Here is a 113922-nt window from a genome sequence, read left to right as displayed (position 1 = left end):
CATCCATGTGGTGGAATCCTCCCTCGATCTCCTCACCGAGGGCGTGGTGATGCAGGCATTGAGGGAGCTCGATCTCGACCTTGCGCGCCTGAAGGCTGCATAAACGGGCGCCGGCCATAGCCATCGGCCCCTAAAAACACTATCTCTTGCGGGTCGATCTTCTCAGCAAACGAGACCCATGGCTTCCTCCCGTCCCGTCCAAGCCGGCGACCACATTTTCCTCGTCGACGGCTCCTCCTTCATCTTCCGGGCCTACTTCCAGTCCATGAACCAGGACCAGAAGTACAACTCCCGCAGTTCGGATGGCATGCCGACGGGGGCCGTGCGCCTGTTCGTGTCGAAGCTCCTGCAATTCATGCGAGACGGCGCAGCGGGCCTGAAGCCCACGCATCTCGCCATCGTGCTCGACAAGTCCGAAGGCTCGTTCCGCAAGGAACTCTATGAGGATTACAAGGGCCACCGCCCCGATGCTCCGGAGGACCTGAAGGTCCAGATGCCGCTGATGCGCGAGGCCATCCGCGCCTTCGGCCTCGAGCCCGTGGAGCTTCAGCGCTATGAGGCGGACGATCTCATCGCTACCTATACCCAGCAGGCGAAGGCCCGCGGCGCGGACGTGCTCATCATCTCCTCCGACAAGGACCTGATGCAGCTCGTGGGGCCGAAGGTGTGCTTCTACGATTTCGAGTCGGGCTCCAAAGGCAAGCCCGGCTACCGACCCGAGCGCAATCTCGACGAAGCCGCCGTCATCGAGAAATGGGAAGGGATCCCGCCGGAGAAAATCGGCGATGTTCTCGCGCTTATGGGCGACACCTCGGACAACGTGCCAGGCGTTCCCGGCATCGGCCTCAAGACTGCGGCACAGCTCATCAAGGAATATGGCGACCTCGAAACGCTTCTTGAACGTGCGAACGAAATCAAGCAGCCCAAGCGGCGCGAAACGCTGATCAACAACGCGGAAGCGGCACGCCTATCCAAGAAGCTCGTGACGCTGGATTGCGAGGCGCCCGTTCCCGTGCCGCTCGATGATCTGCGCATGCCCGAGCCCGATCCGAAGACGCTTGTCGGCTTCCTGAAAGCGATGGAGTTCAGCACGCTTACGCGCCGCGTGGCGGAGCTCTACGATGCCGATCCCGCCGCCATCGAGCCCGACCCGCGCCTGATGCCGGGCGGCGAGGCGATCAAGTGGGAGCGCAACGGCGGATTTGCCGGAGCCAGTGCCGAACCTCCGCTCTTCGAGAAAGGCGACGCGGTATCAGGCGACGTCGATCCTTTCGCCGGTCTCGACCTGCCGGAAACAGGGAATATCCGCAAACCTCTCGAGGGAATCGGCACACCGTCGCAACTCGCCGGAAAGCGCGCCACGGAAGCCGCGTCCGCTCCCATCGATACGTCGGTCTACGAAACGATCACAAGCCTCGACCGGCTGAAGGAATGGGTCGCGCAGGCGCGCGAACAGGGCTATGTCGCCGTCGACACGGAAACGAGCGACCTCGACGCCAACCTTGCGGATCTCGTGGGCTTCTCCCTGGCGCTGGAGCCCGGCAAGGCCTGCTACGTGCCGCTGCAGCACCGCGATGAATCCGATCTCTTCGGCGGCGGACTCGTGCAGGGGCAGATTCCGGTCACCGATGCGCTCGACGTCATCCGGCCGATGCTGGAGGATGCATCCGTCCTCAAGATCGGGCAGAACCTGAAATACGATTGGATCGTGTTCAAGCGGCACAACATCGACGTGCGCCCCATCGACGACACGATGCTGATCTCCTACGTGCTCGATGCAGGCAAAGGCTCGCACGGCATGGACGAGTTGTCCCGCCGCCATCTGGGCCATGCGCCGATCAGCTTCTCGGACGTGGCGGGAACCGGCCGGAACAAGGTGACCTTCGACAAGGTCGAGATTTCCAAGGCAACCGCCTATGCGGCGGAAGATGCGGATGTGACGCTGCGCCTCTGGCAGGTTCTCAAACCACGCCTGACGGCGGAGCATCGCTCCACCGTCTACGAGACGCTGGAGCGTCCCCTCGTCGATGTGATCGCACGCATGGAGATGCGCGGCATTCTCGTGGACCGGCAGATCCTGAGCCGTCTCTCCGGCGACTTCGCGCAGACGCTTGCGCGCCTCGAGGATGAGATCCACGAGATGGCAGGCGAGAAATTCGCCCTCGGTTCACCGAAGCAGATCGGCGATATCCTCTTCGGCAAGATGGGTCTGCCGGGCGCGAAGAAGACGCCGTCCGGCCAATGGGCGACGCCCGCGACCCTGCTCGACGAACTGGCACAGGCCGGTCACGAACTGCCCGCGAAAATTCTCGAATGGCGTCAGCTCGCGAAGCTCAAATCCACCTACACCGATACCCTGCAGGATCACATGCACCCCGAGACCAAGCGGGTGCACACCTCGTTCTCGCTCGCCGCCACCACGACGGGACGCCTCTCCTCATCCGATCCGAACCTGCAGAACATCCCGATCCGCACGGAGGCGGGCCGCAAGATCCGCAAGGCCTTCGCTGCGCCGGAAGGGCACAAGATCATCTCGGCCGATTACAGCCAGATCGAGTTGCGCCTGCTTGCGCATATCGCCGACATTCCGCAATTGCAGGAAGCCTTCGCCAACGGCATCGACATTCACGCGGCGACCGCATCCGCTATGTTCGGAGTGCCGCTCGACCAGATGACGCCGGATCTGCGCCGTCAGGCGAAGACCATCAACTTCGGCATCATCTACGGCATCTCCGCCTTCGGCCTCGCCACGCGGCTCGGCATCGGCAACGCGGAAGCCTCGACCTTCATCAAGCAGTATTTCGAGCGCTTTCCGGGCATCCGCACCTATATCGACGAGACGAAGCGGTTCTGTAAGGAGAAAGGCTTCGTCACCACGCTCTTCGGGCGCGTGTGCCATTACCCGCAGATCAAGTCTTCCAACCCGTCAGAGCGGGCGGGCGTGGAGCGTCAGGCGATCAATGCTCCCATCCAGGGCACCGCCGCCGACATCATCCGTCGCGCCATGACCCGCATGGAGGATGCGCTGAAAGCAGAGCGCCTCTCCGCGCGCATGCTGCTGCAGGTGCACGACGAACTGGTGTTCGAAGCGCCCGATGACGAGATCGAAGCGACCCTGCCCGTGATCTCGCGTGTGATGACGGAAGCGCCCTTCCCCGCCGTGACCCTCAAGGTGCCGCTCGCTGTGGAAACGCGCGCCGCGCAGAACTGGGACGAGGCGCATTAGCGCTCTCGCTCCGGGAAGATCGCCTCTTGAGCAGACTCTTGAGAATTGTTTCAGCCTTGGCCTTATGTTAGCCTCAAGCGTTCTACGGTGCTTGGGGAGCCCACCTGAAAATGAGAGCCAAAGTTCTATGGTCGATCCTGTGCGGAAGCCTTTTTCTCGCGGGTGGGAACAGCTCTGCACAGGAGACGCTTAACTTCGAGGCTTTTCAATCAGGCAACTGGCGAGCCACAGCGCACTTTCAGAGGAACGATGAGAGCTTCTCGCATTGTTCCATGAACGCTTCCTACAATTCGGGAACGTCGTTGTTCTTTGCCATCGACAAAGAGCTGAAGTGGCGTATCGGGTTCGCCAACCAGAAATGGAACCTCAAGGCAGGCCAAAGATATGACATCGCCTATGTCATCGATAACTTCCCGGTCAACACATCGTCGGCGATTGCGATAAACGATGATTTCGCGATCGCGGAATTGCCTGCCACCTCCGATATCTTCCAGCAGTTTCGCGTCGGCAGAATGTTCGTGGTCCGTGAAGGAAACGGGTTCTTGCGTTTCAGCCTGAATGGAACGTCGCGGGCGCTCTCCAGCTTGCTGGCATGTGCCAATGAAGGGAAGTTACGGACGGCGTCCGATTATCGGGCCTTTGGGACCACCCGCCAGGCAGTTGCGCCTCCTGCTCCAGCGCAGGGCGTTACTGCCGAGGAGAAGCTCGAGGCGACCCAGTTCGTCGCCAACATTCTCTCCACCGGAGAGCTTCGGGATTATAAGATCTTGACGTCCTCGGAGACCAACAAGCCCAGCATGCCAGACATCGTTCGCACCGCAGCCGTTGCATGGAGCGCGCCGTCATCGTTCGGTGTGCTCCACATTGTGCCGAATGGGGCGAACAATGTGGATACTCTCGTCGGCGGCGTCATTGGCAGCGATGCCGAGGCGTGTAAGGGGACGTTTGCTTCCGGCAAAATACCCGACGCCGACCTTCCCACAATGAGACGGGTGTTCACGACCTGCAGCACCGATAACGAGGACACCAGTCACATCGAGTATATCTTCGTGCCGCGCCCGAATGGCAGCGTCTATCGCTTTGGAACCGCGACGTTGTTTTCGGGCGACAAGCCCAAGGTCGAGAACCAAGGTCTGCGCGAAGCGTTGAAGAAGGCAGTATTCAACAACTAGCAGAGCGTACCTATGGCGTACGAGCTCTATTACTGGCCTACCATCCAAGGACGTGGCGAGTTCGTGCGGCTGGCGCTCGAAGAGGCGGGAGCCGATTACATTGACGTAGCGCGTGAGGCTGAAGGCATCGCTGTGATGATGCGGATGATGGATCACGCGGAGCATCCTCCCTTCGCGCCGCCTTTCCTCAAAGATGGCGAGACGATCATCGGCCAGACGGCGGCGATCCTTCTCTATCTCGGCGCACGCCACGATCTCGCGCCGAAGGATCCGGCGGGCGGGCTCTGGACCAACCAGATCCAGCTCACCATCGCCGATTTCGTGTCGGAGGCGCATGACACCCACCATCCCATCGGCGTCGAGCTCTATTACGAAGACCAGAAGGAAGAGGCTTTACGCCGATCGGCTGAGTTTCGGAAAAGCCGCATCCCAAAATTCCTCGACTGGTTCGAGACGATCATCGCACGCAATCCAACGGACAGCGGCTATCTCGTCGGGGGCACGCTCACCTATGTCGACCTCTCCCTGTTCCAGGTCGTGGAAGGCCTGCTCTATGCCTTTCCGAAAACCGCGAAACGCGCCTTGAAGGCTTCACCGAAGGTATCGGCCCTGCATGAGGCCGTCGCCGAGCGGCCCCGGATCAGGGCCTATCTTGAGAGTCCCCGCCGCATCCCCTTCAACGAGGAAGGCATTTTCCGGCGTTATCCTGAGCTGGATGGTTAACCTTTTCCGGCAACACTCCCTTAAGAGAGCTTGAGCAATGGAAAAGCGGAATATCGCGCCACCAGGAGCCGACGATGATGGAAGGAACGGAAACGGTTGCAGGCCGCCTTTGGCGTGACCGGGTGCAGCTGCGGGAACAGGAACGCAACGAGGCACAAGCCCGCCTGCGGATCGCCGAAGAGAAAGTCGCGATCCTCATGGCTGAAAACGACCGTCTCGCGGCGGAAAACGCCCGCCTGCGCGCTCTACTCAATCCGGACTCGGAAGGCGCTCAAGCAGAGGCCGAGACGCATCTGCAGATGAAGGCATTGAAGGATGCACTGCTGCCCCTCCTCTCCGGCCAGTCTGCGACCCTGAACTAAAATGCCGACAATAAAAGTCAGGGGCCGAGGAAAGTCCTTGATTATCTCTGTAATTAAATAACAATATACCCCTGGATGGCTGGCGCTTGAGGTTTGCCCGCAAGACCAAGCCTGGAAGCTGCTGTCAGCGGGGTGCATTCGCGGTTGAAACGCAGAACGGCGACGATCCTGGCCAGCGATGTCGTGAGCTTCTCGCGGCTGATCGCTGAAGACGAGGAGGAGACGCTCCGGAGGCTGACAGCCTATCACCGGGCTTGCGAAACCTTTGTCACCCGCCATGGCGGCCGGATCTTCAACACGGCCGGCGACTCGATCATGTGCGAGTTCGAAACGCCCCTGAACGCCGTGCGCGCTGCCATCGACATCCAGGAAGCCATCAGGACGCGCAACCTGTCCTATCCACCCCAGCGCTGGCTGCAGTTTCGCATCGGCATCTCCATGGGCGAGGTGGCCGACCGCAATGGCGACCTTCTCGGAATGGCCGTCAACCTCGCCGCGCGCCTCGAAAAACTCGCAAGGCCCGGGGGCGTATGCGTCTCACAGGCCGTGCATCAGACGGTGGCGGGCGAGGTCTCCGTGCCGTTCGTCGATCTGGGCGAACGTTCGGTGAAGAATATCCCGGACCCGGTTCGCACCTTCGCCATCGCATGGCCGGGAACGGAGATTGACGCGGAAAGAACGCCCGCCATCCCGCTCCTGAAGCGAGAAAGCGTTCTTTGGCTCGGCGGAGCCTGCCTTGTCATGGCTCTGCTGGCGGGAGCCGGGCTGAGCGGCTGGCATTTCGCAATGTCCAGAGATCGAACTGGCTTCACCGCCGCCCATCCATCTCCCGCTCAGCAGGTTGCCCAAGGGCTCGTGCTCTCGACCAATCCTGCAGAGACCTTTTCGCGCCTTTCCCAGAAGGGCGGGCTGATCGAGGATGCGAAGTCCGCGCCGGGCCTTTACTACAAAGCCTTGCTCTTCGAGGCGAAGGGCGAAACGTCCGGGGCGCACCGCGCCTATTACAATCTGGCCCGCATGGGCCTCGAGTTCATCGATCCGCATTTGCGCTATGCGGCCCTCGTGCGCGAGCACGAAGGCGCGGCTATGACGCGACAGGTTTATGCCGAACTGCATGAGGATGCTCCCACGCGCGCCACTGCCCTGCTGCACGCCCTGCAGTTCGAAGGCGAGGAGCGGAAGGCAAAGATAAGGTCCCTTGTGGCGGAGCATCCCGACTTCGCCCCCGCCTATTATTTCCTGGCCGAAGAGCATTCGGAAGAGCGGCGCGGCGGGCGCCAATCCCTCCATGACCGCCAAGTCGAACTTGCCGCTTTGGCGGAATTCCTGACGGCCCATCGGGAAGGAAGGCTCGACGATTTCTTCCTCGATCATGCCGTGGTCACGGATTGGGTCGAGCGGGCGCGCAAGAAGAGCGAGAAGCTGGAAGGCCAGCTCAAGAGCGCTTCGGCGGAGGCGCTCACGATTTTTCGGCGATAAACCCGATCAGGCGGCGATCTGCGCCATGGCCTCGTTGAGGCAATGCACGGCCACCGGTTGACCGGCGCGTGCCACAAGGCTGCAACCCTTCGGCACCTCGCGCCAGCCGCGGGTCTTATCGTCGATGGGCTCGGAGACCACGAGCAGGTTGCCCTTCTCCTCGCGGAAATAGAGCGTTGGCGGCTTGGCATCGCAGGCCCAGCGATAGGCCCAGAGGTTCTCACCATCCGTAAAGGCAGCGGTAAAGCGCAGCGCCTCGTCGATGCCGGCCTCTTCCATGAGGCTGCGGATCTGCTTGAGCGTGCGCGCCATGGCGGTCACAGGCTCATCGGCCAGTCCGTTGGCCAATGCGACCAGGAAAATCGCCTCCGAATCCGTGGTGCCCTGGCGGCGATCATAAAGATCGTCCGGGATCATGGCCTCCAGACGGCGCTTGATGCGCTGATAACCGCCGATCTGGCCGTTATGCATGAAGAGATAGCGCCCGTGGGAGAAGGGATGGCAATTGGCGCGGGTGGTGGAGGTGCCGGTTGAGGCGCGCACATGGGCGAAGAACAGGCCGGAGCGCACCTGCTCGCAGAGGCTCCTGAGGTTCTCGTCGGACCAGGCCGGGCGCACCTCGCGGTAGATGCCGGGCTCCTTGCGCTCCCCATACCAGCCGATGCCGAAGCCGTCGCCGTTGGTTCCGGTCTTGGCCTCCGTCGCATGAAGCGACTGGTGGACCAGCGAATGGGCCGGAGCGCAGACGAGTTCATCGAGGAAGATCGACTCCCCACGGTAGGCGAGAAAGCGGCACATCGGCTCCACAACCCCTGATGCGGCACGGTTTTGTAATGGTGTTGTATCTTCTTTCACTTATGGTGAATAGCCGGTTAACGCTTCCGCCGTTGCGGGGATGAACGGCATCCCCTAAACCGGATTCACAATCACGGATGCGCCGGAGAACCGGCGAGGGGGAAACCAGACCATGCTTCGCATCTCGAGCGCGGCGCTCGCCGCTGCCCTGACCCTGCTGCCGCAAGCTGCCTTCGCGGCCGAACTCGACGGTGCAAGCCTGAGTCCCCTGTGGGCCCTGCCCTTCGCCGGCATCCTGCTGTCCATCGCCCTGTTCCCTCTCCTGGCTCCTCATTTCTGGGAACACCACCAGGGCAAGATCGCAGCTTTCTGGGGCTTGTTGGTGCTCGTGCCCATGGCGGCGCTCCTGGGGCCGATGACGGCCATTCAGGCCCTCGCCCATACCGCTCTTCTCGAATACATCCCCTTCATCCTGCTGCTGCTCGCGCTCTTCACGGTCGCCGGGGGCATTCTGGTGCGCGGCAACCTGCACGGCTCGCCGGGGACGAACACGATGCTGCTTGCCATCGGCACGGTGCTCGCGAGCTTCATCGGCACCACCGGCGCATCCATGGTGATGATCCGCCCCGTGCTGCGTGCCAACGACGACCGACGGCACAATGTGCATGTGGTCGTCTTCTTCATCTTCCTGGTGTCGAATATCGGTGGCTCGCTGACGCCGCTCGGCGATCCGCCACTCTTCCTCGGCTTCCTGCGCGGCGTAGAGTTCTTCTGGACGACCACGCATCTTCTGCCCGAGACGCTCTTCGTGAGCGGAATCCTGCTCGTTCTGTTCTTCATCGTCGACACGGTGATCTACAAACGAGAAGGCCACGTCAAACCCGATCCCACGCCCGATAATCCGGTGCGGGTGACGGGCGGCATCAACTTCCTGCTCATCTTCATCATCATCGCCGCGATCCTCATGAGCGCCACCGCCGATCTCGGGCGCGTGATGGTGCTGGGCTCGGAGGTCGAGCTCGCCAACGCGCTGCGCGACCTCATCATGGTCGCGGTGACGATCATCTCCCTGAAGCTCACCCCGAAGGCCAATCGCGCGGAGAACGGCTTCTCCTGGGGGCCGATCAATGAGGTGGCGAAGCTGTTCGCGGGCATCTTCATCGCCATCATTCCGGTGCTCGCCATGCTGAAGGCAGGCGCGGACGGCGCCTTCGCGCCCCTCGTCGCCCTGGTGACGAACCCGGATGGGAGCGCCAACAACGCCGCCTATTTCTGGCTCACGGGCGGCCTGTCCTCGTTCCTCGACAATGCGCCGACCTATCTCGTGTTCTTCGAGCTTGCAGGCGGCAATCCGCAGGTGCTGATGACGACTGGCGCGATGACACTCACCGCCATCTCGGCCGGCGCCGTGTTCATGGGAGCGAATTCGTATATCGGCAACGCACCCAACTTCATGGTCTATGCGATTGCCCGCGAAGGCGGCGTGAAGATGCCGAGCTTCTTCGGCTATCTGCTGTGGTCGGGCGGCATCCTGGTCCCGATCTTCTTGGTCACGACGCTGCTGTTCTTCAGGGCGTGATCGAGGCACCTCATCCCGGACCGGCGCCAGCCGATCCGGGATGAGGCTCATCAGGATCGGAGCCGCCGAGCCACATCTTCCGCAAGCGACAGGCACGACGTCAGCCCTGGGCTTTCGATGCCGAAGAGGTGCACGAGGCCGGCAAGGCCATGCTCCTCCGGTCCGTCGATCATGAAATCCACGGCCTTCTCGCCGGGTCCTGAGAGCTTCGGGCGGATGCCTGAATAATCCGGCACCAGCGCCTCATCGGGCAGTCCGGGCCAGTAGCGGCGGATGGAAGCATAAAAGCTTTCGGCGCGTGCGGGATCGACCTCGTAAACCTCGCGCTCGACCCATTCCACATCGGGTCCAAAGCGCATGCGCCCGGCAAGATCGAGCGTCACATGAGTACCAAGGCCGCCATCGACGGGCGCGGGATAGATCAGGCGCGAGAAGGCGGGCCTGCCGAGGCATCCGAAATAGTTGCCCTTGGCAAGCACGAGCGGCGGCACGCGCTTCTCAGCATAGCCCTCCGTGGCACGCGCGATGTCCTGCGCACCCAAACCTGCTGCGTTGACCACCGCATGGACAGCAAGTCGTGTGGGCTCGGCACCGCCCACATGTACGTTCCATTCCGTTCCATTTTGCACGATCCGCTCGACGGGCGCATGAAATGCGATCATGCCGCCTGCCGCTTCGAGATCGCCCTGAAGCGCCAGCATCAACGCATGGGTGTCGATGATGCCCGTCTCGGCCGAGAGCACTGCTCCAGTGCAGGACAGGTTGGGCTCGAGCCCCCTCGCCTCGTCGCCGTTCAGGAACGAGAGGCCTTCGACACCGTTGCCGATGCCCTGTTCGTAGATGCCCTCGATCTTCGCCTGTTCGAGATCGTTCGTCGCCACGATGAGCTTGCCGCATTTTCGATGCGGAACGCCGTGGCTCTCGCAGAAATCGTAGAGCATGCGGCGGCCGTTTACGCAGTGGCGAGCGCGCAGGGAATCCGTCGGGTAGTACATGCCCGCATGGATCACCTCGCTGTTGCGCGAGGATACGCCGTTGCCGATGCCGCCGGTTTTCTCGGCCACGATCACGCTATGGCCGCGCACGGCGAAAGCGCGGGCAATCGCGAGGCCCACGACGCCTGCACCGATGACGAGAACGTCCATCCAAACCCTCATGAAACGAAAACGGCGGCTCGAAAGCCGCCGTTTCTATAACGTCGATGAACGCAGTTTTTAAGCTGCGATCGACATCTGCGGCGCAGCCGAGCGCACGTCGGAATCGACATGGTTCTCGAAGCGCTTGAAGTTCTCGTTGAACATGTCGATGAGGCGCTTGGCGGTCTCGGCGAACTCCGCCTTGTTCTGCCAGGTTTTCACCGGGTACAGGATGTGCGGCTCGACGCCGGGCACCGAGGTCGGCACCGCGAAGCCGAAGTAAGGATCGCGGCGGAAATCGGCGCGGTTGAGCGAGCCGTCGAGGGCCGACGTCAGCAGGCGGCGCGTGACGCGGATCGGCATGCGGCGTCCGACGCCGTACTTGCCGCCTGTCCAGCCGGTGTTCACGAGCCAGCAATCGACGTGATGCTTGGCGATGAGATCCCGCAGCAGGTTGCCGTATTCCGACGGATGACGCGGCATGAACGGCGCACCGAAGCAGGTGGAGAACGTCGCCTCCGGATCCTTCACGCCCTTTTCCGTGCCGGCCACCTTGGCGGTGTAGCCGGAGAGGAAGTGATACATGGCCTCCGCCGGGGTGAGCTTGGCGATGGGAGGCAGGACGCCGAAGGCATCGCAGGTGAGCATCACGATGTTCTTCGGAATGCCCGCGCGACCCGTGGCGCTCGCATTGGGAATGAAGTCGAGGGGATAGGCGCAGCGCGTGTTCTCCGTGCGCGACGCATCGTCGAAGTTCGGAATGCGGGTGATCGGGTCGATCGCCACGTTCTCCAGCACCGTGCCGAAACGCTCGGTGGTGGAGAAGATTTCCGGCTCCGCTTCGCGCGAGAGACGGATGGTCTTGGCGTAGCAGCCGCCTTCGAAGTTGAACACGCCGTTCGGCCCCCAGCCATGCTCGTCGTCGCCGAGCAGGATCCGGTTCGGATCGGCGGAAAGGGTGGTCTTGCCGGTGCCCGAGAGACCGAAGAACACGGCGACATCGCCGTCATGACCCACATTGGCGGAGCAATGCATGGGCATGACTTTCTGCGCGGGCAGAACGTAGTTGAGATAGGTGAAGACGGACTTCTTCATTTCGCCGGCATAGGACGTGCCGCCGATGAGCACGATCTTGCGGGAGAAGTCGCAGGCGATCACCGTCTCGGAGCGGCAGCCGTGACGGGCCGGGTCCGCCTTGAAGGACGGCAGATCGATGATGGTGAGGCCGGGCACATAATCCTGCAGCTCGCCCATTTCGGGGCGGATCAGCAGGTTGCGGATGAAGAGCGAATGCCAGGCGAATTCCGTGAAGACGCGCGCCTTGACCCGATAGGCCGGGTCCGCGCCGCCATAGAGGTCCTGTGCGAACAGCTCCTTGCCTTCGGCATGGGCCAGAAAATCCTGCAGCAGGGTGTCGAAATGGCCGGGGGTGATGGAGCCGTTATTGTCCCACCAGACGGTGCTCTCGGTCGCCTCGTCCCGGACCACGAACTTGTCCTTGGGGGAGCGGCCCGTATGCACGCCGGTTTCAGCCAGGAGAGCGCCGCCCTTCACGAGCTTGGTTTCGCCCCGTTGCAGGGACTGCTCGTAGAGTGCCGGGGCCTCGAAATTCCAGTAGACTTTCTTGAGATTGCGGAAGCCGATGGCCTCCGCGCCTTGAGCGCTGTTGAAGACGCCGATGTTATCCACGGAAGACTTCTCCTGGTCGCCGATCGCCGCGCGGTCGGATGCCGCCGTCCGATGGCCTTTTGCTGTTGCTTTCAGGCGGCGCGGGTCATCTCCCTGTAGACCCCGCCTGAATTAAGGATTTTTAGGTCAACGGACTTAGCCGTCAACCGAGGCATTCCATGGCATTCTATTTTTTGCCGCGCTAGGCCCAGGCTCGCGAACTGGAGCGGATTTTCGGCATTTACCGCAGTTCTTTGGGAGAATTGACGGCCACCAGGAGGTCCGTGCAGAGCTGTCAGGTTGCAGACAGATGCCTCCGAATGAGGCGGAAACGGCCACCGGTCCGTTCATCCCCGGTTGAACCGGCGCCTCCTAAACACCACTATCGGAAGGTCCCGCCTTGGTGATGAACCGGGGACAACCATATTTATGCCATCAGTAAGGCGCAGTTGGGCACGATTTGAGGCCATCTGCGTTATCATATGTCACGCGGCCATCGTCCGTGTAAGCCAGGGAAGAGTTCATGCCCACGATCGCCCTTGTCGATGACGATCGCAACATCCTGACCTCCGTCTCGATTGCCCTCGAGGCCGAAGGCTACCGCATTCAGACCTATACCGACGGGGCTTCCGCCCTCGACGGCCTGAAGCATGCCCCGCCGGATCTTGCCATCTTCGACATCAAGATGCCGCGCATGGATGGCATGGAGCTTCTGCGGCGGCTTCGCCAGAAGTCCGACCTGCCGGTGATCTTCCTGACCTCCAAGGACGAGGAGATCGACGAATTGTTCGGCCTGAAGATGGGGGCCGACGACTTCATCCGGAAACCTTTCTCCCAGCGTCTGCTGGTCGAGCGCGTGAAGGCGGTGCTGCGCCGCTTCGCGCCCAAGGACCAAAGCGTCTCGACCAAGGAAGCCGATGCGAAGGCGCTTGAACGCGGCCAACTCAAGATGGACCCGGAGCGCCACGCCTGCACCTGGAAGGGCGAGCCGGTCACGCTCACCGTCACCGAATTCCTCATCCTGCAGGCGCTCGCCACCCGCCCCGGCGTGGTCAAAAGCCGCAACGCGCTCATGGATGCGGCCTATGACGATCAGGTCTATGTGGACGATCGCACCATCGACAGCCACATCAAGCGCCTGCGCAAGAAGTTCAAATCCGTTGACCAGAGTTTCGAAATGATCGAGACCCTTTACGGTGTCGGCTATCGCTTCAAGGAAGCCTGATGCCTTGAGCCTGCCTGCAAGGGCAAAGGACAACCAGGAAAGACGGGCATGGTCCGGCAATGTTTTCGGGCCCTGCATGAATGAGCGGCATGAAGGCTGATCCCATCTACGCCGAGGCGGCGACCGACGATCCGCCTGAGCCTCGAGGCCTCCTGGCACGGCTGAAGAATTTCGGCCGCATGCTCTCCCAACGCGCCTCGTCGAGCCTGACGCGCCGGATCGTCATGCTCAATCTGGCGGGCCTCATGGCCCTGCTCGTGGGCTTTCTCTATCTCAACCAGTTCCGCGAGGGCCTCATCGAGGCGCGGGTGCAGAGCCTTTTGACCCAAGGCGAAATCATCGCAGGCGCCATCGCCAGCTCTGCGACGGTGGAGACCAACACCATCACCCTCGACCCGGACCAGCTTCTGCAGATGCAGGCGGGCGAGACCGAGCGTCTCAACGACGAAAGCCTTACCTCGCTCGAATTCTCCATCAATCCGGAGCGGGTGGCGCCCCTGCTGCGGCGGCTCGTGACGCCGACCCAGACCCGCGCGCGCATCTTCGACCGGGACGGTCTGCTCCTGCTCGATTCGCGCAACTTCTATTCCCGCGGCGACATTCTGCGCATGGACCTCGCACCGGTCGCCAACGTGGAGGACACCGCGAGCTTCATCGAGCGGATCTGGAACAGCGTGCGCAAGATGTTCCGGCGCACCAAGCGCCCGGTGCTCGAGGATCCCGGCCCCGCGAACGGGAAGTCGCTCGCGGAGGTTCAGCAGGCCTTCTCGGGCCAGCAATCGAGCGTTGTGCGCGTGAATACGCGGGGCGAGACCATCGTATCCGTGGCGGTGCCGATCCAGCGCTTCCGCACGGTGCAGGGCGTCTTGCTGCTCTCCACGCAGGAAGGCGACATCGACGCGATCATCGCCTCCGAGCGCTTCGCATTGCTGCAGGTGTTCCTCATCGCCGCCATCGTGATGATCGTGCTCTCACTGTTTCTCGCGGGCGCGATCGCAGGCCCCGTGCGCCGTCTCGCAGAAGCAGCGGAGCGTGTTCGCTGGGGCACGAAATCGCGTCAGGAGATTCCGGATTTCACCAATCGCTCCGACGAGATCGGCCACCTCTCCGGCGCGCTGCGCGACATGACGAAAGCGCTCTACAACCGCATCGATGCCATCGAGAGCTTCGCGGCCGACGTGGCGCATGAGCTGAAGAATCCGCTCACGTCCCTGCGCAGCGCCGTGGAGACGCTGCCGCTGGCGCGCAACGACGATTCCCGCCAGCGCCTCATGTCGATCATCCAGCACGACGTCAGGCGTCTCGACCGTCTCATCAGCGACATTTCCGATGCCTCGCGTCTCGATGCGGAGCTTGCCCGTGCGGATGCGGAGCCGGTGGACATGGCGCGCCTGCTCGATGCGGTGGTGTCGGTCGCCAACGAGCGCCGTCAGGAGCACGATCCGCATATCGAACTCAACATCGAAAAGCATGCGCGCGGCCGCGATGCCTTTTTGGTGTTCGGCCATGACAGCCGCCTGGGACAGGTGTTCAACAACCTCATCGACAACGCCCGCTCCTTCTCCCCGCCGGATGCGGCTGTTCGCGTGACCCTTCGTCGGCGCAAGAACGACGTCGAAGTGCTGGTGGAAGACAGCGGCCCCGGCATCGAGCCGGATGCCCTCGACCGGATCTTCGAGCGCTTCTACACGGACCGGCCCGAGCAGGGCTTCGGCCAGAACTCGGGTCTCGGCCTGTCGATCTCGCGCCAGATCATCGAGGCCCATCGCGGCACGATCCGCGCTGAGAACCGTCCCGGACCGCCGGATGAGGACGGCGAGCCGACGCGTTTGGGCGCCCGCTTCGTCATCCGCCTGCCGACCCCCGAGAGCCCCAGGGGGAGGAAAGAACAGGCCAAGAAATCTCAAGGAGAGAAGACGCCTTGAGCCGGTCCGAGACCATTCACGCTTCCTGCGTCGTCATTGGCGAGGCGGGTGTCCTGATCCGGGGACGCTCGGGCTCCGGCAAGTCGACGCTGGCGCGCGAAATGGTGCTGCACACGCTTCAGGCTGGCCGGTTCGGCTGCCTCGTCAGCGACGACAGAACCGGCCTGCGGGCCGAGCACGGACGCCTCCTGGGAAGCCCTGTCGAGCCCCTTGCCGGACACCTCGAGGTTCACGGCCTCGGGATCATCCGCCAGCCCTACGAGCGATCCGCCGTCATCCGCCTCGTGATCGACCTGAGCGAAGACCCGCCACGCTTCCCGGAAGCACAGGATGGCAACGTTGTTCTATGCGGCGTCATGGTCCCTCGCATCCGCATGCGCGCCGGGGCAAGTTTTGCCAGTATCGCGTTGGGCCGCCTGAGTGGTGTTTGCGACACGGTCGTGACACTGTGATGAACTTTTCCTCTCAACGCACTTGCGCTAGGCTTCGCGGTGCACAAAATAGCGGCTCCGCTCTCGGAGCGTTCGGACCTGGAACATTATGATTGGAATGGTGCTCGTCACCCACGGGCAGCTCGCGACGGAATTCAAAGCCGCGCTGGAGCATGTCGTGGGACCTCAAGAGCAGCTCGAGACGATCACGATCGGCCCTGACGACGACATGGAAACACGGCGTAAGGACATCATGGCCGCCGTGTGCCGGGTCAATTCGGGCCACGGGGTTGTGGTTCTGACCGACATGTTCGGGGGCACGCCCTCGAACCTGGCCCTGTCCTGCATGAACGGCGGCTCCGTCGAGGTTGTCGCCGGCATCAACCTGCCCATGCTCATCAAGCTGGCCTCCGTCCGTGACGAGGAGCCCCTTGGCGATGCGGTCTCGCACGCTCAGGAGGCGGGAAGGAAGTACATCAACATCGCTTCGCGCGTTCTGTCTGGAAAATAAGCACCATGGATCGGCCCCTCGAAGATTGTCCCCCTGCGCCTATTCCCGAGGGGGCTGAGGCTCGGGAGCTGCCCATCATCAACCGCCGGGGCCTGCATGCTCGCGCCTCGGCCAAGTTCGTGCAGACGGTCGAGCGCTTCAACGCCGACGTCACCGTGACCCGCTGCGGCGAAACCGTGGGCGGACGCTCGATCATGGGCCTCCTGACCTTAGCCGCGGCCCAGGGCACCAGCATCACCGTGACCGCCAAGGGCCAGGACGCGACAGCCTGCCTCCAGGCCATCGACGATCTTCTCGCCAACCGGTTCGGCGAGGACGAGTAAGCCTTTCCTCAAGTCGGCATTTCCGCCTGTCATCACCGGCCTTGCGCCGGTGATTCTATTTCAGATGTCCTCTTCCTCTTCAAAGACCGGATCGTGAAGGTGCGGCACAAGCTCCCCTCTCCCTTACGGGGAGCGGTAGTGCTTCATGCGTGGATGGTCAGGACGAGCCTAACCATGATGGAAGAAAGCCTCTGCCCGAAAACATATAAAGACATCTTTATATCTTGATTGCCTCTCCGGCGGCTCTCTGGTAGAGACAGCGCCAATTCAAATCCCATAGATAGACGGAGGCCATCATGGCTCAGGACTATATCGTTAAGGACATCGGCCTCGCCGATTTCGGCCGCAAGGAAATCTCGATCGCCGAGACCGAGATGCCGGGCCTCATGGCCGTTCGCGAGGAATACGGCCCGAAGCAGCCCCTGAAGGGCGCCCGTATCGCCGGCTCGCTGCACATGACCATCCAGACCGCGGTGCTGATCGAGACCCTGAAGCATCTGGGCGCCGACATCCGCTGGGTGTCCTGCAACATCTACTCCACCCAGGACCACGCCGCCGCCGCCATCGCGGCTGCCGGCATCCCGGTCTTCGCCTATAAGGGCGAGACGCTCACCGAGTACTGGGACTACACCGCGAAGCTGTTCGACTGGCATGGCGGCGGCGTTCCGAACATGATCCTCGACGACGGCGGCGACGCCACCATGCTCGTCCATCTCGGCCTTCGCGCCGAGCAGGGCGATGTGGCTTTCCTCGAGAAGCCCGGCGCTGAGGAAGAGGAAGTTCTCTTCGCGCTGATCAAGCGCCTTCTGAACGAGAAGCCGAAGGGCTGGTTCGCCGAGATCGCCAAGTCGATCAAGGGCGTCTCGGAAGAGACCACCACGGGCGTCCACCGCCTCTACATCATGGCCAAGGAAGGCAAGCTGCTCTTCCCCGCCATCAACGTGAACGACTCGGTCACCAAGTCGAAGTTCGACAACCTCTACGGCTGCCGCGAGTCGCTGGTCGACGGCATCCGCCGCGGCACGGACGTGATGATGGCCGGCAAGGTCGCCATGGTCGCCGGCTTCGGCGACGTGGGCAAGGGCTCGGCCGCTTCGCTCCGCCAGGCCGGCTGCCGCGTGCTCGTGTCGGAAGTCGATCCGATCTGCGCGCTCCAGGCCGCCATGGAAGGCTATGAGGTCACGACGATGGAGGATGCCGCTCCTCGCGCCGACATCTTCGTCACCGCCACCGGCAACAAGGACGTGATCACCATCGAGCACATGCGTGCGATGAAGGACCGCGCCATCGTCTGCAACATCGGCCACTTCGACAACGAGATTCAGGTTGCCGCGCTCAAGAACCTGAAATGGGACAACGTGAAGCCGCAGGTGGACGAGATCACCTTCCCCGACGGCCACCGCATCATCCTGCTCTCGGAAGGCCGCCTCGTGAACCTCGGCAACGCCATGGGCCACCCGTCCTTCGTGATGTCGGCCTCGTTCACCAACCAGACCCTCGCCCAGATCGAGCTCTGGAACAACGCCGGCAAGTACGAGAACAAGGTCTACACCCTGCCGAAGCACCTGGACGAGAAGGTCGCTTCGCTGCATCTGGAAAAGATCGGCGTGAAGCTCACCAAGCTGCGCCCCGATCAGGCTTCGTACATCGGCGTATCGGAGACGGGCCCGTTCAAGCCGGACCATTACCGCTACTGATATCCGCTTCCCTTGCGGAATGCCTCAAGGAAGCCCGGCGCCATGCCGGGCTTTTTTTGTGTGTTCCTGCGTCGAATCGGCGGAGTGCCGCAAGGGCAGCGTGTGTCGAAAATGCAATAGCTTTCCACCAATTGCGCACAGCTTCTCCAAAGGAAGATTAAGCCGACGTTAACCCTCTTCCTGGCGGAGTCGGGGGTAGTCTAGAGTGAACGCGATTCGACCGGCAATACCGTGGTTCCTTTCCAGACCATGCCGGCAGTTCCGTTCATGCGTAGGCGGTATCTCCTCTGAGCAACCCAAGCACCAGAGGCATGAACACACTTGGCCTGGTGACAAGGGCCTGATCGGGGAGGACCGCACGGCATGGCCGGGCAGAGCGAGCACAGGAACATGAGCCCGGAAGAGACGAGCCCTCTCGCAGGCTCCATCCGCGTGCCCTTGAGCCTGACGCTGCTGTCCGGAACGTCTCAGAGTGCGCTCGCCGCCGATGCGCCTGCCGACCTTCTGGAGCAGGCCTCCGACATTCTCGCCTACCTCTACAGCTTCGACCTTCACAGCGCGGCTGCCTTCGGCCTGTTCATGGGGCTCGTCTCGCTCACCACCATCACCTCCCTGCTGCTGATGGTGGAACGCCGCCGGTCGGGGCGCGTGGAACGCAGCTTACGCAAGGAACTCGCGGCTCTTCGCGGCTCCGACGATCTCGCGGCTCTGCTCATGGGATCCGAGCGCCAATTGCTGGTGAGCTGGCAGGGACGGAACAGCGAGCCGCGCTTTCAGGGCGATCCGTCCGTCATCGGCGAAGGTGCGCCTGCGCAGCGCGCGCTGGCTTTCGGCACCTGGCTGCAACCGGGCGATGCAGCAGCTGCAGAAGCCGCCATCGAGCAGTTGAAGCAGCGTGGCGAAGCCTTCCGACTGGTCGCGCAAACGCTCTTCAACCGTTTCATCGACGTGGAGGGCCGCACCATCGGCGGCCGGGCGATCCTGCGCCTGCGCGACGTCACCGGCGACCGTGCGGATCTTCTCAAAACCCGCGCCGAACTTGCCACTGCCCGCAGCGACCTGCGTTCCATGACCATGCTGCTGGACGACGTGGCCTATCCGCTCTGGATCCGTGACGCCGAAGGAAAACTTCTCTGGGCGAACCAGGCCTATCTGCGCGCCGTCGAAGCACCGAATCTGGACGATGCGATCGCACGTTCCCTCGAACTCCTGAGCGAGCGGGCGCGCGAGGATGCGAGCCGCCAACGCGCAAACGGCGCGACTTACGCTGCGCGCGTGACGGCGGTCGTCGCCGGACAGCGCGCCGTTCTCGACGTGATCGAGCGCCCCACTTCCGGCGGCAGCGCGGGTATTGCAGTGGATGTGTCGGAACTCGAAGCCGTCCGCACCGATCTGCAGCGCCAGATGGATGCGCATGTGCGAACCCTCGATCAGTTGCCGACAGCGGTTGCGATCTTCGATGCCGCGCAGAACCTGATCTTCAGCAACGCCGCCTATCAGCAGCTCTGGGGCCTGGATGCCGCGTTCCTCTCCTCGCGTCCGACGGACAGTGAAGTGCTCGACCGCCTGCGCGCTGCGCGCAAGCTGCCGGAGCAGGCGGATTTCCGCGCATGGAAAGCGGATTTCCTCGCCGGCTATCGCTCGGTCGAACAGCAGGAAACCTGGTGGCACCTGCCGGACCGGCGCACCCTGCGCGTGGTGATCAATCCCAATCCGCAGGGCGGCGTGACCTATCTGTTCGACGACGTGAGCGAGCGCTTCGAACTCGCCTCGCAGGTCAACTCGCTGACCCAGGTGCAGGACGAGACGCTCAACACCCTCAAGGAGGGTGTGGCCGTGTTCGGTTCGGACGGGCGCCTGAAGCTGCACAACCGCGCCTTCGCGGATATGTGGAACCTACCCACCGATGTGCTGACGCAGCACCCGCATGCGGATGCGGTCATCAAGATGTGTCGCCTGCTCGCGCCGCAGGACGAACCCTGGATCGACATTCGCGGCGCTGTCCTGGGACTGGCCGACATGCGCATGGGGCATTCCTGCCGCATCGAGCGGCCCGATGGCTCCGCGCTCGACTGCACGGCGCAGCCCCTGCCCGACGGCGCGACGCTGTTGAGCTTCACCGACGTGACCGCGAGTGTGAACGTGGAGCGCGCGCTCACCGAGCGCAACGATGCGCTGGAGCGCGCCTCGCGCCTGCGCGACGAGTTCGTGCATCACGTCTCCTATGAGCTGCGCTCGCCGCTCACCAACATCATCGGCTTCACGCAGCTGCTGGGCGACGAGACGGTGGGCGCGCTCAATCCGCGCCAGCGCGATTATGCGGAACACATCATGCGCTCGTCGGCGGCGCTGCTCGCGATCCTCAACGACATTCTGGATCTCGCCTCCATCGACACCGGATCGCTGGAGCTGACGCCCGAGATCGTGGATATCCGCTCCACCATCGAGGCCGCCATGCGCGGCCTGGAGGACAGGCTCGCCGAATCCTCGATCCATCTCGTCATCGACACGCCGGACGACATCGGCACCTTCGTGGCGGACGGCAAGCGCGTGCGGCAGATCCTGTTCAACCTGCTCTCGAATGCGGTGGGCTTCTCCTCGCCTGGGCAGACCATCACGGTCACGGCGCGCAAGCACGGCCGCGAGGTGATCTTCGGCGTGAAGGACCAGGGCCGCGGCATTCCGCCGGAGATCAAAGCGCGCATTTTCGAGCGGTTCGAGAGTCATACGCTCGGCACCCGCCATCGGGGCGTGGGCCTGGGGTTGTCCATCGTCCGCTCCTTCGTGGAGCTTCATGGTGGGCGCATCGAGCTCGATTCCGCGCCGGGCCAGGGCACCATGGTCACCTGCATTTTCCCCAATGACAGGCAGGAATCTCCCTCCGATGGCCGTTCCGGCTCATCTGCGCTAACTCCTATAGCGGCCGAATAGGATTGCCGATGGTAAATGGATTAGCCCTCATGTCCGAGCAGGATGTTTCCCAAGCCGCATGGATCGTGACCCTTCCCGATCACGAGGCCACGGAGGATTTCGCGCGCAAGCTCGCAGAGGAGCTGAAAGCCGGCGACCTCGTGACGCTCTCCGGCGGCCTGGGAAGCGGCAAGACCACCTTCGCTCGCGCGCTCGTCCGCACCCTCGCGAACGAACCGGAGCTGGAGGTCCCGAGCCCTACCTTCACGCTCATGCAGGTCTATGACGGTCCTCTCTGCCCCATCGTCCATGCCGACTTCTACCGCCTGTCCGGCGGTTATGAGCTGGTGGAGCTGGGCTGGGAGGAGATGACGGAGAACGCCATCGCGCTCGTGGAGTGGCCCGAGCGCGCCGAGGATGCGCTGAACCCCGACCATCTCGACATCCGCCTCGATTTCGCGCCTGGAGGCCAGGGCCGCGTTGCCATGCTCACCGGCACCGGCGCCTTCGCCTCCCGCCTGCAGCGCATCAAAGCCTTCCGCAACCTGGTGGACCGCTGCGGCTGGTCGGAAGCCGTGCGCCTGCCGATGCCGAGCGATGCCTCGGTGATCCGCTCTTATGAGCGGCTGATCAAGATGAACGGCGAGACCGCGCTGCTCATGATCTCGCCGCCGCGTCCCGTCGGCCCGCCCGTACGGCGCGGCAAGCCTTATACGACCATCGCGAAGCTCGCAGAGACCGTTCATGCGTTCGTCGCCATGGACAAGGGCCTGCGGGCGTTGGGCTTCAGCGCGCCCTACATCTACGGCGAGGATCTCGATGCGGGCCTTCTCCTGATCGAGGATCTCGGCGCCGATCCCGTGGTCGATGAGAACGGTCCGATCCCTGAGCGCTATGCGGAAGCCACGCGCCTTCTCGTGAAGCTGCACAGCACCGAACTGCCGCAGGTGCTGCCGGTGGCGGATGGCGTGGAGCACGAAATCCCGCCCTACGATCTCGAAGCCATGCTCATCGAGGTGGAGTTGCTCGCCGATTGGTATGTCCCGCACATCATCGGCACGCAGCTCTCGGGATCCGCGCGTGCGGAATTCCTCAATCTCTGGACGGAAGCCCTGAACGAAATTCTCGCAGGTCCCGCAACCTGGACCCTGCGCGATTATCACTCCCCGAACCTGATCTGGATGAGCGAGCGGGAAGGCCTGCAGCGCGTGGGCCTCATCGATTTCCAGGATGCGGTTCTGGGTTCGCCCGCTTATGACGTCGCTTCACTGCTGCAGGATGCACGCGTGACCGTGCCCGCCGAACTCGAACTCAAGCTCATCGGCCTTTACGCCCGTGACCGCAAGGCTCTCGATCCCGCTTTCGACGTGTCGGCCTTTGCTCGCGCCTATGCGATCCTGGCGGCACAGCGCGCCACCAAGATCCTCGGCATTTTCGCCCGTCTCGACCGGCGCGATGGCAAGCCGCATTACCTCAAGCATCTGCCGCGCATCGAGGCCTATCTCACCCGCAATCTCGCGCATCCGGCCCTGGCGAAACTCAAGGTCTGGTACGAGAGCTACCTGCCGCGTCTCATCCCGCTCGAGGATGACGCGCCTCCTTCCGCTTGAGTCATTTCAGTGTCCCAATTTTCCCAGCGCAAGCCTCACACCGCCATCATTCTCGCAGCGGGCCTCGGCAAGCGCATGCTGCCGATCACGGCCACCATGCCCAAACCTCTCGTGAAGGTGGCCGGGCAGAGCCTCATCGATTTCGCCCTCGACAAGTTGCATGAGGCGGGCATCGGCACGGTGGTGGTGAACGTGCATCACTTCGCGGACATGCTGGAGGCGCATCTGCGCACCCGCACCGCCCCGGAAATCGTGATTTCCGACGAGCGCGGCGAGCTGCTCGAAACCGGCGGCGGCGTGAAGAAGGCGCTTCCGCTGTTAGGCCAGGACCCCTTCATCACCTTCAATTCCGACTCCATGTGGATCGAGGGCGAAAACCCGAATCTGAAGCGCCTCGTGGCGGCCTGGGATGCGGAGCGCATGGATATCCTGATGCTCGTCGCGCCGTTATCCACAAGTGTTGGATATGAAGGAAAGGGCGACTTTCACCGCGAGGCGGATGGCGCCCTGCGCCGTCGCGGCGACGACCCGAGCGCCGATTTCGTCTATGCGGGCGTGGCCATCGTGAAGCCGGAGCTCGTGGCGGGAACGCCTGAGGGCGCCTTCTCGGCGAATGCTTTCTACGACCGTGCCATCGCCAAGGGCCGCCTCTACGGCTTGCCTCTGGAAGGCCAATGGCTGCATGTTGGAGAGCCTCACACGATCGGTGAGGCAGAAAAGTGCCTTGCCGCCAGCAAGCGATGAGGTTTTGTGTTGTCGAGCCAGCCGCGCGTTTTTTCGATTCCTCCGGGTTGCGCCTTCCTGCCGACCCTGGTGGACGCGCTGCTTGACGGACGCCTTGTCGGCCCGCTCCCCGACGATCCGGCGGCGCTGGCCGACGTCACCATCTATGTCCCGACCCGCCGCGCCACCCGTGCGCTGATCGCGCTGCTCGCAGAACGCGGAGCTGGTCGCGCGCAGCTCCTCCCGCGCATCGTGCCGCTCGGCGAGACGGATGAGGCCGAATTCGAGCTGACCGGTCTCGAGGGTACGCCCTTCGCGGAAGCTGCAAGCCTCAAGCCGCCTATTCCGCCGCTGGAGCGCCGCCTCATCCTCACGCGCCTCGTGCAGCGCTGGTCGGCGGAGGTGGACCGCGCGCTGCTGCAGCTCGGACCCGGCGTGCCCTTCATGGTGCCTGCATCACCCGCCGATGCGGTGAACCTTGCGGGCGATCTCGAAACCCTGATGGATGCCTTCACGACCGAAGGCATCGATTGGCACGCGCTCGAACTCGCGGTGGATGCCGATTACTCGAAATATTTCGAGATCACCCGTCACTTCGTGCAGATCGCGAGCGAGAACTGGCCGAAGATTCTGGCCGATCGTCAGGCAAGCGATCCTGCGCAGCGCCGCACGGCATTGATCGAAGCGGAAGCGCGACGCCTGACCCGCGAGCGCCCGGACAATCCCATCATCGTCGCCGGCTCCACCGGCTCCGTGCCTGCCACCGCCCATCTCATGGCGACCATCGCGCGCCTGCCGCACGGCGCCATCGTGCTGCCGGGCCTCGACACGGATCTGGACGAGGAAAGCTGGTCCACCATCGGCGGCGCAGGCGATGACGAGACCGATCCGGTGCACAGCCACCCGCAGGCGTCGCTCCGCCGTCTCATCGACAGGCACCTGCGCATCACGCGCTCCGAGGTCACCGTTCTTGGAGAGCCTCCGGCAAAGGCCCGCGCCCGTAATCATCTTCTCTCGGAAGCACTGCGCCCTGCGGACACGACTGATCGCTGGGCCACGATCTCGACAGAAGAGCGCTTGTCCATGAGCCGCAGCGGCTGCGACGGCCTCACCATCATCGAGGCCATGGACGAGCGCGAAGAGGCATTCTCCATCGCCATCGCCCTGCGCGAAACGCTTGTTCATCCCGACAAGACCGCGGCCCTCGTGACCCCGGATCGTGCGCTGGCTGCGCGTGTCACCGCCGAACTCGCCCGATGGGGATTGAGCGTGGAGGATTCGGCTGGCATTCCGCTCGCGGACACGCCCGCCGGACGTCTTGCAAGGCTCACCGCGGAAGCGGCTGCCGACGATCTGAGCCCTGTACGGCTGCTCTCACTGCTCGCGCATCCCCTCGTGCGGCTGGGCTTTCCCCGCGCCACGATCGACCATGCGGCGGGCGTGCTCGAAATCGGCGTCCTGCGCGGCCCCGCGCCTGCTCCGGGAATCGAGGGCATGCGCACGGCTCTCGCCACCCGCCGCACGGAAAAGGATCACCGCACCCCGCGTCCCCGCGCCCGCCTCACCGAGGCGGATTGGGATCTCGCCGACACGCTGCTGCAACGCCTCGCTCTCGCTTTCCAGTCTTTCACGCCTGCTGTGCATGGCGAGGAACGCATCGATCTGATGGCGCTGGTGGAACATCACCGACGCGCCTTCGATCTGCTCTGTGCTGTTTCGGAGGAAGAGGTTGGTGACAGCGAACCATCTCTGGAGCCGCTCGCCGCTCTGTTCGACGATCTTGAGAATTCCGATATCCGTGAAGAGGAAGGCCATCCGCTTCTCGGGCGCTTCGTCGACTACCCTGCCTTCTTCACCGCGCTTGCCAAGCAGCGCTCATTGAGCCCCTCGCCGCGCTCCACCCATCGCCGCCTGAAGATTCTCGGCCTTCTCGAAGCGCGTCTCCTCTCCGTGGATCGCGTCGTGCTCGGCGGATTGGATGAAGGCACCTGGCCCCCGCGTACGGTGACGGACGCATTTCTCAACCGGCCTATGCGCGCGCGTGTCGGCCTGATGCCGCCTGAGCGGCGCATCGGACAGACGGCGCACGATTTCGTGCAGGCTCTTGGCACGCATGATGTGGTGATCACCCGCGCGCACAAGCGCGACGGCTCGCCCATGGTGCCTTCGCGCTTCCTGCAACGCCTCAAAGCCTTTACCGGCAAGGAGGCGTGGGAGCGCATGGTGAAGGCCGGCGAGTATTACCGCCGCCTCGCGCGCACCCTCGACACGCCGGAGCCAGCACCGGCCTTGCCGCGTCCGCGCCCGAAACCCGATCCCGCGCTTTTCCCGCGCTCGCTCAGCGTCACGGAAGTCGAGACGCTGGTGCGCGATCCGTATTCCATTTTCGCGCGCCATGTTTTGAAGCTCGATGCGCTGGAGGCGATTGCAGTTGCGCCGAGCGCCGCCGAGCGCGGCACGATCATTCACGATGTGGTCGGCCAGTTCGCCGAGCGCTTTCCCAAGGAGCTTCCCGCGCACGCTCCCGAAATTCTGCTGGGCCTGGGCGAAGAAGCCTTCGCGGACATTCGCGACGCCTATCCCGAGCTCTATGCGGAATGGTGGCCCCGGTTCGAGCGGCTCGCCATTGCCTTCCTCGATTGGGAGCAGCAGCGCCGTCCGAGCCTGACGGAGGTTTATGCGGAGCGCTCCGGCCGCCTCTCGATTCCGCTCCCCGACGGCTCCGTCTTCCTGCTGCGGGCACGCGCGGACCGCATCGAGCAGCGCCGCGACGGCGGCTTCACCATCATCGACTTCAAGACCGGCCAGCCTCCCGGCGTGCGCGAGGTCTATGCGGGCTTCTCGCCGCAGCTGACGCTCGAAGCCATGATGCTGATGAAGGGCGCGTTCAAGGGCTTAGCGATGGCGAAGGAGACGCCGGATCTCGTCTATGTTCACACCACCGGCGGACGCGAGCCGATCAAGCCCCGCCTGATCGAGCCGGGACGCAGCGAAGAACGATCCGTGCCGGAGATCGTGGAAGAGCATCGCCGCCGCTTCGAGGGCATGATAGCCCGCTTCGTGAAGGGCGAAGCGGCTTACGTGTCGCGTCCCTTCCCGAAATATGCGCGGCGCTTCTCGGAATACGACCACTTGGCGCGGGTGAAGGAATGGTCGCTGGCGAGCGCCGGCGGCGGTGAGGGCGGCGAATGAGCAACGATCTCGTCATCCCCGATTACACCAAGGAAGCGCAGCGCCGCGCCGCGAACCCGAGCGCCTCCGCCTGGGTGTCGGCCAATGCGGGCGCAGGCAAGACGAAGGTGCTCACCGACCGCGTGGTGCGTCTGCTTCTGGCGGGCTCGCTGCCGGGTCGCATTCTCTGCCTCACCTTCACCAAGGCCGCCGCCGCGAACATGGCGATCCGTGTGTTCGAGCGTCTGGGCCGCTGGGTGACGATGGACGAGGACAGCCTCGTTGCGGAACTCACCGAACTCGAAGGACGGAAGCCGACACGCCAGCAGGTGAAGCTCGCCCGCACGCTTTTCGCGCGCGCCGTCGAAACGCCGGGCGGCTTGAAGATCGACACCATCCACGCCTTCTGCGAACGCCTGCTCCATCTCGTTCCCTTCGAGGCCAATGTGCCTGCGCGCTTTGCAGTGCTGGACGAGAGCCAGACCGACGAGATGCTGGCCCAGGCCGTGAAGAATGTACTGGCCGACGCTTCCAACGGCAACTTCCCGCACCTGAAGGACGCGCTCGACATCATCAGCGTCGATGCGGTGGGCGACGCGCTGACATCGGCGCTCAACGCCGCCCTTCGCTGCAAGGATTTCCTGCACGATGCCACCGGCATCGCGCGCTTGCGTCAGGAGCTTGGGCTCAAGCCCGGCGAGACGCTTGCGAACATCGAACAGGCGATGCTGGAAGGCGGCCTGAAGCCGGAGAACTGGGCAGCCATCGCGCAGGAGCTTCTCAGAGGAAAGGCCACGGACCAGAAGCGCGCCGCGTCCTTGATCGCGGCGGCGGAAGCCACCGATCCTTCCGCCAAGCTCGAATACTACCTTTCGGTGTTCCTCACCGATGCCGGGACGCCCCGTAAGGGATCCGCGTTCCTGACGAAGGATGTCGACGAGGGCTTGAAGGACAAGCTGCTCGACGAGCAGAGCCGCATCTGGACACTCATCGACAGGCAGAAGGCCGCGCGGGCGGTCGAGCGGACGCAGGCCTTGTTCCTGATCGCCGCGGAAATTCACGACCGCGTCGAGAACCAGAAGATGCGCCTGGGCGCGCTCGACTTCCAAGATCTCATCGACAAGACGCTGACGCTTCTCTCGCGCGGCGACACCGCCTGGGTGCTCTACAAGCTCGACCGCGGAATCGACCACGTGTTGATCGACGAGGCGCAGGACACGAACCCGCAGCAATGGGAAATCCTGCGCAAGATCACCGAGGATTTCACCGCAGGCGAAGGCGCGGTCGGCAAACGCATCCGCACGCTCTTTGCGGTCGGCGATCCCAAGCAGTCGATCTACGGCTTCCAGGGCGCAGCTCCGCAGGAATTCGAATCCACCCGCCGCGATTGGTCGAGGAAGGTGCGCGAGGCTGCGCTTCTCTTCGAAGATGTGTCGCTCACCATGTCGTTCCGCTCGGGCAAGGCGGTGCTGTCGGCGGTGGACGCCACCTTCGCGCTGGAGAAGAACTTCAAAGGCCTGTCCTTCGAGGACAAGGCCATCGGCACCGTGCACGAGAGCGCGCGTCCGCATGCGCCGGGCCTCGTGGAATTGTGGCCCACCGAAACGCCCGCCGATGAGGAGGAGCCCGAGGCCTGGGTTCTTCCTGTCGATGAGCCCGAACAGCAATCGCCGCCCGTCGTCGTTGCGCGCCGCATCGCGCAGGCGGTGAAGTGCTGGACCACCAAGGGCGACGAGCATGGGCGCAAATGGAGCGCGGGCGACGTGCTCGTGCTCGTGCGCAAGCGCGGCGCGGCTTTCGAAGCTGTGATCCGCGCATTGAAGGAAGCAGGTGTGCCTGTCGCGGGCGCGGACCGTCTCAATATCGGCGAGCACATCGCCGTGCTCGATCTCGTGGCGGCGGGGCGCACGGCCCTGTTGCCGGATGATGACCTGACGTTCGCCACCGCTCTGAAGTCGCCCCTCGTCGGCCTCGACGACGACGATCTCATCCGCATTGCGGCGGATCGTGCCGATGACGAGTCGCTGCACGCGGCGCTCACACGTCATGCGGAACTGGGCTGCACGAAATCGAAAGCCGGCTGCGAAGCGTTGCAGGCCTGGCGCGAGCTTGCCGCGCAGAACGGCCCCTTCGGTTTCTTCGCCACCCTGCTCGGACCGCGCGGCGGTCGTTCGAAGCTTGTCGCGCGGCTGGGCAGCGAAGCAGGCGATGCCATCGATGCGTTCCTGTGCTTCGCGCATCAATCGGAGATGACGGAGACGCCATCGCTCACCGTGTTCCTCAACCGCTTCGAGTCCGCATCGCACACGATCAAGCGCGATCTCGACTCGGTGAACAACGAAGTGCGCGTGATGACGGTGCATGGCGCAAAAGGCCTCGAAGCGCCCGTCGTCATTCTCATCGACGGCTGCGAGGTGCTAGGCCGCGATCCGCCGCTCCTGCAGCTGACCACGAAGACGGGCGACAAGATCCCCGTCTGGTCGCCGGGCAAGAGCGCCGATTGCAGCGTCATGGAAGAGGCCCGCGATCTTCTGCATGCGAAGGGACACGAGGAGCACAACCGCCTGCTCTACGTAGCGATGACCCGCGCCAAGGACCGGCTCGTGATCGCGCCCTATCGGACGAGCGGCAAGGAATCGCCGCAGGAAGCCTGGTGCGAGATGATCCGCCATGGCCTCGTCGAGAAGGCGGGCGGCTTGGAGCGCTCCGAGGCGCCCTACGGCCCCATCGATATCTGGCGCGAGGGCTCGCCGCTGGCGCGCACGCTTGTGGCGGAATCGGATGTTGCTCCGCTGGAGCCTTTCGAGGTTCCGGACTGGCTGACTCTCCCCGTCCGGTCGGAGCCCGAGCCCCTGCCCCCGATCCGCCCGTCGAGCGCCCTGGGCGCCGCCGAGCGCATGACGCGCCCCGGCGACGGGCCCTATGCGCCCGAGGCCCGGCTTCGCGGCACTCTCGTCCATGCCCTGTTGGAGCGTTTGCCTGCGTTGGATCCGGAGCACCGGGAAACCATGGCGCGGGCCTATGTGCGGGCCCGCGCGCCCCGCCTTCCGACGGAGGTTCGCGAGTCGGTGATCGCCAATGCCATCGACGTTCTGGAGCACGAGGGCCTGGGAGCCCTGTTCGGCCCAGGCTCCAGGGCCGAGGCACCCATTGCCGGCAAGGTTCTGACGACCGAAGGCGAACTTATGGTCTCCGGCCAGATCGATCGCCTGACCGTTCTGGAGAACGAGGTTCTGGTGGCGGATTTCAAGACCACCGCCCGGGCTCCCAGGCCCGGCCAGCCGGCCCCTCAATCCTACGTGGCCCAGCTTGCGCTCTACCGGATGCTGCTTTCCGAGATCTATCCAGACAAGCGCATCCGCACCTTCCTGGTCTGGACGGCGGGTCCGGTGATCCACGAACTGATGGAACCGGAGCTTGAATCCGCGCTTACCCTCATCAAAGCGGCGTGAGGGAAATTTGCCCTTGCTTGATTCCCGGTTTCGCCGTTCTTACCTTGACCCTATCGTCGAGCGGCTCGTTTTGAGTCGCTGTATCAAAAGTTCAAAGGTGATGTGATGGCGACCGTTAAGGTGACCGACGCAAGCTTCGCGCAGGACGTCCTGCAATCCTCCGAGCCCGTCGTGGTCGATTTCTGGGCGGAATGGTGCGGCCCCTGCCGCATGATCGGCCCGGCCCTGGAAGAGATTTCCAACGAGATGGACGGCAAGGTGAAGATCGCCAAGGTCAATGTGGACGAGAATCCGCAGATCGCCTCGCAGTTCGGCATCCGCTCGATCCCGGCGCTCATGATGTTCAAAGGCGGCCAGGTGGTGGCTCAGAAGATCGGCGCCGCTCCCAAGGGCGACCTGACCAAGTGGATCCAGGCTTCCGCCTGATCGGCTCAGAAATCCGGAACACGAAAGGGGCCCTCGGGCCCCTTTTTCATCAGCGCCGATCCATCGCGCTCTGATCCATGTAGACGATCTCCCAGATATGCCCGTCGAGATCGCTGAAGCTGCGTCCGAACATGAAGCCGTGATCTTCCGGCTCCCGTACCTCGTGGCCGCCCTGAGCCACGGCTCTGTCGACCAGCTGGTTCACGCGCGCCCTGCTCTCGACGGACAAAGACGTCAGCCCTGACATCGGAGCAGCTTCCGCGCTGGGCCTGCGGGTGGAGTCCCGGTACTTCGCCTGCGTCAGCAGCATGACGAAGATGTCGTCCGAAATCACCATGCAGGCGGCGCTCTCATCGGTGAACTCGGGATCGAGGCCAAAGCCCATCGCCTTGAAGAAGCGCACCGACCGCTGAAGATCCTTCACCGGCAGGTTGACGAAGATTTTGGTGGCCATGGCCGCTATCCTTATTCAGGCAGCGTTCCATTGGCTGCCAGCACCTCACCTGCCAGATAGAGCGATCCGCAGATCAGGACACGGGGCGGACGGTCCCAAACATAATTATGCAGCGAAGCGAGCGCGGATTCGACGCTCGGCGCGATGGAAGTGGTGAGTCCCACGCTCGCTGCGATGGCTGCCACTTCTTCCGCCGGACGCGCGGCGATCTGGCCTGAGATCGGCACCGCGATCACCTCGCGCGCAAGGCCGGCAAAATTCTTGAAGAAGGCCTGGCTGTCCTTGGTGCCGAGCATGCCGGCGATCAGCACGAGCGGCGCGTCGGAGCGTTCGCTCTGGTCGGCCATGGCAGCGGCCAGCACGCGCGCGCCATCGGGGTTGTGACCGCCGTCGACCCACAGCTCGCATCCGGGAGGCGCGATCTCCGGCAGGCGGCCTTTGGAGAGGCGCTGCAGGCGTCCGGGCCACTCGGCGCGGCTGACTCCGGCCTCGAAGGCCGCAGTCTCGAACGACTCGAATCCCGCTGCGCGCAGGGCCGCGATCGCCGTGCCCGCATTAGTGAATTGATGCCGCCCGATGAGCTTCGGGCGCGGCAGATCGAGCAGGCCCTTCTCGTCCTGATAGACGAGGCGTCCGCCCTCCTCATGCACGGAGAAATCCTGCTGGCCAATAATGATTGGCGATGCGCCGATGCGTTCCGCCTCGCTGAAAAGCGTCTGATCGGCTTCCGCGTAATCCTGCGGCGCGATGATCGCCGGGCATCCACGCTTGAAGATGCCCGCCTTCTCCTTCGCAATCGCCTGCAGGGTCGTGCCGAGATATTCCGCGTGATCGTGACCGATGGGCGTGACGACGGAGGCAGCCGGCCTGTCGATGACGTTCGTGGCATCGAACCGGCCGCCGAGGCCCACTTCAAGCAGCAGCACGTCGGCGGGTTCTTCCGCGAAGATCAGAAGCGCGGCGGCGGTGGTGATCTCGAACACGGTGATCGGCTCGCCCGCGTTCACCGCCTCGCAGCGGCGGAAGGCTTCGACCAGACGATCCTCTGTCACATAACGTCCGCCGCCGAAACGGCCGAGGCGGATGCGCTCATGGAAGCGCACGAGATGCGGCGAGGTATAGACGTGAACGGCGAGCCCCGCGCTTTCCAGGATCGCCCGCATGAAGGCGATGGTGGAGCCCTTGCCGTTGGTCCCCGCCACATGGAGCACGGGCGGCAGACGCCGCTCGGGATTCCCAAGCTGGCCCAGAAGGCGCTGGATGCGCCCGAGCGACAGATCGATGGTCTTCGGGTGCAGGGCGAGAAAGCGCGCAATCAGCGCATCTGAGGAATCCATCGCCCTGCTCCAAGCATGATCCGAAAAAGTGGAACCCGGTTTTTCGACACGATCACGCGAAATAAAAATTACTCGGCGGCAGCCGCTACGGCGCCCGTGCTCGTGCTTGCGGTCGGAGCAGCCGCAGGAGCCTTCATGAAGAGGCGCGACAGGCGGGCGATGGTCGGCTTCAGATCATGGCGATGGACGACCATGTCCACCATCCCGTGCTCCTTCAGGTACTCGGAGCGCTGGAAGCCATCGGGCAGCTTCTCGCGAATGGTCTGCTCGATCACGCGCGGGCCGGCAAAGCCGATGAGCGCACCGGGCTCGGCGAGATGCACATCGCCCAGCATCGCATAGGACGCGGTGACGCCGCCGGTGGTGGGGTTCGTGAGCACCACGATGTAGGGCAGCTTCGCATCGCGCAGGCGGCGGATCGCCACCGTGGTGCGCGGCATCTGCATGAGGGAGAGAATGCCCTCCTGCATGCGCGCGCCGCCGGAACCGGCGAAGAGCACGTAAGGAGTCTTCTTGTCGAGGGCGGTCTCGGCCCCCTTCACGAAAGCCTCACCAGCCGCCATACCGAGCGAGCCGCCCATGAAGCCGAAATCCTGCACGGCAATGGTCATCGGCAGATCTTCGACGCGGCCGAAGCCCACCTTGAAGGCATCCTGCTGGCCGGTCTTGGCGCGGGCATCCTTCAGGCGATCGATATATCTCTTCTCGTCGCGGAACTTCAGCGGATCGACGGCCACCTCAGGAAGCGCCACATCGAGCCATGTACCGCCGTCGAACATGAGCTGCAGGCGCTGTGTCGCGGAGATGCGCATGTGGTGGTTGGAGCCGGGGATCACCCACTGGTTCGCTTCCACGTCCTTGTGGAACACGACCTGTCCCGTATCCGGGCACTTGATCCAGAGATTGTCCGGCGTCTCGCGCTTGAAGAGCGTCTTGATCTTCGGACGGACGACTTCGGAAATCCAGTTCATCGCTTGCTTCCTTTTCAGAGGCTCTGTCTTGAGCCCTCATCCTGTGAGGAGGTGCGCAGCACCGTCTCGAAGGACGAGGGCGTCTCCAGCGCCCACTGGACCATCCTTCGAGACGCCGCTTCCAGCGGCTCCTCAGGATGAGGTCCTGATATTGTTCTTACGCAGCCGCGCGCTTCGACACCGAGCGCACGCCTTCGCTCAATTCCTTCACCAATGTGGTGACGGCCTCGACCGAGCGCGAGGTGGCGCGGCCTTCCGCATCGAGCGTGCCCTTCAGCACGTCGATGAGAGCCGAACCGACCACGACGCCGTCGGCGCCCTTGGCCACCGCCGCCGCATGCGCGCCGCTCTTCACGCCGAAGCCCACCACGACGGGCAGGGGCGTATGATGCTTGATGCGCTCCACCGCCGAGGCGACCTTGCCGAAATCCGGGGTCGCCGCGCCGGTGATGCCGGTGATCGAAACGTAATAAACGAACCCTGCCGTATTGGCGAGCACCGCCGGAAGACGCGCATCGTCCGTGGTCGGAGTTGCAAGACGGATGAAGGCCAACCCTGCCTTCAACGCCGGAAGGCACAACTCGTCGTCCTCTTCCGGCGGCAGGTCCACGATGATGAGACCGTCGACGCCGACTTCCTTAGCGTCAGCGAGGAAGCGGTCGACGCCATAGACGTAGAGCGGGTTGAAATAGCCCATGAGGATCACAGGCGTATCCCGATCCTCCGCGCGGAAGCGGCGGATGAGATCGAGGGTTTTCACCGTGTCCTGCCCCACTTTCAGGGCGCGCAGGCCAGCGGCCTGGATCGCCGGGCCGTCGGCCATGGGATCGGTAAAGGGCAGGCCGAATTCCACGATATCCGCGCCCGCCTTGGGCAGGCTCTTGAGGATTTCGAGCGAGGTTTCCGGGTCCGGGTCGCCCGCCATGATGTACGTGACGAGAGCGGCGCGGCCTTCCGCACGGCATTGTTCAAAACGGGCTTCGATGCGCTTGGTCATGGGCGGGGTGTTTAGCACGGGTTTTGCGGGATGTGGACAGGGATATCGCATCGCCACACAATGCATCAAAGTATCACTTAGAGTCCTCTAAGGAGAAGCCTAACCATGCTCTTATTATCCAAGACCTTTACTTTCTTCTCGCTAAGAACGGCTGTCGCTGCCTGCGCATTAGGATCAATGATGAGCGCTGTCCAGGCAGAGGCAACATACATACAAATTATTGCCTTTGGTGAGTTTGGGCCTCCGCCGGGCGACAGCCAAGCCCCACCTGAAAACGTCGTAGAACTCTTTTCAAAAGTTGAAACCAACAAGCTTGTGCGCTGGACCAACTGTATTACTGCGAAGCTTGGAACTCGGATGGGCCTCCTGCTTAAACACACAGGAGCGAACGGGACGCACCTTCCAGTGGAAGTTGAATTACATCATCCGCCATACACCAGCCTTGATGGACGCACCCGAACTGTCGAGTCCTGGTCGATGAACCTTTCACACCAACCCTTATATACAGGCTGGCATTTTGACGAATCTCACGAACTGGTCCCTGGCCACTACATCATGAAGATAGTACGCCAAGGACAAATTGTGTATTCTGAGCACTTTATAGTTGTGCTATCCCGCTCGGATTGCACAAAGCACTCTTAACTACGCCCTTCACCTCTCGTTATTGATCCAGAACGGATCACGCTTGGCTTGATCCACGGCATCGAGGAAGTCCTGCCACATCGCAGGGTCGGATGTGATCGGATCCCCTGCTAAGGTGCGCCCGAGCGTGGTCGCTGCATAGAGCCAAAGCGCGTCGTCCGATGTTTTACCGCCTCGGATCCACCAGCCTCGATGAACTTATGCAAGGCTTGGAATGCCTCCCCGACGGTCAGCAATTCATCGTGGCGGGGCGTCAGGTTCAAAGCTTATTCCCCAGATGCTCCGCGATCTGGAACAGGTCCTTGTCGCCGCGGCCTGAGATGTTGACCACCATCAGGTGATCCTTCGGCTTCTTGGGCGCGAGTTCGATGACCTTGGCGAGGGCGTGGCTGGGCTCCAGCGCGGGCAGGATGCCCTCGAGGCGCGAGCAGAGCTGGAAGGCTTCCAGCGCCTCGTCGTCGGTGGCGGAGATGTAGGTCACGCGGCCCATCTCATGCAGCCAGGCGTGCTCGGGACCGATGCCGGGATAGTCGAGACCGGCGGAGATGGAATGGGCATCGCTGATCTGCCCGTCCTCGTTCATGAGGAGATAGGTGCGGTTGCCGTGCAGCACGCCGGGGCGTCCGCCCGTGAGCGAGGCGGCGTGCAGCTTGTCGAGGCCGTGGCCCGCGGCTTCCACGCCGTAGATCTCCACATCCTTGTCGTCGAGGAACGGGTGGAACAGGCCGATGGCGTTGGAGCCGCCGCCGATGCAGGCGACGAGCGAATCCGGCAGGCGGCCTTCCGCCTCCATCATCTGCTTGCGCGTCTCGTCGCCGATCACGCACTGGAAGTCGCGCACCATGGCGGGATAGGGGTGCGGGCCCGCCACCGTGCCGATGCAGTAGAAGGTGTCGGCAACGTTGGTGACCCAGTCGCGCAGGGCCTCGTTCATGGCGTCCTTGAGCGTCTTCGTGCCGGACTGCACGGGCACGACCTTGGCGCCCAGCATGTTCATGCGGAACACGTTCGGCTTCTGCCGCTCCACATCCACCGCGCCCATGTAGACGATGCATTCGAGACCGAAGCGCGCGCAGAGCGTCGCGGTGGCGACACCATGCTGGCCGGCACCCGTCTCGGCGATGATGCGCTTCTTGCCCATGCGGCGGGCGAGAAGGATCTGGCCGAGCACGTTGTTCACCTTGTGCGCGCCGGTGTGGTTCAGCTCCTCGCGCTTGAAGTAGATCTTCGCGCCGCCGAGATGCTCGGTCATGCGTTCCGCGTAATAGAGCGGGCTCGGACGGCCGATGTAATGGGTGGAGAAATACGCCATGTCGGCGTGGAAGCCCGGATCGTTCCTGGCCTCGTTGTAGGCCTTTTCCAGTTCCAGGATGTTCGGCATCAGCGTCTCGGCGACGAAGCGGCCGCCGAACTGACCGAAATGCCCGCGCTCGTCGGGACCGATGCGGAAGGAATTGGGTTGAGCTTGAGCTGACACGGCCTGTCCTGATTACTTTAATGCTGGGCAGCGAATGCTGTCCGGGCTGCCTGGATGAAGGCTTTGATCCTGGCCGGGTCCTTGAGGCCCGGCCCGCTTTCCACCCCCGACGAGACGTCGACGGCTTTCGGCCTGGTCAGCCTTATAGCCTCCGCGACGTTGTCAGGATTGAGGCCACCTGACAACATGATGGGAAGAGCCGGGTCAAGCCCGTCGAGAAGCTTCCAGTCGAAGGAGACGCCGTTGCCGCCGGGCAACGCATCCGCCTTGGGGGGTTTGGCGTCGAGCAGGATGTGCTCGGAACCCTTCGCATAGGGAGCCACGGCCTCCAGATCGCTCTTTTCGGCAATGCCCACGGCTTTCATGACCGGACGATTGACCATGGAGCGGATCTCGGCGACGCGCTCAGGGCTCTCATGCCCATGCAGCTGGATCAGGTCAGGGTTGATGGCCTCGACGGCCTGGGCGATCTCCTCGTCGCCGGGATCGACCAGCAGGACGACGCGCTTCGCGCGGCCCTTGGCCTGCAGCGACAGGCGGTGGCCGAGATCGAGGGTCACATGGCGAGGGCTTTTCGGATAACGGACGAATCCGACCATGTCCGCGCCGGCATCCAACGCGGCGGCCAGGGTTTCGGGGCTTGAGAGCCCGCAGATCTTGATCAGGTTGTTCATTGTTGCATTTTACGACGGATTGGCCAGCAAATGCCATACCAGCATTGCCGCAGCCAGATCCTCCAGCGCCGTGCCGACCGATTTGAACACGGTAATCGCCTTGTCGTTCCGCGACGGCGGATTGCGGCAGAGGTCGAACAGGGTGCCGCGCACATGAGCTTCGGCAATCGCGCCCGCCTGGATGGAGACGGCTACGTCGCCGCCCTCGAACTTGGCGGCATCCGTATCCACGAAGACCTGCGCCCTGCGCAGGGCCTCGTCGTCGGCCTCCCGCATTTTCAGGTTGAACGCCCCGACGAGATCGAGATGCGCGCCCTCCTTCAGCCAATCGCCTTTTACGATGGGCGCGGTGGACAGGGTGGCGCAGGAGACGAGATCCGCCTCGCGGACCGCCGCCTCGAGATCCGTCACGGCTGTGACGGGCAAGCCCTCGGCGCGAAGCTGAGCCGCCACTTCCTCAGCCCTGTCGGGCCGATGGTTCCATAGACGGACCTCGCCGATCGGCCTTTGGCTCATGTGAGCGCGGATGAGGAAGGGCGCGAGCGCACCGGATCCCACCATCACCATGCGGTTGGCATCGGCCCGGGCGAGGTGACGGGCGGCCAGGGCGGAGGCCGCCGCGGTCCGCCATACGGTCAGGCGGGTCCCGTCGAGCACAGCGATGGGCTGGCCCGTTTCGCCGTTCATGAGCAGGTATGAGCCCATGACGCTGGGAAGATTTTTCTTTCCGTTCTCCGGGAAGACGGAAACCACCTTCACGCCGACGAACCCGTTCCCCGTTGCGGGCCCGGTCCAGGACGGCATCAGCAGGAGCGTGCCATGCTCCCCTGCCCGCTCGATCTCATGGTGGTGCCGGACCGGCGTGACCATGTCGCTGCGAAACGCCTCGGCCAGGGCATCGACCAGAGCAGGAAAGGTGAGAGCCCGATCGATCTCGGCGGAGGAAATGACGCGCATGGATATTATGAAGTTCAGCGAGCCCTAGAAGCTCGACGATTGCGGAGATGGGAGGGTGGCCGGCAGGTTCGCGGTATTCTGGGTGCGCAGACGCTCGGTCTCGTGACGCAACTGGTCCGCCTCGCGGCGGTAGCGGCGACGGGCCTTGCGGGTCTTGCCCTGAGCGAGCCAGCTTGCCGTGCCGCCGATGATCACGCCCAGCGCAACGGCGGCGAAAATCACGGCGAAGAGCGGAATCTGCGCCGCGAATTCAGGTGCTTGCTGCGAGAACGGATCCAGCGACAGGGTCACCGGAGCGCGGTTCGCCACCGCCAGCAGGACCACCAGAATCGCGATCGGCAGAAGAATGAGCGCCTTCAGAAAGCGAATCACGAGCACCTCTCGAATGTTATTGGGCAGCAGCCGCCTTCAGCACCTTGGAGGCCGGAGCGTTGAGGCGCTGACGCATTTCCTTGCCCGTCTTGAACACGGGTACGACCTTTTCGGAGATCGAAACGGATTCACCCGTGCGCGGGTTGCGGCCCGTACGGGCATCGCGCTTCTTCACGGAGAACGCCCCGAAGCCGCGCAGCTCCACCCGGTCCCCTCGGGCCAGCGCATCGGCGATGGTGTCGAGGATCGCATTCACGATCTTCTCCACATCGCGCTGATACAAATGCGGGTTCTGCTCAGAGATCTTGAGCACCAATTCTGACTTGATCATGGAAAGCTATATCTTTGATGATGCTTTATTTTTCGGAAGGTTGCCAGACGGCCAGCAGGCCGTCAAGCCGGGCTGCCTCTGCGTGAGCATCGGTTCTGCGCAGGGCCTCCGCCACACGCTCGAACCCCATCAGATCGACGGCCGTCGCCGTCATGGCGAAAACGGAGAAATCGCGGTCGGAGCGCGGCTTCCAATCCCGAATCGGCAGGTCCTTGGCGACGCCCTTCTCGGACTCGAGCCAGGCCACCGCGTCGCGTTCGGCGCCGAGCTTGTCCACCAGCTTCATGGGGACGCCCTGACGGCCGCTGAACACCTGCCCGGTCGAGGCTGCGTTCAGCTCCTCCTCGCTCAGGTGACGGCGCTCGCGCACGAGAGCCTTGAACCAGTCATAGGTATCGTTGACCACCAGCTGGGTCGCGGCGCGAGCCTCCGGCGAGGTAGGCGTGAAGGGATTCGGCTCCGCCTTGAGCGGCGCGGATTTGATGGCCTCCATCTTCACGCCGACATTCCCGAGCAGGCCCGAGAGGTCGGGATACTGGAACAACACGCCGATGGAGCCGACGAGCGACGTCTCGCGGGCGACGATGTAGTCCGAGGCGATGGCCGTGATGTAGCCGCCCGACGCGGCTGTGCCGTCCACGAAAGTGACGACCGGCTTTTTCTCCGCGAGGCGGCGGATGTTGCGATAGAGCTCCTCGGAACCCGTGGTGGTGCCGCCGGGGCTGTTGATGGAGATCACCACGCCGGAGACGAGACTGGAATCGCCGACCCGCTGCATGAGGTCCGACAGGCGCTGATTGCCGGTGATCACGCCGTCGATGGAGATGCGGGCGATCTGCTGCTGCACGCCGCCATAACCCATGCGGTCCGCGGCGGCATAGCCGATGGCGGCAACGGCGGCGATCAAGCCTGAGAATCCGGCGATGCGCCAGAAGGACAACTTGCGGCGCAGACGGCGACGATCGGCAATGGCTTCGGCATCGATGGACATCGGTTCGTCTCTTAAACTCAGTTCACTGATGTGTGGGGCAGCACCCTATTGCGAAGGCAGATAGGGCGGCAAGGGAGACGACCAATAAAAAACTCACGCGATCGCCCGCGTTTCAGCCGATCCTGCAGGAAAAGGGTGAAGGGCGGGGGTCGCAAAATCGGAGCGCATCAGCTGATCCAGAGCGCAAAGCATCACTACGGCCTCATGGCCGGGCTTGTCCGGATCATCCACGTCTTTACGCCCTCTGTCCTCATCCTGAGGAGCAGCGCAGCTGCGGCTCGAGGGAGCCCTCCAGCGCGCACTCGATCCTCCTTCGAGAGGGCCGCTGAAGCGACCTTCTCAGGATGGGGGCAGAGTGCGCAAGATGCCAGTGATAGCGAGAAAGCCGGTCCAGCGGCTCGCCCGAAGTCCCTCCCAGCAAGAGACCAATAAAAAAATCCCCGGGCCGTAGCCCGGGGATCCATCAGGTCCGACGTGTCGGATCCCGATTACTTCTTGCCGGCCTTGTTCAGGGCGGCGCCGAGGATGTCGCCGAGCGACGCACCCGAGTCGGTCGAGCCGTACTGAGCCATGGCTTCCTTCTCCTCAGCGACCTCGAGGGCCTTGATGGAGACGGTGACGCGGCGAGCCTTGCGGTCGAATTGCGTGACGCGGGCATCGAGCTTCTCGCCGGCGGCGAAGCGCTCGGGGCGCTGGTCGGCGCGGTCGCGAGCAAGCTCGGAGCGCTTGATGAAGGTGGTGAGGTCGGTGTCGACGATCTTCACCTCCAGGCCGCCGTCCTTCACCTCGAGAACCTCGCAGGTGACGATCTGGCCCTTCTTGAACTCGCCAGCTTCGGCGAAGGGGTCGCCGGCCAGCTGCTTGATGCCGAGCGAGATGCGCTCCTTCTCGACGTCCACGTCGAGAACCTGAGCGCGAACCATGTCGCCCTTCTTGAAGTCGTCGATGACCTGCTCGCCCGGACGGTTCCAGTCGAGGTCCGAGAGGTGGACCATGCCGTCGACGTCGTTCTCGAGGCCGATGAACAGACCGAACTCGGTCTTGTTCTTCACCTCGCCCTCAACCTCGGAGCCGACAGGGTGCTTCTCGGCGAAAGCCTCCCACGGATTCTGGAGCGTCTGCTTCAGACCCAGCGAGATGCGGCGCTTCACCTGATCGACCTCGAGGATCACGACCTCAACCTCTTGCGAGGTGGAGATGATCTTGCCGGGGTGAACGTTCTTCTTCGTCCAGGACATCTCGGAGACGTGGATCAGGCCTTCGATGCCCGGCTCCAGCTCAACGAACGCACCGTAATCGGTGATGTTCGTGACGCGGCCCTTCAGCTTGGCCTGAACCGGGTAGCGGGCGGCGATGCCCTCCCACGGATCGGCGAGCAGCTGCTTGATGCCGAGCGAGATGCGGTGCGTGTCGTGGTTGATCTTGATGATCTTCACCTTCACCGTCTGGCCGATGGTTACGACCTCGGACGGATGGTTCACGCGGCGCCATGCCATGTCGGTGACGTGCAGCAGGCCGTCGATGCCGCCGAGATCAACGAACGCACCGTACTCGGTGATGTTCTTGACCACGCCGTCGATGACCTGACCCTCTTCGAGGTTGGCCACGAGCTCGGAGCGCTGCTCGGCGCGGCTCTCTTCGAGAACCGTGCGGCGCGACACGACGATGTTGCCGCGGCGGCGGTCCATCTTGAGGATCTGGAACGGCTGAGCCACGCCCATGAGCGGGGTGACGTCGCGAACCGGGCGGATGTCGACCTGCGAGCGGGGCAGGAACGCCACGGCGCCGTCGAGGTCGACCGTGTAGCCGCCCTTCACCTGGTTGAAGATGGTGCCGTTGACGCGCTCCTGGGCCTCGAAGGCCTTCTCGAGCTTCACCCACGACTCTTCGCGGCGGGCCTTGTCACGGGAGATGACGGCCTCGCCCAGCGCATTTTCGATGCGCTCGACGTAAACTTCGACCTCATCGCCAACGTTCAGTTCACGCTCGCGGTTGGGGCCGGTGAATTCTTTCAGAGCGACGCGACCTTCGGTCTTGGCGCCGATATCGATGACCGCGACATCCTTCTCGATGGCGACCACCTTACCCTTCACAACCGAGCCTTCGCTGATCTCGGACGTGCGGAAGGATTCTTCGAGCAGAGCGGCGAAATCTTCACGGCTCGGCTGCTGGAAAGCTGCAGACATAGGTTCTCCTGAATGGCCCTCGTTAAAGGGGCAACGCCGGCGGCTCGTGTGAACGGGCCGTTTCCCTCCGCCGCTGCCAGGAACGCCCCTTCAGGGCCATGTCCCAGGCATACCGCCATGAGGCGGGCCGGCGCATCACCGGCGGACAGAAACGCTTTTATCGTCAAGATCTTAGCGGAACGCCTGCGGGGCGCGGATCACGCACCCTCGAACGCAGTACACCGTCAATACCTGTCGGATGGGCGTTCCTTTATCCCAAATGGCCTTGGATCACAAGGCTTTCAAGAGATTGAGGATTCCTGCCGGGACGCGGAGAGGATCTTGAGCAGTTCCTGAGCGGCAGCGCGCCGCTTCCCCTCCGACCCAGGATCGTGAGCGATCCTTTTGAAGAGCGGACGAAGGCTCGATATTGCTTCTCCTAGGGCAGCCTCAACCCTCTCGACTGTCCGGCTCGAGCTCAGAAAGATCTCTTGGCCCGGCTCCGGATCAAAGCTGCAGTAAAGATCGATCAGAACGTTTAAGGCAGCCCATGATGGCCAATCCCTACCCTGCTCGATGACCTTGCCCAGAATGGGAACGACAGCAACAGCGACAGGATAATATGTTCCTGCGTGATTGTTGCCTGTCGCAGACAGCAGATTGTTGTAGGCCCGCCAAGCCGAGTCCTGGCTGGCAGCATCAGCAATCGCTAAAAGCGCTTTCTGAAGCGTCCCTGGTGCATTCTCAGGGGGCTGAGACTGAGAGGTCCAGTCCACCTTTGAGAGAGCGTCGAGAAGCAGAGCGTTGTCCATGCTGATCGGGTTCCGTGCTCCAGGGCCTCTCAGGAAGCATCATTATTGCACCCTGTCTAGCTCTGGGCCGGTAGCCATTCACACGGGCAGATCCGAGCGCCGGGCCTGCCTGGCCGCCCATTCGAGGGCCTGTTCCAGCCGGTCGTTGCCCCAGAACATCTCGCCATCCTCCGCAATGAAGGTGGGGGCGCCGAAGATGCCGCGGCTCTGGGCTTCTTCGTTCAGGCGCCGCAGACAGGACTTTTTGGTCTCGGATTGCGCCTCAGCCATGATGGACTCCGGATCGAGCCCGAGGCCGGACAGGATTCCGGACAGCACCTGCACATCGGAGAGGTCGCGGCCTTCGCCGAATTCGGCCATGTAGGCGGCCTTGGTGAAGACGGGCGTCCAGCCCGAGTCCAAGCCCACGAGAGCGATGCGGGCTGCCAGAAGCGTGTTCTGCGGGAAGGGATTGGGCTTGTAGAGCGGGAGGCCGAAGCGCACTGCCTCCCGTTCCATGTCCCGCCACATGTAGCGGCCCTTGGCCGGGTAGAGGTTGAAGGGCGAAGTGTCCCATCCTTGAGACTTGAAAATGGGACCGAGGAGGAACGGCCGCCAGACGAGCTCCACACCCGCCTCTTCCGCCGCCTGCTCGATCCGCATGGCGGCGAGGTAGGAATAAGTCGAGGCGAATTCATACCAGAACTCGAAAAGGGGGCGACGAACCATGGGCAGCTCCTTTCGATAAGGAGCTAAAGCATTCCTCCTACCTTGGACAGCATCCCTTTGGACGAGCAGCAATGCTCTTCAAGCATATCGCACCTTAAGCTTTTGTCGTTGCACTCAAAAGCCTTCCCCGTTAAGTCGCGAGCGTCTTTATCATTGGAACACCGACCATGGCTGAGAAGCGCGTGAACAAGGTCGTGCTCGCCTATTCCGGCGGCCTCGACACCTCCATCATCCTCAAGTGGCTGCAGACCACCTATGGCTGCGAGGTGGTGACCTTCACCGCCGATCTCGGCCAGGGCGAGGAGCTGGAGCCCGCCCGCAAGAAGGCCGAGCTGCTCGGCATCAAGCCGGAGAACATCTTCATCGAGGACCTGCGCGACGAGTTCGTGCGCGATTACGTGTTCCCGATGTTCCGCGCCAATGCGCAATACGAGGGCCTGTACCTGCTCGGCACCTCCATCGCCCGTCCGCTGATCGCCAAGAAGCAGATCGAGATCGCCGAGAAGGTGGGCGCCGACGCCGTGTCCCACGGCGCGACCGGCAAGGGCAACGACCAGGTGCGCTTCGAGCTCGGCTACTACGCCCTGAAGCCGGACGTGACCGTGATCGCCCCCTGGCGCGAGTGGGACCTGCGCTCCCGCGAACAACTCATCGCGTTCGCCGAGCAGCACCAGATTCCGATCGCCAAGGACAAGCGCGGCGAGGCTCCGTTCTCCGTCGACGCCAACCTCCTGCACGCCTCCTCCGAGGGCAAGGTGCTGGAAGACCCCGCGCTCGAAGTGCCGGATTACGTCTATTCCCGCACGAACGATCCGGAATCCGCGCCCGACAAGCCGACCGTGATCAAGATCGAGTTCCTCAAGGGCGATCCGGTCGCCATCGACGGCAAGAAGATGGGTCCCGCCGATCTGCTCGCGAAGCTCAACGAACTCGGCAAGATCAACGGCATCGGCCGCCTCGACCTCGTCGAGAACCGCTTCGTCGGCATGAAGAGCCGCGGCATGTACGAGACCCCCGGCGGCACGATCCTTCACCTCGCCCATCGCGGCATCGAGTCGATCACGCTCGATCGCGGCGCGGCGCACCTGAAGGACGAGCTGATGCCGAAATACGCCGAGCTCATCTACAACGGTTTCTGGTTCTCGCCGGAGCGCGAAATGCTCCAGGCCCTCATCGACAAGTCCCAGGAACTCGTCACCGGCGAAGTGACGCTGAAGCTCTACAAGGGCGGCGTCCACCTCATCGGCCGCGAGAGCCCCTACACGCTCTACGACCAGGACCTCGTGACCTTCGAGGAAGGCGCCGTCGCCTACGATCACCGCGACGCTGCAGGCTTCATCAAGCTCAACGCGCTTCGCCTGCGTACGCTGGCCCAGCGCAAGAAGAAGCTGGGGCTGTAAGAGCAAGCAATTCACTTTGCTTAAGAGCAGATACATATTGCTGCCTTTAACGAAACATTATAACCATGAGAGGATCTCAACAGGACTTCTCTCATGGCTCTTCACCATCTTCGACCGCTTGCGTCGGCTCTTCTCATGGCTTTATTGGCTGGATGCGCGACGCCACCCATGCTTCAGACCAACGCCAGCGATATGAAGCCGGAGAATGTTCGCACCTTAATCGCCAAAGACTTGCTTGGGACCCTGGTCTTTGGATCACCGTTCAAAACAAAGGTGATCAACGCGAAGATCAGCGCTCCAGAAGTCGATTCCACGCGCGTCGGCGAGATGGTCAGTTCTTACTGCGTGAACGCCTATCTTGAAAATCCGCTCTTTCCTCTTCACCGCGCTATTTCATCAAAGGTGCGTGTCTATCGGAAGGACGGGAAAGCCGTAACGATTTCCCGTGAAAGCCCTGATACTCATTGCAACGGAACGGGCTTTGAACCATTTCCAGAGCTCGAGAAACTGAGCGCCGAGCGCTACAACACTCCCTAGCCTTTTAGGGCGTGCGCAAAACGCTTCATCAGGTGCCAATACACTAGGTCTGCATATACAGACCTAGGTGCAAACGGAGCTTCGGCTGCAAGAATATGCAAGCATCGGTCCTTACCGTCAGCCGCAGCGCGACGCATAGCTTCTCCAAGCCGAACAGGGATACCATCCGGCTTCTTGCGGGCCTCGGCGTCGAGGGCGATGCGCATGCGGGAGAGACGGTGAAGCACCGCTCGCGCGTGAAGGCCGATCCGACGCAGCCGAATTTGCGGCAGGTTCATCTCATCCATGCGGAACTCTTCGATGAACTCGACGCAAAAGGCTTCTCCGTCGCGCCGGGTGCGATGGGCGAGAACATCACCACGCGCGGAATCGACCTGCTGTCCCTGCCCGTCGGCGCGAGATTGCAGATCGGCCCATCCGCCGTGGTGGAAGTGACGGGCCTGCGCAATCCCTGCATTCAGATCGACCGTTTCCAGAAAGGCCTGATGAAAGCCGTGCTCGACCGCGACAGCGAGGGCAGCCTCATCCTCAAGGCAGGCGTGATGGGGGTCGTCCTGACAGGCGGCGAGGTTCGCCCGAACGATCCGGTTTCCATCATTCTCCCGCCGGAGCCGCACCGACGGCTTGAGCGGGTTTGAGGCCGCGTCACCTCTTCCCAAAAACGCCACAGCGCCGGAACAGCATGGCTTCTCCTGGAGGAGAGGTTCATGAGAGCATCATGCGCGCTGATCCTGTTCGGTCTTCTTTGCGGCTCTGTTCCTGCCGCAGGCCAAAAATCGTCCCTCCCTATGGAGAGGATCACCATTCCCTCCCGGACAATGACGGATGACGCTTTTCTTCAGGGCGATGCGGCCTCGGCTCAGAGCGTCATTCTCACCGGCGAGTTTCAGTTTCCATCAGGTCAGCCGCCATTCCCGGTGGTCATTCTTCTCCACGGTTCCGGCGGCTACAGAAGCGGCGGGATCGCGCGTTGGGCGGCCTTTCTCAACGACATGGGCATCGCGACCCTGCGCATCGACAGCTATACCGGTCGCGGCCTCGTCGAAGTCGCAACGGATCAGGAAAAGATCGGCCAGTTCGCGCAAACCTATGACGCTTATCGAGCCGTCGAGGTTCTGGCCGCCGATCCCCGCGCGGATTCTTCGCGCATCGCAGTGATGGGCTTTTCTCGCGGCGGGATTGCGGCTCTCTACGCGAGCCTCAATCGCTTCAGAAAGCTGCATGGGCCGAAAGCCGGATCGATTGTCGCCCACCTGCCGTTCTATCCCGCCTGCAACTTCGAATTGGTCGACGATCTCGACATTGCCGGCCCTGTCCGCCTGTTTCACGGTGCGGTCGACGACTGGAATCCGGCGCCACCATGCCAAGCCTATATCGAGCGCCTCGCCGCCTCCGGACGCGATGCGGCGATCAGCGTTTATCCTGGTGCGCGCCACGGGTTCGACAACACGGGAACGCCAGCCTTCATGATCGTCGCTGAAGCCCAGACGGCAAAGAACTGCGTGCGCCGCGAGCAGAACGGGCGGATCGTCAATGCCGCGACGGGAGAGCCTTTCAGCTACAAGGACGCCTGCGTCGAGCTCGGCCCATCCCAGCACTACAACGAGGCCGCGGCGCAGGCCGCCCGAATGGAAGTCAAAGCCTTCCTGACCAAGGTCTTTCGCCTCGGCTCGCAGCAATGATCCGCAGTTGCCGGCTCCGATCCCGTGAAGCGGAGCCGGCAGCATGTCGAAGAGGATCAAAGCCGGTCGAGCGACGGATTGCCTCCGCCGAACCAGTTCTTCGTCATGAGCGCCTTCGCCTCCTCCGAGGCCGCGGCATCGCCGCTTGCTTCCGAGGCCTGATACAAACCGGCGGCGGCCCAGCCGTTGTTGGGGGTGCGCTTGATCGCTTCGCGGAAGGCGACCTGCGCCTCCTTCGGTTTTCCCTGCTGCAACAGGGCGGCGCCGAGGGACTGATACACCGGATAGGTCCAGAAGGGCGGCTCCATGTAGGGCAGCCGGTCCTGTACCTGCGCGGCTTCCGCAAACAGCGTCGCAGCCTGCGCGTAATCGCCCTTGGACTGCGCGATCCGCGCTTCCACCACCTTCTCCTCGATGGTCAGCACATCCGGCCCCGGCACGCCGAGTTTGGGCATTTCGACGATGACGGGCGACTGGGCCAGAACAGCGATGGCCGCGATCTCCTGGCGGGCTTCGTCCTCCCGCCCCAACCGCGCCAGGGCGACTCCGCGGGCATAGTGCCAGCGGGCGCGGACGAAGGGGAATTGCGCATCCGGCTCGGGCAGAGCAAGCACCGTCTCCGGCGCGGAAAAATGCGCGTGGGCCGAATAGCGCGCCGCCGCGATGGGCTGCGTCCAGGGCACCTCCTGCTGCGCCCGGCTCGACACGAGATCCGCGAGCTTGTCGGCTGCCGCAAGAGCGGTGCTGCCGTCGCCGCCCATGAGCGCCGAAACCATGACGAAGTGAACATTGTGCGCGTGATAGCCTTCCGCATAGAGCAGGCTCGCGCCGCCCTGCTTCATCATCGCATCGTCGGCTGCGGCAGCCTGCACATTCGCATCCAGGCTCTCGCGCCAGCGGCCGAGGCGATACCAGATATGGCTCGGCATATGCACCAGATGGCCGGCCCCCGGCATCAAAGCCGCGAGCCGCGCCGCATGCGGGGCCGCGCGCTCCGGACTGTCGGAGGCCTCGACGGCGTGGATGTAGAGATGAACGGCGCCCGGATGATCCGGCAGCGCCTTGAGAGGTCCCACCTGCCGGTCGCCGAGCACACCCTCGATGAGCTCGACCATCCGCCCGGACCGTCCTTTCGGAATCTTGCCTCCCTCCTCCCAGTAATCCCAGGGGCTGAGATTCATGAGTGCATCGGCGGTCAGGAGCGCCACATGCGGATTGTCGGGGAAGCGGGCCTGAACGGCCTCCATCGCATCCGCATAGGCCTGGTTCAGAACCGCCTGGTCGGCATTCGGATCGGGCGAATAACGCTTCGAGAGAGCGTCGATCAGGACGGCCTGCAACTCGTCAGAGGGCGCAAGCTTCCTGGCCTGGTCGAGCGCCACCAGCGCGCGGGCATTGGCATCGGGCAGCATCGGGTAATTGATATGCGGTCCGAGCACCCAGGCCTCGCCCCAGAGACACATGGCGCAAGCGGGGTCGAGATCCTGCGCCGCCCGGAAGGCACGCGCCGCCTCCGCATGGTTGAAGCCCCAGCCGAGACGGTAGCCCTGGTCGAAATAGGCGCGCGCCTCCTGCGCGGCAGGGCCGACCTCGGACCATGAGAGCTGGCCCAGATTGCCGTAGATCGGCGGACGTTCGTCACTGGTCGGGGCCGATGCGCCTTTCGGCAGATCGCGGCTGTAGGTTCCAAGCTCGTTGCGTGCCGGCGGCTGCGGATGGGACTGATGCTGCGCCAGTGTCATTGGCGCGGCGAGAGCGTGCATCGCGCCGTGCAGCATCTTCACCCGCGGCGAATTGTGATCGCCCAGCGGGCAGGCCTCCGCGGAAGCCGCAAGGACAATGATCGAGGCGGCGCTCGTCATGAGGCCGAGGCCGGTCAGGGAACGTAGGCGCTTTGAAACGGGAATGGTCATGGGGAAGCCTCCCAGATCCGGTCGATTGGACGGCAGGCTGAAGACAATCCGAGAGCCTGCAGGTCCATCGTTGCCAAGTCAGGTCGTCCGCTGCTCGCGCGAGGTCTCGGCTTTCCTTCGAACGATCAGCTCCAGAAGCGATGAGCACCATGGCAAAAGGCGAGGACATGCAGCGGCGGGCCATGCCGCAGGTGCGCACGGATGCTCGCCGCTTTCGCTGCAGGTTCCTTCCTGCTGAAGAACATCCCCACCATGATCCTGCGGGGCGCGGCGGTCTGTGATCTTTCTCACAGTTCGGAGCTGTTGCTGCAGGTAACAACCTTAGCCTCAGGGCAAACAAAAACGGCCGGGGCAAGCCCGGCCGTTGTCATCATTCAGGAAACTCTCTCAGATGATGAGGAAGTCTGCCGCGGAAAGCGCTGCCTTGTTGGAGAGCTTGATGAACTCGACCGGCTTGTATTTCGTACCGCTGCCATCCGCATCGTAATAGACGACGCCCTTCTTGTAGATCAGGTAGTCGTTCTTATCGGTGGCCTTGTTCTTCTTGAAGAAGCTCTTGTTCAGAGCACCCGGCGAGCCGATCGAGCCCTTGCCGAGCTTCTTGAAGATGGCATTGTCGAGCAGGATCTTGTCCTCGCCGCGATTGAAATCGGTGATCGTGTCGAGGTTCACCTTCTTGTTCTGGTTCTTCTTCGTCGTACCTTTGCCGAGAGCAGTATCGAATACGAAGTGATCCGCACCGGCCCCGCCGGTGAGCACGTCGTTGCCAGACTTCCCAAGGATCGTGTCATTCCCCTTGCCGCCGTTTAACGCGTCCTTTGACCGTGTACCAACCAGTCTGAGATTTTCATCCGGGGATGGCAATGGATCTGCAATGGATCCATTGCCATCGGTAATGCGTTCGATGCCATTGGCCCGCAAAATAGATATGTCGTGCGCGCTGAAGACGCCATTCGTCAGGATGATATGATCGTTGGCCGTGTCCCTGCCGTCGATCAGACGAGCCGTCTCAACTGAATCAAGCGCCACCACGGTCCCGTGATGCATCAAATCGATGACGTCGACGCTCTCAAAGACTTTGGCTGTCAGGTCGAAGAAGGTTCCGTTGAGCCGAACGACATCGTGATCGCCTGTCGCTTGCCCTCGCAGATCGATCAACTGAACGTCTTTCAGGGCTTTTGATTCAACAGTGACAACGTCATCCCTGTTCGAACCTCGGATCGTTTCTACATTTATAATGTAACCATCGCGGATGTAGAAGGAACCGCCTCCACTGAGAAAAAGAGTATCACGTCCGCCTCCTCCATAGATCCCGTTAAAGGGAAGCTGGAGTCCCTCTCTGGTCGAAAAATGATCATCTCCAAAATTACCTAATCCTTTCCACTCGGCAGGCATCTCGAATTGCGTTCCACCCGGTGCGACAGTTGCTTCGATGACTGCCCTGTCTGTCAGGCCGTCAGGATCGCTAACGATTACCTCGATCTTTTTCTGAGAAACCTGCAATGCGTCAGTGTTGGTATAGGTTAGGGCGCGCAGAACCTCTTGGACCCGCGCCGAACTGGCATTGACATTGAATGTGATCTCAATGCCCGCGAAGGACCACGCTTTCACGGAACCGATGACAATGCCGTCGACCAGGACGTCAACACCTTGCGCCATGGGGCCGGATAGGCTCACTGCACCGCCCTGGGTCACCTGGATTCCGTACAGGTCGAAGATGTCCTGGAATCCCGCGGTTCGGACAATCAGTGATTTCATGTGAGGAGCCGCACCTTGGAAAAGCATCTGCGTTCCCTGATCCAAGAGCCCTGGCTTCCCAGCCTCAGTCTGCATGCGGTCTTCATGAAAGTTGTTCATGAGAGGCCTGGGATTGATGTAATCCCCTGCACTGTCACGAAGATAGATCACTCCCCTCTCATAGAGGGCCTGCCTTTGAGCGTCCGTGAACGTTCCTTCAGCCAGTGTCACATAGACAGTATTGTATGGGCTCACTTTGACCAGCATGGCTGTCTGGAAGTCACGAACGACAATATGAGCCGGCGTTGTGGCCGAGAATGTTGTGTAGGTAATCTCGTGAATATTGGTGAGCGTGAGTGAGGTCAGGTCTAGGGCATTGCCACTAAACAGTAGAATGTTGTGACCATTACCTCCTTTCAGGTGCTTGATTTTAGGCAGGACATCTTGCCCAAGATGGTAAGTGGTGTCCCCATCTGCTCCTTCGATAGTCTCGATGCTGGTGATATCGAGGTCATAGAGGCGAACGAAACCGGCCTCGGTTACCCGCAATGTATCGTTGCCGCCTCCACCATCGAATTTCCCGATGATGTTAGGCCCGACCTCATGGACATCATCCCCATCGGTTCCAGTCCACGTCTGGTAGTTTTCCGACGCAACCAATTGCGATGGTGACATGATTTCCTCCAGAGGCTGCGTACAAATGATATTTAGTTTCACTAGTCACTGTATACCGCTGTCAAGCTTTAGATCCTACAGGAGTCTTTATGTTCTTACTTTGTTCTTGACTTTGGTCCTAACCTGGGCTATAGCTGTGGACATCCGGCTCCAGGAGGGGCGCGCTCGCGAGGCGTCGTGAATGATGGGAGCCGGAACGGTCCTGTGCAGGCCTCGCAATCCTGTGACAGGAGGCCCATCGCTGCAAGATGCGATGTCCGCCTAAACAAACCGTGCGCGAGGAGCCGTCGGGTTCTTCACACACTAGACACACGAGCCGGACGCCTTCTCGCGCCCTCCCTCGACCCCAAACCTCGGAGCAAACGCTCGCGAGGCCCATAATGCTTGCCCTTTGCCCTAACGGCAGCGTTTAGACTTGGCCACTCCTTGCAAAAGCTTTGAGCAACCGCCCTATTGCCGCCGCAGAGTAATCATTATATTGCAGCGCAATCATTTTCCGCCCGGTACGAGCCAGGGGCGCGGGGACATCCGCCGCGTGCCGGGCCTCTTTGCCTTTGAAAGACCCCTTATGAAACTTCGCAATATCGCCATCATCGCCCACGTCGACCATGGCAAGACCACCCTCGTCGACAAGCTCCTCCAGCAGTCCGGCAGCTTCCGTGAGAACCAGCGCGTGGAAGAGCGCGCCATGGACTCCAACGACATCGAGAAGGAGCGCGGCATCACCATCCTGGCCAAGGCGACTTCGGTCGTCTGGAAGGATACCCGCATCAACATCGTCGATACCCCCGGCCACGCCGATTTCGGCGGCGAGGTGGAGCGCATCCTGAGCATGGTGGACGGCGCGATCGTTCTCGTGGACGCCGCCGAAGGCCCGATGCCCCAGACCAAGTTCGTGGTGTCCAAGGCCCTCAAGATCGGCCTGCGCCCCATCGTCGCCATCAACAAGATCGACCGTCCCGATGCCCGTCATCAGGAAGTGATCAACGAAGTGTTCGACCTGTTCGCGGCGCTCGACGCCACCGACGAGCAGCTCGACTTCCCGATCCTCTACGGTTCTGGCCGCAACGGCTGGATGGCGAAGTCTCCGGAAGGCCCGAGCGATCAGGGCCTCGCCCCTCTCTTCGACCTGGTGCTCGATCACGTGCCCCCGGCCAAGACCGAAGAGGGTCCGTTCCGCATGCTCGGCACCTTGCTCGAAGCCAACCCTTTCCTGGGCCGCATCGTCACGGGCCGCATCGCCTCGGGCACGGTGAGGCCGAACCAGACGATCAAGGTTCTCGACCGTGAAGGCAACGTGGTCGAGAACGGCCGCGTGTCCAAGATCCTGGCCTTCCGCGGCCTGGAGCGCCAGCCCATCGAGGTGGGCGAGGCAGGCGACATCGTCTCCATCGCGGGTCTCGTGAAGGGCTCGGTGGCCGATACCTTCTGCGCCCCTGAGAACGAGATTCCGATCCAGGCCCAGCCCATCGATCCGCCGACCGTGACCATGTCCTTCATCGTCAACGACAGCCCGCTCGCGGGCACCGAGGGCGACAAGGTGACGAGCCGCATGATCCGCGACCGCCTCTTCAAGGAAGCGGAAGGCAACGTGACGCTCAAGATCGAGGAAGCCGCCGACAAGGACTCGTTCTACGTCTCCGGCCGCGGCGAATTGCAGCTCGCGATCCTCATCGAGACCATGCGCCGCGAAGGCTTCGAGCTCGCCGTGTCGCGTCCCCGCGTGGTGTTCGAGAAGGACGAGAACGGCCAGCTTCTCGAGCCGATCGAGGAAGTCGTGATCGACGTGGACGAGGAGCATTCCGGCGTCGTCGTGCAGAAGATGTCCGAGCGCCGCGCCGAGATGGTCGAGATGAAGCCGTCGGGCGGCAACCGCCAGCGTCTCGTGTTCTACGCTCCGACCCGTGGCCTCATCGGCTACCAGAGCGAACTGCTGACCGACACGCGCGGCACGGCAATCATGAACCGCCTGTTCCACGCCTATGAGCCCTACAAGGGCGAGATCGCCGGCCGCCGCAATGGCGTGCTGATCTCGAACGACTCGGGCGAGGCCGTGGCCTATGCGCTGTGGAACCTCGAAGATCGCGGCCCGATGATGATCGAGCCCGGCTGGAAGGTCTATCAGGGCATGATCGTGGGCGAGCACAACCGCGAGAACGACCTCGAAGTGAACGTGCTGAAGGGCAAGAAGCTCACCAACATCCGCACGACCTCCAAGGACGAGGCGGTGCGCCTGACGCCGCCGATCCGCATGACCCTCGAGCGTTCGCTCGCATGGATCGAGGACGACGAGCTCGTGGAAGTGACGCCGAAGTCCATCCGCATCCGCAAGGCGATCCTCGACCCGAACGACCGCAAGCGCGCCGAGAAGCAGAAGGAAGCGCTGAGCGCCTAAAACGATCGAAAGGCCGCCCATTGGGCGGCCTTTTTCATGTGGGGGACATCATGCTGAAGATCTACGGCCATGCAGGCTCTATCAATGTTCGCAAGGTACTCTGGACCTGCGTGGAATTGGGCATTCCGTTCGAACGTATCGATTGGGGCGGCCCGACACGGTCCTTAGCCGACCCGGAGTTTCAGAAACTCAACCCCATCGGCATGATCCCTGTCGTTGAGGATAATGGCCAGCTCTTCCGGGAGTCGAACAGCATCGTCCGCTATCTCGCAGCCCGCGAAGGCCGTCACGATCTATTACCCAACACGCCTGCCGAACGCGCACAGGTAGAGAAGTGGATGGACTGGCAAGTCTCCGACTTCAACAACACATGGCGCTACGTTTTCATGGGCACAGTGCGTAAGCGGCCTGATTTTCAGGATCCGCAGCAGAGCGCGGCGTCTTGGGAAAAGTTCTGTGCCGCTGTCGGCATAATCGACCGGGAATTGTCGCGCACCGGGGCCTATATCACCGGTTCGGCCTTCACCTGCGCGGACATTGTCATTGGCCTGTCGATCCATCGTTGGAAGAGCATCCCCATGGAGCGGCCGGATTGCGCGGCTGTTGAAGCCTATTACGAGCGTCTCTGCAAACGCGAAGGATTTCAGTTATACGGCCGCGACGGCGGCGCGTGACGGGAAAGGCCGCCTCGAAGGGCGGCCTTTTTCATGTGTCGGAAGGCTAGCCCTCGGCCTTGTCGCTCTGACCCTTCTTCGCGCCCTCACCCATCGGATTGGTGGAATCCTCGCCGGAGGCGTCGGGGTTCTCGCGGCCTTGGGGTGTCAGGCGCGGAGCGCTGATGTCTGCCTCGGTCGCCTGATTGGGTTTCTTGTCGGTGTCAGCCATCGTTTTCATCCTTGTTGAGCTTATGCCGGACCGTTGGTGCCGTCAGTGACGCCACCGCCGCTTTCGGAGCCCGCATCGCCTTCGTTGCCGAGGGAACGGGAGCTGCTGGGATCCGTGGCGCCTGTCGCGCGTCCGCCTGCATCGGTGCCGCTCGATGGGCTGCCCTTCGGCCCGCCTGGAATGGTGCCGGACCCGGTACCCGTCGCATTGGCGTTATCGACGGAGCCGCCGAGATCGAAACCGGGACGGTCCTTCGATCCGGGCCTCGGGTTGCGGGCAGCGTCCTCGGCATCGGGCCGCTCGGTGGGGACGCGGGGGCCGGAATTGTGGTTTTGCGCCATGATCGGTTCCTGTCACGAGCTGGTGGAATCGGTTGCGTCGCGGTCGCCGGGATCCGGCAGGGCGCCTGTCCCGGGCGTCGAGTCCTCATTCGTCAGGGACTGCTTTCCGTGCGGGCCTGCTGCGGGTGGCGCGCCGCCCGACCTGTCCTGAGGCGAGCCCGCTTGACCGGCCTTCGGATCCTGCCGCTTGGAATCGACATTTTTCTTCGTGTCCTCGGTGTGATTGCCGTAGCCTGCATTGCCCATGGCGCTCTCCTGTCAGCCTCTGTCTTTCCCATTGACGGCGGTCGCACGTTCGATGGCCTCGGCGGTTGCGTCCTTGTCGTCCGGCGAGAGGGTCGCGTCGCTCAGGTGCTTGGTGGTTTCAGGCGTTTCGGCAGCGGTGAGTTCGTCGTGGCCGTCCATACCGGCCTTGCTGGTCTGGCCTGTCTGCCCCTGCCGGTAATTATAGGCCTCGCCGCCGGGCTCGCTCCACACGCGGCGCATGGTGGCGTTGCCCTCAGGGCCGCCATCCCGGTTCGGATCGACGGGGCTATCGATGCCGCCGCGCTGCTCGTTGCGGATCTGATCGGCGTCTTGGTCTTTCAATGAGTGAGGCGCTTTGCGCTCCGCCATGATGAACTCCTTGAAACATCATTTGAATTCGTATGCCTCAAGAGAACCCGACCATGTCGGGGAAGTTCTGGCCAAGCTTGCCGCGTGAAAAAACAAAAAGGGCGGCTCGAAAGCCGCCCTTTGAACAACCGATCGAAGATGATCTCAGAGACCTTCGAACAGGGCCGTCGAGAGATAGCGCTCGGCGAAGGACGGCGCGACGGTGACGATGCGCTTGCCCTTGAACTCGGGCCGTGAGGCGATTTCCAAGGCTGCAGCCACATTGGCACCGGTGGAGATTCCCCCCGGAATACCTTCGAGCCTGGCGAGCCTGCGCGCCGTGTCGAACGCCGTCTGATTGCCGATGGTCACCACGCCGTCGATGGCCTCGCGGTCGAGCACGTCCGGCACGAAGCCCGCGCCGATGCCTTGAATCTTGTGCGGGCCGGGCTGGCCGCCGGAGAGAACCGGGGAATCTTCCGGCTCCACCGCAAACACCTTCATGTTCGGCAGGCGCGGCTTGATCACCTGGGCGACGCCCGTGATGGTGCCGCCGGTGCCGACCCCGGCGACGAAAGCATCGAGCTGGCCGTTGGTGTCGTTCCAGATCTCCTCCGCCGTCGTCTTGCGGTGAATCTCGGGGTTCGCCGGGTTCTTGAACTGCTGCGGAATGACCGAGTTCGGAATCTCGTTGAGCAACTCCTCGGCACGGGCGATTGCGCCCTTCATGCCCTGGGGGCCGGGGGTCAATTCGAGTTCAGCGCCCAGAAAGGCCAGCATCTTGCGGCGCTCGATGGACATGGTCTCGGGCATGACGAGGATGAGGCGGTAGCCCCGCGCCGCCGCCACGAACGCCAGAGCGATGCCCGTATTGCCGGAGGTCGGCTCGATCAGCGTCGCGCCGGGCTTGATATGGCCGGCTGCTTCCATGGCATCGATCATGTTGACGCCGATACGGTCCTTCACGCTGGAGATCGGGTTGAAGAATTCGAGCTTGAGGAGGATTTCCGCATCGACTCCATGTTCCTGCGGCAGCCGGTTGAGGCGCACGAGCGGAGTGTTGCCGATGGTATCCGTGATGGAACCGTAGATGCGGCCTCGGCCGGGCTTGGTATCCGAGGTGTTGAGGGTGTCAGCCATAAGTTCCTCCATGAGAATGGGAGGACCTTAATCCTTTTATCGCGAACTGTCGATAATTGGCTTAATTTACAAATTCATATTGTGAAATCAACCGGATTGGTTGGCTCGCCGACAGCCTGCGCCTGCGCCTGAGCGCACAGATCCTCTACCGTCACCTTGTCGAGTTCGCTCAGGAAAGCCTCGGTTCCCCTGGAAACGAGCGGAGACACCACCACGTCTGCAAGGCGCGATTCCGGAAGCGGCGAGTTGCTCTCTTCATCCTGGGCCGCCATGGCGATGCGCACGATATCGCCTGCCGTGATGCGCCGCCGCTCGCGGGCAAGCTCGTAACCGCCGCGCGGGCCGCGCACGCCCTTCAGGATTCCCTGCCGCACCAATGCCTGCAGCACCGGCTCCAGATAACGCGGCGGGAGATTGTGCCGACCGGCGAGGGCCTTCGCCGAGACCGGCATGGGGCGTGCATGAAGAGCGATGTCGGTCACGGCCGCGATGGCAAGAAGCGAACGGCGGGAGAGGAAGTTCATCGCGTGCCCTTCAGTTCATACCCGTCGACCCGAACCCGCCTGCGGCCCGGGACGTATGATTGACGGCAACCACCTCTACTATCTCCGCTGTCGTCACGGGCGCGATGATCATCTGCGCGATGCGCATTCCGCGTGTGATGGTGAAAGCCTCAGCGCCCAGATTGACGAGCAGCACCTGCACCTCGCCGCGATAATCCGCATCGATGGTACCCGGCGCGTTGAGGACCGTGACGCCATGCTTGAAGGCAAGGCCCGATCGCGGCCGCACTTGAGCCTCGAAGCCCTGTTCCAGCTGAATGATGAGACCTGTGGGGACAAGCTTACGTTCCAGAGGGGCGAGGATGATCGGATCATCCGCCGGGTTGGCGGCGATCAGATCCATGCCGGCAGCACCCGCCGTTTCATAGCGAGGAAGCGGCAGATCCGCGCCGTGGGGCAGGCGCTGAACGCGCAGCACATGCGTCATGATTTTACGCCTCCGATCAAAACGCCCACATGCGCGATCAGCTTTTCGGCCACTTCCGCCTTGGGCAGGGTCGGCCATGTCTCGACACCCGATTGCGTCACGAGATGCACGGTGTTGCTGTCTCCACCCATCACACCCGCGTCCGGCGACACATCGTTGGCTACGATGAGATCGCATCCCTTCTTCGCGAGCTTCTGTTTCGCGTGCTCGATCACGTTTTCCGTCTCGGCGGCGAAACCCACCATGAGTGCGGGTCGGCCTTTCTTGAGATGCGAGATCGTGGCGAGAATGTCGGGGTTCTCTGTGAGGGTAAGGTTCGGCAACGCGCCGTCCTTCTTCTTGATCTTCTGCTCGCCCGCATTGGCCACGCGCCAATCGGCGACGGCGGCGGCAAAGATGCCGATATCCGCAGGCAGGGCTCCCTCGACGGCCTCCAGCATCTCGCGCGCGCTTTCAACACGCACAACCGTGACGCCCTTTGGATCGGGCAGGTCGACGGGACCGGAGATCAGCGTGACGCGCGCACCGGCCGCAGCAGCGGCCTTCGCGATGGCATGGCCCTGCTTGCCGGACGAGCGGTTGGCAATGTAGCGCACCGGATCGATGGGCTCGTGCGTCGGACCCGATGTCACGATCACATGCTTGCCCGATAGCGGGCCGGACGGCGCAAGCAGGCGTTCGACCTCGGCTGCGATCTCCAGCGGCTCCGCCATGCGGCCGGGGCCGAATTCGGCTTCAGCCATCGCGCCTTCGTTGGGACCGACCGTATGAACGCCGTCCATTTGCAGCGCCTTCAGATTGCGCTGCGTTGCGGGATGCAGCCACATGCGCACGTTCATTGCGGGCGCGATCAGGATCGGCAGCGTGGTTGCAAGCAACACCGTGGAGGCGAGATCGTCCGCGTGCCCGCCCGCCATCTTCGCCATGAGATTGGCCGTGGCCGGTGCGACCACCACGAGATCGGCATCGCGGGCGAGCTTGATATGCCCGATATCGGCCTCGTCCTCGCGGTCGAAGAGATCCGTATGTGTGCGCTGGCCGGTGAGCGCGGAGGCTGCAAGCGGCGTGATGAATTGCTGCGCGCCGTTGGTCAGAACGCAGCGCACCGAGGCGCCGCGCTCGCGCAGACGGCGGATGAGGTCGAGCGACTTGTAGGCCGCGATCCCGCCGCCGATGACGAGAAGGATGCGTTTGCCGGAAAGCGCCGTCATGCAAAACCTCTGAACAGCATGATCATCAGCGAGACGGCGATGATCCATAAGGCCGCCACACCCCAGCGGTTGCCTCGTGCCTCCGCGCGGCCGATGGCGGCAACGCTGTCCTGGTTGAGGGAGACACCGCGCGCCGTCACCTCCTCCATCTGGTTGAGAACGCGCTCGGCGCGCAGCGCCAGATCCGGCAGGTCGCCGATCACGCCGGCGAGCGTCCACAAGCCACGGCCCGCCTGCTCGGCGCGGCCCAGCGGGCCCAGATTGCGCTCGATCCATTCACGCACCACAGGCTCTGACGTGGTCCACATGTCGAGCTTCGGATCGAGGTTGCGCGCCACGCCCTCCACCACGACCATGGTCTTCTGCAGCATCACGAGTTCCGTGCGCGTCGCCATGTCGAAAAGAGAGGTGATCTCGAAAAGCAGCGTAAGCAGCTTCGCCATCGAGATCTCATCCGCGCGCCGGTCGTGGATCGGCTCGCCGATGGCGCGGATCGCCTGCGCGAAATCTTCCACCGAATGGTGCGGCGGCACGTAGCCCGCCTCGAAATGCACCTGCGCCACGCGCAGGTAATCGCGGCGGATGAAGCCGAGGAGAATTTCGGCGAGGAAGCGGCGCTCCTTCATGCCGAGACGGCCCATGATGCCGAAATCGACCGCAACGAGACGGCCTTCCCCATCGATGAAGAGATTGCCGGGATGCATGTCCGCGTGGAAATAGCCGTCGCGGATCGCATGACGCAGGAAGGACTGGATCACCGTGCGTCCCAGCGCCGCCCGATCGAAGCCTGCGCGCTCGATGGCCTCGATGTCGTTGAGGCGGATGCCGTCGATCCATGTGGTGGTGAGAATGTCGCGCGCGGTCAGATCCCATTCGGGCTTCGGCACGCGGAAATCCGGATCGTCCCTGGTGTTCTCGGCCAGCTCCGAAACCGCAGCCGCCTCCAGGCGCAGATCCATCTCGACAGCGACGGAACGCGCAAGCGTTTCCACCACCTCCATCGGCTTCAGACGTCGCGCATCCGGCACCACGCGCTCGAAAAGGCGGGCTGCCGCGCGCATGGCCTGCAGATCGCGGGCAAAGCCCTCGCGCACGCCCGGACGCACCACTTTGACAGCAACCGTTTCCTCGCCTTCCGGCGTGCGGATGCGCGCCTTGTGCACCTGCGCGATGGAAGCGGCCGCCAGCGGCTCGCTGAATTCGATGAAGAGATCGTCGATGGGTCGGCCCAAAGCCGCCTCGATGGTCGCGACGGCCTGCGCGCGCGGGAACGGCGTCATCCGGTCCTGCAGGCGCTCCAGATCGCGCGCGGCCGCGACGCCGACGATGTCGGGACGGGTGGCGAGAAACTGGCCGAACTTCACGTAGGACGGCCCAAGCCGCGTGAGAGCCTTGGACAGGCGCGCTGCGCCGTCCCCGCTCTGACGCCGCTCGATGAGACGCGCCGTGCGCAGAGCGAGACGCGCCGATGGCGGCAGGGCGCTCGGATCGAACAGGCCGAGAGCGCCTTCGCGGGCGAGGATGAAACCGGCGCGCAGGTTCCGCGCGAGATGGACGATGCTGCCGATCACGCTCAGATCTTCCAGCCGGAATGAATGGCAACCACGCCTGCGGAAAGCGGGCGGTAGGTGACGCGCCTGAAGCCCGCCTCCTCGATCATGCGGGCGAACGCAGCGGGCGGCGGGAACTTGCGGATCGATTCCACGAGGTATTGGTACGAATGCGCATCCCCCGTCACCATCTGGCCCATGCGCGGGATGACGTTGAAGGAATAAGCGTCGTAGATCTTGTCGAGGAGCGGTACATCCACCTTCGAGAATTCCAGGCAGAGGAAGCGGCCGCCGGGTTTCAGCACACGATGGGCCTCGCGAAGCGCCGCATCGATGCGCGGCACGTTCCGGATGCCGAAGGCGATGGTGTAGCCGTCATAGGTGCTGGATTCGAGCGGCAGCTCTTCCGCATTGGCCTCGACGAAGTCGATGCGGTCGCCATAGCGGTTGCTCGCGCGCTCGGCGCCCACTTTCAGCATCTCGCCATTGATGTCGAGCACGGTCACCTTCGTCTGGGGCCCGCCCGCTTCAAGAATGCGGAAGGCGATGTCGCCCGTGCCGCCGGCCACGTCGAGATGGCGGAAGGGCCGGTCCTTGGGCGGGCGCAGGGTTGAGACGAAATCGCCCTTCCAGAGCCGGTGGAGGCCTGCGGACATGAGATCGTTCATGAGGTCGTAGCGGCTCGCCACGGAGCGGAAGACCTCGTTCACACGATCCTGCTTCTCGCCCAGGGGCACGGACTGAAACCCGAAATGGGTGTTCTCGTCGGTCATGATCCTCAATAACCTTCTCTCACATCCTAAACGCGATCCATAGCGGAAGCGGGGCCTGATGGCTATGTAAGGAAGCCCAAGAACCGAAGAGATGGTTGATGCCTGAACTGCCCGAAGTCGAAACCGTGCGCCGGGGCCTGGAGCCCGCCATGGTGGGAGCCCGCTTCACCAAGGTGATGCAGCGCCGCCCCGACCTGCGCTTCCCGTTTCCCGAAAGGTTCGCGGAGCGCCTGGAAGGTCAGGAGGTTAGGGCTCTGGGGCGCCGGGCCAAGTACCTGCTCGCCGATCTCTCCTCGGGCGAGGTGCTGATCATGCATCTCGGCATGTCCGGCCGCTTCCTGGTGACGAAGGGGGGCGAGACCCGGATGCCGGGCGAGTTCCACCACGAGCATGGGGGCCTGGGCGCCCACGACCATGTGGTGTTCCAGCTCTCCAACGGGGCGAGCGTCACCTATAACGATGCCCGCCGCTTCGGCTTCATGGATCTGGTGCCCCGTTCCGAGATCGAGACCTGCAAGCACTTTGCGGGCATGGGCATCGAGCCCTTGGGCAACGAGCTCTCGGGCGAGACCATCGCCGCCCTGTTCGCGGGCAGACGCACGCCTCTGAAGGCCGCCCTCCTCGACCAGCGCTTGATCGCGGGCCTCGGCAACATCTATGTGTGCGAGGCCCTCTTCCGCACTGGCCTGCACCCGGAGGCTCCGGCGGGTTCCCTTGCCGCCAAGTCCGGCAAGCCGACCGAGAAGGCGCATCAGCTTGCAGAGGTGATCCGGGACGTCCTGTCGGAGGCCGTCACGGCGGGCGGCTCCACCCTGCGCGACCACGCGCAGGTCGATGGTTCGCTCGGCTATTTCCAGCATTCCTTCCGGGTCTACGACCGGGAGGGGGAGCCCTGCGTGACGCCCCAATGCACGGGGACAGTCTCGCGGCTCGTGCAGTCGGGCCGCTCCACCTTCTATTGCCCGGTATGCCAGAAGGCTTCCCGTACTCGATAAAGTGATCCGGCTATTTTGCCGAACGTCCTCGAAAAAACCTGAAAAGGCGTCAATTCTATTGTCATGCAGGTTGCGACCTTCCCGTCGGCATCCTTTCGCATGACAGGCCGCGACCGCTTGAACGCGAGGTTCAGGAGGGACTCCCATGGCCAGACTCAACGCTGTTTCCCATCTCCAAAGAGACCCGGTGTCGGAGCACCTCACCATCCGCAGGATCGGGGTTCACGACCTCATGGATGCCTTGAAACAGGGTGCCGCGGATTTTTGGGCTGCTCCGACGCATATCTTCTTCATCTGCCTGATGTACCCGGTCCTCGGCGTGTTCTTCGCGGGCCTCGCCTTCGGCAACAACATGCTGCCGCTCCTCTTCCCGCTCATGTCGGGCTTCGCCCTGATCGGACCGCTCGCGGCCGTGGGCCTCTACGAGATCAGCCGGGAGCGCGAACGCGGGCAGGAGGTGTCCGTCAGCAGCGTCTCCAACGTCTTCCGCTCCCATTCCCTGGGTTCCATCGCGGCGCTCGGCGTTCTGCTGATGGTCATCTTCATCGCCTGGCTGCTCACGGCCCAGACGCTGTATCAATCCCTCTTCGGCTGGCGCGCGCCCGAATCCCTCGGCACCTTCCTCAGCGAGGTGTTCACCACCCAGCACGGCTGGACCCTCATCATCGTCGGCAACGCCCTCGGCTTCGTCTTCAGCGCGGTGGTCTTCTGCCTGAGCGTGATCTCGTTCCCGCTCCTGGTCGACCGGGATGTGGGCGCGATCCCCGCGATCCTCACGTCCTTCCGGGCGGTCGCCGCCAATCCGGGCCCCATGATCGTGTGGGCTTTCATCGTCGCCGGACTGCTCGCGATCGGCTTCATCCCGCTCTTCATCGGCCTTGCCATCGTGCTGCCGATCCTGGGCCACGCCACCTGGCATCTCTATCGCAAGGTGGTGGAGTAAGCCTCGCCGGTTTGTCATCCCGGACGGTATCGTCGATCCGGGATACGGCCAGGAAAACACTTTGATCTTGCCGAGCCCCGCCGCCTCCCGTAACCCAAGGAGGATAACAGCGGAGGTGGTGCCATGGCCTATGAAACGATCATCATTGAGACGCGCGGCAAGGTGGGGCTCATCACCCTCAACCGGCCCCAGGCCCTGAACGCCCTCAACTCGGCGCTTCTGAATGAGGTCAATCAGGCCCTCGACACCTTCGAGGCCGATCCGAAGATCGGCTGCATCGTGATCACCGGCTCCGAGAAGGCCTTTGCGGCCGGTGCCGACATCAAGGAAATGGCCTCGCTCGCCTACCCGCAGATCTACCTCGACAACCAGTTTTCAGGCTGGGAGAAGGTGGCCGGGCGGCGCAAGCCGATGATCGCCGCGGTCGCGGGCTTTGCGCTCGGCGGCGGCTGCGAGTTCGCCATGATGTGCGATTTCATCATCGCCGCCGACAATGCCAAGTTCGGCCAGCCCGAGATCAAGCTCGGCGTCATGCCCGGCATGGGCGGCACGCAGCGCCTCACTCGCCTCATCGGCAAGGCCAAGGCCATGGAGATGTGCCTCACGGGCCGGATGATGGGCGCGGAGGAAGCGGAGCGCTCCGGGCTCGTGGCCCGGGTGGTGCCCCTCGCCGACCTCATGGCCGAGACCATGAAGACAGCGGAGACCATCGCCTCCATGTCCCTGCCGATCGCCATGATGACCAAGGAAACCATCAACCGCGCCGACGAGGTGTCCCTGTCCGAGGGCATCCGCTTCGAGCGGCGCGTGTTCCACGCCATGTTCGCTACCGCCGACCAGAAGGAAGGCATGGCCGCCTTCGTGGACAAGCGCGCGGCCGAGTTCAAAGACCAGTAAAGCTCAAAGACCAGTCAATTGCCCGATATCGGTTTCGACATGATCGCGGCCCTGGCCGCGATCTCTTTTTTCGCAGGCTTCGTGGATTCCATCGCGGGCGGAGGTGGATTGCTCACCGTGCCGGCCCTTCTGCTTGCGGGGCTCGGCCCCGCGGAGGCGATTGCCACCAACAAGGTGCAGGGCGCCTTCGCAGCGGCGTCCGCCACATACACCTTCGGCCGCCGGGAGCTGATCGAGTGGCGCAAGGCCTGGGGCTTCGCAGGCATTGCCTTCGTCAGCGGGATCGCGGGTGCGCTCTGCGTGCGCTTCCTGCCCGCCCCCGTGCTCCAGACCCTGATCCCGGTGCTCCTGATCGCCATCGCCGTCTATTTCGCCCTGTCGCGAAAGCTCAAGGATGAGGATGCCCATGCCCGCATGACGACCCTGACCTTCGGGCTCACCGCCCCTGTGGCCGTGGGGTTCTATGACGGCATCTTCGGGCCTGGAGCAGGCTCCTTCTATATGCTCGCCTTCGTCACCCTGCTCGGCTACGGGGTGCTGCGCGCCACCGCCCATACCAAGCTCCTGAACCTGGCGAGCAACCTCGGCTCTCTCCTTCTCTATGCAGCGACCGGAGCCGTCCTCTGGCCCATAGGGCTCATCATGGCCGGAGCCTCGTTCCTCGGCGCGCAGGTCGGCTCTCGGCTTGCCATGCGCCTGGGGGTCCGGCTCATTCGCCCGCTCCTGGTTCTGGTTTCGGCGGCGATGGCCCTCAGGCTGCTCCTCGACCCCGCCAATCCCTGGCGCCAAATGCTCTCCGCCGGGGCCGAAAAAGGCCTCGCGGCGCTTTTTTGACGCGCAAAGGCCGACTCTCGTTGACGTTCGCGGCTATCGCGTCTATAAGCCGCCACACACGAGCCCGCGCGTTCCGCGGGCTCTTCGGTTTCCATTCATCATCCGATTGCTGACAGGGCCTGAAGCCGGTTCGTCGCGTCGGGATTTAAAAGAACGAGGCTTTGGCCATGGCCAATACCGTTTCCGCCAAGAAGATGACCCGCAAGATTGCGAAGCGCACCGCGATCAACAAGTCGCGCCGCAGCCGCATGCGGACCTTCGTGCGCAAGGTCGAGGAGGCAATCGCCTCCGGCAACCAGACCGAGGCTGCTGCTGCGCTCCGCGCCGCCGAGCCCGAGATGATGCGCGCTGCCCAGAAGGGCATCGTTCACAAGAACACCGCCTCGCGCAAGGTTTCGCGCCTCAGCAGCCGCATCAAGGCTCTGAGCGCCTAAGACATCGGCGGCCCTTTTCCAGGGCACCGGACGAGATCATCAAACCCGGCCTCGCGGCTGGGTTTTTTGTTGCCTGAAGCCTTACCCGTTCAGCCTACGGCTCTGCCCAGAACGCCCCTCCGCAACAGCCGCCCGGACCGGGCTGCTGTCCCTCTGTCTCGCGGGGCATTTCCCCACTTGTCCGGCCATAAACCCTCAAGCTGCGATCTCGCCGGATATGGCCAAGATGGGATGTTTTCGGAGAAGATTTTTTGCCGGCTTTTTATCCACACAACAGCTTGACTTTATGCGCCAAAACCGGGGTGGCGGGCATCGCAACAGAGATTCAAATTGCACATAAAATGCCAAGCTGGTTCAAGCGCTTAGCAGGCAAAGGTTCGCGAGGCATCGGAATCACCCTCCGATTCACCCCGAATCGGTCCTGAATCAAGGTTGCGGGAAAAGCTTTTTTCGAGCCTTCGAATCGTCCCAAGCGACACTGTGAATCAGTTGAAGAGTCAGGACTTTATCGTCGCGCCTCAAAACCTGTGGACGGGTCTGTGGAGCCTTTTTGGGGATATGGGGACGGGGCTGTTGACTCGACCATGTTGCGCGCCCTCCCCCACCCTGTATATGGTCAACCTACTTCAACGGTTTGCCGTTAAGTCATCCACTCAAGTCCCAAGCTATAGAACACAACCAAGGGGTCAGAGCTTTGTTTCAGTCTAACAAGAAGCAAGCGAGCATACGTCCCTTACCTAGGGGTAGACTTGGTAGAGCTTGATAAGATGCACAAGAGGCGACGTTTTCAGATCGTCTCACCTTAAAAACGGTTTGATAATCTTCAGTACAATTGGGGGCGCCAAGTTTTGAACAACCTGTGAAGCAGGGCTGCTTTTCTTGTTCAAAACGGGTCATGCGTGGGGGTTTCGGCCAAATGCGGCGAAACCTCGTGGAGGGAATTTGATGTATCGCAGCGAGGACCATCGCACCTTTGCCGCTGCCAGCGAGAGCGGCATGGAGGCTTCTGGCGAACAAACGGCCGCGGATGTGTGGGCGCGGGTAAAGCGCCGCCTGCGGGCCGAGTTGGGCGAGGACATCTTCGCCAGCTGGTTCGGCCGTCTGGAGCTGGATTCGGTGGTGGAAGGCTGTGCCTACCTGACAGTCCCGACCCGCTTCCTGAAAAGCTGGATCGAGTCCCACTATGCCGACCGGGTTCTGTCCGTTTACCGTTCGGAGACGCCCGACGTGGAGCGCGTGTCGATCGGAGTGCGCAGCACTCTCGGACGCGAGGCCACACCCCAGCGCCGCCCCAGCGAAGCTCCCCGCCCGAATGCCGCTCCCATGCCCATGGCGACCCAGGCCAGCGAGCCGAAGATGCCGTCGATGGCGCTCCCCCAGGAAGAGCGCGGTGAGAATTCCGATCTCGGCGGCGCGCCCCTCGATCCGCGCCTCACCTTCGAGAGCTTCATCGTCGGCCGCTCCAATGCATTGGCGCACGCCGCTGCGGATCGCGTCGCCCACGCGCCGAACGGCCAGGTGATCTACAACCCGCTTTATCTCCATGCGGGCGTAGGCCTCGGCAAAACCCATCTTCTTCACGCCATCGGCCATGAGATGCGCGCGCAAGGACGCCGCGTCATCTATCTCACCGCCGACCGGTTCATGTACGGCTTCGTCGCATCCCTGAAGGCGCAGACCTCGCTGGCCTTCAAGGAGCGCCTTCGCGGCATCGACCTGCTCATCATCGACGACGTGCAGTTCATCCAGGGCAAGCAGATCCAGCAGGAATTCGGCCACACGCTCAACGCCCTCATCGATGCGGGCCGCCAGATCGTGATCGCCGCCGACCGTCCGCCCGCCGATCTCGAAAACCTGGACGAGCGCGTGCGTTCGCGCCTTGCCGGCGGCCTCGTGGTCGAGGTGACGGCCCTGGACGAGGCGCTGCGCACCTCGATCCTCTCAACCCGGATCGAGGGCCTGAAAACCATTCATCCCACCTTCGAGGTGGGTCCGAACGTGATCTCCTATGTGGCCCGCTCGATCACGGCCAATGGCCGCGATCTCGAAGGCGCGGTGAACCGCCTGCTGGCGCATGCCACGCTCACGGGTTCCGCCATCACGCTTGAGACCGCCGAGACCGCGATCCGCGACCTCGTCCGCAACCGCGAGCCGAAGCGCGTGAAGATCGAGGACATCCAGAAGCTGGTAGCCTCCCGCTACAACGTCTCGCGCTCGGACATCCTCTCGGAGCGCCGCACCGCCGCCGTGGTGCGTCCGCGCCAGATCGCCATGTACCTGTCCAAGGTGCTGACTCTTCGTTCCCTGCCGGAAATCGGCCGCCGCTTCGGCGGGCGCGATCACACCACCGTGCTCCACGCGGTGCGCAAGATCGAGAAGGCCTTGGGCGAGGACCATGCACTCTCCGATGAGGTCGAGCTCCTCAAGCGGATGCTGCAGGAATAACGTCATCCCGGGGCGGCCGGGGCGTTTGGATGATCAGGACGAGGCATGGCCTTGCTTTCTGGGACAACAAACGCCAATCTTGCCGCCTCGCTTGTCATGCTGTGACAGGCCAAGAATTTCACCGACAATAGGTGTCGCTTTATGAGAGTTACTGTTGAGCGCGCCGCTCTGCTGAAGGCGCTGGGGCACGTGCACCGGGTCGTCGAGCGCCGCAACACCATTCCGATCCTGTCGAACGTGCTTCTGCGCGCCTCGGACGGCGCCCTGCGCCTGCGCGCGACCGACCTCGACATCGAGGTGACGGAGACGATCCCCGCCGAGATCACCGAGGCAGGCTCCACGACGGTGCCCGCCTACATGATCTACGACATCGTTCGGAAGCTGCCCGACGGCGCGCAGGTGTCCCTCGAGATGACGGCTGACATGGGCCAGATGCAGATCCGCTCGGGCCGCTCGCGCTTCATGCTGCAAGCCCTGCCCGAGAGCGATTTCCCGGATCTTGCCGCCGGAGACCTGCCGCACAGCTTCTCGCTCGCTGCGGCCGATCTCAAGAAGCTCATCGAGAAGACGCAGTTCGCGATCTCGACGGAAGAGACGCGCTACTACCTCAACGGCATCTATCTTCACACGCTGGATGCGGGCGGCTCGCTCGTCATGCGCGCGGTCGCCACCGACGGCCATCGCCTCGCCCGCGTGGAGCTCCCGGCGCCGAACGGCTCGGAGGGCATGCCCGGCGTGATCATTCCGCGCAAGGCCGTGGCCGAGATCGTCAAGCTCGTCGAGGACGGTTCGGAGAACATCCATGTCGAGCTGTCGCCCGCCAAGGTGCGCCTGACCTTCGACGGCGTGGTGCTGACCTCCAAGCTCATCGACGGTACCTTCCCGGATTACCAGCGCGTCATTCCCGCGGGCAACGACAAGACCCTCGTGGTCGAGCGCGCCGATTTCGCCAAGGCCGTGGACCGCGTCTCCACCATCTCCTCGGAGCGTGGCCGCGCCGTGAAGCTCGCGCTTGCCGACGGCCGCCTGACGCTCACGGTCAACAACCCGGATTCGGGCAGCGCGACGGAGGAGATCGAAGTCGATTACGACAACGCTCCCATCGATATCGGCTTCAACGCCCGGTACCTGCTGGACATCACGTCCCAGCTCGACGGCGATACGGCACTCTTCAAGCTCGCCGACCCCGGCTCGCCCACGGTGATCCAGGATCGCGAGGGCGCACCTGCGCTCTACGTGCTGATGCCGATGCGCGTGTAAGGATCAACAGGCGTCATCCCGGACGGCGGAGCCGATCCGGGATCGTTTTCAGAATAGACTTCTCGTCATCACCGGCCTTGTGCCGGTGATCTCGTTTCAGCCTACACATCCTCATCCTGAGGACGAGGGTTTTAAACGGCCCGACGCGTGTCTCGCGACAATCAACCCCGCGCTTTGACCGCGCCAGCGCTTGATCTTTCGCCCCCGGTCCTGAATGAAGGGAGCGCATGTCCTCCGCTCCCGTTTCCGCCTCCCGAATCGCCCGTCTGATCCTTCAGGATTTTCGCACTTATGCGAGCCTGGACCTTGCCGTATCGCGCCCTCTCGTGGCGCTCGTGGGCGAGAACGGTGCAGGCAAGACCAATGTGCTGGAGGCGATTTCCCTCTTCATGCCGGGACGCGGCCTGCGCCGCGCGGAACTCGGCGACATGGCCCGCCAGGACGGCCCCGGCTCGTTTGCGATTTCGCTGACTCTCGATGCGCCGTTCGGCGAGCATCGTCTCGGCACGGGCCTTGAGCCGGCGGCGGAGAACGGCAGGGCCTCGCGCCTTTGCCGGATCGACGGCACGAACGCATCCTCGCCGACGGCCTTCGCGGAGTTCCTGCGCGTCGTGTGGCTCACGCCCGATCTCGATGCGCTGTTCCGCGGCGCTGCGGGCGACCGCCGCCGTTTCCTCGACCGCCTTGTGCTCGCCGTCGATGCGGAGCACGGCGCGCGCGTGAACGCGCTGGAGCGCGCGCTGCGCTCCCGCAACCGCGTGCTGGAGGAAAACCCCGACGACCGCCTCTGGCTCGATGCGCTCGAACGCGAAGTGGCGGAACTCGCCATCGCGGTCGCCGCCGCGCGTCGGGAAACCGTGGAGCGTCTGGCAAGCCTCATCCTCGAAACCCGCGAGGAGGACTCGCCCTTTCCCTTCGCCACGATGGGCTTGGAGGGTGAACTCGACACCCTCGTCGCGACCCTCCCCGCCGTCGATGCGGAGGACCGCTACCGCGCGATCCTGCGCGACAACCGCCCGCGCGACCGCGCAGCGGGGCGCACGCTCGTCGGACCGCAGGCCTCCGATCTTCTCGTGCGCCATGGACCGAAGGACATTCCCGCCAACACCGCCTCCACCGGCGAACAGAAGGCGCTCCTCATCGGCCTCGTGCTCGCCCATGCGCGGCTGGTCGCCAGCATGAGCGGCATCGCCCCCTTCGTGCTCCTCGACGAGGTCGCCGCCCATCTGGACCCGCGCCGCCGCGCAGGCTTGTTCACAGCCCTGGAATCTCTGGGCGGCCAGGTCTGGATGACGGGTGCCGATCCGAGCCTCTTCGCCGAACTCGAAGGCCGGGCGGACGTGCTGCAAGTCTCGCCCGGTGTGATCGAGCCGCTCTCCTGAGCAAGCCCCCTTCGTTCATGGAGTTTGCTGGCAACTTGAACCCGACGAGGATACGGCCTGTTTCAATGGGGCCGGTTCCTTGCGCGTTGTTCTTGCCATCCTGATCGCTTATGTCGCGTTCGGTGCTTCGCTGTCTTGCTTCCTCAAATTGGAAGACACATTCCAAAGCATCGAGATCGATCCCCTAACCCTGACAGCCCTTTTTGCAACCTTCCTCGTTCCTTCTCTTCTCATTATTGCAGGAGGGGTGATCACGGCGCCGAAAGCCGGTCTTCGCAGCCATATCCTCGACAGCGTACGCGGAAACCTTATGCTGGTCCCAGGCCAGTGGGCAGGCACTGCTTTCATTGGCCTTGTGGTCTGCCTTCTGGCCATGCTCGCCTCGGCAGCCATTCATGTTCTGTCGCCCGCCTCTTTCGCAACGGAGGAAAATTGGCGCGACATAACGGTGATGGAAGCCATCAAACTCGCCGCCGTGTCTTTGGCCATGGTGGTTCTGGGCTGGGTTGGCTTACTGAATCTCCTTGCCTGGATTTGCCTCAGGATCTTTGGAATGGCACGGCGAAACCTTGCGCTGGCTGCAGCGATCGTTCTCGCGGAAAGTCTCTACTGGGGATTGATCGCCATCCTCATCATTTATCTCGATTATCCGTTCGATCTCGCAATGATGGCTGATGGTTTCATCTGGAGCTCGGTAACGATCATGGGCGCATGGCTCTATGTGACACGCACCCTGGAGCATGGCGTTCTGGCCCTTATGTGGATTCCGATCCTAACTTTAGCCCTGCGCCCTCTCTGGACGCATCTTGGAATTTAAAAAGCCATCGGGCTTCAAGTCTAAAGATCGTGCGAGGGCACCGCAGATTTCGCCCGGTGTGATCGAACACATCAAAACTCATTGATGGTGTGAAAGGCTGCTTCGGCCTATAAGAAAGCCGCAACACAATCTCTATTGCCGGTATCGCCATGGAACCCGCAGGCCTGATCCTGTTCTCCTCTGCCCTCTTCATCGCCGCAGCCTCTCCGGGGCCGGGGATTGCGGCCATCGTGGCGCGGGTGCTCGGACGGGGACCGAAAGGCGCGGCGGCGCTCAGCGCCGGGATCGTTCTGGGCGATCTGGTCTGGCTCACCTTCGCGGTACTCGGCTTGGCCGCCCTCGCCCAGACGTTCCATGGGGTCTTCCTGGCGGTGAAATATGCCGGCGCGGTCTATCTGCTCTATCTGGCCTACAAGCTCTGGACCGCCCCTGTCTCCGCCCAGGAGGTCAAGGCGGACGAGAAGGCCGAGCATCCGGCAAAGCTCCTGCTGGGCGGCCTTGCGCTGACCCTGGGGAATCCCAAAGCCATCGTGTTCTATCTTGCCCTCCTGCCAACCTTCCTCGACCTGACCCGGATCACGGTGCTGGGCTATCTGGAACTTGCCCTGGCCACCATGCTGGTGCTGACGGTGGTGTTCGGCGGCTATATCCTGCTCGCCGTGCGCGCCCGGAGGCTCTTCACCACCCCCAGCGCCATCCGCATCCTCAACCGGTTTACCGGAACGGTGATGGCAGGCGCTGCGGCGGCCGTGGCGGCCCGGTGAGGCCCTTTTCCGGCCTGAGACAACGGACCGCCCCCTAAACGCCCCCAATCGGCACTTTTCCGTGGATTTTTGTGCCCCTTTTCACGCGCGCGTAGGCGCGCGGGGGTGAAATTTCAACCAATCGTCACTAAATATCTGATCTGACGAATCAAAACCCTGGCGCGCCTCCTATCCTGTCCGCTGCGCCTTGCAAGGATCCCAAATGGCCGAACCTGCTATCAACGTGAATGCCGACGCTTATGGCGCCGACTCGATCAAGGTGCTTAAGGGCCTTGACGCTGTGCGCAAGCGGCCCGGCATGTATATCGGCGATACCGATGATGGCTCGGGTCTCCACCACATGGTCTATGAGGTGGTGGACAACGCCATCGACGAGGCTCTCGCCGGTCACGCAACCGAAGTCACCGTCACGCTCAATGCGGACGGCTCGGTGACCGTGACCGACAACGGCCGCGGCATCCCGACCGACATCCATTCCGGCGAAGGCATCTCCGCTGCCGAGGTCATCATGACCCAGCTGCATGCGGGCGGTAAGTTCGACCAGAACTCCTACAAGGTTTCCGGCGGCCTTCACGGCGTCGGCGTGTCCGTCGTGAACGCGCTGTCCAGCTGGCTCAAGCTGCGAATCTTCCGCAACGGCAAGGAACACTTCATCGAGTTCAATCACGGCGACGCCGTGGCTCCGCTGGCGGTTGTGGGCGACGCCAATGGCCGCAAGGGCACGGAAGTGACCTTCCTGGCCTCCACCGAGACCTTCACCATGGTGGAATACGACTACGCCACCCTGGAGCACCGCCTGCGCGAGCTGGCGTTCCTGAACTCGGGCGTGCGCATCATCCTCACCGACAAGCGCCATGCGGAGCACAAGCGCGAAGAACTGATGTACGAGGGCGGCGTGGAAGCCTTCGTGCGCTATCTCGACCGCGCCAAGTCCCCGCTCATCCAGCAGCCGATCATGATCCGCTCCGAGAAGGATGGCATCGGCGTGGAAGTGGCTTTGTGGTGGAACGACTCGTACCACGAGAACGTGCTCTGCTTCACCAACAACATCCCGCAGCGCGATGGCGGCACGCACCTCGCGGGCTTCCGCGCGGCGCTCACCCGTCAGGTGAACGGCTATGCGGAATCCTCAGGTCTGACGAAGAAGGAAAAGGTTTCTCTCACCGGCGACGATTGCCGCGAGGGCCTGACTGCCGTCGTCTCCGTGAAGGTGCCCGACCCGAAGTTCTCGTCGCAGACGAAGGACAAGCTCGTCTCGTCCGAGGTGCGCCCCGCTGTCGAGAACGTGGTCAACGAGGCCCTCAACAACTGGCTCGAGGAGCATCCGCAGGAAGCCCGCACGCTCGTGGGCAAAGTGGTGGAAGCCGCTGCCGCACGCGAAGCCGCCCGCAAGGCGCGCGAGCTCACCCGCCGCAAGGGCGCGCTCGACATCGCCTCGCTTCCCGGCAAGCTCGCCGATTGCCAGGAGCGCGATCCGTCGAAATGCGAACTCATCCTCGTGGAGGGCGATTCCGCAGGCGGTTCCGCCAAGCAGGGCCGCGACCGCGCCTTCCAGGCGGTGCTTCCGCTGCGCGGCAAGATCTTGAACGTGGAGCGCGCGCGCTTCGACAAGATGCTGTCGTCGCAGGAAATCGGCACGCTGATCACCGCGCTCGGCACGGGCATCGGCCGCGAGGAGTTCAACCTCGACAAGCTGCGCTACCACCGCATCATCATCATGACGGACGCGGACGTGGACGGCTCCCACATCCGCACGCTGCTGCTCACCTTCTTCTTCCGCCAGATGCCGGAGCTGATCGAGCGCGGGCACCTCTACATCGCGCAGCCGCCGCTCTACAAGGCGACCCGCGGCAAGTCCTCGATCTACCTCAAGGACGAGCGCGCGCTGGAGGATTATCTCATCGATGCGGGCATCGAAGGCGCTTCGCTGCGTCTCGAGACCGGCGTGGAATTCCAGGGCGATCAGCTCAAGGGCCTGATCGACGAGGCGCGCCTCGTGCGTCAGGTGCTGAGCAACCTGCATACGCGCTATAACCGCAAGGCCGTCGAGCAGGCGGCGATTGCCGATGCGCTGCGCCCCGACGTGGCGGAAGATGCGGAGCGCGGTCCTGCGGCCGCTGCCTATATCGCCACGCGTCTCGACGCGATCTCGGAAGAGCTCGAGCGCGGCTGGACCGGTGAAGTCCGCGAAGGTGGTTACGCCTTCTCCCGCACCGTGCGCGGCGTGACGCAGACGACCATTCTCGATCAGGCGCTGATCGCGAGCCAGGAAGCCAAGAAGCTCGACGAGCGCGCCAAGTCGCTGCAGGACGTCTATGCCAAACCGGCAAGGCTCGTGCGCAAGAACGACGAGATCCAGATCGACGGTCCGCTCTCGCTGTTCGACGCTGTCATCGCCTCCGGCCGCAAGGGCCTGCAGCTGCAGCGCTACAAGGGCCTGGGCGAAATGACGGCCCAGCAGCTCTGGGAAACCACCCTCGACCGCGAGATCCGCTCGCTGCTGCAGGTGAAGGTGAAGGACACCACCGACGCCGACGACCTGTTCGTGAAGCTCATGGGCGACGTGGTGGAACCCCGCCGCGAGTTCATCCAGGAGAACGCGCTCTCGGTGGCGAACCTGGACGTGTAAGCCTCTCAAAAACAGCCAACCAACAAAAAACCCCGCTCTCCGGAGCGGGGTTTTTTCGTGCACGGATGAAACGCTAGGCTGCTTTGAGCAGTCGGCTCTTGCGACCCTCGACGCCCCTGTAGGCGATCACTTCGTTCTGCTGTCGCTCCATGGGTCCGCGACGCAGCGCCACCAGGAATTTGCGCACCTCATCGGCGAGGCGATCGCCCTGAACGGCGACCTGCTGCGAGGTATCCAGCACGGAGCCCGCGAGATGCTTGGTTTCTGCCGTGTTCTGGCTCACGCTCTGGATGTTCTCCGTCACGCCCTGCGTCCCCATCGATGTCTGCTCGACGCTGCGCGCGATCTCGGCGGTAGCCGCCGTCTGGCCCGAAATGCTGTGCGCGATGCGCGACGTGGCATGGTCGATATCCGCCACGATGGTGGAAATTTCGCTCACGGCGGAAACAGCGGCCTTGGAGGCGGAGCGCAGTTCGGCGATCTCGCCGGTGATTTCTTCGGTCGCCTTGGCGGTCTGGGTCGCCAATGTCTTGACCTCCTGCGCCACCACGGCAAAGCCGCGCCCGGCTTCGCCCGCACGGGCCGCTTCGATGGTTGCGTTGAGGGCCAGGAGATTGGTCTGTTCGGCGATGGTGGTGATCAGACCCACCACGGCGCTGATCCGCTCGACCGCATTGTTGAGGCTGTCGACAAGGGCCGCCGTAGATTGCGCTTCCTGCGCGGCCTGACGGGCCCTGCTGGCCGAATGATCGGCCTCGGTGCCGATCTCCTGCGCGGAGGCCGCAAGCTCCGTCACGGCGGCGGCAACCGTCTGCACGTTCGCCGCCATGTCGGATGCAGTGGACGCGACAAGGTTCGTGCGGTCGTCTGTGAGGATTGCGCCCTCCTGCAGAACCGACGCCATGGTGCTCATGTTCGCCGAGGATTCCGAGAGCGCCTGGACGATGGTGTTGATCGCCTGCTCGAACTCCGCCGTCGATTGGTTGAAGGCCGTCAGGCGGCCCTCGATGACGTGCGAGGCTTCGTTGATGATCGTCGCGCCCTGGAGCAGCGATCCATGCAGCCCGTCCGGCAGGATACGGCGGAAATACTGGTTGTTGCGGACAGCATCCATCGCCGCCGAGGATTCCCGGATATACGCGTCGATGCGGTCCGTGGCGTCGTTGATCGTGCCGTGCAGCTTGCCGAGAGCCCCGCCCTCCGTGCTGCCGATGATCCTGGCCTCGAAATCGCCATGCCCGACCCGGTCGAGAATATCGGACGCCGTCGCAACCGCACGATAGGTGCGCAGCAGCATCAGCCCGCCGAAGATGAAGCCGGCATCGGCGACAAGAACGATGACGGACGGCATCGCACCGTCGATCAAGGAAGCGACAGCCTGCCCCGTCACGGCAAGAGCCGCGATGGCGAAGCCGATGCTCGCCTTAGAGAGAGAAGATAAATTCATCATAGCTGGCCTTGCCCGCCGTCGCGGTTTTCATGAGGTGCTGGTAGGACGCGGCCAGCCCCTCCTTGGCATTGCGGAAGGAGGATTCGATGCGGGCGAGCTCCGCATAGAGAGGCGTGATGATTTTTTCCACCGCGTCGCGCCGCGGCACGCGACGGTTGGAATGGAAGCCGCAGATCTTCATGTTCTGATCGTAGGAAGGCGTCACATGGGCGAAGACCCAGTAATGATCGCCGTTGCGTGCCATGTTCTTCACATAAGCGAACACTTCGCGCCCATCCTGGATCGAATCCCACAGCAGCTTGAACACCGCGCGCGGCATATCGGGATGGCGGATCATGCTGTGCGGCTGGCCCAGCAGCTCCTTCTCCGTATAGCCGGCGATGTCGCAGAAAGCCCTGTTCGTATAGGTCAGCCGGCCCTTCAGGTCCGTCTTCGATACGATGAAGGAATCGGGATCGAAAAAGATCTCGTGCTGGGTGGGAGTGACGGCGTGAGGCATCTGACGGCTTTGTAAGATTGGTGCAATCTGCTTGTTGCAAAGGGAGCTTGCGCGAAGCTGGATTGTCTCAGGCCCCTCGCAGCCAGACGGGACGCCCGCCGCTCGCCCTGCCCGTGCAGGCCGCCTCGATGCACGCCTTGAGGCTCCCGAACCGGAAATTCCGGCCTGTGAGCCCCGGACCATAATGGGCATACTTGCCGGAATTGGTCATGATCGTCCTGGCGCTTGCCGGGATGACCGGTTCGACGATCATGCACCAGCAGGTATCCGTGACGAACTGAACGCCGAAGCGCTCCAGGTCCGAGAGGATGCCGGTCTCCCGCGCCTTGTCGTGAGTGGCGCGTCCGCAGGTGACCACCACAGTCACATCCTCATGCTTCGTGCGGCCCTGGCAGAGAGCGGCCAGCGTCTCGCATTCCCTGAAGGAGAAATGCGGGTTGCCGAGGGACACGAGATCGATGGATGCATCCTGCGCGTTGTTGAGCTCGTCCCAGCTCCGCGCAAGATCCGCGATGGCGATGTCGAGGGCCGGAACATCCCTGCCCCCGGTGGCCTCCTCCAGCGTCCCCGCCTCGGGCGTTACGCCGGCGATATGGAACATGGGGGCGCTCGACGTGGTGGCGAACGCCGCGCCGAAGGCCTTCAGATCGTCCTGCGAAGGCGAGGCCCACTCAAGCCCTGTCAGAACGGGAATCCGGTTCGCTGCCAGAAGACCGGCATGGTAGCCGAGCAGGGGATAGAATGAATCGTCGAGATCCTTCAGCTCCGGCAGGTTGATGCGAAGCGCGGCGCGACGGTTGCTCTCCATATGGCATCCGGCAAGCGGCGCGCGGCCGGTGAGCGCGATGCAGATGTCGAGATAATCGGGATATTTCATCGTGCGCGCGCCGAGCACGCTGTTGGCATAGACGACGGCGTTCGATTCCGCCCAGACGATCTGCTCGCCTTGTGCCGGAGCGCTGTCGAGAAGATAGGGCGCGCAGGTGAAGGTCGGCTGCGCGCCCATGTCCACATAGACATCGCCCAGCCGGCTCGCAGGCTCTCCGAGGGCAGGATCAACCCCTTGCGCGCGCCAGCGGCGATGATCGACGGAAATGGCATTCAGCGTGGTCGGAACAATGACCCTTCCGCCCCAGTCCCGCAGCGCTTGCGCGAATGTGAGGGAGCCCGGACCCGTATAGATGCAGCCGTCGATATGCGCCTGCGTCACATCGATCAAACGATCCGCGCCTTGCAGGTCCGCCATGCGCAGAACGATCTTCATCGCGACCTGAGCGGCCTTGCCGCGTGACCCGTCCAGCAGCGCGCAATCCGCCTCGGTCAGCATCATGCGGGAGGCAATCGACTCCGAAGACTCAAGGCTGTCGGGGACAGCATGCAATGCTTCAGGATGCTCACCGCACACGACACGAGAGCCCTGGATATGCGCGCAGCGCGCCGCCCTTGCCAGAGAGAAATCCTTCGGATCGAGCGTGACGACGGGAATGGACTTCCCGAACACCTCTTCGGCGATCATGACTCCAAGCGTCAGGATGTCATCCGCCCGCTCGAACACCATGGCCGCGGGGCCTTTGCCGTTGAGCAGCAGCTCCAGCATCACGCCGCTGCCCGAGCACGATCCGCGCCCGCCGGGAATGGCGAGGACTTTGCCTGTCAGGATCTGGCCGCTCAGGGGATGATGGCGGTCGATCACCTCGCCGCTCGCCGGATCGACACCGCCCCAGAAGCTCAACTCGACATCGCTGGAAACGATCTCGCCGGAAGCTTCCCCATGAACGAAGGCTTTGCCGGAGAAGACAGCTTCGCTCACGAGGGGCCCCATCATCAACGCGGAAGGAGAGCCTGCAAATCGTCGTAGAGCGCCTTGGGAATGCGCACCCCGTTCGCTTTGCTGCGCTCCCTTGCCTCATAGCGGCGCTGCGAGGGCAGGCGAGCGCCCTGCCCTACGATGGCGTCGAACATCTTTTCAGCGCGGGCGACATGCTGCGTGGCCTCCGCGCCAAGAAAAACCTTGGGATCGAAGGCGAGGATCAACTCACCATGGCAGGGCGCGGCCCCCACGCCCTCATCGAAGGCCATGGATTCGGCGCTCGTCATGTCGCCGATGAGCGGCCCCGCCATCAGTTCGATCATGGCGGAGAGGGCCGAGCCCTTGTGGCCGCCGAAGGTGAGCATGGCGCCGGCAAGGGCCGCCGTCGCGTCGTTGGTCGAATTGCCTTCGCTGTCGATGGCCCAGCCATGGGGAATGGGCTTGCCCGCGCGCCGGTGCAGCTCGATCTCGCCGCGCGCGATGGCGCTGGTGGCGAAGTCGAACACGAAGGGCGGTCCATCGGGACGCGGCCAGGCGAAGGCAATGGGGTTCGTGCCGAAAACGGGCTTCTTGCCGCCAGCCGGGGCCACCCAGCTGTGACTCGGCGTCATGGCAAGCGCCACGAGCCCATCCGCGCTGATCGCCTCCACTTCCGGCCAGAGCGCGGAGAAGTGGAAGCAGTTGTTGATGGCCATGGCGGCCAGGCCCGTTCTGCGCGCCTTCTCCACGAGCAGCGGCCTGCCGCGCTCGAAGGCGAGCGGGGAAAAACCGTAACGGGCATCCACGCGCACGACGGCGGGCGCGTGATCCACTACGTCGGGCACCGCGTTCGGATCGACCTTGCCCTCCTTGACCGAGCGCACGCAGCCGAGCAGCCGGTACATGCCGTGGGAGTGGCACTCGTCGCGCTGACCCGCATAGACCACGCCCGCGATGGCTTGTGCATGCTCAGGCGACAGACCGCCTGCCTCGAGAACATCGATGCTGATCCGCCGGACTTCGTCCAGAGAGAGGGCCACTTCTTCACTCATGATGTCTCACCATCCATTCGTTATGAATTGTTTTGCAAAGCGCGTTTTCGTCAAAGCCTATACCTGCGGCCAGGTATCGGACAGCTGATAGCCGTCAGGCCACGGATCGTCGGGATCGAGCATGTGCTGATGAGTGCCGGTGATCCAGGCACGTCCCGCGACCGATGGGATGATGCCTGTCTTGTCACCGACGGTCACTTCATCCTCGATGCGGCAGATGAATTCGGAATCGATGATCGAGCGGCCGACGAAACTGTCACCGACCTTCAGGATGCCGCGCGCGTAAAGCACCGCCATGCGCGCGGAGCAGCCGGTTCCGGTCGGAGAGCGGTCGATCTTGCCGGGGCGCACCACCACCGCATTGGAGCCGTGCGGCACGCCGTCCCGTTCCACGAGAGGCGCCGCGATCTGGCAGAAGGAAATGTGGTCCCAGCCCGGCAGCTCGGGATGCCTGAAGCCGATCTGCTCATTGGCCGCGCGGGTGATCTTCATGCCGATCTGCGCGAGATCCTTCGCCTCGTCGGGACGAATCGCAAAGCCGAGGGCCTGCGCATCCGCGATGACGAAGCTGTCGCCGCCATAGGCCGTATCGACGGTGAGCGTGCCGACTCCCTCGACCTCCAGCTTCGCGTCGAGCGTGTCGGCGAAGGACGGCACGTTGCGGACCCGGATGCGCTCGGCTTTTCCATTCCTGCATTCCGCCTCGACCTCGATCAGGCCTCCGGGAGCCTCGAGAATCATGCGGGTGATCGGCTCCTGCATCGGAATGATGCCGGTGTCGAGCAGCACGGTGGAGACGCAGATCGAATTGGAGCCCGACATGGGCGGCGTGTCGGCGGGCTCCATGATGATCCAGCCCATCTGGGCGCGCGGGTTCTTCGGCGGCACGAGCAGGTTCACATGCCGGAACACGCCGCCGCGCGGCTCGTTGAGCACGAATTTCCGGAGCTTTTGATCCCCAGCGATGAACCGCGACTGCTCCCACACCGTATCGCCCGGAGGCGGGGCGACGCCTCCCACGATCACATCGCCGACTTCGCCCTCCGCATGGCAGCTGACGACATGAACGACTTTCGACGTGCGCATGATGCTCTCCGCTGCGAGGGAACCGTGTTGTCAGAACCGCTGTGCCGAGAATGGATTCATGTCGAGAGAGGCCGGCCTGTCCTCCATCAACTCGGCAACGAGGCGTGACGTGATCGCGGCCTGCGTCAGGCCATAATGGCCATGACCGAAAGCATAGACGATGCGCCTGTCTCGCCTGGCCTGTCCGATGACCGGCAGGGAATCCGGAATCGATGGGCGGAACCCCATCCAGCGTTTGGCCGGCTGCTTCTCATCGAGATGCGGCAGGAAGCGCTTGAGGCGCGTGATCATCGCGGAGGTGCGCTCGTGATTGGGCGGCGCCTGCGTTCCGGCAAACTCCACGGCGCCGCCGACCCGGTCGCCCGTATCGAGAGGCGATGCGACGAAGCCCTCGCCTTCGAACATGATCGGACGGTTGAGACCGAAGGCTCCCTTCGCATAGGTCGCGTTGTAGCCGCGCTCCGTATCGAGCGGGATGTTGTCGCCAAGTTGCCCCGCAAGCGCGCGCGACCAGATGCCGGCAGAGATCAGGACGCGATCCGCCACCACATTCGCCACCGCGCCATCGGTGTGGATGTGAACCGCGTCACCTTGAGGCTGAACGGCAAGGGCCTTGCCATCGACGCGCACGGCGCCGCGCTCGAGCGCGAGACGCAGCAGGTCGGCGGCGAGGATCGCGGGGTCGGATACATGGCAGGCATCAGGATATAAGACACCCGCCTCCACGCTGCGGAGCGCAGGCTCGAGCTCGGCGAGTTCGCGCGGGTCGAGAACCTCTGCTGGAATGCCGAAACTCTTCTGCCGGGCGATGACGTCCTCGGCGCTCAGGAAGTGATTGCGGTCGCGCCAGACGGAGAGGATGCCCTTTTCGCGAAGATGTCCTTCGAGGCCCAAGGCGGAGAGGCGCTCCTTCCATGCGGGCAGAGCCTGCTCGTTGATGGCGCGGATGGCGGCGATGCTGGACTTGATGCGGCCGGGGGACGAGGCCAGCACGAAGCGGGCCAGCCACGGAGCAAGGGCGGGAAGATAGGCGGGCCTGATGGTCAGCGGTCCGAGCGGATCCATGATCCAGCGGGGAAGATTGCGCCACGCTTTGGGCGATGCCAGCGGCATGATATCCGTATGGGCGATCCAGCCTGCGTTGCCGTCCGTCGGACGTTGCGAATTGTTGCCGGGTTCGACAAGGGTCACCTGATGTCCCTTATCGAGAAGAGCATGGGCGGCGTTAAGACCGACGATACCTGCACCAACAATCGCGACCCGCATCATGAAACCTATCGTGAAAGAACCGTCACGGACAAAGGCGGCCCGCGAGCAGGCCGCCTTGTGAATGCTTGCTTATCTCAACGAGCCTGATCGACCACCTGGAAACCGTTGGCGAAAGGATCGCGGTCGTCGATGAAGATGGTGTTGAAGCCAGTCACCCGCGCCCAGCCCTCGATGGACGGAATGATCGCATCGCGCTCGCCCACCTTGGCGCGTCCTTCGATGCGGCCCGTGAAAGTGGAGCCGATGATGCTCTCGTGCACGAAGGCATCGCCCTCCTTCAGCGCGCCGCGCGCGGCCAGATGCGCCATGCGCGCGGAGGTTCCCGTGCCGCAGGGCGAACGGTCGATGGCCTTGTCGCCGTAGAACACGGCGTTGCGGGCCGTGCCTTCCGGAGTCTGCGCCTTGCCTGTCCAGAGCACATGCGTCAGGCGGTTGATATCCGGGTTCTCGGGATGCGCGATCCGGTAACGCGCGTTGAACGCCTCGCGCAGCTTCGGGCTCCAGCGCAGCACGTCGGAGGGGTTGATGTCGGCGAGATCCGAGTAGTTCTTCTGCGGCTCGACGATGGCGTAGAAATTGCCGCCATAGGCCACATCGACCACGAGGTGGCCCAAATCCTCCACCTCGACCTCATAGCCGGTGCCATAGAGGAAAGAGGGAATGTTGGTGATGCGCACGCGTTCAATGAACGGGCCGTTCTGCTCGTAGCGCGCTTCGACGACGCCTGCTGGCGTATCGAGGCGGAGAAGACCGGGCGTCTTCGGATGAATGAGGCCGTTCTCGAGCGCGATCGTCACCGTGCCGATGGTGCCGTGTCCGCACATGGGCAGGCAGCCGGAGGTTTCGATGAAGAGGATGCCCACATCGCAATCGGGCCGCGTCGGCGGATAGAGGATCGAACCCGACATCATGTCGTGCCCGCGCGGCTCGAACATGAGGCCGGTGCGGATCCAATCGTATTCCGCCAGGAAGTGCTGACGCCTCTCGAACATCGTCTCCCCTTTGAGCTGGGGAATGCTGCCGCCGCCGACCACGCGGACCGGATTGCCGCAGGTGTGACCATCGATGCAGAAAAAGGTGTGACGCGCCATGGCTTCGCTCTTGGGTCGAATTCGTATCGAGAATGGAGAGAGGCGGAGGAGAAGCTCTCCTCCGCCGTCACCTTATCAGGCTGCGGTCTTCAATCCCACATCGGGAAGCGTCGGACGGTTCTTCAGGGCCTTGGCCATGACCTCCTCGACATGCGCGCGGTCCTTGCCCTCCAGCGCGAGGCGCGGCGGACGGGTGAGCGCGGAGCCGCGGCCCACGATCTCCTCGCAGAGCTTGATGCATTGCACGAGATCCGGACGCGAATCGAGATGCAGGAGCGGCATGAACCAATCGTTGAGGGCCTGCGCTTCCTGGTAGCGGCCCGCCTTCGCGAGACGGAACAGGGTCTCGCCTTCCTGCGGGAAGGCATTCGACATGCCGGAGATCCAGCCCACCGCGCCGAGCATCACGCTCTCGACCACCACGTCGTCGAGACCGGCGAACAGCACGAAGCGGTCGCCGACCATGTTGCGGGTGTCGGTGAAGCGGCGGGTGTCGCCGGAGGAATCCTTGAAGCAGACGATGGTCTCGCAATCGGCGAGCGAGGCCAGGATGTCCGGCGTCACATCGTTCTTGTAGATCGGCGGGTTGTTGTAGACCATCACCGGCAGGTCGGTGGCCTTGGCAACGCCGCGGAAATGCGCCGCCGTCTCATGGGGCTTCGAGGAATAGACGAGAGCGGGCATCACCATGACGCCGTCGAGGCCCACGCGGGCTGCTTCCTTGGCGACCTCAGACGCGAACTGCGTGGTGAATTCGGCGATGCCTGCGATGACGGGCACGCGGCCGCCGGAGACGGCCTTTGCGGTTTCCATGACCGCGATCTTCTCGGAGCGGCTGAGCGAGGTGTTCTCGCCGACGGTGCCGCAGACGATCAGGCCGGAGACGCCATCGCGGATCAGCCCGTCCATCACCTTGGCGGTGGCTTCGATATCAAGCTCGTAGTTCGGCTTGAACTGGGTGGTCACTGCGGGAAAGACGCCTTCCCAGCCGATTTTCTTCGCCATTTGATTCTCGCTCCCGGAACCGGTATTGAAGGACATTATTGTAGATTGTATAAAATCTGCAGAGTCAAGCCATTCTCCCGCAAGCCTGCTATAGGGTTATAAAGTCCACCTCACACGATGATCCCAACCGCCATGCAGCCCGCCAAACCTGCCCGGAAATCCCTTCAGCACCGGACAATTTCCTCCGCCGTCGCCGAGGAGCTTCGCCGCAGGATCGTGGACGGAGAGTTCAAGTCAGGATTCCAGCTGCGCCAGGATGCGCTCGCGGCGGAATTTGGCGTGAGCCGCATTCCCGTGCGCGAAGCCCTGATGCAGCTCGAGGCGGAAGGCCTGGTGAAGATTCATCCTCATCGCGGCGCCATCGTGTCGGAGTTGTCGACGGAGGAGATCGGCGAGTTGTTCGATCTGCGCGCCCTGCTCGAACCGCGCCTGCTCAAGGCCTCGGCCCCTCGCCTCACGCAAGCCGATTACACGCGGCTGCACGAAATCCTGCAGGAATACGCCTCAGAGCTGAAGGCCATGCATATCGGCCGGTGGGGTGAGTTGAACACCGAGTTCCACATGGTGCTCTACCAGCACGCCCGGCAGCCGCGCTCGCTTTCCATCGTCGCGAACCTGCTGCAGGAGAGCGACCGGCACACGCGTCTCCAGTTGTCGCTGACGCAAGGCATGGAACGCGCGGCGAGCGAGCATGCCGAACTGCTGAAGCTCTGCACGGAAGGCAAAATTACTGCGGCCTGCGCGCTTCTGACGACGCATATCGAGGATGCCGGAAAGTCGCTGCGCAGCTATCTCGAAGAGCACCGGAAAACGGGCGCGGAGAAGTAGGATAGCGGCGCGTGCTTCATGAAGATTGCAACCTGCGGCAGCAATTTCCCTTGAGCTTCGAGCATTGCTGAAATCGAAGCTCGCTTGAGCGCTTGTTCCCTCCCCCTTGCGGGGAGGGATCGAGGGTAAGGGTCGGGCAGTCAGAGCGCTGCACTTCATCCAGAATGCACGACAGCCCTACAGTGTCATTCCCGGCCGAAGCGCAGCGGAGGGGACGGGAATCCATAGCACCGCGCTTAATCGTGGATCCCCTTCCCTCGCTGACGCTCACCGGGGATGACAGAACTGGTTTGAGGTCTCACCCAGTCAGACCACCCCCGCCCCTGCCCCTCCCCGCAAGGGGGAGGGGAAGAGCGGCACGCCGCTCCTCAGCCGCGATACGCATTCTCCAGTACGGCGAGATCGAGCTTCACCATCGTCATCATCGCTTCCATCACGCGGCGCACTTTCGCGGGATCCTTGTCCTTGATCATGCGCGTCATCGCTTCCGGCACGATCTGCCAGGAGACGCCGTAGCAGTCTGTGATCCAACCGCAGGCCATGGGCGTTCCGCCGTCCAGCAGCGTGTTCCACAGCCGGTCGATTTCCGCCTGATCGGCACAATTCACGAAGAAAGAAACCGCCGGCGTGAACTGGAAGTTCGGGCCGCCGTTCAGCGCCAGATAAGGCGACCCCGCGAGCGTGAACTCCACCAGCATCACGTCACCCGGTTTTCCGCCCGGCGTCTCGACCGTGTAGGGCAGAACAGCATCGATGCGCGAATCCGGCAGCAGCGAGACGTAGTATCGCGCGGCCTCCTCGGCATTTCCGTCGAACCACAGGCAAGGTGCGATCTTGGACATCACTTGCTCTCCGTATCGACGATGGGCGTGAAGCCGCCCCAGAACATGCGCTTGGTGTCGAAGGGCATGTCGCTCACGGCAAGGCGGGGATCTTCCATGGCTTTCTTGTTGCCCGCGTCGCGCGCTTCCTTGGAAGGCCAGACGATCCAGGAGAACACCACATTCTCCCCGGCCTCCGCTTTCACCGCCTTCTTGAAGTCGGTGATTTCTCCGTCGGGAATGTCGTCGCCCCAGCATTCCACCACATGCAGCGCGCCATGTTCCTTGAAGACGGGCGCGGCGGCTGCCGCCACCTTGCGGTAGGCCTCGCGATTGCCGGCAGGAACGGGAATGACGAATCCGTCGATATAGGTCATCGGAATCTCCTTGCTGATCGTGTTTCAGGCCGTCTGCGTCAGAAGCTCGGCGAAATCGGCCATCTCGTAGAGCGGGCGGATTTCGATCTCGCTGGGCCCGGGCATCGGGTTGGGGCAGCGCTTCACCCATTCGACCGCCTCGGCCATATCCTTGACCTCCCAGAGCCAGTAGCCGGCGACCAATTCGTTCGTCGCGGGAAACGGCCCGTCGATGACAGTCCGGCTCGAACCATCGAAAGCCACGCGCTTTCCTTCTGACGACGGCTTCAAGCCATCGCCCGCCTGCATGATGCCGGCCTTGATCAGCTCCTCGTTGAACCGGCCCATGGCCTCGAAAAGTTCGGTCGAGGGCATGAGGCCCGCTTCGCTGTCCTTCGTCGCCTTCACAAGAACCATCACGCGCATCGTCGTTCTCCCCTCACGCATCCGCCATGTCGGCCATGGCGGTCTTCGCCGCCTCCACATCCATCCACATGATCTCCCAGATATGCCCGTCCGGGTCCTCGAAGCTGCGGCCGTACATGAAGCCGTAATCCTGCTTCGGCCCGGGATCGGCGCGTCCGCCGGCGCGCGCCGCGCTCTCGACGGTTGCGTCCACCTCATCGCGGTTGTCAGCCGAGAGGCAGATCAGCACCTCGGTCGTCTGCCGCGCATCGGCAATCGTCTTCGGCGTGAACTGGCGGAATTTGTCTTGGGTCAGCAGCATCGCGTGAATGGTATCGGAGAAAACCATGCAGGTGGCGGTGTGATCGCTGAATTGCGGGTTCTTGACGGCTCCGATGGCCTCGTAGAACGCATTGGTGCGGTCGAGATCCGCGACCGGCAGATTGATGAAAACGAGCTTCGACATGGCGTCCTCCCGATTGGCTTTGCCTGTTGGTTTTGACATTGATTCCAGAGAAAGTTATAAATAGCAACTATGAAGTTAGAAAAAATAACTAAAAATACCGATACCCGGAGCCGTCGGCATTACGATGACGCCTGCGCGTCGGCCCATGCCCTCGATCTCGTCGGCGAGCGATGGGCGCTCCTGGTCATGCGCGAACTCATGCTGGGTCCGAAGCGCTTCAGCGATCTGCGCGAGAGCCTGCCCGGCATCAGCGCCAACGTTCTCACCCAGCGTCTCGAAGGGTTGGAAGCAGCTGGCGTCCTCACCCGCCGCAAGCTGCCGCCGCCCGCGGCCGCGCAGGTCTATGAGCTGACGGAGTGGGGCTATGAGAGCGAGCCGATCTTCCAGGCGCTCGGCCGCTGGGCCGCCCGTTCGCCTCATCACGATCCGACCCTGCCGTTCAGCACCGCGTCGCTCATCCTCTCGTTGCGGACGATGTTCGATGCCAAGCGGGCAGAGGGGCTCGATGCCAGGATCGGCTTGCGCGTGAACGATGCCGAGACTTTCCTCGCGCATCTGGCCGATGGCCGGATCGAGATCGCACGCGGCCCCGTGGACGATGCCGATCTCGTCTTCACCGGAGCACCGCCGGTGATGGCGGGCGCGATCTATGGCGATCAGCCTTTGGAAGATCTGGAGAGCGCAGGAGTTTTGAAGATCGAGGGCGACAGGGCGCTGGCGAAACGCTTCGTGAGCCTGTTCCCGCTCCCGCCGAAGGCATCGCTTCCGTCTGAAGAGCGTTCATGAAGGCGCTGCGCGGTGAGCTTCCCCCTTGCGCGAAGGAATTGAGGGTGAGGGTCGGACAGGCGGAGCGCTGCGGCTACTCCAGTGAACACGACAGTCCGACAATGTCATTCCCGGCCGGAGCGCAGCGGAGGGGAAGGGAATCCATAGCGCCGCGCTTGGTCGTGGATCCCCTTCCCTCGCTGGCGCTCGCCGGGGATGACACCACCGGTTGAGCCGCTCACCCGGTCAAACCACTCCCACCCCTTCCCCTCCCCGCAAGGGGGAGGGAACACGCGCTTCATGAGCCGGCCTCTGACAAGCCTTGCCGGAACCATCGCGAGAAAGGTGCGTTCCCCGCCGTCTTACGATGACCTCAAAGACGCGCCGTACCCAGCCGGGGCGCGGCAAAGGCGGTGACCATGTCCATCCCCTCATTTTCCGATCGAGACCAGCCCGTCGTGCTGATACTCGGCGGAGGCAACGCGCTCGGCTCCTATCTCGCCGGCACCTATGAGCATCTGCAGCGGCGCGGCATCGAGCCCGGCTGGATTCTCGGATCGTCCATCGGCGCGATCACGGGGGCAATCATTGCCGGCAATGCGCCGGAAGACCGCGTTCCCCGCTTAAGGGAATTCTGGGAACAGGCGAAGATCCATTCGGGCTTCGCGCTGACACGCGGGTCTTCGATGCGCCATGCCTATAACGAGGCGCATACGGCGCTCACTCTTCTGATCGGCCGTCCGGGTTTGTTCGGACATCGCTTTCCCGGCATGCTCTCGATGCTGCCCTGGATGCCGAGCGATGTTGCGCTCTACGACCACAGGCCATTGCAGCAGACTCTGGAGCGCTTGATCGACTTCAAGCGACTCAATCGGGGCAACATCCGTTTCACCGCCGGCTCCGTCGATCTTGAAACGGGCGAAGAGGTTTTCTTCGACACGGCCCATGATGAGATTGCGCCGGAGCATCTGCTGGCAACGACGGCCATCGTTCCCGTCTTTGCACCGGTCGAGATCGGCGGACGCCTTCTGTGCGATCCCGGTTTCACCAACAACCTGCCGATGGATGCAGCTCTTGCGACGCCGCCGGTGGAAGATACGCTCTACATTGCCGTCGACCTTATCAGCCTGAAGGCGCCGCGGCCGAGATCCCTCGATGCCAGCGCTGAGCGTGCCAACGATCTGATTTTCGCAAGCGCCTCGCGGCGCAGCATCGAAGCGCTACAGCGGGAATATGCGCTGCACGGACGGATCGATCCCGATGGCTCATCCGCCACGCTGCTGCATCTCGCTTACCAATCGGGCAGTGACGAGCGCGCAGCAAAAGCCTTCGATTACTCGCCCGCCTCGCTCCAGGATCGCTGGGCCGCAGGGATTCGCGACATGGAGCACGCACTCGTGCAGCTTCAACGCACGAAGCTCGAAAGAAAGCGTCTCAACGTGGTCAGGCTCGATCCCGATTTCGCAGCTGCCTCGGCGGAAACCGGCGCTCGCAGGCAGTCTTAGGAACAACGACGGCCACTGCCGTCTCGGATCGGGCGTTCCATGCTCAAGGCTTGCGCTGTTTCAGCACGCGGAACTCTTCCGCATCCATGATTCCGCGCTGGTTGTTGCAAGCCTGGCAGGCAAGCACGAGATTGGCGGCGTTCAGAGGGCCGCCCTGAGAGCGCGGCAGCACATGATCGAGGGTAGCGAGGTTGGGCGAGCGGCTCAGGCCCTTGCTCAAGCGATGCGTTTCCACGCCGCAATAGACGCAGCATCCGCCGTCGCGCGAAAAAATCGTCTCGAACAGTTTGAGGCGCTGGGCGGCTTTCATGAAACGGGAACCAGGGAGGGGCCGGGAGGTTGCTCATGACATGAAAGACAGGAGCAGGACAATGGTAGACACCCGCCGCAGGAATCGAAACCCTTCTCAGGACGACAACGGTTACGGCGATGCGCCCAAGGGCGCCGTGGGCTTTCGCGGCGAGGGCCGGGAATATCCAGGTGGATACGGCAGCGACGCCAGCGATTTTTCGGGAGGCGTGATCGATGACGGGCGCGGCGGTCCTCCCGACGATGAAGGGTTCGCCCCCGATTATGCCCGCCCCCGCTCCGGCCTTGGCGCACTCGGTGACCGCGATCCAAACGATCCGGACCTTCGTGACGAGCGCGGAATGGGGCGCGGCGGAGAACGCGGCATGTCGGGCCCGCATCGCGGCAGGGGGCCGAAGGGCTACACGCGCACCGACGAGCGGATTCATGAGGATGTATGCGAACGCCTGACGGAAGACCGCTTCATCGATGCCTCGAATGTGGAGGTGACGGTGAAGGACGGTGAGGTGACGCTGTCCGGCACCGTGGCGAGCCGCGGCCTCAAGCACCGGGCCGAAGATCTCGCCGAGCTCGCCTCGGGTGTCCGCCATGTGCAGAACAACCTGCGCGTCGAGAGCAATGTCTGATGAAGCTCGGGTCTCCGCTGGAGCGAACCGGCGGAGACCGCTTCAGGACGGCGCGAGGGGCGAGCTCGCGTAATTCCTCAACAGGTCCTCGGGATCGCGGTAGATCGCGATACAGCCTGCCTCCCGCAGGGCCTGCTCGGAAAAGCCGCCGCTGAGCACGCCCACGGTTTTCAGGCCGGCGTTCCGCGCGGCCTCCGCATCGTAGGGCGTGTCGCCGACTACCACCGCGTCATCGGCGCCCAGCGGCGCGAGCTTCTCCAAAGCCGCCTGAAAGATATCGGGAAACGGCTTGGAGCGCTCGGCATCGTCGGATGAGGTTGCGGAATCGACGAGATCCGCGATGTCGGCGAGCTTCTTGTAACCCTCCACCTCATCCTCCTTTCCGGATGAGGCGAGAACCGCGCTCTGACCTGAAGCACGGATATGCTCGAACAACGCGCGCACGCCCGGAAAGGGGCGGGCTCTGGGCAGGTATTCGCGCTTGAAAAGATCGGCCCGGAAAGCCTCGATCTCTTCCTGCTTCTCCTTCAACACGTCCGGCGGAACCAGCCCCTGGAGAATCTGATCGCCGCCTTTTCCAATCTGCGCGCGCATGTCCTTGAAGGCGATGTCGATGCCGAACTGCTTGAGTGCCTCCACCCAGGCCGAGGCGTGGAGATCGACCGTGTCGACAAGGGTTCCGTCCACATCGAAGATAATGGCTTTTGTCATGCCTCACCCATGCTTGAGCTTGAAATAGAGGATGGTGCTCGCAAGCGTGAGCGTCACGGAATTGGCTGCGATCAGCGGAACCTCTCCCTTCCAGATGCCGTAGGTGAGCCACAGGGACAGCCCCGTGACGAGCACAAGAAACATTCTCAGCGAAATATCCTTGGTCGAGCGTGTCCGCCACACCCTGAGCACTTGCGGCACATAGGCGGAGGTCGTGCAGAGCGCGGCGGCATAGCCGGTATAATCCATGAGAGACATCGAGAGGTCATTCCTTGGACGAAAGGCCTTGAACGCTCGGTGCATCGCGATGTTCCGGTGCAGCGCATGAAGAGGCCCGTCCCTCTCGCCGCAACCGGAGTGCATTCTCAGCATGCTTTCGCAAGCTCACTGACAGTGCCTGGATTGAGAGAGGACGTCGTTTATTCAGGAAAAGTTGCCGAGATCCGGGACCGGCTTCGCTCAAGGCTATTCCAGAGGCAACGTCCTTGCTTTAAGCGTAGCGATCGTCTCACCGCGCTGCGATCAGCGCCCTTGTCTTTCTTCCGGTATTTTCTCTCATGTTCGGCATCCCTGTGTTTGATCTGGCGTGGCTTGTGGTGGCGCTGCTGGCTGCGGGCGCGCTGACCGGCCTGCTCGCCGGCGTGTTCGGCGTCGGCGGCGGAGCGGTGGCCGTGCCCATCCTCTACGAACTCTTCCGCTTCCTCGAGGTGCCCGACGCGGTGCGCATGCCGCTGTGCGTCGGCACCTCGCTCGCCATCATCGTGCCCACCTCCATCCGCTCGTTCAACGCCCATCGGGCCAAGGGGGCGGTGGACATGTCGATCCTCAAGGTCTGGGCCGTGCCGGTGGTGCTCGGCGTGGTGGCCGGCAGCATCATCGCCCGCTATGCGCCAGCCGATCTGTTCAAGGGCGTGTTCGTGGTGGTGGCCGGCTTCTCGGCCATCCGCCTGCTGTTCGGCAAGGACACCTGGCGGCTGGGCCTCGACATGCCGCGGCGCGGCATCATGGTGGCCTATGGCGGGCTCATCGGCATTCTCTCGGCGCTGATGGGCATCGGCGGCGGGCAGCTGTCGAATATGTTCATGACCTTCTACAACCGCCCGATCCATCAGGCGGTGGCGACCTCCTCAGGGCTCGGCATCCTGATCTCGATCCCCGGCGCGCTCGGCTACATCTATGCCGGCTGGCCGCACATGGCGGATTATCCGACCGTGACGGCTTTCCAGCTGCCATTGGCGCTGGGTTATGTGTCGCTTCTGGGCTTCCTGCTGTTCATCCCGACCAGCATCTGGATGGCGCCGGTGGGAGCGCGGCTCGCACACCGTCTGTCCAAGCGCAGGCTCGAAGTCGCCTTCGGCATCTTCCTGCTCATCGTCTGCGCGCGTTTCGCCGCGAGCCTGCTCGTTTAAGGCACTTCGGGCTGGGGCGTCGGATGGAGAACGGGTTTCTCCGGCTCCGGCGGCTGCTCGGGCAAGGGCGACGGAATGCCCGGTCCTTCCGGCGGAGCGGGTGTCTCCGGCGGAATCGGCATTGCGGGAACCGGCTCCGTCGGGGGCGGCTTGGGATAGAACTCGTCGGGTTGCGGACGGCTGGCGCTCACGGTCAAGGAAGTCGTCTCCTCGCTTTGTGCATTAACCGTCCGAAACGATAAAAAGTTCTGTCGTGTCCCGTTCACGACACCTTGACCTTAAAACGTAATGCACGCGCGCCAACGGCTTGACCTGTCTGGAATTTACCGTCACGACGGAATGATCCGATCATGCTCACACGGTGACAATCCATGCGCTCTCCGAAATCCCTCGCTCTTGCCACCCTGTTTCTTGCGAGCACGGCGTCGGTTTCGGTTCATGCCGCTGATCCGGTCTTCTTCGCGCCTGAGGCGCTTCCCTCCGGCTGGATCGTGACCGTGAAGGGCAATCTGCGTGCGCAGCCCACCTATCCGGGCGCGGACGATCTGAGCTTCATCGGTTATCCCTCGCTGAGCTTCCGCCGCGCGGGAACGGTCGAGCGCTTCAGCGCTCCCGACGATGGATTGAGCTTCTCGTTCCTCGACGACTCGGCGTTCCGCTTCGGCGCGGTGGGCCGCTTCCAGGGCGGCCGCTACTACGAGGACAACGAGGAGCTGTTCGGCCTCAAGAAGATCGATTGGGCCGTCGAGCCCGGCGTGTTCGTGGAATACTGGATCACCGATTTCCTGCGCGCCCGCGCCGAGCTGCGGCACGGCGTCAATGGACATCACGGCTTCGTGGCCGATCTCGGCCTCGACGTGGTGCAGACCTTCGGCGCTTTCACCGTCTCGGCGGGACCGCGCCTGTCGCTCGGCGACAGTGATTTCACCCGCACCTATTTCGGCGTGACGCCTGAGGAGGCTGCGCTCAACGGACGCGTGGACGCCTATCGCCCGTCCGGCGGCATCACCTCTGTCGGGGCCACCGCGAGCGCGTCCTATCAGTGGTCGGAGCAGTGGTCGACGACAGCCTTCGTGACCTACGAGCATCTCGTGGGCGATGCGGCGGACAGCCCGATCGTTCAGGAATTCGGCTCGGAGAGCCAGGTCGGCGTCGGTCTGACCGTGTCCTATTCCTTCAGCACCGGCCGCTAAGAACCGTCGTTCAAAAAAAGCGCCTGGAGATCTTCCGGTCTCCAGGCGCTTTTGTTTTTGCAGGTGTGGAAGCAGCGTTACGCCGCGAGATCGGCAGCCTTCAGATCCTCGCCACGATAGACGCAGCCTTCCGTCGAACCCGTCATCCCGCGCTTCAGCTCGACTTCTTCGAGGTTCGGGAAGCGCTCCTTCACCTTGCGCCAGATATAGATCGTGATGTTCTCGAGGGAGGCGAGGCCGATTTCGTTCTGCTTGAGATCGAGATTGGTGTGGTCGAGACCCGTGCCGTGCTTGCCCTTCAGCTCGTCGATGTAGTTCTCGACATCATAAAGATTGACCGGCCAGTTATAGACTTCGTCGACCGGCCCACCGAAGGTGAGCTTCGCGATGAAGGTGTGCCCGTGCAATTCCGAATAGGGATGCACCGAATGAGCCGCCTCGAACGTAAATTCACAGTAAGTCTTCATCGATCCTGCTCCGATTGTAGGGGATATGAACCGCTCAGCGTCAGGCTACTTCTGCTGTTCGCCTGTTGGCCGTGAGCGTGTGAACGAGTTCCGAGGCCGGTTTCGGCTTCCCGAAATAGAAACCCTGCACCTCGGTGCATCCAGCTGCGGTGATCTGGTGGAACTGATCCTCGGTCTCGACGCCTTCGGCGACCGTGGACATGCCGAGGCTCGCGCCGAGGCCCGCGATGGAGCGCACGATGGCCAGGCAATCCGCCCGCGAGGAAAGCTCGCGCACGAAGCTCTGATCGATCTTGATCTTGTCGAACGGAAAGCTGCGCAGGTAGCTGAGAGAGGAATAGCCCGTCCCGAAATCGTCCATGGCGATGCGCACGCCCATGCGGCGCAGCTGATGCAGTGTCGCGACGGTGAGCTCGTTGTCCTGCAGCAGCACGGATTCGGTGATCTCGAGCTCAAGGCGCTCCGGCGCCAGTCCGGACCGCGACAGGGCGCGGCTCACGCTCTGCACGAGCGTCTTGTTGCGGAACTGCACAGGCGAGAGGTTGACCGCGACCTTGATGTGTTTCGGCCACCCGGTCGCCACCATGCAGGCCTGCTCCAGAACCCAGTCCCCAAGAGGCGCGATCAAGCCGATATCCTCGGCCACAGGGATGAAGTCACCCGGCGAGATCGTGCCGCGCTCGGGATGGCGCCAGCGCAGCAGCGTCTCGTATCCGCCGATCTCGTTGGCGCGCACATTGACCTGCGGCTGGAAGTACAGCTCGAATTCGCGGTTGGCGAGCGCCTTGCGCAGATCCGTCTCAAGCAGGCGGCGCGCCTGAAGCTCCGCATCCATCTCCGGCTCGAAGAAGCGGTAGGTCGCGCGCCCGTCGGCCTTGGCGCGATAGAGTGCGAGATCGGCCTGCTTGAGGAGTTGATCGGGCGACAGGTTGCCCTCGGAGGCAACGGCAATGCCGATGCTGGTGCCGATGACGATTTCCTGCCCCTCGAGATCGTAGGGCAGGCTGATGGTCTCGACGATGCGCACGGCGAGGGCCGCGCAATCCTGCGGATCGTCGATGGCGAGCTGCAGGACCGCGAACTCGTCGCCGCCGAGGCGCGCGACCACATCCTGCTGCCGGATGCAGCTGCGCAGCCGCTCGGCCACGAGCTTGAGAAGGGAATCGCCCATCTCGTGACCCAGCGAGTCGTTCACGTCCTTGAAGCGGTCGAGATCGAGGCAGAGCACCGCCATCCGCAGCCGCTGACGCCCCGTCTCCGCGAGAGCATGCTCCAGCTGCTGGCGGAACAGCACGCGGTTGGCGAGATCGGTCAGCGCATCGTGATGAGCCATATAGGCGATCTGCGACTCTGCCCGTCTGCGTTCCGTAATGTCATCGTAAGTCGCCACCCAGCCGCCATCCGTCATGGGCTGATGGGAAATCGCGAAAGTCTGCCCGTCGGCCTCTTCGTGAATGAAGGCGAATTGCTGCCGCTTGCTGATGAGTTCCTGCTGCTGAAGCAGGATCTCGCGCAAAGGCTCGATCCCTTTGCAGTTCTGCCCTTCTGCCTGCGCGACAAGGTGGTTCAGCGAGATCCCGGAATGCACCGCGCTGCTCAGTCCGAACAGCTGGGCGAAGCGGGCGTTGACGACGATGATCCGCCCTTCGCTGTCCACCATGCACAGGCCATGGGACATGTTGTTCAGGGCCGCATCGAAGCGGTCGTTCTGGGTCCTGAGCTCGTGCTCCTGGTTCTGCAGCGCCTCGTTGCGCAGTTGCAGTTCCTCATAGGCGCTGCTGAGAGCCTTGTTCGTTTTTTCCAGCTTGACCGATATGCTCTCGAAATTGTTGGCGTAGAGACGCAGCTCCTGATGCGCTCTCTCCAGAAGCCGGTTGTGCCATCCCAGCAGCGCCAGAAGAAACAAGCCGAAAACGATCAGACCTGCGGCGAGGCTCGAGAACATCCAATGCAGGCGGATCAGCTCCTGCTGGCCCTCCTCGGCCCGGCGACCGCCATAGTGAAGAGCGGCCGCAGCCATGCCGGCGAGCTTGGCATCCAGTTTCTCCAGCGCTCTGACGATGTCCAGAGCGGCTTCGGGCCTGTCCAGGTTTTCAATGGAGGACTGGATCTCGGCAAGCGTCTTAGCGAGCTCGTCGACGGTCTCCTGCCATTCAGGCGCAGCCCGGAGAAACTCCCTGAAATCGCCGGCCTGCAGAAGATTGGATCTGCTGACCATGATGTCGTAGCGCAGGGAGACCTCGTCCTTGTCTACGGTCGGATCCTGCGCCGCGTAGGCGCTGAGGCGCTGTTCCAGACGCGCGAATTCATGCATCGCTGCGCTGGCATGCCAAGGCATGTTGTAGCGCGCAACCTGCGTGAGAACTTCCTGACGCTCGACGATCAGAACCGAAATATACGCCGCGGAGAGGATGAAGCCCGCGATGACTGCGGCAAGCACAATTTTGAGCGTGCGAAGCGACAAGCGATTTTCTCCGGAGCCGGATGCCCGATTACTTCACTGTGATCCTGGAGACCTGCCATACTGATCGGCCATAATAGGTCTGGTGCTTCAGCTCGGGGTCGCTGTCGAAGGGATAGACGATGAAGATCGGTCCCTTGTCGCGGACGGACATGTACTGGCCGTTTTGCTTCGTCGCGAGAATGACGTTGTACTTCGTGATGTCGGTGAAGGGGATGTCGCTGCTGTAATCGTTCAGCGCCGTCACCACGATGTGCTCACCTTTGGCACCGAGATACTGCATGAGCTTTGCTAAGGGGACACCCTCGAACTTCACCGTCTCCGGATACCAGGGCGTTCCCGTCTCGAAGGAAATGGTCCCTACGGCCTCGAGCATGGCGCGGTCGAACACCGCCGTGTCGCCCTGGTTGGTGACCGATATATTTCCCGAAACCGTCAGAATAGGCTTTTCCTTCGGAGCCGGCAGCCGTTCCGCTTGCGCAGCGCCGATTTCCGAGAAGCCAAAAAACGCAATAATTGCAGCTAGAATAAAGTTTCGCATCGCAGTTCAGGCAAGCCTGCCCCTCTTAAACGCTTTAGTTACTCTTAAAGTATGGTGCGGGTAAAATTATATTTACACACAGTATTGAATATATTTTTTATTATGAGACTTTATTACGTTTCTTTGGCCTAACACTTAAACCGGGATTAAGCGATATTCGCTTACCAATTTCCGGCTTTCCTAAAGATCTAATCTTAGTCTGCTCAATACATGACGGCGCTTAACAAAGGCGTTATGAGGAGCCATCTCCGGTTTACGTATATGTAATATCATTTAAGACTAAAAACTTGTCTTGTGGCGTACGCAGATTGCTCGTTATCTACCTCACGGATCCTTCGCGTTGCTTGCCCCTCCCATAAGCCCAGAACCCAAGAACAACGTGCGCGCGCAGAGCCAGTGAGAGAAAAGATGAAGAACAGATACGCGCAAAAAGACATCAACCAGCAGACATACAAGATTCAGAACGGCGAGCTATCGAGCCGCACCGAGCAGGATATCCTGCTGGACACGCGTCTTTTATCGATTTCGCAGGAGCTGCTTCCTCAATACGGCGGGAACTGGAATCTTCACAACGTCGTCACGCTCAAGCAGAAGGCGCTGAGCCGCATCATCTACTATCACGAGCTGTATCAGAAGATCCTCGATGTGCCGGGCGTGATCTGCGAGTTCGGAGTTCAATGGGGCGCTACCCTGGCGCTGCTGCAAAACTTCCGCGGCATGTACGAGCCCAATAACGTCTCACGAACGATTTTCGGCTTCGACACCTTCGAAGGCTTCTCTACGGTCGACAGCAAGGATGGCGGCTTTGCCGAAATCGGCGATTACAGATCGCTGCCGAACTATGAAGACACGCTTGAAGAAATTTTGAGCATTCACGAAGGCCTGCACGCGGTCAGCCACATCAAGAAGTTCGAGCTCATCAAAGGCGACGCCTCTCAGACGATCGACGGCTGGCTCGAGAGGAATCCGCATGCCATCGTCTCGATGGCGATCTTCGACATGGACGTCTACAAGCCGACCAAGGACGTTCTCGAGAAGCTCATGCCGAGATTCGTCAAAGGCACTCTGCTTGTTTTCGACGAGCTGAACTGTCCGCAGCTTCCCGGCGAGACCCTCGCCGTTCAGGAAGTGCTGGGCCTGAACAACATCAGGCTCAAGCGCCATCCGTTTCAGAGCTACTGCGCCTGGGGCGTGTTCGGCGAATAAGCCGGGCTGCCGGACCCTGGGCCGCTTGCAAGGTGCAAAGCAGCCCAGGGATTGGATTTACAGCGGCTTCAGGCCTGCCTCGATCTCGGCCCGGCGCGGCTCGAGGAAGGGCGGGAGCGCGAGGCTCTCGCCGAGCTTTTCCATGGGCTCGTCCGTCGCAAAGCCCGGTCCGTCGGTAGCGATCTCGAACAGGATGCCATTGGGCTCGCGGAAATAGAGGCTCTGGAAGTAATAGCGATCCACCGGCCCGCTGGAGGGCGCGCGCAGGGATTGCAGTCGCTCCCAGCACTCCTGATAGGTCTGCTCGTTGGGTGTGCGGAACGCCACGTGATGCACCCCGCCCGCCCCTGCTTGCGCGAAGGGCAGATCCGGCTCCACGGCCACATGCAGCTCCGCCGCAGGACCGCCCTCGCCCATGGCGAACACATGCACAGGCGTCTCGCCGAGACGGTACTCGCCGGCCGCGCGCATATCCATGGCGTCCGTGAGCACGCGCGCGGTGCGCTCCAGCTTCGGCACGCTGAGGGTGATGGGGCCAAGGCCCCGGATCTGATACTCCGCCGGCACGGGGCTGCGCTCCCACGGATGCGCCTCGCCTGCGCCGCCGTCATCGACGAGGCTCAGGCGCTGGCCCTCGAAATCCTCGAAGTCGAGCACGAGCCGCCCGTTGCGCTCTGTGATGTTCTGATGCGCGATGTCGAGAGAAGCAAAACGATCCTTCCACCAACCGAGAGCCTTCTCGCCGTTCACGCGCAGGGCGGTCTGCGAGATGCTGTGCGTGCCGCGCCGCTCGCGCCCGACAGGCCAATCGAAGAAGGTGATGTCCGTGCCGGGCGTGGCCTTCCCGTCCGCATAGAACAGGTGATAGGCGCTCACATCGTCCTGGTTCACGGTCTTCTTCACGAGACGCATGCCGAGAGCCTGCGTGTAGAACGCATGGTTGCGGGGCGCGTCGGCGGTGACGGCGGTAAGGTGATGAATTCCGGTCAGTTTCATGGGTGTCTCCATGGTTGTTGACCGTAAGATAGGCTTGCACACACGCAAGATCGACCCCGAGGATCGCCAAGACGACTTTGCTTGTACGCAAGATTCTGCGATCCACCGACATGATGGCGGGCTTGGAGCAGCCATTGCCATCCCAGCCTCATCCCGAGGGGGTCGCGAGAGCCAACCCAGGATCGCGCGACGAGGGTGGCGCATGTTCCCTCCCCGCAAGGGGGAGGGGAAGAGCGGTGATGCTGCTGAAACCTTACGCCGCCTTCGCGCGCAGATCGTCGGGCGTCACCTCCGGCGGGATCGGGCAGGCATAAGCCCTTCCACCCGTACGCTCCTTCAGTTCCGCCTTGGCGCGGGCGATGAGGTCGGGGTTGCGCAGGCAATCGGCTGCCGTCGCGGCCATGGCTTTCGCGGCCAGCACCATGCCCTTGTGCGCGGCGGGCAGATTGCCCTGCGTGACGAGCTGCCAGGTGTGGAACGGCGTGCCGATGGCGAAGCACGCCGCGTGGCATTGCACCGTCGGCACGATCCAGCTCACGTCGCCCACATCGGTGGAGCCCATCATCACGTCCTCGCGCGCGGGCAGCGCGAGCACGCCGTCGTGCAGCACCTGCGTCTTGAGCGAAGGATCGTAGGGCTTCACGCTCGCCACGATGTCCTCCGGGGAGATCGCGGCCTTCTGGATTTTTTCCGCGAAGGCGTGATCCTGCGCATCGAAGCCGGGACCGCCAAGACGCTTCATGTTCTCGAACATCGCTTCCTGCAGCGCGCGGTTGAGCACCACGTTCGAGGTCGCGTCCGTGACCTGCACCTTCACGCTGGTTTCCGTCATCAGCGCCGCGCCCTCGGCGATCTTCTTCACGCGCTCGAAGAGACGCTCCGCATCCGGCAGATGGGGTGAGCGCACGAGATAGAGCGATTCCGCGAAACCCTGCACCACGTTCGGCGCATCGCCGCCGGAATTGGTGATGGCGTAATGCACGCGCGCGTCAGAGGGCATGTGCTCGCGCATGTAGTTCACGCCCACATTCATCAGCTCCACCGCGTCGAGCGCGCTGCGCCCGAGTTCCGGCGAAGCGGCGGCGTGCGAGGGGCGGCCCGTGAATCGGAAGAAGGCCTGGATGCAGGCGAGCGACGACATGGACTGCACTTCGTTCACCACGCTCGGATGCCAGCAGAAGGCGGCATCGAGATCGTCGAACAGACCTTCGCGCGCCATGAACGTCTTGCCCGATCCGCTCTCCTCCGCGGGGCAGCCGTAATAGCGCACAATGCCCGCAATCCCTTCCGCTTCCAGCGCATCCTTCAACGCAACAGCCGCAAGCGCGGAACCGGAGCCCAGAAGATTGTGCCCGCAGCCATGCCCCGGCGTGCCCTTCTGCGTCGGTTTGTGCTCGGTGATGCCCGACACCTGCGCGAGATCCGGCAGCGCATCGAACTCACCGAGGATACCGACGATGGGACCGCCCGAGCCGTATTCCGCAACGAACGCGGTCGCCATCCCGCCCGCATTCCTCGTGATGCGAAACCCCTCACGCTCCAGCATCGCGATCTGCTCAGCGACCGACTTATGCTCCTCGAACGCCAATTCCGGCATCGCCCAGATGCGGTCACTCAAAGCGGTGTAGTCGGCAGCCTTCGCGTCGACGCGACGGGCGATTTCATCGAGGCTGAGGGGATCGTTTTGCATACAGATATCTTTCAAAACTACGAGGCTGTTTCTGTTATGAGTAGGCCGTCTAGCACTCTTCTCCAGAACCATTCACCCTGATCTCGTGAGCGTCGCTTGTTCTCAGCAAAGATAGTTATCTCGCCTTCTACAGCAAGAAATGCTGCGGTGCTGATACTCTTAGCAATTCTTAGCAACATGAATAGATCGTCGTAGAGTGGATAAGCATCGATCTCCTTACCAAAGAGCATATGTGCAAGCCGACAAGTCCGAAACTGGCGAACGCGTTTAAGTGCATTTGCGGCTTTGGTAGTCTCAAGCTCATCTGCTCTCTTTAAAGCAAGTTCAACCGCTGCTTTGCAGGTATCCTCAGCAGGAAGAGATATATAGCTAGGAAGCGGCGCCCAAAGGCGACTCCTTCTAATCAGTTCAGCGCTGATTTCAGGTTTTCGCAAATGATGGAGAAGTACTGGGATTGACGCTTTATCTTGCCTATCGAGACCAATGTTATTGTCAGATACATCAAAAATTCTGGCAACATCAAGAGCGAGCTTTAACGCAAGAGAATTTTGAATAGTTGCGTAAGTACTGGCACCTTTAATTTCGCGGCCTTCTAACCCTATAGGTACAATCCTATTTGCCGCTTCCATGGTCTCTGCAATTTCAATTGCGTATCTGATGTCGTCACCTAACATAGGTACGATTATCTCGACACGACGCATTGCTTCCTGGGTACTGATAGGCAAAAGCACCTCACAACGAGAATTGCTAAAATTTACCCCGCCGCAAACAGATCCCGCGTCTCCGGCGCCGCCACCGGCTCCTCGAAGGCGTTCGGATCGCCCGGTCCCGTCTCCCAGCCCAAATCCGGCAGCGCGATGATGCGCAGGCCCCGCGGGTCGTTGCGGGTGACGACGATGTTGCGGGTTTCCATGTAGGCGATGAGGCGGCGCGCGCGGCCCGGCGATCGGCTGCCGCAGGCGCGGGCGATTTCGCCGTCGGGCGGGCAGGCGGATTGCTCCATCGCGGCGCGGGCGATGAGCAGGTAGACGCCCTGGATGTCCTCTTCGAGATCGTTGGCGAACGCCACCGCGCGGTCCCATTCGGTGCCCTCGGCGGTGGCCGTGTCGACGCCCGCGCGCGCCACCGCGAGGCGGCGGCGGAAGGCGTTGAGGTTCAACGGCTCGCCCGACACGCGGCGGATGCGGCAGCGCACGAGAAAGTCCTGATACAGAACGGCCACCGAGCGGAAGGCGGCTTCGGGATCGTCGAGAATTTCGCGTAAGATCGCATCGAGCGCGGCTTCGCGTTCGGCCTTGCTTTCCTCCGTGACTTCGACGCTTTGCGGCTCCGGGGCTGCCGCCGCGCGGGTGCGGGCGAGCTGCGCCAAAAGATCGTTGGTGGAGGGCGCGGGCGGCGGAGGCGGCGCGCGGCGCGGCATCACCGGGCGGGCGGCGATCTCTTCCTCGCTCGCGTTGAAGATGAGGTCGCGCGCGTCCTCCTTCGGCTGCTCGGGCAGCGGCATGAGCTTGAAGGTGCCGGAGCGCGTGGAGGTTTCCACTTCCCCGATGCGGATGGGCAGCGGACGGCGCGAGAGCGCGGGGCCCAAAGCGACGAAGTGGCCGCGCTCGAGATCGCGGAACATCTCGGCCTGGCGGCGCTCCATGCCCAAAAGGTCGGCGGCGCGGGCCATGTCGATATCGAGGAAGGTGCGGCCCATGAGGAAGTTGGAGGCTTCCGCCGCCACGTTCTTGGCGAGCTTCGCGAGGCGCTGCGTGGCGATGATGCCTGCCAGGCCGCGCTTACGTCCGCGGCACATGAGGTTCGTCATCGCGCCGAGCGAGACTTTTCGCGCCTCGTCGGAAACCTCGCCGGCGGCTGCGGGCGCGAAGAGCTGCGCCTCGTCCACCACCACGAGCATGGGATACCAGAAATCGCGCTCCGCATCGAAGAGGCCGCCGAGGAAGGCGGCGGCGCAGCGCATCTGCTGCTCCGCGTCGAGACCCTCCAGCGAGAGCACCACGGAAACGCGGTGCTGGCGCACGCGGGCGGCAATGCGCTGGATGTCGCCCTCGGAGCGGGAGGCGTCCACCACCACGTGGCCGAACTTGTCGGCCAGCGTGACGAAATCGCCCTCCGGGTCGATCACGGCCTGCTGCACGAGGTTGGCGCTCTGCTCGAGAAGGCGGCGCAGGAGGTGCGACTTGCCGGAGCCGGAATTGCCCTGGACGAGCAGACGCGTCGCCAGAAGCTCTTCCAGATCGAGCTGAGCCCTCTGTCCTCCGGGTGCGGAGGATGTCACTCCCATGTCGATGCCGACCTTCATCAGCCTCCCTCTTGGGTTCGAAAGTCCCTGGGTTCGAAAATCCGTCCCGGTCCTAACACGGCAAAGCTCAACAAAGTGCCGAGCCGGGCGAATTCCTCCACAGGCTACCCCCGCTATCCCCAGGCATGACGCCGCAGAGGGCGGGAAACCGAAAGGGAGGGGTGGCGATTAGCGGGTAAGATCCATTCCAGGAGAAGCCATGCCCCTCCCCGCCCACCGAATCGCCCTCGAGCCCCCCATCGTTCAGGCGCAGGCCCAGGGGCCGTCCGGGGGCATCACCGAGCCCCGCCCCCTGCCGCCCGGCACGGAACGGGCGGAGGGCGCGTTCGGGATCTTCGGGATGATGATCGCGGGGCTGATCATCCTGTTCGCCGTGGTGATCCTGGTGATGAGGGCGCGCCGCAAAAGCTGATCAATCGGCGATCACCGCTTCCGCCGCCTTCACGGCGCTGCCGCGCAGGGGCAGCTCCTTCATGGCGATGAGGAAGACGAGCGCCAGGCCGAAGCCGACGCCCGCGGCGACGAACACGTAGGAGAAGATATCCCCGAGATCGACGCCGCTCCGCGCCGCCGTGTGGGCCAGCGTCTCGAAGCTCGCAGTCCCCGACAGGCCCGAGCCGCTGAGCACGATGGCGCCGAACAGGGCGACGATGAACGCGCCGCCGAGGGAGCGGAAGAAATTGGCCGTGCCCGTCGCGGTGCCGAGTTCGTGCGGCCTCACCGCATTCTGGATCGCAACCGTGGACACCGGCAGCAGGGTGCCGAGCCCGATGCTGATGATCGCGAGCAGCACCTCGATCATCGTGATCGACATGGTGTGCGCGAAGGCTGCGAGCGTGCCGGTCGCCACCATGGCCACGAAAAGCCCGATCATGGGCAGGCGCTTGTAATGCTTTGCCTTCGTCATGCTTCGTCCCGACACGGTTGCGCCGCAGACGGTGCCGGCCATGAGCGGAATGAGCGCGAGACCGGAGAGCGAAGCGGAGAGCCCGCGCACGGCTTCGAAGTAAACCGGCAGGTAGATGGTGAGGCCGATATAGGTGCCCATGCCGAAACACGCCGACAGAACGCCCATGCGCACCACGGGATTGTGCAGCACGCCGGGCGGAATCAGCGGCTCAGGCGCAAGGCGCATGCGGGCGGCGAACAGGGCCCATAGCAGCACCGAGCCCGCGACGAGGCCGAGAATCGGCAGCGAGGTCCACGGGAAGCGCAGCCCGCCCCAGCTCAGGGCGAGCAGCAGCGATACGGTTGCGGCGACCATGAGGAATGCGCCGAGAAGGTCGAGCCTGTGGCGCCTGTCGTGGCGCGGAAGTTTTTTCAGCGTGTGGAACGTGATGAACAACGCAAGGAGGCCGAGCGGCAGGTTGATCCAGAAGATCACCGACCAGTGCAGATGCTCCGCGAAGAAACCGCCGAGCACCGGGCCGAGCAGGCTCGACGACATGAAGACGCTGGCGAAATAAACCTGATACTTTCCGCGCTCCTTCGGCGGCACGAGATCTGCCACGATGGTCTGCGCCAGGGCGATCAATCCGCCGCCGCCGATGCCCTGCAGGCCGCGCGCCAGAACGAGGGTGATCATGGTGGGCGCAACCGCGCAGGCGATGGAGCCGATAATGAAGACCACGATGCCGATGAGCATGGTGACGCGCCGGCCATGGCTGTCGCTGAACTTGCCGTAGAGAGGCGTGACCGCCGTGGACGTGAGCAGGTACACCGTCACCACCCAGGGCAGATGCTCCAGGTCGCCGAGCTCGCGCCCGATGGTGGGCAGCGCGGTTGCGATGATGGTCTGGTCGAGGGCCGCCAGGAACATGGCCAGCATGATCCCGAAGATGATGGTGCGGATCTCGGCATGGCTGAGAGAGGGCGCGGCGTGAGGAATAGGCTGATCCATCGGTGTCTTTCGCTTTCACGCACTTTCTTAAAGAAAGAAGGCCGGCTTGTCCCTCGGCCGGCCATGCCCATCGGACATGCATCGCGCCTCATGAGGAAGCCTAACGCATAGGTATTCGGTTGTTTCCGAAAGCCGGGAGGGATGAGGCGAAGCCGCGGAGCGGGACCGCAAATCGCGTGACGGGTGAAGCGCACTTCCCTCCCCCTTGCGGGGAGGGATTGAGGGTGGGGTCGGAATGTCGGAGCGCAGCAGGCATCCAGAAAGCCCGACGGCTCTACAGCCGATCCCCTCTCCCGGCCGGGAGAGGGGCAGGGGTGAGGGGTGTGGCCTTTCCGGGTCAGGCTCGACCTCTTCCAACCCGGGAGAGGGATCGCAGCTTCACTGGTTCATCCGCTCACCCGGTCATTCGACCCCCACCCCTTCCCCTCCCCACAAGGGGGAGGGAACACGCGCCTCATCCAAGCACAGCAGCGGACGTAATGTTCTTACTTTGTTCTTGACAATGATCCTAAGCTGGGCTATAGCTGTGGGCATCCGGCTCCAGGAGGGGCGCGCTCGCGAGGCGTCGTGAATGATGGGAGCCGGAACGGTCCTGTGCAGGCCTCGCAATCCTGTGACGGGAGGCCCATCGCTGCAAGATGCGGTGTACGCCTAAAAGAACCGTGCGCGAGGAGCCGTCAGGTTCTTCACACACTAGACACACGAGCCGGACGCCTCCTCGCGCCCTCCCTCGATCCACACCCTCGGAGCAAACGCTCGCGAGGCCATTCCCGCATGCTCTTTGACCTTCACCGGCTTCCGCATGCGATATCCTCGCGCAAAGCCAACGCTGTCATCACGGGTTGTCGAACCGTTCAAATTGCCCTTACCTGTCAGCAGATCGCATCTCTTCGTTTCATGACCCTTCGCACCAGGTTCTCCCTCGCCCAAGCCCGCCGCATCGCGTTGGCTGCCCAAGGTCTTCACGAGGCTCGGCCTGAGAGCGCCGGCCTTCGCCATGTGAAGCGCCAGCTGCAGCGCTCGCATCTCCTGCAGATCGACTCGGTCAACGTGCTGGTGCGCGCGCATTACATGCCGCTCTTCTCCCGCCTGGGCTCCTACAACCGGGACCTGCTGGAGACGGTCGCCTATCATCCGAAGAAGCGCGGGACATTCGAATATTGGGGCCATGAGGCTTCGCTGATCTCCCTCGACCTTCAGCCCTTCTTTCGCTGGCGCATGGCGCGCGCCGCCGCAGGCGAAGGCATCTATGGCGGGCTGGCGCGTTTCGGCCGCGAGAAGCGCGCCTTCATCGAGCAGGTGCGCCGGGAGATCGAGACGCGCGGTCCCATAGGCGCGGGCGAACTCTCCATCGGCGGCAAGGGCCAGGGCTCCTGGTGGGGCTGGAGCGACGGCAAGCGGGCGCTCGAATGGCTGTTCTGGGCAGGCGCGGTGACCACGGCCACGCGGCGCGGTTTCGAGCGCCTCTACGACCTGCCGGAGCGGGTGCTGCCCTCCGAAATTCTGAACGCGCCGACACCCGCCGAGGACGAGGCGCAGCGCGAATTGCTGCGCCGTTCCATCCGGGCGCTGGGCATCGCCTCCGAGCGCTGCCTGCGCGATTATTTCCGGCTTGAGGCGCAGGACGCGAAGGCGCGCATTCCTGAACTCGTGGAAGCGGGCGATCTCCTCCCCGTCACCGTGGAAGGCTGGAACGGACCGATCTATCTCGACCCGCAGGCGAAGACGCCGCGCCGCGTCGAGGCGCGCGCCCTCGTGTCGCCCTTCGATCCCATCGTCTGGGAGCGCACGCGCACGGAGCGCCTGTTCGATTTCCGCTACCGCATCGAAATCTACACGCCCGCCGAGAAGCGCGAGTTCGGCTATTACTGCCTGCCCTTCCTGCTCGGAGAACGGATCGTCGCCCGGGTGGATTTGAAGGCGGATCGCGCGAAGGGCAATCTCATCGTGCATTCCGTCCATCCGGAAGCATCCGTGACTCCGGAGGAGATTGCGCCCGCGCTCGGGAGCGAACTTCGTCTCATGGCCGAATGGCTCGGCCTTGGCAGCATCACCGCGCCCAAGCAATGGCGCAAGCCGTTGGAGCTTTGACATGCCCTCGCCGGATCGCCCCCTGCTCCTATCTCAAGCAGGCATGAACAAGTATTTCGCCCCCGTCGTCGACGTCTGGCTCCGCTTTCGGCTCAACCAGATCGGCCCTCTTCTGTCCCTTTCGGCCTGCGGTTTCTTCGCCTGGGCGTTCATCGCCATCGCGGACGAGGTTTCCGAAGGCGAGACCCATGAGCTCGACAGCGCGATCCTTCTCGCCCTGCGCGATCCTCAGGACGTCGCCAATCCGCTCGGACCCGGCTGGCTGGAGGAGGCGGCGCGGGATTTCACGGGTCTCGGCGGCTACGCGATCCTCACTTTGCTGACCGCGGCAACCGTCATCTACCTGCTGATGGCGGGAAAGCGGGCCGCAGCCCTGCTCGTGCTCGTTTCCATCGTCGGCGGAACGCTGCTCTCGACGGGCCTCAAGATGGGCTTCGAGCGGCCCCGGCCGGATCTCGTGCCGCATGCGACGCGCGTCTACACGGCCAGCTTCCCGAGCGGCCATGCCATGCTCTCGGCCATCACCTACCTGACCATCGGCGCATTGCTCGCCCGCGTCGAGAAAAGCCGGCGCATCAGCGCCTTCATCATGAGCCTGGCCATCGTCATGACCCTGATGGTCGGAGCCAGCCGAGTCTATCTCGGCGTGCATTGGCCGAGCGACGTTCTCGCAGGCTGGTCCGTGGGCGCGGCCTGGGCGGCCCTGTGCTGGTTCGTCGCCCTGCAATTGCAGCGCAAGGGTCAGATGGAAAAGCCGGGCGAGACCTCCCTCGCGTCCGAAGCGGATACCCCATGACCGACGACGAGAAGCCGGTCAAAAAGCCTCCGCGAAAGGTCACGCCCGCCTACCTGCAGCGCGCGGCGCTGGCCTATCTTGAGCGCTATGCCTCCTCCGCGGAGAACCTGAAGCGCGTGTTGAGGCGCAAGGTCGACAAGCGCTGCCGCCTGCGCGGCGAGGACCCTGCGGAGTTTCAGGAGATGATCGACGAGGTCGTGGCGAAAAGCCTGCGCACCGGCCTCATCGACGACACGCGCTATGCCGAAGCGCGGGTGGCCACGCTGCGCCGCCGGGGCGGCTCGGCGCGCGCGATCCAGGCGAAACTCTCGGCGAAAGGCGTCGACCGGTCCACCATCGCGGCCGCCCTCGAAGGCGGCGAGGAGGACGATGAGGAAAAGGCCGCCCATGCCCTCGCCCGCCGCCGCAAGCTCGGGCCCTATCGTCCCGGAGAGCGGACGCCTTACCGCGACAAGGATCTCGCGGCGCTCGCCCGGGCCGGCTTCCGCTTCGACGTGGCGCGCGGCGTGATCGACGGGGAGCGCGAGGAGGGTCAGCCTTAAGTGATCGCGTCCCGCACCAGCATGATCGTCGGATTGTCCTTGTAGGTCGTGCGATGCAATTCCCGATACCCGCATTTCTGCGCGACGCGGAGCGACGGTCCGTTTTCCGGAGCGATGATGCAGGCCGTGCGGATCGGACCGAAGCGGCCTTCGCCCCAGCCGATGACGGCTCGCACCGCTTCCGTCGCGTAGCCCCGGCCATGGACATCGGGAGAAAGCGCCCAACCGATCTCCGGCATGCCTTCGAGGGTCGGCTCGATCTCGCGCTTGCCTTCGGCAAAGCCCGTTTCGCCGATGAAGCGTCCGGTCGCCTTTTCCTCGACGGCCCAGTAGCCGAACCCCAGCAGCGACCAATGCCCTGCATAGCGCAGCAACCGGCCCCAGGCCTCTTCCCGCGTCGAGGGCCTGCCGCCGATGAAGCGCGTCACATTCTGGTCGGACCAGAGGGCAAAGGAATCCGCGAAATCATCGAGCCTGTGGCCACGCAGAACGAGGCGCTCCGTTTCGAGCACAGGAACGATCGAGGCAGAGGATGAGAGCATGTCTTCGAGCCGAAACGTTAGAGGAGCCCCGCGCCGACATTCACGGCGAGCGCAAGGATGGTGGTGTTGAAGAGAAACGACAGGATCGTGTGGGCGAGGGCCAAGCGACGCATCCGTTTGGAGACGATCACCACGTCGGACGTCTGGGCCGCTGCTCCCAGGTTGAAGGAGAAGTACAGAAAATCCCAGTAATCGGGCTTGTCATTGTGCGGAAAAGCGAGCCCCCGCCGCTCGCCTCTGTCCCCGTAATATTCGTGAGCGTAATGAATGGCGTAGATCGTGTGCACGAAGAACCAGGAGCACAGGATCGTGATTCCGGCGACGCTGAGCCGGAAACCTTGTTGCCCGTTCGCGTTCTGAATGCCGGAGAGCTCGATGCCGATGGCGATCAGGCTGACCACGGCCGCGGACAAGGTCAGGATCAGCAGCACGAGAGACGTCTCGTCTTCCGCAGCCGCCCGCTGCTGCAGCGTCGTAATGGTGGAGCTTGCCGCCATCGTCAGGGCCAGGATCAGATAGAACACGATGCCGATATCCCAGCCGACCAGAAACCGCGAGACCGCTCCCCATTCCCGCGGCAGGACGGCATAGACCAGAATCGCGACAAGGGCCGAGCCGAGAAGCCGAGGCCGCAGGCGAGAGTGGAAGTGGATCATGAACCTGTCTCGTTCGGCCGGGCGCAAGACAGGCAGCAGCAAAGCCGTTTTGCAGTGCCTTGGGCTGGAGCACGCTCAACCCTGTCCTACATCACCCTCCTCAACCTTCAAAGGAGATCACGATGAACCGCAAGGCAAGAGCCGTCTGGCAGGGTACGGGCAAAGATGGTTCCGGACACCTCACATCCGATTCCGGCGTGCTGTCGTCCACTCCCTACTCGTTCAAGACGCGGTTCGAGAACGAGAAGGGCACGAACCCGGAGGAATTGATTGCGGCCGCGCATGCAGGCTGCTTCACGATGGCGCTCGCCTTCCAGCTGCAAGGGGCAGGCTTCACGCCGAACGAGCTTGCCACGGAAGCGGTAATTTCCCTCGAGCAGGAAGGAAGCGGCTTCACGATCAAGAAATCGGCACTCACCCTGACCGCCAACGTGCCCGGCATCGATCGCGCGAAGTTCGAGGAGCTTGCCCGTGCGGCGGAGAAGAACTGCCCGGTCTCAAGAGTGCTGAATGCCGAAATCACGATGGATTTCACCCTGGCTTGAGATACGGCCAAGGTTTCTGCAATGGCCGGGGCGAACCCGGCCATTCTCTTTTGGGGGAGCGAACCCGCGACTCTGTGAAGATGAGTACAGAACCAATTCCCACCTCGCCCGTTGAGTGAGCAAGCGGCGCTTCATGCCGTACTCACCAATCAGGAGGAATACATGGTTGCGAAACATCTTGCAGTGGCTCTTCTCGGCTCGGCTCTGATCGCTGCTCCGGCCCTGGCTCAGACCTCTTCCGGTTCCGGCGCAGCCGGCAGCTCCGGTGCCACCACCACCACCAGCCCGTCGACCGGCGCCGCTCCGACGATGAACAACAACACCGGCGCTTCGACCTCTGGCAATGCGAGCATGGGCGCCAGCGGCAGCACCATGACCCAGATGCAGCCCGGCCAGTGGCGTGCTTCGCAGATCGAAGGTCTGGACGTCTATAACCAGAACAACGAGAAGATCGGCGACATCAGCGAAATGCTGGTCGATGAGAGCGGCAAGATCCAAGCCGTTGTGATCGGCGTCGGCGGCTTCCTCGGCATCGGCGAGCGCGACGTGGCGATCTCCTTCGATCAGGTCAAGTTCGTGAACGAGCCGCGCGCCAACGCAACGGCTGCCAACACCAACACCGGCGCTCCAGGCACCGCCACCACGACCGCTGCCCCGAACACCACGGGCTCGACGGCTGGCACCACCACCGGTTCCACGGCGACGACGGCCACGACTGCGGACAACGCAAACCGCACGTCGCCCGATCATGCCATGGTCAACATGACCAAGGACCAGCTCAAGAGCATGCCGGAATTCAAGTACAACAACCGCTAAGCCTAGCGTTTGCGAGAACGAGAAAGGGGCCCTCCAGGGCCCCTTTCCTTTTGGCATGTCATGCTGTTCTTACATCGACGCCTTCTTGTAGCCGTCGATGAGCGCCTGTCCGTCGGCGCCGGCCTTCTTCGACCAGTCCTGTGTAAGCTGCTCGCCGACCTTCTGCAAACCGGCCTTGAGTTCCGGGCTCGGCGGCAGAACTTTCATGCCCTTCGCGGCCATCTGGTCCGTGTACCACTTGGTCTTTTCCTGAGCCGTCTTCCAACCGCGCTCCTCCGCTGTCTTGGCGGCCTTCAGCACGGCTTCCTGGGTCGGCTTGTCCAGGGCATCGAACGCCGCCTTGTTCACGAAGGTGATGTTCTTTGGAATCCAGGCCTGCGTGTCGTAGAAATGCGTGAGCGACTCCCACACCTTCGAATCGTAACCGGTTGCGCCCGAGGTCATGAAGGTGTTGACCACGCCGGTCGCCAAAGCCTGCGGAAGATCCGCTGCCTGCACCGTCACCGGCTGCGCGCCAACGATCTCGGCGATGCGCGCGGTGCCTGCATTGTAGGAGCGCCACTTCACGCCTTTGAGATCATCGACCGTGTTGATGTCCTTCTTCGCAAAGATCCCCTGCGGCGGCCACGGCACCGCATAGAGAAGCATCAGGCCCTGGCTTGCGAGCTTCTTTTCAATGGCGGGCTTCTGCACGTCCCACAGCTTCTTCGACTGGTCGAAGGAAGTGGCGAGGAAGGGCACCACGTCGAGACCGTAGATCGGGTCCTCGTTCTCGTGCAGCGACATCAGCACTTCGCCGGCCTGCGCCTGGCCTGTCTGCACCGCGCGCTTGATCTCCGGGGCCTTGAAGAGCGAAGCGTTGGCATGCACCGTGATCTGCAGCTTGCCGCCGGTGGCATCCGCCACGTCCTTGGCGAAGGCATTGAGGTTTTCCGTGTGGAAGTTGTCCGGCGGATAGGCGGCGGGCAGGTTCCATTTGGTTTGCGCGAGCGCAGGCGCGCTCAGGAGCAAGGCTCCTGCGAGAAGGCTAAGGCGTGTCATGTGTTTCATCAGGTCGTCTCCCTCTGTTGTTCTCTGATGCTCCCTATTCCGGAAAAGCGAGTCTTGGCAGGAACAGCGCGATATCCGGAAAAGCGGTGATGATGGCGACGGCCGCCACAAGCAGGAAGAAGAACGGAAGCGCCGCCCTGGCGATCGTGAAACTGTCCCGCCCGCTCATATTCTGCAGCACGAAGAGATTGAAACCGACCGGCGGCGTGATCTGCGCCATCTCCACGAGAATAATGAGGAACACGCCGAACCAGATGAGGTCAAAGCCAGCCTGCTTGATCATCGGCAGCACCACGACGGTGGTGAGCACGATCATCGAAATGCCATCGATGAGACACCCTAGAAGGATGTACATGATCGTGAGCGCAGCAATCAGCACGTAAGGTGAGAGCTGCAGCGACTCGACCCAGGATGCAAGCGCTGCGGGGATGCCCGTATAGGCCATGGCGGCGGTGGTGAAGGCCGCTCCCGCCAGGATGATCATGATCGTGACGGTGAGGCGTGTGGCGCTCAGCACGCTCTCGAGGAAAGTTGCCCAGGTCAGCGTCCCAGACCACCAAGCTAGAATGAGAGCCCCCGTCACGCCCCAGGCGGCGCATTCCGTCGCGGTCGCCCAGCCGAAGATCAGGGCTGAGAAGATGAAGGCGATGAGCAGAAGAACCGGCAGGAGCTTCGAGGATTGGCGCAGCTTGTAGCTGAAGGGCGTTCTGGGTTCCGGCTTTGGCGACTTGTTGGGGTTCAGGGTCGACCAGACAAGGATGTAGCCTGAATAGAGCGCCATCACGAGAAGGCCTGGCAGGAAGCCTGCAAGGAACACCTGAATGACGGACACATTGGCGGCGATGGCATATACCACCATCGGAATCGACGGCGGGATCAGCAAGCCGAGCGTGCCGGAGCCTGCAAGGCTGCCGAGGCTCATCCTCTCGTCATAGCCGCGCTTCTTGAGTTCCGGCAAAGCGATTTTGCCAACGGTCGCGCAGGTGGCCGCGGAGGAGCCAGAAACCGCCGCGAAGATTCCGCAGCCGACCACGTTCACATGCAGCAGGCGTCCGGGCAGCCAGTTGAGCCAGGGCGCGAGCCCCAAAAACATCTGCTCCGACAGGCGTGTCCGGAACAGGATCTCACCCATCCAGATGAACAGCGGCAGCGCTGCGAGAGACCAGGACGCGGAACTGGCCCAAACGGTCGTGGCGAGAACAGGCCCGATCGGAACGGTGGTCACCAACAGGATTGCCGCGAACCCGACGATGAACAGCGCTATGCCGATCCAGATGCCGAAGGCGAGGAGAACGGCAAGCAGGCCGAAGAGAAGGGCGGCAACAGAAACGAGACCGAGATCCGCAAACATCGATCAGATCCCGCTCTCGGCTGCGCGTTCCACGATCTCCTCCGGCGTGGCTGCAGGCGGTTTCTCATATCGTGGCGTGTGACCCGTCAGGACATGAATGAGTTCGTCGAGAAACGCGATGGCAAGGATCACGAGACCCACGGAATATCCGAGTTGCGGGAACCAGAGCGGAACGGCGACCACGCCTTGCGAGATGTCGTTGAAGCGCCAGCTGTCGTAGGTCATGAACACCGCATGCCATGCAAAGAACCCGATGACGGCCGTGCCGATGAGCAGGCAGACGATCTCGACGATGCGGCGCATCCCTGCTGACCACCGCTCAAGAACAAGCCCGACCCTGATCAGGTCCCCCGACTTGAACGTATGGGCCAGTCCCAGAAACGCCATGGCCGCCATGGACCAAGCAGCAAAATCATCGCCGGCGGGAATGTTGAGTCCGAACTCCCGGCCCAGCGACAGAGCCATCATCAGCATGAAGATCACGAGGAGAAAGAAGCCAGCGAGATAGCCGGCGAGAAGATAAAGGCCGTCGAGAGCGGAGCGGATCATGAAATACGCTGCTTTCCTGCTTAGCTGTGCAATGAGATTACCGTTCGTGAAGACTAGGACAAGGGTCTTTAGGGAGAAGAATGCCAAAGCTTGCATCTTTTCTGCTCCGGCTTTGAGCAGTTGCCTCA

106 protein-coding genes (1 of these 106 cut by a window edge) are annotated in these 113922 nt (G+C 63.0%); 50 read left to right on the top strand and 56 right to left on the bottom strand.

Annotated elements, in window-relative coordinates:
• From BLP10_RS07790 to BLP10_RS07765, 6 genes are all read left to right on the top strand, one after another.
• Positions 1-103: the final stretch of an ROK family protein gene (locus tag BLP10_RS07790; RefSeq protein WP_091133028.1), read on the top strand. The gene continues 1106 nt to the left of window position 1, outside the view; the window shows 103 of its 1209 coding nt (coding positions 1107-1209); its start codon lies beyond the left edge, outside the window; it ends in the stop codon at positions 101-103.
• Between the two features lie 75 nt (positions 104-178).
• Positions 179-3226: a DNA polymerase I gene (polA, locus tag BLP10_RS07785; RefSeq protein WP_091133025.1), complete on the top strand. Its 3048-nt coding sequence runs from the start codon at positions 179-181 to the stop codon at positions 3224-3226.
• Positions 3227-3498: 272 nt separating this feature from the next.
• On the top strand, positions 3499-4398 hold the full coding sequence (locus tag BLP10_RS07780; protein WP_091133022.1) for a hypothetical protein: 900 nt from the start codon (positions 3499-3501) through the stop codon (positions 4396-4398).
• Between the two features lie 12 nt (positions 4399-4410).
• Complete coding sequence (locus BLP10_RS07775) at positions 4411-5121, top strand: glutathione S-transferase (RefSeq protein ID WP_091133019.1); 711 nt, start codon at positions 4411-4413, stop codon at positions 5119-5121.
• A gap of 74 nt (positions 5122-5195) precedes the next feature.
• Positions 5196-5483, top strand: coding sequence for a hypothetical protein (locus BLP10_RS07770; protein ID WP_091133015.1), 288 nt, complete (start codon positions 5196-5198; stop codon positions 5481-5483).
• Between the two features lie 144 nt (positions 5484-5627).
• A complete protein-coding gene (locus BLP10_RS07765; RefSeq protein WP_175493820.1) occupies positions 5628-6962 on the top strand; it encodes an adenylate/guanylate cyclase domain-containing protein in 1335 nt (444 codons plus the stop codon).
• A gap of 6 nt (positions 6963-6968) precedes the next feature.
• Here BLP10_RS07765 and BLP10_RS07760 read toward each other — a convergent pair whose 3' ends face one another.
• Positions 6969-7760: a class II glutamine amidotransferase gene (locus BLP10_RS07760; RefSeq protein WP_091133009.1), complete on the bottom strand. Its 792-nt coding sequence runs from the start codon at positions 7758-7760 to the stop codon at positions 6969-6971.
• A gap of 169 nt (positions 7761-7929) precedes the next feature.
• On the opposite strand from BLP10_RS07760, the gene BLP10_RS07755 reads away from it, so the two are divergent.
• On the top strand, positions 7930-9336 hold the full coding sequence (locus tag BLP10_RS07755) for a sodium:proton antiporter (protein WP_091133005.1): 1407 nt from the start codon (positions 7930-7932) through the stop codon (positions 9334-9336).
• A 50-nt stretch (positions 9337-9386) separates the two neighbouring features.
• Here BLP10_RS07755 and BLP10_RS07750 read toward each other — a convergent pair whose 3' ends face one another.
• Positions 9387-10481, bottom strand: coding sequence for an NAD(P)/FAD-dependent oxidoreductase (locus tag BLP10_RS07750; protein ID WP_091133001.1), 1095 nt, complete (start codon positions 10479-10481; stop codon positions 9387-9389).
• Positions 10482-10550: 69 nt separating this feature from the next.
• Positions 10551-12161: a phosphoenolpyruvate carboxykinase gene (locus BLP10_RS07745; protein ID WP_091132997.1), complete on the bottom strand. Its 1611-nt coding sequence runs from the start codon at positions 12159-12161 to the stop codon at positions 10551-10553.
• A gap of 502 nt (positions 12162-12663) precedes the next feature.
• Here BLP10_RS07745 and BLP10_RS07740 point away from each other — a divergent pair.
• The 12 genes from BLP10_RS07740 to trxA all read left to right on the top strand — a co-directional run bounded on the left by BLP10_RS07740 (position 12664) and on the right by trxA (position 30544).
• Entirely contained in the window at positions 12664-13365 is a 702-nt protein-coding gene (locus tag BLP10_RS07740) for a response regulator transcription factor (protein ID WP_091132993.1), read from the top strand.
• Positions 13366-13454: 89 nt separating this feature from the next.
• Positions 13455-15290, top strand: a complete 1836-nt coding sequence (locus BLP10_RS07735; RefSeq protein WP_091133514.1) for a sensor histidine kinase — start codon at positions 13455-13457, stop codon at positions 15288-15290.
• Entirely contained in the window at positions 15287-15742 is a 456-nt protein-coding gene (locus tag BLP10_RS07730) for an HPr kinase/phosphorylase (RefSeq protein ID WP_091132990.1), read from the top strand. The genes BLP10_RS07735 and BLP10_RS07730 overlap by 4 nt, the downstream gene beginning before the upstream one ends.
• An 88-nt stretch (positions 15743-15830) precedes the next feature.
• The gene (locus BLP10_RS07725; protein WP_091132987.1) at positions 15831-16232 is read left to right on the top strand and encodes a PTS sugar transporter subunit IIA; all 402 of its coding nucleotides are present in this window, start codon (positions 15831-15833) and stop codon (positions 16230-16232) included.
• A 5-nt stretch (positions 16233-16237) separates the two neighbouring features.
• Positions 16238-16555, top strand: coding sequence for an HPr family phosphocarrier protein (locus BLP10_RS07720; RefSeq protein ID WP_091132984.1), 318 nt, complete (start codon positions 16238-16240; stop codon positions 16553-16555).
• 296 nt (positions 16556-16851) lie between these two features.
• A complete protein-coding gene (gene ahcY, locus BLP10_RS07715; RefSeq protein ID WP_091132981.1) occupies positions 16852-18252 on the top strand; it encodes an adenosylhomocysteinase in 1401 nt (466 codons plus the stop codon).
• Positions 18253-18615: 363 nt separating this feature from the next.
• Positions 18616-21183 carry a PAS domain-containing sensor histidine kinase gene (locus BLP10_RS07710; protein WP_244510440.1) on the top strand — a complete coding sequence of 856 codons (2568 nt, stop codon included), beginning with the start codon at positions 18616-18618 and terminating at the stop codon, positions 21181-21183.
• A gap of 29 nt (positions 21184-21212) precedes the next feature.
• Positions 21213-22772, top strand: a complete 1560-nt coding sequence (gene tsaE / locus BLP10_RS07705; protein WP_244510439.1) for a tRNA (adenosine(37)-N6)-threonylcarbamoyltransferase complex ATPase subunit type 1 TsaE — start codon at positions 21213-21215, stop codon at positions 22770-22772.
• 9 nt (positions 22773-22781) lie between these two features.
• Entirely contained in the window at positions 22782-23516 is a 735-nt protein-coding gene (locus BLP10_RS07700; protein WP_091132973.1) for a nucleotidyltransferase family protein, read from the top strand.
• A 9-nt stretch (positions 23517-23525) separates the two neighbouring features.
• Positions 23526-26687: a double-strand break repair protein AddB gene (addB, locus tag BLP10_RS07695; protein ID WP_091132970.1), complete on the top strand. Its 3162-nt coding sequence runs from the start codon at positions 23526-23528 to the stop codon at positions 26685-26687.
• Positions 26684-30118 carry a double-strand break repair helicase AddA gene (gene addA, locus BLP10_RS07690; protein WP_091132966.1) on the top strand — a complete coding sequence of 1145 codons (3435 nt, stop codon included), beginning with the start codon at positions 26684-26686 and terminating at the stop codon, positions 30116-30118. The genes addB and addA overlap by 4 nt, the downstream gene beginning before the upstream one ends.
• 105 nt (positions 30119-30223) lie before the next feature.
• Entirely contained in the window at positions 30224-30544 is a 321-nt protein-coding gene (gene trxA, locus BLP10_RS07685; RefSeq protein WP_091132963.1) for a thioredoxin, read from the top strand.
• 49 nt (positions 30545-30593) lie between these two features.
• On the opposite strand, the gene BLP10_RS07680 is transcribed toward trxA, so the two are convergent.
• The 4 genes from BLP10_RS07680 to trpA form a co-directional block, all read right to left on the bottom strand.
• Positions 30594-30998, bottom strand: coding sequence for a VOC family protein (locus tag BLP10_RS07680; RefSeq protein ID WP_091132959.1), 405 nt, complete (start codon positions 30996-30998; stop codon positions 30594-30596).
• Between the two features lie 11 nt (positions 30999-31009).
• Positions 31010-32335 (bottom strand): bifunctional folylpolyglutamate synthase/dihydrofolate synthase, encoded by a 1326-nt coding sequence (locus tag BLP10_RS07675; protein ID WP_091132954.1) that lies wholly within the window; start codon positions 32333-32335, stop codon positions 31010-31012.
• 68 nt (positions 32336-32403) lie between these two features.
• A complete protein-coding gene (gene accD / locus BLP10_RS07670; RefSeq protein ID WP_091132950.1) occupies positions 32404-33306 on the bottom strand; it encodes an acetyl-CoA carboxylase, carboxyltransferase subunit beta in 903 nt (300 codons plus the stop codon).
• A 157-nt stretch (positions 33307-33463) separates the two neighbouring features.
• The gene (gene trpA / locus BLP10_RS07665) at positions 33464-34303 is read right to left on the bottom strand and encodes a tryptophan synthase subunit alpha (RefSeq protein ID WP_091132946.1); all 840 of its coding nucleotides are present in this window, start codon (positions 34301-34303) and stop codon (positions 33464-33466) included.
• 105 nt (positions 34304-34408) lie between these two features.
• On the opposite strand from trpA, the gene BLP10_RS07660 reads away from it, so the two are divergent.
• Entirely contained in the window at positions 34409-34945 is a 537-nt protein-coding gene (locus BLP10_RS07660; RefSeq protein WP_091132943.1) for a DUF3859 domain-containing protein, read from the top strand.
• Positions 34946-35204: 259 nt separating this feature from the next.
• Here BLP10_RS07660 and trpB read toward each other — a convergent pair whose 3' ends face one another.
• The 8 genes from trpB to BLP10_RS07615 form a co-directional block, all read right to left on the bottom strand.
• The gene (gene trpB, locus BLP10_RS07655) at positions 35205-36422 is read right to left on the bottom strand and encodes a tryptophan synthase subunit beta (protein ID WP_091132941.1); all 1218 of its coding nucleotides are present in this window, start codon (positions 36420-36422) and stop codon (positions 35205-35207) included.
• 17 nt (positions 36423-36439) lie between these two features.
• Complete coding sequence (locus BLP10_RS07650) at positions 36440-37096, bottom strand: phosphoribosylanthranilate isomerase (protein WP_091132938.1); 657 nt, start codon at positions 37094-37096, stop codon at positions 36440-36442.
• Between the two features lie 9 nt (positions 37097-37105).
• Positions 37106-38053, bottom strand: coding sequence for a bifunctional Delta(1)-pyrroline-2-carboxylate/Delta(1)-piperideine-2-carboxylate reductase (gene lhpI, locus BLP10_RS07645; protein WP_091132935.1), 948 nt, complete (start codon positions 38051-38053; stop codon positions 37106-37108).
• 24 nt (positions 38054-38077) lie between these two features.
• Positions 38078-38425 carry a lipopolysaccharide assembly protein LapA domain-containing protein gene (locus BLP10_RS07640; RefSeq protein WP_091133510.1) on the bottom strand — a complete coding sequence of 116 codons (348 nt, stop codon included), beginning with the start codon at positions 38423-38425 and terminating at the stop codon, positions 38078-38080.
• 16 nt (positions 38426-38441) lie between these two features.
• Positions 38442-38756 carry an integration host factor subunit beta gene (gene ihfB, locus BLP10_RS07635; protein WP_091132934.1) on the bottom strand — a complete coding sequence of 105 codons (315 nt, stop codon included), beginning with the start codon at positions 38754-38756 and terminating at the stop codon, positions 38442-38444.
• 25 nt (positions 38757-38781) lie between these two features.
• Positions 38782-39747 carry a signal peptide peptidase SppA gene (sppA, locus tag BLP10_RS07630; protein ID WP_091132931.1) on the bottom strand — a complete coding sequence of 322 codons (966 nt, stop codon included), beginning with the start codon at positions 39745-39747 and terminating at the stop codon, positions 38782-38784.
• A gap of 488 nt (positions 39748-40235) precedes the next feature.
• Positions 40236-41933 (bottom strand): 30S ribosomal protein S1, encoded by a 1698-nt coding sequence (rpsA, locus tag BLP10_RS07625; protein ID WP_091132927.1) that lies wholly within the window; start codon positions 41931-41933, stop codon positions 40236-40238.
• A gap of 869 nt (positions 41934-42802) precedes the next feature.
• Positions 42803-43432: a 2-hydroxychromene-2-carboxylate isomerase gene (locus BLP10_RS07615; RefSeq protein ID WP_091132920.1), complete on the bottom strand. Its 630-nt coding sequence runs from the start codon at positions 43430-43432 to the stop codon at positions 42803-42805.
• Between the two features lie 167 nt (positions 43433-43599).
• On the opposite strand from BLP10_RS07615, the gene BLP10_RS07610 reads away from it, so the two are divergent.
• From BLP10_RS07610 to BLP10_RS07595, 4 genes are all read left to right on the top strand, one after another.
• On the top strand, positions 43600-44832 hold the full coding sequence (locus BLP10_RS07610) for an argininosuccinate synthase (RefSeq protein ID WP_091132918.1): 1233 nt from the start codon (positions 43600-43602) through the stop codon (positions 44830-44832).
• 168 nt (positions 44833-45000) lie between these two features.
• The gene (locus tag BLP10_RS07605) at positions 45001-45369 is read left to right on the top strand and encodes a hypothetical protein (RefSeq protein WP_091132914.1); all 369 of its coding nucleotides are present in this window, start codon (positions 45001-45003) and stop codon (positions 45367-45369) included.
• 95 nt (positions 45370-45464) lie between these two features.
• Complete coding sequence (locus BLP10_RS07600; RefSeq protein ID WP_091132911.1) at positions 45465-46007, top strand: MOSC domain-containing protein; 543 nt, start codon at positions 45465-45467, stop codon at positions 46005-46007.
• Between the two features lie 69 nt (positions 46008-46076).
• Positions 46077-47051 (top strand): dienelactone hydrolase family protein, encoded by a 975-nt coding sequence (locus BLP10_RS07595; RefSeq protein ID WP_091132907.1) that lies wholly within the window; start codon positions 46077-46079, stop codon positions 47049-47051.
• A gap of 56 nt (positions 47052-47107) precedes the next feature.
• On the opposite strand, the gene BLP10_RS07590 is transcribed toward BLP10_RS07595, so the two are convergent.
• Positions 47108-48964, bottom strand: coding sequence for a tetratricopeptide repeat protein (locus BLP10_RS07590; RefSeq protein WP_091132904.1), 1857 nt, complete (start codon positions 48962-48964; stop codon positions 47108-47110).
• 387 nt (positions 48965-49351) lie between these two features.
• Positions 49352-51376 (bottom strand): M10 family metallopeptidase C-terminal domain-containing protein, encoded by a 2025-nt coding sequence (locus BLP10_RS07585; protein ID WP_139165444.1) that lies wholly within the window; start codon positions 51374-51376, stop codon positions 49352-49354.
• A 568-nt stretch (positions 51377-51944) separates the two neighbouring features.
• Here BLP10_RS07585 and typA point away from each other — a divergent pair.
• Complete coding sequence (typA, locus tag BLP10_RS07580; RefSeq protein ID WP_091132896.1) at positions 51945-53771, top strand: translational GTPase TypA; 1827 nt, start codon at positions 51945-51947, stop codon at positions 53769-53771.
• Positions 53772-53821: 50 nt separating this feature from the next.
• Entirely contained in the window at positions 53822-54445 is a 624-nt protein-coding gene (locus BLP10_RS07575; protein WP_091133508.1) for a glutathione S-transferase family protein, read from the top strand.
• A gap of 46 nt (positions 54446-54491) precedes the next feature.
• Here the strand turns inward: BLP10_RS07575 and BLP10_RS23115 are convergent, their stop codons facing one another.
• The 10 genes from BLP10_RS23115 to ubiE all read right to left on the bottom strand — a co-directional run bounded on the left by BLP10_RS23115 (position 54492) and on the right by ubiE (position 61255).
• The gene (locus BLP10_RS23115; protein ID WP_175493818.1) at positions 54492-54656 is read right to left on the bottom strand and encodes a hypothetical protein; all 165 of its coding nucleotides are present in this window, start codon (positions 54654-54656) and stop codon (positions 54492-54494) included.
• 20 nt (positions 54657-54676) lie between these two features.
• Entirely contained in the window at positions 54677-54997 is a 321-nt protein-coding gene (locus tag BLP10_RS07570) for a hypothetical protein (protein ID WP_091132894.1), read from the bottom strand.
• 12 nt (positions 54998-55009) lie between these two features.
• A complete protein-coding gene (locus BLP10_RS07565; protein WP_091132891.1) occupies positions 55010-55243 on the bottom strand; it encodes a hypothetical protein in 234 nt (77 codons plus the stop codon).
• Between the two features lie 12 nt (positions 55244-55255).
• On the bottom strand, positions 55256-55612 hold the full coding sequence (locus BLP10_RS07560; protein WP_091132887.1) for a hypothetical protein: 357 nt from the start codon (positions 55610-55612) through the stop codon (positions 55256-55258).
• A 144-nt stretch (positions 55613-55756) separates the two neighbouring features.
• Positions 55757-56731 carry a cysteine synthase A gene (gene cysK / locus BLP10_RS07555; RefSeq protein ID WP_091132884.1) on the bottom strand — a complete coding sequence of 325 codons (975 nt, stop codon included), beginning with the start codon at positions 56729-56731 and terminating at the stop codon, positions 55757-55759.
• A 74-nt stretch (positions 56732-56805) separates the two neighbouring features.
• Complete coding sequence (locus BLP10_RS07550) at positions 56806-57255, bottom strand: RrF2 family transcriptional regulator (RefSeq protein ID WP_091132881.1); 450 nt, start codon at positions 57253-57255, stop codon at positions 56806-56808.
• A gap of 10 nt (positions 57256-57265) precedes the next feature.
• Positions 57266-57721: a dUTP diphosphatase gene (gene dut, locus BLP10_RS07545; RefSeq protein ID WP_091132877.1), complete on the bottom strand. Its 456-nt coding sequence runs from the start codon at positions 57719-57721 to the stop codon at positions 57266-57268.
• On the bottom strand, positions 57718-58932 hold the full coding sequence (gene coaBC, locus BLP10_RS07540; protein WP_091132874.1) for a bifunctional phosphopantothenoylcysteine decarboxylase/phosphopantothenate--cysteine ligase CoaBC: 1215 nt from the start codon (positions 58930-58932) through the stop codon (positions 57718-57720). Before coaBC ends, dut begins: the two co-directional genes overlap by 4 nt.
• Positions 58929-60503, bottom strand: a complete 1575-nt coding sequence (ubiB, locus tag BLP10_RS07535) for a 2-polyprenylphenol 6-hydroxylase (RefSeq protein WP_091132870.1) — start codon at positions 60501-60503, stop codon at positions 58929-58931. Before ubiB ends, coaBC begins: the two co-directional genes overlap by 4 nt.
• 2 nt (positions 60504-60505) lie before the next feature.
• Positions 60506-61255 (bottom strand): bifunctional demethylmenaquinone methyltransferase/2-methoxy-6-polyprenyl-1,4-benzoquinol methylase UbiE, encoded by a 750-nt coding sequence (gene ubiE / locus BLP10_RS07530; protein ID WP_091132866.1) that lies wholly within the window; start codon positions 61253-61255, stop codon positions 60506-60508.
• A 98-nt stretch (positions 61256-61353) separates the two neighbouring features.
• Between ubiE and mutM the strand changes: the two genes are divergently transcribed.
• The 11 genes from mutM (at position 61354) to gyrB (ending at position 74655) form a co-directional block, all read left to right on the top strand.
• The gene (mutM, locus tag BLP10_RS07525) at positions 61354-62250 is read left to right on the top strand and encodes a bifunctional DNA-formamidopyrimidine glycosylase/DNA-(apurinic or apyrimidinic site) lyase (protein WP_091132863.1); all 897 of its coding nucleotides are present in this window, start codon (positions 61354-61356) and stop codon (positions 62248-62250) included.
• Positions 62251-62395: 145 nt separating this feature from the next.
• Positions 62396-63193, top strand: coding sequence for a DUF2189 domain-containing protein (locus tag BLP10_RS07520; protein WP_091132860.1), 798 nt, complete (start codon positions 62396-62398; stop codon positions 63191-63193).
• A gap of 123 nt (positions 63194-63316) precedes the next feature.
• Entirely contained in the window at positions 63317-64090 is a 774-nt protein-coding gene (locus tag BLP10_RS07515) for an enoyl-CoA hydratase (RefSeq protein ID WP_091132857.1), read from the top strand.
• 18 nt (positions 64091-64108) lie between these two features.
• Positions 64109-64924 (top strand): TSUP family transporter, encoded by an 816-nt coding sequence (locus BLP10_RS07510; protein ID WP_091132853.1) that lies wholly within the window; start codon positions 64109-64111, stop codon positions 64922-64924.
• Positions 64925-65091: 167 nt separating this feature from the next.
• A complete protein-coding gene (gene rpsT / locus BLP10_RS07505) occupies positions 65092-65358 on the top strand; it encodes a 30S ribosomal protein S20 (RefSeq protein WP_091132849.1) in 267 nt (88 codons plus the stop codon).
• Positions 65359-66354: 996 nt separating this feature from the next.
• Positions 66355-67803 (top strand): chromosomal replication initiator protein DnaA, encoded by a 1449-nt coding sequence (dnaA, locus tag BLP10_RS07500; protein ID WP_244510456.1) that lies wholly within the window; start codon positions 66355-66357, stop codon positions 67801-67803.
• A gap of 141 nt (positions 67804-67944) precedes the next feature.
• Positions 67945-69063: a DNA polymerase III subunit beta gene (gene dnaN, locus BLP10_RS07495; RefSeq protein WP_091132842.1), complete on the top strand. Its 1119-nt coding sequence runs from the start codon at positions 67945-67947 to the stop codon at positions 69061-69063.
• Positions 69064-69290: 227 nt separating this feature from the next.
• Positions 69291-70445 (top strand): DNA replication/repair protein RecF, encoded by a 1155-nt coding sequence (gene recF / locus BLP10_RS07490; RefSeq protein ID WP_091132838.1) that lies wholly within the window; start codon positions 69291-69293, stop codon positions 70443-70445.
• 79 nt (positions 70446-70524) lie between these two features.
• Complete coding sequence (locus tag BLP10_RS07485) at positions 70525-71262, top strand: hypothetical protein (RefSeq protein ID WP_091132835.1); 738 nt, start codon at positions 70525-70527, stop codon at positions 71260-71262.
• A gap of 149 nt (positions 71263-71411) precedes the next feature.
• The gene (locus tag BLP10_RS07480; RefSeq protein WP_091132830.1) at positions 71412-72026 is read left to right on the top strand and encodes a LysE family translocator; all 615 of its coding nucleotides are present in this window, start codon (positions 71412-71414) and stop codon (positions 72024-72026) included.
• 202 nt (positions 72027-72228) lie between these two features.
• Positions 72229-74655: a DNA topoisomerase (ATP-hydrolyzing) subunit B gene (gyrB, locus tag BLP10_RS07475; protein WP_091132826.1), complete on the top strand. Its 2427-nt coding sequence runs from the start codon at positions 72229-72231 to the stop codon at positions 74653-74655.
• Positions 74656-74728: 73 nt separating this feature from the next.
• Here gyrB and BLP10_RS07470 read toward each other — a convergent pair whose 3' ends face one another.
• The 8 genes from BLP10_RS07470 to BLP10_RS07435 form a co-directional block, all read right to left on the bottom strand.
• Positions 74729-76105 (bottom strand): methyl-accepting chemotaxis protein, encoded by a 1377-nt coding sequence (locus BLP10_RS07470; RefSeq protein ID WP_091132822.1) that lies wholly within the window; start codon positions 76103-76105, stop codon positions 74729-74731.
• Positions 76080-76604 (bottom strand): PAS domain-containing protein, encoded by a 525-nt coding sequence (locus BLP10_RS07465; protein ID WP_091132819.1) that lies wholly within the window; start codon positions 76602-76604, stop codon positions 76080-76082. The genes BLP10_RS07470 and BLP10_RS07465 overlap by 26 nt, the downstream gene beginning before the upstream one ends.
• A gap of 67 nt (positions 76605-76671) precedes the next feature.
• Positions 76672-78429: a cis-3-hydroxy-L-proline dehydratase gene (lhpI, locus tag BLP10_RS07460; protein ID WP_425286940.1), complete on the bottom strand. Its 1758-nt coding sequence runs from the start codon at positions 78427-78429 to the stop codon at positions 76672-76674.
• Complete coding sequence (locus tag BLP10_RS07455) at positions 78429-79445, bottom strand: Ldh family oxidoreductase (protein ID WP_091132816.1); 1017 nt, start codon at positions 79443-79445, stop codon at positions 78429-78431. The genes lhpI (BLP10_RS07460) and BLP10_RS07455 overlap by 1 nt, the downstream gene beginning before the upstream one ends.
• Before the next feature lie 57 nt (positions 79446-79502).
• Positions 79503-80531, bottom strand: coding sequence for a trans-3-hydroxy-L-proline dehydratase (locus tag BLP10_RS07450; RefSeq protein WP_091132813.1), 1029 nt, complete (start codon positions 80529-80531; stop codon positions 79503-79505).
• A gap of 30 nt (positions 80532-80561) precedes the next feature.
• Entirely contained in the window at positions 80562-81800 is a 1239-nt protein-coding gene (locus BLP10_RS07445) for an NAD(P)/FAD-dependent oxidoreductase (protein ID WP_244510437.1), read from the bottom strand.
• A gap of 74 nt (positions 81801-81874) precedes the next feature.
• Entirely contained in the window at positions 81875-82891 is a 1017-nt protein-coding gene (locus tag BLP10_RS07440; protein ID WP_091132809.1) for a 4-hydroxyproline epimerase, read from the bottom strand.
• 75 nt (positions 82892-82966) lie between these two features.
• A complete protein-coding gene (locus tag BLP10_RS07435) occupies positions 82967-83896 on the bottom strand; it encodes a dihydrodipicolinate synthase family protein (protein WP_091132805.1) in 930 nt (309 codons plus the stop codon).
• 132 nt (positions 83897-84028) lie between these two features.
• Between BLP10_RS07435 and BLP10_RS07430 the strand changes: the two genes are divergently transcribed.
• On the top strand, positions 84029-84724 hold the full coding sequence (locus BLP10_RS07430) for a GntR family transcriptional regulator (protein WP_091133502.1): 696 nt from the start codon (positions 84029-84031) through the stop codon (positions 84722-84724).
• Positions 84725-85092: 368 nt separating this feature from the next.
• On the opposite strand, the gene BLP10_RS07425 is transcribed toward BLP10_RS07430, so the two are convergent.
• Genes BLP10_RS07425 through BLP10_RS07410 form a run of 4 tightly spaced genes read right to left on the bottom strand, consistent with a single transcriptional unit; the run spans position 85093 to position 86772 of the window.
• Complete coding sequence (locus tag BLP10_RS07425) at positions 85093-85566, bottom strand: VOC family protein (protein WP_091132803.1); 474 nt, start codon at positions 85564-85566, stop codon at positions 85093-85095.
• Complete coding sequence (locus BLP10_RS07420) at positions 85566-85922, bottom strand: DUF1428 domain-containing protein (protein WP_091132800.1); 357 nt, start codon at positions 85920-85922, stop codon at positions 85566-85568. Before BLP10_RS07420 ends, BLP10_RS07425 begins: the two co-directional genes overlap by 1 nt.
• 24 nt (positions 85923-85946) lie before the next feature.
• A complete protein-coding gene (locus BLP10_RS07415; protein ID WP_091132797.1) occupies positions 85947-86327 on the bottom strand; it encodes a YciI family protein in 381 nt (126 codons plus the stop codon).
• Between the two features lie 13 nt (positions 86328-86340).
• A complete protein-coding gene (locus tag BLP10_RS07410; protein ID WP_091132793.1) occupies positions 86341-86772 on the bottom strand; it encodes a VOC family protein in 432 nt (143 codons plus the stop codon).
• Between the two features lie 69 nt (positions 86773-86841).
• Here BLP10_RS07410 and BLP10_RS07405 point away from each other — a divergent pair, with 69 nt between their 5' ends.
• Positions 86842-87558 (top strand): winged helix-turn-helix transcriptional regulator, encoded by a 717-nt coding sequence (locus BLP10_RS07405; protein ID WP_091132789.1) that lies wholly within the window; start codon positions 86842-86844, stop codon positions 87556-87558.
• 398 nt (positions 87559-87956) lie between these two features.
• Positions 87957-89042, top strand: coding sequence for a patatin-like phospholipase family protein (locus BLP10_RS07395; RefSeq protein ID WP_091132784.1), 1086 nt, complete (start codon positions 87957-87959; stop codon positions 89040-89042).
• Between the two features lie 43 nt (positions 89043-89085).
• On the opposite strand, the gene BLP10_RS07390 is transcribed toward BLP10_RS07395, so the two are convergent.
• Positions 89086-89352: an HNH endonuclease gene (locus tag BLP10_RS07390; protein ID WP_091132779.1), complete on the bottom strand. Its 267-nt coding sequence runs from the start codon at positions 89350-89352 to the stop codon at positions 89086-89088.
• A gap of 61 nt (positions 89353-89413) precedes the next feature.
• On the opposite strand from BLP10_RS07390, the gene BLP10_RS07385 reads away from it, so the two are divergent.
• Entirely contained in the window at positions 89414-89977 is a 564-nt protein-coding gene (locus BLP10_RS07385) for a BON domain-containing protein (RefSeq protein WP_244510436.1), read from the top strand.
• A 42-nt stretch (positions 89978-90019) separates the two neighbouring features.
• On the opposite strand, the gene BLP10_RS07380 is transcribed toward BLP10_RS07385, so the two are convergent.
• Positions 90020-90688 (bottom strand): HAD family hydrolase, encoded by a 669-nt coding sequence (locus tag BLP10_RS07380; RefSeq protein WP_091132771.1) that lies wholly within the window; start codon positions 90686-90688, stop codon positions 90020-90022.
• Between the two features lie 3 nt (positions 90689-90691).
• Positions 90692-90946 carry a SemiSWEET transporter gene (locus BLP10_RS07375; RefSeq protein WP_175493817.1) on the bottom strand — a complete coding sequence of 85 codons (255 nt, stop codon included), beginning with the start codon at positions 90944-90946 and terminating at the stop codon, positions 90692-90694.
• A 299-nt stretch (positions 90947-91245) separates the two neighbouring features.
• Between BLP10_RS07375 and BLP10_RS07370 the strand changes: the two genes are divergently transcribed.
• The gene (locus BLP10_RS07370; protein ID WP_091132767.1) at positions 91246-92097 is read left to right on the top strand and encodes a sulfite exporter TauE/SafE family protein; all 852 of its coding nucleotides are present in this window, start codon (positions 91246-91248) and stop codon (positions 92095-92097) included.
• Here the strand turns inward: BLP10_RS07370 and BLP10_RS07365 are convergent.
• Positions 92094-92294 (bottom strand): hypothetical protein, encoded by a 201-nt coding sequence (locus BLP10_RS07365; protein ID WP_091132764.1) that lies wholly within the window; start codon positions 92292-92294, stop codon positions 92094-92096. The genes BLP10_RS07370 and BLP10_RS07365 overlap by 4 nt on opposite strands.
• Before the next feature lie 174 nt (positions 92295-92468).
• Here BLP10_RS07365 and BLP10_RS07360 point away from each other — a divergent pair, with 174 nt between their 5' ends.
• Positions 92469-93290 (top strand): MipA/OmpV family protein, encoded by an 822-nt coding sequence (locus tag BLP10_RS07360; RefSeq protein WP_091132761.1) that lies wholly within the window; start codon positions 92469-92471, stop codon positions 93288-93290.
• Between the two features lie 77 nt (positions 93291-93367).
• Here the strand turns inward: BLP10_RS07360 and BLP10_RS07355 are convergent, their stop codons facing one another.
• Genes BLP10_RS07355 through BLP10_RS07345 form a run of 3 tightly spaced genes read right to left on the bottom strand, consistent with a single transcriptional unit; the run spans position 93368 to position 96759 of the window.
• Entirely contained in the window at positions 93368-93757 is a 390-nt protein-coding gene (locus tag BLP10_RS07355) for a 6-pyruvoyl trahydropterin synthase family protein (protein WP_091132757.1), read from the bottom strand.
• A 40-nt stretch (positions 93758-93797) separates the two neighbouring features.
• On the bottom strand, positions 93798-96221 hold the full coding sequence (locus BLP10_RS07350; RefSeq protein WP_091132752.1) for a putative bifunctional diguanylate cyclase/phosphodiesterase: 2424 nt from the start codon (positions 96219-96221) through the stop codon (positions 93798-93800).
• A 28-nt stretch (positions 96222-96249) separates the two neighbouring features.
• A complete protein-coding gene (locus BLP10_RS07345; protein WP_091132748.1) occupies positions 96250-96759 on the bottom strand; it encodes a putative pterin-binding protein in 510 nt (169 codons plus the stop codon).
• Between the two features lie 408 nt (positions 96760-97167).
• On the opposite strand from BLP10_RS07345, the gene BLP10_RS07340 reads away from it, so the two are divergent.
• The gene (locus tag BLP10_RS07340; protein WP_091132744.1) at positions 97168-97965 is read left to right on the top strand and encodes a TylF/MycF/NovP-related O-methyltransferase; all 798 of its coding nucleotides are present in this window, start codon (positions 97168-97170) and stop codon (positions 97963-97965) included.
• Between the two features lie 57 nt (positions 97966-98022).
• Here BLP10_RS07340 and BLP10_RS07335 read toward each other — a convergent pair whose 3' ends face one another.
• From BLP10_RS07335 to BLP10_RS07320, 4 genes are all read right to left on the bottom strand, one after another.
• The gene (locus BLP10_RS07335) at positions 98023-98961 is read right to left on the bottom strand and encodes a ring-cleaving dioxygenase (protein WP_091132740.1); all 939 of its coding nucleotides are present in this window, start codon (positions 98959-98961) and stop codon (positions 98023-98025) included.
• 253 nt (positions 98962-99214) lie between these two features.
• On the bottom strand, positions 99215-100651 hold the full coding sequence (locus tag BLP10_RS07330; RefSeq protein ID WP_091132734.1) for a M20 family metallopeptidase: 1437 nt from the start codon (positions 100649-100651) through the stop codon (positions 99215-99217).
• Between the two features lie 17 nt (positions 100652-100668).
• A complete protein-coding gene (locus BLP10_RS07325) occupies positions 100669-101352 on the bottom strand; it encodes a hypothetical protein (protein WP_091132731.1) in 684 nt (227 codons plus the stop codon).
• Positions 101353-101405: 53 nt separating this feature from the next.
• Positions 101406-102956, bottom strand: coding sequence for a helicase HerA domain-containing protein (locus BLP10_RS07320; RefSeq protein WP_091132726.1), 1551 nt, complete (start codon positions 102954-102956; stop codon positions 101406-101408).
• A gap of 199 nt (positions 102957-103155) precedes the next feature.
• Between BLP10_RS07320 and BLP10_RS07315 the strand changes: the two genes are divergently transcribed.
• Entirely contained in the window at positions 103156-103368 is a 213-nt protein-coding gene (locus BLP10_RS07315) for a hypothetical protein (RefSeq protein WP_091132722.1), read from the top strand.
• Here the strand turns inward: BLP10_RS07315 and BLP10_RS07310 are convergent, their stop codons facing one another.
• Positions 103369-104856 (bottom strand): MDR family MFS transporter, encoded by a 1488-nt coding sequence (locus BLP10_RS07310; protein ID WP_091132719.1) that lies wholly within the window; start codon positions 104854-104856, stop codon positions 103369-103371.
• Positions 104857-105753: 897 nt separating this feature from the next.
• Here BLP10_RS07310 and BLP10_RS07305 point away from each other — a divergent pair.
• Genes BLP10_RS07305 through BLP10_RS07295 form a run of 3 tightly spaced genes read left to right on the top strand, consistent with a single transcriptional unit; the run spans position 105754 to position 108285 of the window.
• Complete coding sequence (locus tag BLP10_RS07305) at positions 105754-106947, top strand: winged helix-turn-helix domain-containing protein (RefSeq protein WP_091133498.1); 1194 nt, start codon at positions 105754-105756, stop codon at positions 106945-106947.
• 43 nt (positions 106948-106990) lie between these two features.
• Positions 106991-107743 (top strand): phosphatase PAP2 family protein, encoded by a 753-nt coding sequence (locus BLP10_RS07300; RefSeq protein WP_091132714.1) that lies wholly within the window; start codon positions 106991-106993, stop codon positions 107741-107743.
• Entirely contained in the window at positions 107740-108285 is a 546-nt protein-coding gene (locus tag BLP10_RS07295) for a regulatory protein RecX (RefSeq protein WP_091132712.1), read from the top strand. Before BLP10_RS07300 ends, BLP10_RS07295 begins: the two co-directional genes overlap by 4 nt.
• Here the strand turns inward: BLP10_RS07295 and BLP10_RS07290 are convergent.
• Both BLP10_RS07290 and BLP10_RS07285 read right to left on the bottom strand, forming a co-directional pair.
• Entirely contained in the window at positions 108282-108827 is a 546-nt protein-coding gene (locus tag BLP10_RS07290; protein WP_091132709.1) for a GNAT family N-acetyltransferase, read from the bottom strand. The two genes, BLP10_RS07295 and BLP10_RS07290, sit on opposite strands and share 4 nt — an antisense overlap.
• Positions 108828-108844: 17 nt before the next feature.
• A complete protein-coding gene (locus tag BLP10_RS07285; RefSeq protein ID WP_091133496.1) occupies positions 108845-109483 on the bottom strand; it encodes a DUF1345 domain-containing protein in 639 nt (212 codons plus the stop codon).
• 122 nt (positions 109484-109605) lie between these two features.
• Here BLP10_RS07285 and BLP10_RS07280 point away from each other — a divergent pair, with 122 nt between their 5' ends.
• Both BLP10_RS07280 and BLP10_RS07275 read left to right on the top strand, forming a co-directional pair.
• Positions 109606-110028 carry an OsmC family protein gene (locus BLP10_RS07280; RefSeq protein ID WP_091132705.1) on the top strand — a complete coding sequence of 141 codons (423 nt, stop codon included), beginning with the start codon at positions 109606-109608 and terminating at the stop codon, positions 110026-110028.
• A gap of 162 nt (positions 110029-110190) precedes the next feature.
• Positions 110191-110844, top strand: coding sequence for a PRC-barrel domain-containing protein (locus BLP10_RS07275; protein ID WP_091133495.1), 654 nt, complete (start codon positions 110191-110193; stop codon positions 110842-110844).
• Between the two features lie 69 nt (positions 110845-110913).
• Here BLP10_RS07275 and BLP10_RS07270 read toward each other — a convergent pair whose 3' ends face one another.
• From BLP10_RS07270 to BLP10_RS07260, 3 genes are read right to left on the bottom strand one after another with little or no spacing between them, the layout of a single operon-like run.
• Positions 110914-111894: a TRAP transporter substrate-binding protein gene (locus BLP10_RS07270; RefSeq protein ID WP_091132702.1), complete on the bottom strand. Its 981-nt coding sequence runs from the start codon at positions 111892-111894 to the stop codon at positions 110914-110916.
• Positions 111895-111928: 34 nt separating this feature from the next.
• Positions 111929-113245 (bottom strand): TRAP transporter large permease, encoded by a 1317-nt coding sequence (locus tag BLP10_RS07265; protein ID WP_091132699.1) that lies wholly within the window; start codon positions 113243-113245, stop codon positions 111929-111931.
• 3 nt (positions 113246-113248) lie between these two features.
• Positions 113249-113794: a TRAP transporter small permease gene (locus tag BLP10_RS07260; RefSeq protein ID WP_091132696.1), complete on the bottom strand. Its 546-nt coding sequence runs from the start codon at positions 113792-113794 to the stop codon at positions 113249-113251.
• Between the last annotated feature and the right edge of the window lie 128 nt (positions 113795-113922).

This window comes from Microvirga guangxiensis, assembly GCF_900102135.1.
Classification (GTDB): Bacteria; Pseudomonadota; Alphaproteobacteria; order Rhizobiales; family Beijerinckiaceae; genus Microvirga; species Microvirga guangxiensis.
Note: the sequence above shows the minus strand (reverse complement) of the source record. Positions and strands in the feature narration are given on the sequence as shown.

Excerpts from the sequence above, each read along its gene's own strand:
- BLP10_RS07345 (WP_091132748.1), bottom strand. The coding sequence starts at position 96,759 with ATGCGAAACTTTATTCTAGCTGCAATTATTGCGTTTTTTGGCTTCTCG.
- trpA (WP_091132946.1), bottom strand. The coding sequence starts at position 34,303 with ATGACCAAGCGCATCGAAGCCCGTTTTGAACAATGCCGTGCGGAAGGC.
- BLP10_RS07405 (WP_091132789.1), top strand. The coding sequence starts at position 86,842 with ATGAAGTTAGAAAAAATAACTAAAAATACCGATACCCGGAGCCGTCGG.
- BLP10_RS23115 (WP_175493818.1), bottom strand. The coding sequence starts at position 54,656 with ATGGCTGACACCGACAAGAAACCCAATCAGGCGACCGAGGCAGACATC.
- tsaE (WP_244510439.1), top strand. The coding sequence starts at position 21,213 with ATGTCCGAGCAGGATGTTTCCCAAGCCGCATGGATCGTGACCCTTCCC.
- BLP10_RS07305 (WP_091133498.1), top strand. The coding sequence starts at position 105,754 with ATGACCCTTCGCACCAGGTTCTCCCTCGCCCAAGCCCGCCGCATCGCG.
- BLP10_RS07310 (WP_091132719.1), bottom strand. The coding sequence starts at position 104,856 with ATGGATCAGCCTATTCCTCACGCCGCGCCCTCTCTCAGCCATGCCGAG.
- BLP10_RS07290 (WP_091132709.1), bottom strand. The coding sequence starts at position 108,827 with ATGCTCTCATCCTCTGCCTCGATCGTTCCTGTGCTCGAAACGGAGCGC.
- rpsA (WP_091132927.1), bottom strand. The coding sequence starts at position 41,933 with ATGTCTGCAGCTTTCCAGCAGCCGAGCCGTGAAGATTTCGCCGCTCTG.
- BLP10_RS07675 (WP_091132954.1), bottom strand. The coding sequence starts at position 32,335 with ATGGATTCCTCAGATGCGCTGATTGCGCGCTTTCTCGCCCTGCACCCG.
- ubiE (WP_091132866.1), bottom strand. The coding sequence starts at position 61,255 with ATGACCGACGAGAACACCCATTTCGGGTTTCAGTCCGTGCCCCTGGGC.
- BLP10_RS07425 (WP_091132803.1), bottom strand. The coding sequence starts at position 85,566 with ATGTCCAAGATCGCACCTTGCCTGTGGTTCGACGGAAATGCCGAGGAG.
- BLP10_RS07430 (WP_091133502.1), top strand. The coding sequence starts at position 84,029 with ATGCAGCCCGCCAAACCTGCCCGGAAATCCCTTCAGCACCGGACAATT.
- ihfB (WP_091132934.1), bottom strand. The coding sequence starts at position 38,756 with ATGATCAAGTCAGAATTGGTGCTCAAGATCTCTGAGCAGAACCCGCAT.
- BLP10_RS07375 (WP_175493817.1), bottom strand. The coding sequence starts at position 90,946 with ATGTCTCTCATGGATTATACCGGCTATGCCGCCGCGCTCTGCACGACC.
- BLP10_RS07465 (WP_091132819.1), bottom strand. The coding sequence starts at position 76,604 with ATGCCTCACGCCGTCACTCCCACCCAGCACGAGATCTTTTTCGATCCC.
- BLP10_RS07550 (WP_091132881.1), bottom strand. The coding sequence starts at position 57,255 with ATGAACTTCCTCTCCCGCCGTTCGCTTCTTGCCATCGCGGCCGTGACC.
- BLP10_RS07560 (WP_091132887.1), bottom strand. The coding sequence starts at position 55,612 with ATGGCGGAGCGCAAAGCGCCTCACTCATTGAAAGACCAAGACGCCGAT.
- BLP10_RS07650 (WP_091132938.1), bottom strand. The coding sequence starts at position 37,096 with ATGAACAACCTGATCAAGATCTGCGGGCTCTCAAGCCCCGAAACCCTG.
- rpsT (WP_091132849.1), top strand. The coding sequence starts at position 65,092 with ATGGCCAATACCGTTTCCGCCAAGAAGATGACCCGCAAGATTGCGAAG.
- BLP10_RS07390 (WP_091132779.1), bottom strand. The coding sequence starts at position 89,352 with ATGAAAGCCGCCCAGCGCCTCAAACTGTTCGAGACGATTTTTTCGCGC.
- trxA (WP_091132963.1), top strand. The coding sequence starts at position 30,224 with ATGGCGACCGTTAAGGTGACCGACGCAAGCTTCGCGCAGGACGTCCTG.
- BLP10_RS07680 (WP_091132959.1), bottom strand. The coding sequence starts at position 30,998 with ATGGCCACCAAAATCTTCGTCAACCTGCCGGTGAAGGATCTTCAGCGG.
- addA (WP_091132966.1), top strand. The coding sequence starts at position 26,684 with ATGAGCAACGATCTCGTCATCCCCGATTACACCAAGGAAGCGCAGCGC.
- BLP10_RS07295 (WP_091132712.1), top strand. The coding sequence starts at position 107,740 with ATGACCGACGACGAGAAGCCGGTCAAAAAGCCTCCGCGAAAGGTCACG.
- BLP10_RS07575 (WP_091133508.1), top strand. The coding sequence starts at position 53,822 with ATGCTGAAGATCTACGGCCATGCAGGCTCTATCAATGTTCGCAAGGTA.
- BLP10_RS07660 (WP_091132943.1), top strand. The coding sequence starts at position 34,409 with ATGCTCTTATTATCCAAGACCTTTACTTTCTTCTCGCTAAGAACGGCT.
- BLP10_RS07455 (WP_091132816.1), bottom strand. The coding sequence starts at position 79,445 with ATGAGTGAAGAAGTGGCCCTCTCTCTGGACGAAGTCCGGCGGATCAGC.
- BLP10_RS07595 (WP_091132907.1), top strand. The coding sequence starts at position 46,077 with ATGAGAGCATCATGCGCGCTGATCCTGTTCGGTCTTCTTTGCGGCTCT.
- BLP10_RS07770 (WP_091133015.1), top strand. The coding sequence starts at position 5,196 with ATGATGGAAGGAACGGAAACGGTTGCAGGCCGCCTTTGGCGTGACCGG.
- accD (WP_091132950.1), bottom strand. The coding sequence starts at position 33,306 with ATGAACTGGATTTCCGAAGTCGTCCGTCCGAAGATCAAGACGCTCTTC.
- coaBC (WP_091132874.1), bottom strand. The coding sequence starts at position 58,932 with ATGACGGCGCTTTCCGGCAAACGCATCCTTCTCGTCATCGGCGGCGGG.
- BLP10_RS07590 (WP_091132904.1), bottom strand. The coding sequence starts at position 48,964 with ATGACCATTCCCGTTTCAAAGCGCCTACGTTCCCTGACCGGCCTCGGC.
- BLP10_RS07605 (WP_091132914.1), top strand. The coding sequence starts at position 45,001 with ATGCTTCAGACCAACGCCAGCGATATGAAGCCGGAGAATGTTCGCACC.
- BLP10_RS07395 (WP_091132784.1), top strand. The coding sequence starts at position 87,957 with ATGTCCATCCCCTCATTTTCCGATCGAGACCAGCCCGTCGTGCTGATA.
- BLP10_RS07435 (WP_091132805.1), bottom strand. The coding sequence starts at position 83,896 with ATGGCGAAGAAAATCGGCTGGGAAGGCGTCTTTCCCGCAGTGACCACC.
- recF (WP_091132838.1), top strand. The coding sequence starts at position 69,291 with ATGTCCTCCGCTCCCGTTTCCGCCTCCCGAATCGCCCGTCTGATCCTT.
- BLP10_RS07735 (WP_091133514.1), top strand. The coding sequence starts at position 13,455 with ATGAAGGCTGATCCCATCTACGCCGAGGCGGCGACCGACGATCCGCCT.
- BLP10_RS07520 (WP_091132860.1), top strand. The coding sequence starts at position 62,396 with ATGGCCAGACTCAACGCTGTTTCCCATCTCCAAAGAGACCCGGTGTCG.
- mutM (WP_091132863.1), top strand. The coding sequence starts at position 61,354 with ATGCCTGAACTGCCCGAAGTCGAAACCGTGCGCCGGGGCCTGGAGCCC.
- BLP10_RS07565 (WP_091132891.1), bottom strand. The coding sequence starts at position 55,243 with ATGGGCAATGCAGGCTACGGCAATCACACCGAGGACACGAAGAAAAAT.
- BLP10_RS07415 (WP_091132797.1), bottom strand. The coding sequence starts at position 86,327 with ATGCGCGTGATGGTTCTTGTGAAGGCGACGAAGGACAGCGAAGCGGGC.
- BLP10_RS07335 (WP_091132740.1), bottom strand. The coding sequence starts at position 98,961 with ATGAAACTGACCGGAATTCATCACCTTACCGCCGTCACCGCCGACGCG.
- BLP10_RS07385 (WP_244510436.1), top strand. The coding sequence starts at position 89,414 with ATGGTAGACACCCGCCGCAGGAATCGAAACCCTTCTCAGGACGACAAC.
- dnaN (WP_091132842.1), top strand. The coding sequence starts at position 67,945 with ATGAGAGTTACTGTTGAGCGCGCCGCTCTGCTGAAGGCGCTGGGGCAC.
- dut (WP_091132877.1), bottom strand. The coding sequence starts at position 57,721 with ATGACGCATGTGCTGCGCGTTCAGCGCCTGCCCCACGGCGCGGATCTG.
- BLP10_RS07360 (WP_091132761.1), top strand. The coding sequence starts at position 92,469 with ATGCGCTCTCCGAAATCCCTCGCTCTTGCCACCCTGTTTCTTGCGAGC.
- BLP10_RS07270 (WP_091132702.1), bottom strand. The coding sequence starts at position 111,894 with ATGAAACACATGACACGCCTTAGCCTTCTCGCAGGAGCCTTGCTCCTG.
- BLP10_RS07275 (WP_091133495.1), top strand. The coding sequence starts at position 110,191 with ATGGTTGCGAAACATCTTGCAGTGGCTCTTCTCGGCTCGGCTCTGATC.
- gyrB (WP_091132826.1), top strand. The coding sequence starts at position 72,229 with ATGGCCGAACCTGCTATCAACGTGAATGCCGACGCTTATGGCGCCGAC.
- BLP10_RS07480 (WP_091132830.1), top strand. The coding sequence starts at position 71,412 with ATGGAACCCGCAGGCCTGATCCTGTTCTCCTCTGCCCTCTTCATCGCC.
- BLP10_RS07780 (WP_091133022.1), top strand. The coding sequence starts at position 3,499 with ATGAACGCTTCCTACAATTCGGGAACGTCGTTGTTCTTTGCCATCGAC.
- BLP10_RS07420 (WP_091132800.1), bottom strand. The coding sequence starts at position 85,922 with ATGACCTATATCGACGGATTCGTCATTCCCGTTCCTGCCGGCAATCGC.
- BLP10_RS07285 (WP_091133496.1), bottom strand. The coding sequence starts at position 109,483 with ATGATCCACTTCCACTCTCGCCTGCGGCCTCGGCTTCTCGGCTCGGCC.
- BLP10_RS07330 (WP_091132734.1), bottom strand. The coding sequence starts at position 100,651 with ATGCAAAACGATCCCCTCAGCCTCGATGAAATCGCCCGTCGCGTCGAC.
- sppA (WP_091132931.1), bottom strand. The coding sequence starts at position 39,747 with ATGTCCATCGATGCCGAAGCCATTGCCGATCGTCGCCGTCTGCGCCGC.
- BLP10_RS07470 (WP_091132822.1), bottom strand. The coding sequence starts at position 76,105 with ATGATGAATTTATCTTCTCTCTCTAAGGCGAGCATCGGCTTCGCCATC.
- BLP10_RS07725 (WP_091132987.1), top strand. The coding sequence starts at position 15,831 with ATGATTGGAATGGTGCTCGTCACCCACGGGCAGCTCGCGACGGAATTC.
- BLP10_RS07600 (WP_091132911.1), top strand. The coding sequence starts at position 45,465 with ATGCAAGCATCGGTCCTTACCGTCAGCCGCAGCGCGACGCATAGCTTC.
- typA (WP_091132896.1), top strand. The coding sequence starts at position 51,945 with ATGAAACTTCGCAATATCGCCATCATCGCCCACGTCGACCATGGCAAG.
- BLP10_RS07570 (WP_091132894.1), bottom strand. The coding sequence starts at position 54,997 with ATGGCGCAAAACCACAATTCCGGCCCCCGCGTCCCCACCGAGCGGCCC.
- BLP10_RS07280 (WP_091132705.1), top strand. The coding sequence starts at position 109,606 with ATGAACCGCAAGGCAAGAGCCGTCTGGCAGGGTACGGGCAAAGATGGT.
- BLP10_RS07450 (WP_091132813.1), bottom strand. The coding sequence starts at position 80,531 with ATGCGCACGTCGAAAGTCGTTCATGTCGTCAGCTGCCATGCGGAGGGC.
- lhpI (WP_425286940.1), bottom strand. The coding sequence starts at position 78,429 with ATGATGGGGCCCCTCGTGAGCGAAGCTGTCTTCTCCGGCAAAGCCTTC.
- cysK (WP_091132884.1), bottom strand. The coding sequence starts at position 56,731 with ATGGCTGACACCCTCAACACCTCGGATACCAAGCCCGGCCGAGGCCGC.
- BLP10_RS07760 (WP_091133009.1), bottom strand. The coding sequence starts at position 7,760 with ATGTGCCGCTTTCTCGCCTACCGTGGGGAGTCGATCTTCCTCGATGAA.
- BLP10_RS07260 (WP_091132696.1), bottom strand. The coding sequence starts at position 113,794 with ATGATCCGCTCCGCTCTCGACGGCCTTTATCTTCTCGCCGGCTATCTC.
- BLP10_RS07380 (WP_091132771.1), bottom strand. The coding sequence starts at position 90,688 with ATGACAAAAGCCATTATCTTCGATGTGGACGGAACCCTTGTCGACACG.
- BLP10_RS07370 (WP_091132767.1), top strand. The coding sequence starts at position 91,246 with ATGTTCGGCATCCCTGTGTTTGATCTGGCGTGGCTTGTGGTGGCGCTG.
- BLP10_RS07355 (WP_091132757.1), bottom strand. The coding sequence starts at position 93,757 with ATGAAGACTTACTGTGAATTTACGTTCGAGGCGGCTCATTCGGTGCAT.
- BLP10_RS07440 (WP_091132809.1), bottom strand. The coding sequence starts at position 82,891 with ATGGCGCGTCACACCTTTTTCTGCATCGATGGTCACACCTGCGGCAAT.
- BLP10_RS07585 (WP_139165444.1), bottom strand. The coding sequence starts at position 51,376 with ATGTCACCATCGCAATTGGTTGCGTCGGAAAACTACCAGACGTGGACT.
- BLP10_RS07740 (WP_091132993.1), top strand. The coding sequence starts at position 12,664 with ATGCCCACGATCGCCCTTGTCGATGACGATCGCAACATCCTGACCTCC.
- BLP10_RS07325 (WP_091132731.1), bottom strand. The coding sequence starts at position 101,352 with ATGCGTCGTGTCGAGATAATCGTACCTATGTTAGGTGACGACATCAGA.
- BLP10_RS07515 (WP_091132857.1), top strand. The coding sequence starts at position 63,317 with ATGGCCTATGAAACGATCATCATTGAGACGCGCGGCAAGGTGGGGCTC.
- polA (WP_091133025.1), top strand. The coding sequence starts at position 179 with ATGGCTTCCTCCCGTCCCGTCCAAGCCGGCGACCACATTTTCCTCGTC.
- BLP10_RS07265 (WP_091132699.1), bottom strand. The coding sequence starts at position 113,245 with ATGTTTGCGGATCTCGGTCTCGTTTCTGTTGCCGCCCTTCTCTTCGGC.
- BLP10_RS07720 (WP_091132984.1), top strand. The coding sequence starts at position 16,238 with ATGGATCGGCCCCTCGAAGATTGTCCCCCTGCGCCTATTCCCGAGGGG.
- BLP10_RS07340 (WP_091132744.1), top strand. The coding sequence starts at position 97,168 with ATGAAGAACAGATACGCGCAAAAAGACATCAACCAGCAGACATACAAG.
- BLP10_RS07610 (WP_091132918.1), top strand. The coding sequence starts at position 43,600 with ATGGCTGAGAAGCGCGTGAACAAGGTCGTGCTCGCCTATTCCGGCGGC.
- BLP10_RS07315 (WP_091132722.1), top strand. The coding sequence starts at position 103,156 with ATGCCCCTCCCCGCCCACCGAATCGCCCTCGAGCCCCCCATCGTTCAG.
- BLP10_RS07775 (WP_091133019.1), top strand. The coding sequence starts at position 4,411 with ATGGCGTACGAGCTCTATTACTGGCCTACCATCCAAGGACGTGGCGAG.
- BLP10_RS07445 (WP_244510437.1), bottom strand. The coding sequence starts at position 81,800 with ATGATGCGGGTCGCGATTGTTGGTGCAGGTATCGTCGGTCTTAACGCC.
- BLP10_RS07710 (WP_244510440.1), top strand. The coding sequence starts at position 18,616 with ATGGCCGGGCAGAGCGAGCACAGGAACATGAGCCCGGAAGAGACGAGC.
- BLP10_RS07410 (WP_091132793.1), bottom strand. The coding sequence starts at position 86,772 with ATGTCGAAGCTCGTTTTCATCAATCTGCCGGTCGCGGATCTCGACCGC.
- lhpI (WP_091132935.1), bottom strand. The coding sequence starts at position 38,053 with ATGCGCGTCATTTCCTCCGCCGAGATCGATCGGGCTCTCACCTTTCCT.
- BLP10_RS07300 (WP_091132714.1), top strand. The coding sequence starts at position 106,991 with ATGAACAAGTATTTCGCCCCCGTCGTCGACGTCTGGCTCCGCTTTCGG.
- ahcY (WP_091132981.1), top strand. The coding sequence starts at position 16,852 with ATGGCTCAGGACTATATCGTTAAGGACATCGGCCTCGCCGATTTCGGC.
- dnaA (WP_244510456.1), top strand. The coding sequence starts at position 66,355 with ATGGAGGCTTCTGGCGAACAAACGGCCGCGGATGTGTGGGCGCGGGTA.
- BLP10_RS07615 (WP_091132920.1), bottom strand. The coding sequence starts at position 43,432 with ATGGTTCGTCGCCCCCTTTTCGAGTTCTGGTATGAATTCGCCTCGACT.
- BLP10_RS07755 (WP_091133005.1), top strand. The coding sequence starts at position 7,930 with ATGCTTCGCATCTCGAGCGCGGCGCTCGCCGCTGCCCTGACCCTGCTG.
- BLP10_RS07320 (WP_091132726.1), bottom strand. The coding sequence starts at position 102,956 with ATGAAGGTCGGCATCGACATGGGAGTGACATCCTCCGCACCCGGAGGA.
- BLP10_RS07750 (WP_091133001.1), bottom strand. The coding sequence starts at position 10,481 with ATGGACGTTCTCGTCATCGGTGCAGGCGTCGTGGGCCTCGCGATTGCC.